At 70.3% G+C, this 111,808-nt stretch carries 105 protein-coding genes, 1 tRNA gene and 1 pseudogene; 52 read left to right on the top strand and 55 right to left on the bottom strand.

Going from position 1 to position 111,808, the window contains the following annotated elements; genetic code table 11:
* Positions 1 to 61: 61 nt before the first annotated feature.
* On the top strand, positions 62 to 658 hold the full coding sequence (locus ACZ6I3_RS32320) for a TetR/AcrR family transcriptional regulator (protein ID WP_469419485.1): 597 nt from the start codon (positions 62 to 64) through the stop codon (positions 656 to 658).
* A gap of 16 nt (positions 659 to 674) precedes the next feature.
* On the opposite strand, the gene ACZ6I3_RS32315 is transcribed toward ACZ6I3_RS32320, so the two are convergent.
* A complete protein-coding gene (locus ACZ6I3_RS32315) occupies positions 675 to 863 on the bottom strand; it encodes a hypothetical protein (protein WP_469419483.1) in 189 nt (62 codons plus the stop codon).
* 188 nt (positions 864 to 1,051) lie between these two features.
* Between ACZ6I3_RS32315 and ACZ6I3_RS32310 the strand changes: the two genes are divergently transcribed.
* Positions 1,052 to 1,486, top strand: coding sequence for a hypothetical protein (locus tag ACZ6I3_RS32310; protein ID WP_469419481.1), 435 nt, complete (start codon positions 1,052 to 1,054; stop codon positions 1,484 to 1,486).
* Here the strand turns inward: ACZ6I3_RS32310 and ACZ6I3_RS32305 are convergent.
* The gene (locus ACZ6I3_RS32305) at positions 1,483 to 1,638 is read right to left on the bottom strand and encodes a hypothetical protein (RefSeq protein WP_469419480.1); all 156 of its coding nucleotides are present in this window, start codon (positions 1,636 to 1,638) and stop codon (positions 1,483 to 1,485) included. The genes ACZ6I3_RS32310 and ACZ6I3_RS32305 overlap by 4 nt on opposite strands.
* A 71-nt stretch (positions 1,639 to 1,709) precedes the next feature.
* Between ACZ6I3_RS32305 and ACZ6I3_RS32300 the strand changes: the two genes are divergently transcribed.
* Positions 1,710 to 2,405 (top strand): type 1 glutamine amidotransferase domain-containing protein, encoded by a 696-nt coding sequence (locus ACZ6I3_RS32300; protein ID WP_469419478.1) that lies wholly within the window; start codon positions 1,710 to 1,712, stop codon positions 2,403 to 2,405.
* A gap of 284 nt (positions 2,406 to 2,689) precedes the next feature.
* The gene (locus ACZ6I3_RS32295; RefSeq protein WP_469419477.1) at positions 2,690 to 3,352 is read left to right on the top strand and encodes a hypothetical protein; all 663 of its coding nucleotides are present in this window, start codon (positions 2,690 to 2,692) and stop codon (positions 3,350 to 3,352) included.
* 15 nt (positions 3,353 to 3,367) lie between these two features.
* On the opposite strand, the gene ACZ6I3_RS32290 is transcribed toward ACZ6I3_RS32295, so the two are convergent.
* On the bottom strand, positions 3,368 to 5,335 hold the full coding sequence (locus ACZ6I3_RS32290; RefSeq protein ID WP_469419475.1) for a protein-arginine deiminase domain-containing protein: 1,968 nt from the start codon (positions 5,333 to 5,335) through the stop codon (positions 3,368 to 3,370).
* 248 nt (positions 5,336 to 5,583) lie between these two features.
* Between ACZ6I3_RS32290 and ACZ6I3_RS32285 the strand changes: the two genes are divergently transcribed.
* A complete protein-coding gene (locus ACZ6I3_RS32285) occupies positions 5,584 to 6,864 on the top strand; it encodes an MFS transporter (RefSeq protein WP_469419473.1) in 1,281 nt (426 codons plus the stop codon).
* Positions 6,865 to 6,871: 7 nt separating this feature from the next.
* Here ACZ6I3_RS32285 and ACZ6I3_RS32280 read toward each other — a convergent pair whose 3' ends face one another.
* Positions 6,872 to 7,537: an alpha/beta fold hydrolase gene (locus tag ACZ6I3_RS32280; protein ID WP_469419472.1), complete on the bottom strand. Its 666-nt coding sequence runs from the start codon at positions 7,535 to 7,537 to the stop codon at positions 6,872 to 6,874.
* A 230-nt stretch (positions 7,538 to 7,767) separates the two neighbouring features.
* On the opposite strand from ACZ6I3_RS32280, the gene ACZ6I3_RS32275 reads away from it, so the two are divergent.
* Positions 7,768 to 8,352 carry a sigma-70 family RNA polymerase sigma factor gene (locus tag ACZ6I3_RS32275; RefSeq protein WP_469419470.1) on the top strand — a complete coding sequence of 195 codons (585 nt, stop codon included), beginning with the start codon at positions 7,768 to 7,770 and terminating at the stop codon, positions 8,350 to 8,352.
* Entirely contained in the window at positions 8,349 to 9,101 is a 753-nt protein-coding gene (locus tag ACZ6I3_RS32270) for an anti-sigma factor (protein ID WP_469419468.1), read from the top strand. The genes ACZ6I3_RS32275 and ACZ6I3_RS32270 overlap by 4 nt, the downstream gene beginning before the upstream one ends.
* A gap of 30 nt (positions 9,102 to 9,131) precedes the next feature.
* On the opposite strand, the gene ACZ6I3_RS32265 is transcribed toward ACZ6I3_RS32270, so the two are convergent.
* The 5 genes from ACZ6I3_RS32265 to ACZ6I3_RS32245 all read right to left on the bottom strand — a co-directional run bounded on the left by ACZ6I3_RS32265 (position 9,132) and on the right by ACZ6I3_RS32245 (position 14,653).
* Positions 9,132 to 9,929 (bottom strand): DUF1295 domain-containing protein, encoded by a 798-nt coding sequence (locus ACZ6I3_RS32265; protein ID WP_469419467.1) that lies wholly within the window; start codon positions 9,927 to 9,929, stop codon positions 9,132 to 9,134.
* Positions 9,926 to 11,239, bottom strand: a complete 1,314-nt coding sequence (locus ACZ6I3_RS32260) for a class I SAM-dependent methyltransferase (RefSeq protein ID WP_469419466.1) — start codon at positions 11,237 to 11,239, stop codon at positions 9,926 to 9,928. Before ACZ6I3_RS32260 ends, ACZ6I3_RS32265 begins: the two co-directional genes overlap by 4 nt.
* A complete protein-coding gene (locus tag ACZ6I3_RS32255; RefSeq protein ID WP_469419464.1) occupies positions 11,236 to 12,525 on the bottom strand; it encodes a class I SAM-dependent methyltransferase in 1,290 nt (429 codons plus the stop codon). The genes ACZ6I3_RS32260 and ACZ6I3_RS32255 overlap by 4 nt, the downstream gene beginning before the upstream one ends.
* Entirely contained in the window at positions 12,522 to 13,211 is a 690-nt protein-coding gene (locus ACZ6I3_RS32250; RefSeq protein ID WP_469419463.1) for a DUF1365 domain-containing protein, read from the bottom strand. The genes ACZ6I3_RS32255 and ACZ6I3_RS32250 overlap by 4 nt, the downstream gene beginning before the upstream one ends.
* 149 nt (positions 13,212 to 13,360) lie before the next feature.
* A complete protein-coding gene (locus ACZ6I3_RS32245; protein WP_469419461.1) occupies positions 13,361 to 14,653 on the bottom strand; it encodes an NAD(P)/FAD-dependent oxidoreductase in 1,293 nt (430 codons plus the stop codon).
* Positions 14,654 to 14,932: 279 nt separating this feature from the next.
* On the opposite strand from ACZ6I3_RS32245, the gene ACZ6I3_RS32240 reads away from it, so the two are divergent.
* From ACZ6I3_RS32240 to ACZ6I3_RS32225, 4 genes are all read left to right on the top strand, one after another.
* Positions 14,933 to 16,927 (top strand): sulfite oxidase, encoded by a 1,995-nt coding sequence (locus tag ACZ6I3_RS32240; protein ID WP_469419459.1) that lies wholly within the window; start codon positions 14,933 to 14,935, stop codon positions 16,925 to 16,927.
* Between the two features lie 69 nt (positions 16,928 to 16,996).
* Positions 16,997 to 17,647 carry a fasciclin domain-containing protein gene (locus tag ACZ6I3_RS32235; RefSeq protein WP_469419458.1) on the top strand — a complete coding sequence of 217 codons (651 nt, stop codon included), beginning with the start codon at positions 16,997 to 16,999 and terminating at the stop codon, positions 17,645 to 17,647.
* Between the two features lie 155 nt (positions 17,648 to 17,802).
* Positions 17,803 to 18,717, top strand: coding sequence for a YihY/virulence factor BrkB family protein (locus tag ACZ6I3_RS32230; RefSeq protein WP_469419456.1), 915 nt, complete (start codon positions 17,803 to 17,805; stop codon positions 18,715 to 18,717).
* 145 nt (positions 18,718 to 18,862) lie between these two features.
* Positions 18,863 to 19,561, top strand: coding sequence for a DUF4232 domain-containing protein (locus tag ACZ6I3_RS32225; RefSeq protein ID WP_469419455.1), 699 nt, complete (start codon positions 18,863 to 18,865; stop codon positions 19,559 to 19,561).
* Between the two features lie 41 nt (positions 19,562 to 19,602).
* Here the strand turns inward: ACZ6I3_RS32225 and ACZ6I3_RS32220 are convergent, their stop codons facing one another.
* The 4 genes from ACZ6I3_RS32220 to ACZ6I3_RS32205 all read right to left on the bottom strand — a co-directional run bounded on the left by ACZ6I3_RS32220 (position 19,603) and on the right by ACZ6I3_RS32205 (position 22,797).
* Positions 19,603 to 20,739, bottom strand: a complete 1,137-nt coding sequence (locus ACZ6I3_RS32220) for a methyltransferase domain-containing protein (RefSeq protein ID WP_469419454.1) — start codon at positions 20,737 to 20,739, stop codon at positions 19,603 to 19,605.
* Positions 20,736 to 21,623 carry a radical SAM/SPASM domain-containing protein gene (locus ACZ6I3_RS32215; protein WP_469419452.1) on the bottom strand — a complete coding sequence of 296 codons (888 nt, stop codon included), beginning with the start codon at positions 21,621 to 21,623 and terminating at the stop codon, positions 20,736 to 20,738. Before ACZ6I3_RS32215 ends, ACZ6I3_RS32220 begins: the two co-directional genes overlap by 4 nt.
* Positions 21,624 to 21,763: 140 nt before the next feature.
* Complete coding sequence (locus ACZ6I3_RS32210) at positions 21,764 to 22,216, bottom strand: DUF6415 family natural product biosynthesis protein (RefSeq protein ID WP_469419451.1); 453 nt, start codon at positions 22,214 to 22,216, stop codon at positions 21,764 to 21,766.
* Positions 22,217 to 22,257: 41 nt separating this feature from the next.
* Positions 22,258 to 22,797, bottom strand: coding sequence for a hypothetical protein (locus tag ACZ6I3_RS32205; RefSeq protein ID WP_469419449.1), 540 nt, complete (start codon positions 22,795 to 22,797; stop codon positions 22,258 to 22,260).
* Between the two features lie 200 nt (positions 22,798 to 22,997).
* Between ACZ6I3_RS32205 and ACZ6I3_RS32200 the strand changes: the two genes are divergently transcribed.
* Together ACZ6I3_RS32200 and ACZ6I3_RS32195 are read left to right on the top strand one after the other, a co-directional pair.
* Positions 22,998 to 24,443 carry a helix-turn-helix domain-containing protein gene (locus ACZ6I3_RS32200; protein ID WP_469419447.1) on the top strand — a complete coding sequence of 482 codons (1,446 nt, stop codon included), beginning with the start codon at positions 22,998 to 23,000 and terminating at the stop codon, positions 24,441 to 24,443.
* Positions 24,444 to 24,452: 9 nt separating this feature from the next.
* Positions 24,453 to 24,935, top strand: coding sequence for a hypothetical protein (locus ACZ6I3_RS32195; protein WP_469419446.1), 483 nt, complete (start codon positions 24,453 to 24,455; stop codon positions 24,933 to 24,935).
* Between the two features lie 282 nt (positions 24,936 to 25,217).
* On the opposite strand, the gene ACZ6I3_RS32190 is transcribed toward ACZ6I3_RS32195, so the two are convergent.
* From ACZ6I3_RS32190 to ACZ6I3_RS32180, 3 genes are all read right to left on the bottom strand, one after another.
* Positions 25,218 to 25,421: a hypothetical protein gene (locus ACZ6I3_RS32190; protein ID WP_469419444.1), complete on the bottom strand. Its 204-nt coding sequence runs from the start codon at positions 25,419 to 25,421 to the stop codon at positions 25,218 to 25,220.
* 291 nt (positions 25,422 to 25,712) lie between these two features.
* The gene (locus ACZ6I3_RS32185) at positions 25,713 to 26,135 is read right to left on the bottom strand and encodes a PIN domain-containing protein (protein ID WP_469419443.1); all 423 of its coding nucleotides are present in this window, start codon (positions 26,133 to 26,135) and stop codon (positions 25,713 to 25,715) included.
* Positions 26,132 to 26,347 carry a type II toxin-antitoxin system VapB family antitoxin gene (locus ACZ6I3_RS32180; protein WP_469419441.1) on the bottom strand — a complete coding sequence of 72 codons (216 nt, stop codon included), beginning with the start codon at positions 26,345 to 26,347 and terminating at the stop codon, positions 26,132 to 26,134. The genes ACZ6I3_RS32185 and ACZ6I3_RS32180 overlap by 4 nt, the downstream gene beginning before the upstream one ends.
* A gap of 108 nt (positions 26,348 to 26,455) precedes the next feature.
* Between ACZ6I3_RS32180 and ACZ6I3_RS32175 the strand changes: the two genes are divergently transcribed.
* Positions 26,456 to 27,103, top strand: a complete 648-nt coding sequence (locus ACZ6I3_RS32175; protein WP_469419440.1) for a GntR family transcriptional regulator — start codon at positions 26,456 to 26,458, stop codon at positions 27,101 to 27,103.
* Here ACZ6I3_RS32175 and ACZ6I3_RS32170 read toward each other — a convergent pair.
* Genes ACZ6I3_RS32170 through ACZ6I3_RS32160 form a run of 3 tightly spaced genes read right to left on the bottom strand, consistent with a single transcriptional unit; the run spans position 27,100 to position 29,615 of the window.
* Positions 27,100 to 27,447: a cupin domain-containing protein gene (locus ACZ6I3_RS32170; protein ID WP_469419439.1), complete on the bottom strand. Its 348-nt coding sequence runs from the start codon at positions 27,445 to 27,447 to the stop codon at positions 27,100 to 27,102. The two genes, ACZ6I3_RS32175 and ACZ6I3_RS32170, sit on opposite strands and share 4 nt — an antisense overlap.
* Complete coding sequence (locus ACZ6I3_RS32165; protein ID WP_469419437.1) at positions 27,444 to 28,247, bottom strand: carbon-nitrogen hydrolase family protein; 804 nt, start codon at positions 28,245 to 28,247, stop codon at positions 27,444 to 27,446. The genes ACZ6I3_RS32170 and ACZ6I3_RS32165 overlap by 4 nt, the downstream gene beginning before the upstream one ends.
* Before the next feature lie 12 nt (positions 28,248 to 28,259).
* Entirely contained in the window at positions 28,260 to 29,615 is a 1,356-nt protein-coding gene (locus ACZ6I3_RS32160; RefSeq protein ID WP_469419435.1) for an MFS transporter, read from the bottom strand.
* A gap of 118 nt (positions 29,616 to 29,733) precedes the next feature.
* Here ACZ6I3_RS32160 and ACZ6I3_RS32155 point away from each other — a divergent pair, with 118 nt between their 5' ends.
* Positions 29,734 to 30,420, top strand: coding sequence for a DUF2848 domain-containing protein (locus tag ACZ6I3_RS32155; RefSeq protein ID WP_469419433.1), 687 nt, complete (start codon positions 29,734 to 29,736; stop codon positions 30,418 to 30,420).
* A gap of 11 nt (positions 30,421 to 30,431) precedes the next feature.
* Here the strand turns inward: ACZ6I3_RS32155 and ACZ6I3_RS32150 are convergent, their stop codons facing one another.
* The 3 genes from ACZ6I3_RS32150 to ACZ6I3_RS32140 form a co-directional block, all read right to left on the bottom strand.
* Positions 30,432 to 32,132, bottom strand: a complete 1,701-nt coding sequence (locus ACZ6I3_RS32150; protein ID WP_469419432.1) for a methyltransferase — start codon at positions 32,130 to 32,132, stop codon at positions 30,432 to 30,434.
* Between the two features lie 78 nt (positions 32,133 to 32,210).
* Positions 32,211 to 33,413: a 4-hydroxybenzoate 3-monooxygenase gene (locus ACZ6I3_RS32145; protein WP_469419430.1), complete on the bottom strand. Its 1,203-nt coding sequence runs from the start codon at positions 33,411 to 33,413 to the stop codon at positions 32,211 to 32,213.
* 84 nt (positions 33,414 to 33,497) lie between these two features.
* Positions 33,498 to 34,265, bottom strand: coding sequence for a polysaccharide deacetylase family protein (locus tag ACZ6I3_RS32140; protein WP_469419428.1), 768 nt, complete (start codon positions 34,263 to 34,265; stop codon positions 33,498 to 33,500).
* 194 nt (positions 34,266 to 34,459) lie between these two features.
* On the opposite strand from ACZ6I3_RS32140, the gene ACZ6I3_RS32135 reads away from it, so the two are divergent.
* A complete protein-coding gene (locus tag ACZ6I3_RS32135; protein ID WP_469419427.1) occupies positions 34,460 to 35,488 on the top strand; it encodes an AraC-like ligand-binding domain-containing protein in 1,029 nt (342 codons plus the stop codon).
* A gap of 230 nt (positions 35,489 to 35,718) precedes the next feature.
* Positions 35,719 to 36,411, top strand: a complete 693-nt coding sequence (locus ACZ6I3_RS32130) for a hypothetical protein (protein ID WP_469419425.1) — start codon at positions 35,719 to 35,721, stop codon at positions 36,409 to 36,411.
* Here ACZ6I3_RS32130 and ACZ6I3_RS32125 read toward each other — a convergent pair.
* On the bottom strand, positions 36,371 to 37,234 hold the full coding sequence (locus ACZ6I3_RS32125) for a helix-turn-helix domain-containing protein (protein ID WP_469419423.1): 864 nt from the start codon (positions 37,232 to 37,234) through the stop codon (positions 36,371 to 36,373). The genes ACZ6I3_RS32130 and ACZ6I3_RS32125 overlap by 41 nt on opposite strands.
* Positions 37,235 to 37,373: 139 nt before the next feature.
* Here ACZ6I3_RS32125 and ACZ6I3_RS32120 point away from each other — a divergent pair, with 139 nt between their 5' ends.
* The 7 genes from ACZ6I3_RS32120 (at position 37,374) to ACZ6I3_RS32090 (ending at position 46,003) form a co-directional block, all read left to right on the top strand.
* Positions 37,374 to 38,879 (top strand): alpha/beta hydrolase, encoded by a 1,506-nt coding sequence (locus ACZ6I3_RS32120; RefSeq protein WP_469419421.1) that lies wholly within the window; start codon positions 37,374 to 37,376, stop codon positions 38,877 to 38,879.
* 68 nt (positions 38,880 to 38,947) lie between these two features.
* On the top strand, positions 38,948 to 39,601 hold the full coding sequence (locus ACZ6I3_RS32115; protein ID WP_469419420.1) for a hypothetical protein: 654 nt from the start codon (positions 38,948 to 38,950) through the stop codon (positions 39,599 to 39,601).
* A gap of 240 nt (positions 39,602 to 39,841) precedes the next feature.
* On the top strand, positions 39,842 to 40,747 hold the full coding sequence (locus ACZ6I3_RS32110) for a cyclase family protein (RefSeq protein WP_469419419.1): 906 nt from the start codon (positions 39,842 to 39,844) through the stop codon (positions 40,745 to 40,747).
* 160 nt (positions 40,748 to 40,907) lie between these two features.
* The gene (locus ACZ6I3_RS32105) at positions 40,908 to 42,488 is read left to right on the top strand and encodes a GMC oxidoreductase (RefSeq protein WP_469419417.1); all 1,581 of its coding nucleotides are present in this window, start codon (positions 40,908 to 40,910) and stop codon (positions 42,486 to 42,488) included.
* Positions 42,489 to 42,653: 165 nt separating this feature from the next.
* Positions 42,654 to 43,493: an SDR family oxidoreductase gene (locus tag ACZ6I3_RS32100; protein ID WP_469419415.1), complete on the top strand. Its 840-nt coding sequence runs from the start codon at positions 42,654 to 42,656 to the stop codon at positions 43,491 to 43,493.
* A gap of 39 nt (positions 43,494 to 43,532) precedes the next feature.
* A complete protein-coding gene (locus ACZ6I3_RS32095) occupies positions 43,533 to 44,966 on the top strand; it encodes a cytochrome ubiquinol oxidase subunit I (RefSeq protein ID WP_469419414.1) in 1,434 nt (477 codons plus the stop codon).
* Positions 44,966 to 46,003 (top strand): cytochrome d ubiquinol oxidase subunit II, encoded by a 1,038-nt coding sequence (locus ACZ6I3_RS32090; RefSeq protein ID WP_469419412.1) that lies wholly within the window; start codon positions 44,966 to 44,968, stop codon positions 46,001 to 46,003. Before ACZ6I3_RS32095 ends, ACZ6I3_RS32090 begins: the two co-directional genes overlap by 1 nt.
* Positions 46,004 to 46,048: 45 nt before the next feature.
* On the opposite strand, the gene ACZ6I3_RS32085 is transcribed toward ACZ6I3_RS32090, so the two are convergent.
* The 4 genes from ACZ6I3_RS32085 to ACZ6I3_RS32070 form a co-directional block, all read right to left on the bottom strand.
* Entirely contained in the window at positions 46,049 to 47,878 is a 1,830-nt protein-coding gene (locus ACZ6I3_RS32085; RefSeq protein WP_469419411.1) for a glycoside hydrolase family 15 protein, read from the bottom strand.
* A gap of 123 nt (positions 47,879 to 48,001) precedes the next feature.
* Entirely contained in the window at positions 48,002 to 48,439 is a 438-nt protein-coding gene (locus ACZ6I3_RS32080; protein ID WP_469419409.1) for a DUF7144 family membrane protein, read from the bottom strand.
* A gap of 105 nt (positions 48,440 to 48,544) precedes the next feature.
* Positions 48,545 to 50,104, bottom strand: a complete 1,560-nt coding sequence (locus tag ACZ6I3_RS32075; protein ID WP_469419407.1) for an alkaline phosphatase family protein — start codon at positions 50,102 to 50,104, stop codon at positions 48,545 to 48,547.
* Between the two features lie 103 nt (positions 50,105 to 50,207).
* Positions 50,208 to 51,113 (bottom strand): helix-turn-helix transcriptional regulator, encoded by a 906-nt coding sequence (locus ACZ6I3_RS32070; protein ID WP_469419405.1) that lies wholly within the window; start codon positions 51,111 to 51,113, stop codon positions 50,208 to 50,210.
* Between the two features lie 135 nt (positions 51,114 to 51,248).
* Between ACZ6I3_RS32070 and ACZ6I3_RS32065 the strand changes: the two genes are divergently transcribed.
* The gene (locus ACZ6I3_RS32065) at positions 51,249 to 52,493 is read left to right on the top strand and encodes an MFS transporter (protein ID WP_469419404.1); all 1,245 of its coding nucleotides are present in this window, start codon (positions 51,249 to 51,251) and stop codon (positions 52,491 to 52,493) included.
* A gap of 78 nt (positions 52,494 to 52,571) precedes the next feature.
* Positions 52,572 to 53,615, top strand: a complete 1,044-nt coding sequence (locus ACZ6I3_RS32060) for a zinc-dependent alcohol dehydrogenase family protein (RefSeq protein WP_469419402.1) — start codon at positions 52,572 to 52,574, stop codon at positions 53,613 to 53,615.
* A 106-nt stretch (positions 53,616 to 53,721) separates the two neighbouring features.
* On the opposite strand, the gene ACZ6I3_RS32055 is transcribed toward ACZ6I3_RS32060, so the two are convergent.
* The 3 genes and pseudogenes from ACZ6I3_RS32055 to ACZ6I3_RS32045 form a co-directional block, all read right to left on the bottom strand.
* Positions 53,722 to 54,849, bottom strand: a complete 1,128-nt coding sequence (locus ACZ6I3_RS32055) for an alpha/beta hydrolase (RefSeq protein WP_469419400.1) — start codon at positions 54,847 to 54,849, stop codon at positions 53,722 to 53,724.
* A 542-nt stretch (positions 54,850 to 55,391) separates the two neighbouring features.
* Positions 55,392 to 55,961, bottom strand: coding sequence for a TetR/AcrR family transcriptional regulator (locus ACZ6I3_RS32050; protein ID WP_469419399.1), 570 nt, complete (start codon positions 55,959 to 55,961; stop codon positions 55,392 to 55,394).
* Positions 55,962 to 56,487: 526 nt separating this feature from the next.
* Positions 56,488 to 56,622: pseudogene (locus ACZ6I3_RS32045) on the bottom strand ((4Fe-4S)-binding protein); the annotation flags it as partial.
* 607 nt (positions 56,623 to 57,229) lie between these two features.
* On the opposite strand from ACZ6I3_RS32045, the gene ACZ6I3_RS32040 reads away from it, so the two are divergent.
* The 8 genes from ACZ6I3_RS32040 to ACZ6I3_RS32005 all read left to right on the top strand — a co-directional run bounded on the left by ACZ6I3_RS32040 (position 57,230) and on the right by ACZ6I3_RS32005 (position 64,856).
* The gene (locus tag ACZ6I3_RS32040) at positions 57,230 to 57,931 is read left to right on the top strand and encodes an SDR family oxidoreductase (RefSeq protein ID WP_469419397.1); all 702 of its coding nucleotides are present in this window, start codon (positions 57,230 to 57,232) and stop codon (positions 57,929 to 57,931) included.
* A 27-nt stretch (positions 57,932 to 57,958) separates the two neighbouring features.
* A complete protein-coding gene (locus ACZ6I3_RS32035; protein ID WP_469419395.1) occupies positions 57,959 to 58,837 on the top strand; it encodes an alpha/beta fold hydrolase in 879 nt (292 codons plus the stop codon).
* A 140-nt stretch (positions 58,838 to 58,977) separates the two neighbouring features.
* Positions 58,978 to 59,574 carry a TetR/AcrR family transcriptional regulator gene (locus ACZ6I3_RS32030; RefSeq protein ID WP_469419393.1) on the top strand — a complete coding sequence of 199 codons (597 nt, stop codon included), beginning with the start codon at positions 58,978 to 58,980 and terminating at the stop codon, positions 59,572 to 59,574.
* A 162-nt stretch (positions 59,575 to 59,736) separates the two neighbouring features.
* Entirely contained in the window at positions 59,737 to 60,471 is a 735-nt protein-coding gene (locus ACZ6I3_RS32025) for an NADPH-dependent F420 reductase (RefSeq protein ID WP_469419392.1), read from the top strand.
* A gap of 196 nt (positions 60,472 to 60,667) precedes the next feature.
* Positions 60,668 to 61,372, top strand: a complete 705-nt coding sequence (locus ACZ6I3_RS32020) for a nitroreductase (RefSeq protein ID WP_469419391.1) — start codon at positions 60,668 to 60,670, stop codon at positions 61,370 to 61,372.
* A 1,002-nt stretch (positions 61,373 to 62,374) separates the two neighbouring features.
* Positions 62,375 to 63,364, top strand: coding sequence for an HNH endonuclease signature motif containing protein (locus ACZ6I3_RS32015; protein WP_469419389.1), 990 nt, complete (start codon positions 62,375 to 62,377; stop codon positions 63,362 to 63,364).
* Positions 63,365 to 64,149: 785 nt separating this feature from the next.
* Complete coding sequence (locus ACZ6I3_RS32010) at positions 64,150 to 64,416, top strand: ribbon-helix-helix domain-containing protein (protein ID WP_356595550.1); 267 nt, start codon at positions 64,150 to 64,152, stop codon at positions 64,414 to 64,416.
* Positions 64,413 to 64,856 carry a PIN domain-containing protein gene (locus tag ACZ6I3_RS32005; protein ID WP_469419388.1) on the top strand — a complete coding sequence of 148 codons (444 nt, stop codon included), beginning with the start codon at positions 64,413 to 64,415 and terminating at the stop codon, positions 64,854 to 64,856. Before ACZ6I3_RS32010 ends, ACZ6I3_RS32005 begins: the two co-directional genes overlap by 4 nt.
* 434 nt (positions 64,857 to 65,290) lie before the next feature.
* Here the strand turns inward: ACZ6I3_RS32005 and ACZ6I3_RS32000 are convergent, their stop codons facing one another.
* Entirely contained in the window at positions 65,291 to 65,677 is a 387-nt protein-coding gene (locus ACZ6I3_RS32000) for a hypothetical protein (RefSeq protein ID WP_469419387.1), read from the bottom strand.
* Positions 65,678 to 66,474: 797 nt separating this feature from the next.
* Between ACZ6I3_RS32000 and ACZ6I3_RS31995 the strand changes: the two genes are divergently transcribed.
* The 4 genes from ACZ6I3_RS31995 (at position 66,475) to ACZ6I3_RS31980 (ending at position 69,352) form a co-directional block, all read left to right on the top strand.
* Entirely contained in the window at positions 66,475 to 66,687 is a 213-nt protein-coding gene (locus tag ACZ6I3_RS31995) for a hypothetical protein (protein ID WP_469419386.1), read from the top strand.
* 22 nt (positions 66,688 to 66,709) lie between these two features.
* Positions 66,710 to 67,471, top strand: coding sequence for a hypothetical protein (locus tag ACZ6I3_RS31990; protein WP_469419385.1), 762 nt, complete (start codon positions 66,710 to 66,712; stop codon positions 67,469 to 67,471).
* 547 nt (positions 67,472 to 68,018) lie between these two features.
* The gene (locus ACZ6I3_RS31985) at positions 68,019 to 68,792 is read left to right on the top strand and encodes a hypothetical protein (RefSeq protein WP_469419384.1); all 774 of its coding nucleotides are present in this window, start codon (positions 68,019 to 68,021) and stop codon (positions 68,790 to 68,792) included.
* Between the two features lie 113 nt (positions 68,793 to 68,905).
* Complete coding sequence (locus ACZ6I3_RS31980; protein ID WP_469419383.1) at positions 68,906 to 69,352, top strand: hypothetical protein; 447 nt, start codon at positions 68,906 to 68,908, stop codon at positions 69,350 to 69,352.
* Between the two features lie 373 nt (positions 69,353 to 69,725).
* Here the strand turns inward: ACZ6I3_RS31980 and ACZ6I3_RS31975 are convergent, their stop codons facing one another.
* Positions 69,726 to 70,823, bottom strand: a complete 1,098-nt coding sequence (locus tag ACZ6I3_RS31975) for a DUF1152 domain-containing protein (protein ID WP_469419382.1) — start codon at positions 70,821 to 70,823, stop codon at positions 69,726 to 69,728.
* Between the two features lie 143 nt (positions 70,824 to 70,966).
* Between ACZ6I3_RS31975 and ACZ6I3_RS31970 the strand changes: the two genes are divergently transcribed.
* On the top strand, positions 70,967 to 71,707 hold the full coding sequence (locus ACZ6I3_RS31970; protein WP_469419381.1) for a GntR family transcriptional regulator: 741 nt from the start codon (positions 70,967 to 70,969) through the stop codon (positions 71,705 to 71,707).
* Positions 71,708 to 71,995: 288 nt separating this feature from the next.
* Positions 71,996 to 72,460, top strand: coding sequence for an ATP-binding protein (locus tag ACZ6I3_RS31965; protein WP_469419379.1), 465 nt, complete (start codon positions 71,996 to 71,998; stop codon positions 72,458 to 72,460).
* A 63-nt stretch (positions 72,461 to 72,523) separates the two neighbouring features.
* Here ACZ6I3_RS31965 and ACZ6I3_RS31960 read toward each other — a convergent pair.
* Positions 72,524 to 72,597: transfer RNA gene (locus tag ACZ6I3_RS31960), tRNA-Gly, on the bottom strand.
* A gap of 560 nt (positions 72,598 to 73,157) precedes the next feature.
* Here ACZ6I3_RS31960 and dcd point away from each other — a divergent pair.
* Both dcd and ACZ6I3_RS31950 read left to right on the top strand, forming a co-directional pair.
* Positions 73,158 to 73,733 carry a dCTP deaminase gene (dcd, locus tag ACZ6I3_RS31955; RefSeq protein WP_469419377.1) on the top strand — a complete coding sequence of 192 codons (576 nt, stop codon included), beginning with the start codon at positions 73,158 to 73,160 and terminating at the stop codon, positions 73,731 to 73,733.
* 11 nt (positions 73,734 to 73,744) lie between these two features.
* Positions 73,745 to 74,233, top strand: coding sequence for a phosphoribosyltransferase (locus ACZ6I3_RS31950; RefSeq protein ID WP_469419375.1), 489 nt, complete (start codon positions 73,745 to 73,747; stop codon positions 74,231 to 74,233).
* 65 nt (positions 74,234 to 74,298) lie between these two features.
* On the opposite strand, the gene ACZ6I3_RS31945 is transcribed toward ACZ6I3_RS31950, so the two are convergent.
* From ACZ6I3_RS31945 to ACZ6I3_RS31905, 9 genes are all read right to left on the bottom strand, one after another.
* Positions 74,299 to 75,333 (bottom strand): Yip1 family protein, encoded by a 1,035-nt coding sequence (locus ACZ6I3_RS31945; protein WP_469419373.1) that lies wholly within the window; start codon positions 75,331 to 75,333, stop codon positions 74,299 to 74,301.
* Positions 75,334 to 75,417: 84 nt separating this feature from the next.
* Positions 75,418 to 76,848 carry an FG-GAP-like repeat-containing protein gene (locus tag ACZ6I3_RS31940; protein ID WP_469419371.1) on the bottom strand — a complete coding sequence of 477 codons (1,431 nt, stop codon included), beginning with the start codon at positions 76,846 to 76,848 and terminating at the stop codon, positions 75,418 to 75,420.
* Positions 76,849 to 76,886: 38 nt separating this feature from the next.
* Positions 76,887 to 78,320 carry an FG-GAP-like repeat-containing protein gene (locus tag ACZ6I3_RS31935; RefSeq protein WP_469419369.1) on the bottom strand — a complete coding sequence of 478 codons (1,434 nt, stop codon included), beginning with the start codon at positions 78,318 to 78,320 and terminating at the stop codon, positions 76,887 to 76,889.
* 29 nt (positions 78,321 to 78,349) lie between these two features.
* Positions 78,350 to 79,771, bottom strand: coding sequence for an FG-GAP-like repeat-containing protein (locus ACZ6I3_RS31930; RefSeq protein WP_469419368.1), 1,422 nt, complete (start codon positions 79,769 to 79,771; stop codon positions 78,350 to 78,352).
* Positions 79,772 to 79,806: 35 nt separating this feature from the next.
* Positions 79,807 to 81,213, bottom strand: a complete 1,407-nt coding sequence (locus ACZ6I3_RS31925; protein WP_469419367.1) for an FG-GAP-like repeat-containing protein — start codon at positions 81,211 to 81,213, stop codon at positions 79,807 to 79,809.
* A gap of 146 nt (positions 81,214 to 81,359) precedes the next feature.
* Positions 81,360 to 81,641, bottom strand: a complete 282-nt coding sequence (locus tag ACZ6I3_RS31920; protein ID WP_469419365.1) for a hypothetical protein — start codon at positions 81,639 to 81,641, stop codon at positions 81,360 to 81,362.
* An 814-nt stretch (positions 81,642 to 82,455) separates the two neighbouring features.
* The gene (locus tag ACZ6I3_RS31915) at positions 82,456 to 83,769 is read right to left on the bottom strand and encodes a glycosyltransferase family 2 protein (protein ID WP_469419363.1); all 1,314 of its coding nucleotides are present in this window, start codon (positions 83,767 to 83,769) and stop codon (positions 82,456 to 82,458) included.
* A complete protein-coding gene (locus ACZ6I3_RS31910) occupies positions 83,759 to 83,917 on the bottom strand; it encodes a hypothetical protein (protein ID WP_469419362.1) in 159 nt (52 codons plus the stop codon). The genes ACZ6I3_RS31915 and ACZ6I3_RS31910 overlap by 11 nt, the downstream gene beginning before the upstream one ends.
* Before the next feature lie 29 nt (positions 83,918 to 83,946).
* Positions 83,947 to 85,197, bottom strand: a complete 1,251-nt coding sequence (locus ACZ6I3_RS31905) for a nucleotide sugar dehydrogenase (protein ID WP_469419361.1) — start codon at positions 85,195 to 85,197, stop codon at positions 83,947 to 83,949.
* Between the two features lie 696 nt (positions 85,198 to 85,893).
* On the opposite strand from ACZ6I3_RS31905, the gene ACZ6I3_RS31900 reads away from it, so the two are divergent.
* Positions 85,894 to 86,982 (top strand): lysostaphin resistance A-like protein, encoded by a 1,089-nt coding sequence (locus ACZ6I3_RS31900; RefSeq protein WP_469419359.1) that lies wholly within the window; start codon positions 85,894 to 85,896, stop codon positions 86,980 to 86,982.
* Between the two features lie 61 nt (positions 86,983 to 87,043).
* On the opposite strand, the gene ACZ6I3_RS31895 is transcribed toward ACZ6I3_RS31900, so the two are convergent.
* The 10 genes from ACZ6I3_RS31895 to ACZ6I3_RS31850 all read right to left on the bottom strand — a co-directional run bounded on the left by ACZ6I3_RS31895 (position 87,044) and on the right by ACZ6I3_RS31850 (position 100,149).
* Positions 87,044 to 87,721 carry an HNH endonuclease family protein gene (locus tag ACZ6I3_RS31895; RefSeq protein ID WP_469419358.1) on the bottom strand — a complete coding sequence of 226 codons (678 nt, stop codon included), beginning with the start codon at positions 87,719 to 87,721 and terminating at the stop codon, positions 87,044 to 87,046.
* Positions 87,722 to 87,922: 201 nt separating this feature from the next.
* Positions 87,923 to 88,498 carry a hypothetical protein gene (locus ACZ6I3_RS31890; RefSeq protein WP_469419356.1) on the bottom strand — a complete coding sequence of 192 codons (576 nt, stop codon included), beginning with the start codon at positions 88,496 to 88,498 and terminating at the stop codon, positions 87,923 to 87,925.
* A 42-nt stretch (positions 88,499 to 88,540) separates the two neighbouring features.
* Positions 88,541 to 89,677: a patatin-like phospholipase family protein gene (locus ACZ6I3_RS31885; RefSeq protein ID WP_469419355.1), complete on the bottom strand. Its 1,137-nt coding sequence runs from the start codon at positions 89,675 to 89,677 to the stop codon at positions 88,541 to 88,543.
* Entirely contained in the window at positions 89,674 to 90,675 is a 1,002-nt protein-coding gene (locus tag ACZ6I3_RS31880) for a diguanylate cyclase regulator RdcB family protein (protein WP_469419354.1), read from the bottom strand. The genes ACZ6I3_RS31885 and ACZ6I3_RS31880 overlap by 4 nt, the downstream gene beginning before the upstream one ends.
* Complete coding sequence (locus ACZ6I3_RS31875; RefSeq protein WP_469419352.1) at positions 90,672 to 91,526, bottom strand: hypothetical protein; 855 nt, start codon at positions 91,524 to 91,526, stop codon at positions 90,672 to 90,674. The genes ACZ6I3_RS31880 and ACZ6I3_RS31875 overlap by 4 nt, the downstream gene beginning before the upstream one ends.
* A gap of 3 nt (positions 91,527 to 91,529) precedes the next feature.
* Complete coding sequence (locus tag ACZ6I3_RS31870; RefSeq protein ID WP_469419351.1) at positions 91,530 to 93,383, bottom strand: Hsp70 family protein; 1,854 nt, start codon at positions 93,381 to 93,383, stop codon at positions 91,530 to 91,532.
* Positions 93,384 to 93,773: 390 nt separating this feature from the next.
* Positions 93,774 to 94,091, bottom strand: a complete 318-nt coding sequence (locus ACZ6I3_RS31865) for a hypothetical protein (RefSeq protein ID WP_469419350.1) — start codon at positions 94,089 to 94,091, stop codon at positions 93,774 to 93,776.
* Positions 94,092 to 94,113: 22 nt separating this feature from the next.
* Positions 94,114 to 94,407, bottom strand: coding sequence for an AbrB/MazE/SpoVT family DNA-binding domain-containing protein (locus ACZ6I3_RS31860; protein ID WP_079130912.1), 294 nt, complete (start codon positions 94,405 to 94,407; stop codon positions 94,114 to 94,116).
* Between the two features lie 221 nt (positions 94,408 to 94,628).
* The gene (locus tag ACZ6I3_RS31855) at positions 94,629 to 96,962 is read right to left on the bottom strand and encodes a (Fe-S)-binding protein (RefSeq protein WP_469419347.1); all 2,334 of its coding nucleotides are present in this window, start codon (positions 96,960 to 96,962) and stop codon (positions 94,629 to 94,631) included.
* A 178-nt stretch (positions 96,963 to 97,140) separates the two neighbouring features.
* Positions 97,141 to 100,149, bottom strand: coding sequence for an NACHT domain-containing protein (locus tag ACZ6I3_RS31850; RefSeq protein ID WP_469419345.1), 3,009 nt, complete (start codon positions 100,147 to 100,149; stop codon positions 97,141 to 97,143).
* Positions 100,150 to 100,317: 168 nt separating this feature from the next.
* Between ACZ6I3_RS31850 and ACZ6I3_RS31845 the strand changes: the two genes are divergently transcribed.
* From ACZ6I3_RS31845 to ACZ6I3_RS31820, 6 genes are all read left to right on the top strand, one after another.
* Positions 100,318 to 101,355: an MraY family glycosyltransferase gene (locus tag ACZ6I3_RS31845; RefSeq protein WP_469419343.1), complete on the top strand. Its 1,038-nt coding sequence runs from the start codon at positions 100,318 to 100,320 to the stop codon at positions 101,353 to 101,355.
* A gap of 94 nt (positions 101,356 to 101,449) precedes the next feature.
* Positions 101,450 to 103,300, top strand: coding sequence for a molecular chaperone DnaK (dnaK, locus tag ACZ6I3_RS31840; protein WP_469419342.1), 1,851 nt, complete (start codon positions 101,450 to 101,452; stop codon positions 103,298 to 103,300).
* Positions 103,297 to 103,950, top strand: coding sequence for a nucleotide exchange factor GrpE (gene grpE, locus ACZ6I3_RS31835; RefSeq protein ID WP_469419340.1), 654 nt, complete (start codon positions 103,297 to 103,299; stop codon positions 103,948 to 103,950). The genes dnaK and grpE overlap by 4 nt, the downstream gene beginning before the upstream one ends.
* Positions 103,951 to 103,986: 36 nt before the next feature.
* Complete coding sequence (dnaJ, locus tag ACZ6I3_RS31830; RefSeq protein WP_469419339.1) at positions 103,987 to 105,174, top strand: molecular chaperone DnaJ; 1,188 nt, start codon at positions 103,987 to 103,989, stop codon at positions 105,172 to 105,174.
* A 5-nt stretch (positions 105,175 to 105,179) separates the two neighbouring features.
* Complete coding sequence (locus ACZ6I3_RS31825; RefSeq protein WP_391101948.1) at positions 105,180 to 105,632, top strand: heat shock protein transcriptional repressor HspR; 453 nt, start codon at positions 105,180 to 105,182, stop codon at positions 105,630 to 105,632.
* A 276-nt stretch (positions 105,633 to 105,908) separates the two neighbouring features.
* Positions 105,909 to 107,018, top strand: a complete 1,110-nt coding sequence (locus ACZ6I3_RS31820; protein WP_469419337.1) for a sugar ABC transporter substrate-binding protein — start codon at positions 105,909 to 105,911, stop codon at positions 107,016 to 107,018.
* Between the two features lie 5 nt (positions 107,019 to 107,023).
* Here the strand turns inward: ACZ6I3_RS31820 and ACZ6I3_RS31815 are convergent, their stop codons facing one another.
* Positions 107,024 to 108,238, bottom strand: coding sequence for a DUF418 domain-containing protein (locus tag ACZ6I3_RS31815; protein WP_469419336.1), 1,215 nt, complete (start codon positions 108,236 to 108,238; stop codon positions 107,024 to 107,026).
* Positions 108,239 to 108,471: 233 nt separating this feature from the next.
* On the opposite strand from ACZ6I3_RS31815, the gene ACZ6I3_RS31810 reads away from it, so the two are divergent.
* Complete coding sequence (locus tag ACZ6I3_RS31810) at positions 108,472 to 109,509, top strand: helix-turn-helix transcriptional regulator (RefSeq protein ID WP_469419334.1); 1,038 nt, start codon at positions 108,472 to 108,474, stop codon at positions 109,507 to 109,509.
* Here ACZ6I3_RS31810 and ACZ6I3_RS31805 read toward each other — a convergent pair.
* A complete protein-coding gene (locus ACZ6I3_RS31805; protein WP_469419332.1) occupies positions 109,485 to 109,703 on the bottom strand; it encodes a hypothetical protein in 219 nt (72 codons plus the stop codon). The two genes, ACZ6I3_RS31810 and ACZ6I3_RS31805, sit on opposite strands and share 25 nt — an antisense overlap.
* A gap of 317 nt (positions 109,704 to 110,020) precedes the next feature.
* Complete coding sequence (locus ACZ6I3_RS31800; protein WP_469419330.1) at positions 110,021 to 110,965, bottom strand: helix-turn-helix transcriptional regulator; 945 nt, start codon at positions 110,963 to 110,965, stop codon at positions 110,021 to 110,023.
* Between the two features lie 182 nt (positions 110,966 to 111,147).
* On the opposite strand from ACZ6I3_RS31800, the gene ACZ6I3_RS31795 reads away from it, so the two are divergent.
* A complete protein-coding gene (locus ACZ6I3_RS31795; RefSeq protein WP_469419551.1) occupies positions 111,148 to 111,330 on the top strand; it encodes a hypothetical protein in 183 nt (60 codons plus the stop codon).
* A 2-nt stretch (positions 111,331 to 111,332) separates the two neighbouring features.
* Complete coding sequence (locus ACZ6I3_RS31790; protein ID WP_469419328.1) at positions 111,333 to 111,668, top strand: hypothetical protein; 336 nt, start codon at positions 111,333 to 111,335, stop codon at positions 111,666 to 111,668.
* Positions 111,669 to 111,808 lie beyond the last annotated feature (140 nt).

The raw sequence follows: 111,808 nt of genomic DNA, 5'->3' as shown, positions 1-111,808 counted from the left end.
CCAGACGATACGGAACACTGTTCCGTTTCGGCAAGTGCTGAGCGGAGAAAGGGCGAGCGCGGTGAACGACATCGGCGACGGCGAGGACACGGGGCGTGCGACCCCGTCCCGGCGGAAGGACGCCCGGCGCAACAAGGCGACGCTGCTCGACGCGGCCGCCGCGGTCTTCGTCACCTCGGGCGTGGAGGCGCCGGTGCGTGACATCGCGGCCAGGGCCGGGGTCGGGGTGGGCACGATCTACCGCCACTTCCCCCACCGGGCGGACCTCGTCATCGCCGTCTACCGGCACCAGGTCGACGCCTGCGCCGAGGCCGGCCCGGCCCTGCTGGCGAGCGCCGCGACCCCGCACGCCGCACTGCGGCAGTGGATCGACCTCTTCGTCGACTTCCTGGTGACCAAGCACGGCCTCGCCGCCGCCCTGCACTCCGACGACGCCGGCTTCGACGCGCTGCACGCCTACTTCATCGACCGACTCGTGCCGGTCTGCGCCGAGTTGCTGTCCGCCGCGGCCGACGCGGGCGAGATCGACGCCGGCATCGAGGCGTACGAGCTCATGCGCGGCGTGGGAAACCTCTGCATCGGCGCGGACCACGACCCCCGCTACGACGCACGCCGCCTGGTCGGCCTCCTCATCACGGGACTGCGCCGTCCGCGCTGACCCTCAGGGCGAGCGCCTATCGCTTCTGTGCCCGGTAGCGCTTCAGCAGCGCGGTGATCCGGGCCTGGTCCGCCGGCCCGTTGAGCTCGGTCAGCAGATCGTCGGGGCACAGCTCGTAGAGGTCGCCCCACCAGCGCCGTCCCCGGTTGTCCCAGATGCGATAGCCCCCGGGCACACCCCTGGCGACGTAACGTCTCCTGGCCACGCTCCCCCCGTCCTCGCGATGTCCGCGACGAGACCGTACGCGCCTCGGGGGCCCCGGGCGAGGCAATATCGGGTGCCGCACCCTCGGCTCCCACGGGCCGGCTGTCCGGATTCGGTGTTTCTCCGGAGCGGCGTTGATGGCACCCTGACGAGCACTTCGGAACCGGCCGGCAGAGCGGAAGCGGCAGCATGATCAAGTGGATGCCCCTGGGCACCGGAGCCAGGCCCGTCCCTCAGCCGGTGGCGACCCCGCTGGTCTGGGCCGGGGCCTTCGCGGGGGCGCCGGCGCTGGTGGCGTGCCTCAACACCGTGGTGGGGCCGGACCGTCCGGAACTGGCCCTGCCCGCGCTGTCCGTGCTGGCCGCCGTGCTCGGCCTGTGCGCCCGCTTCACGGCCGCCCCCGGAACGGCCCTGCTCTGCTGGCTGTTCCTCAACGGCTTCGCCATCCCGCCCGCCGGCACCCTCACCTGGGCCGGACACCGCGACACCACATGGCTGGCCTGCCTGTTCGCCGCCACCCTCCTGGGCACGGCCCTGGCCCGCCTGACCCACGCCCGCGCCGCCTACCGCCGCCTCACCCCCAGGAACACCCGCAACGACGGCGGCCCCGGCGCCACGACCTAGCACGTCGGGGCCGGCCTCGGCGCCGGGCCGCTGGACGAGGAACCGCGCCCGGTCTGCCGCTCCAGGGCGCGGATCCGCGCGGTCGGGTTCAGGTCGGCGTGGGCGGGTAGCCGCCTGCCGGTACCGGCGGCCCCGGACGTCCGGTTCTCCATGACGTCAGCGTCGCCGCCGGCGCGGCCGGACCATGCGGACCCACCACCCCTGAGAACCGTAGGAGCACCCCATGGCGAAGATCCTTTTCCTGATGACCGGCGCCGACCACTGGACGCTGGCCGACGGCAGCAAGCACCCCACCGGCTTCTGGGCCGAAGAGGCGGTCGCCCCCTACGAGGCGTTCAAGGCCGCCGGTCACGAGATCACCGTGGCCACCCCGGGCGGCGTCGTCCCGCCGGTCGACCCGGGCAGCCTGGCCCCGGAGGCCGCCGGCGGCGCGGAGAACGCGGCGAAGATCAAGGCCGTGGTGGAGGGCGCCCCGGAGTTCCGCACCCCGCTGACCCTGACCGGCGTACGCCTCGACGACTTCGACGCGGTGTACGTCCCCGGCGGCCACGGCCCGATGGAGGACCTGGCCGTCGACACCGACTCCGGCGCTCTCCTCGCCCGGGCGGTGGAGTCCGGGCTGCCGGTCGGCGTGGTCTGCCACGGCCCGGCCGCGCTGCTGGCCGCGGTGAAGGAGGACGGCACGAACGCCTACGCCGGCTACCGGATCACCGCCTTCACCAACACCGAAGAGCAGCTCGCCGGCAGCGCCGACAAGGCGAAGTGGCTGCTGGAGGACCGGCTGACCGAGGCCGGACTGACGGTCGAGACCGGGGAGCCGTGGGCACCGCACGTCCGGGTCGACCGCAACGTCGTCACCGGCCAGAACCCGGCCTCCTCCGCCCCGCTCGCCGCCGAGCTGCTCAAGAAGCTCCCCTGACCACGCGCACCCCGGGAGCGGCTGGACGTGCCGCACGCCGGGCCGAGTGTCCCGACCCGATGCCCAACGGGCACCGGGCCTGGCCGGACGGCCTCGTCACCGCCGCCTCCGGGTAGCCGCACACCCCGGGGCCTCCCGGCCGCGGCCCCGGCGGACGGGTGCCCGGCCGGGAGTACCGTGGAGGTACCGAGAGCGCTTCGCGCACCGGCCCCGACACCGGTGCCGCCCTCGGCGACCGACGACCCCGGGTCGGGTCCTCCTGTGCCCGGAGCAGGGCTTGCCTCATGACGGTGCATGTTCGGGTCGCGCCGACGACCGCAGAGTTTCCCGGGCGGCGGGACGCCCCGGACCGGCGCGGCACGCGGAGGCAGCCCGGGCCGAGGCCGGAGCGTGGCTCCTCGCCCCGTGAGGGCGCCCGCGTCCGCGAGCTGACCCGGCGTCAGGTAGAGGACCGCCTGGGGGAGCTGGGCGATCTGTACGCGGACACCTCCGGCGGCGGCCCGTGGGCGTGGAACGAGGCCCGAGGCGCCTTCCTGCGACGGCTGGCGGCCGACGCGAGACGCCCGGGGTTCTCGCTGCTGATCGCCGAGACCACCGCCCTGACCGGCTGCGCCTACGGCTTTCCCGTACGCCGTGACGGGCCCTGGTGGGAGGGCTTCGACGGATACCTCCCGGGGAGCCTGCTCCGGCTCGCGGGCTCCGGGCGCCTCTTCATGGTCTCCGTGATCCTCGTCCAGCCCTGGGTGCGCCGGCAGAACCAGGACCGCGCCTGGAACCTCGCCCGGCGCCTCCAGCGACGGCTGCTCACCGACCACGGCGCCACCGTCGGCGTCACCCTGGTGAACCGCTCCGACGCCGGGACCGTCGAGGCCCTGCGGTCCTGGGGGTGGCGCTGCCTCGACGGCGACACCCCGGGCCCCTTCCGCGTCCTGGTCCTCGGGACCTGAGCGGCACGACAGGGCCTACCGCACCGGCATCCGCCACCACGCGGCCGACGCGTCGCGCAGGGTGTTGGTGCCGCAGTGCACCTCGCCCATGCCGAGGTGGTACGTGTACCAGTCGTCGATGTACGACACCTTCATGCCGACCCGCGTGTAGACGGCGTTGACGGCCTCCGTGAAGATGTCCTTGCCGGCGATGACGGGCCCCCACTGGCGCGGGGCGAGGTAGCGGTCGCGGCCCAGGAGCACGCCGTTGACGGCGCCGGGCACGTACGCGCTGGTCTGCACCGCCGGAGCCGCCGCACGCGGGGCCGCCGGGTTCTCGGCGAGCCACTTCTGCTGGCCGCGGTCCCGGAGGCTGTCCACCAGGTCGGACGCGGCGCCCATGCGCGTCAGCCGCGGCACGGGAACGTCCTGGCCGTCGGCGGAGAAGGCCTCCGACTCACGGGTGTACAGCGCGGGCACCCGCACGATCTCCGCGTCGGTGACGCCCGTCTCGCGCTTGAGGATCTCCAGGTTGGCGGCGATGCGCCGGGCCGCCATCTGGTTGTCGGACACCAGGTGCCGGGAGGCGAGCGCCTGGTCGATGGTCTCCTTGGGCGCGGGGCTGTCGCTGCGGCCCGGGACGGAGAACATCTTCTTCCCGCCGTGGCCGTCGCGCTTGGCGTCGCGCAGCAGCCGCAGCCCCGCCTCCGGGTCGGCGACGCCGACGCGCCAGCCGCGCGGGGTGTCGGCGGGCAGGAACTGCACGAACTCGTCGACGTGCCCGACACCCAGCCAGGAGGTGTCCAGCAGCAGCGGGTCCTGCATGCCCTGCGACTTCAGCATCGTCCGCATCACCTTCGACGGACGTGCCCCGCTGTCCTTGCGCTCGCCCATGATGATGCGCCCGGCCGGGAAGGACCGCCCGTTGTGCGCGTAGGGCGGGATGGTCTCCAGGTTCCCGAAGGAGTTGAGCGACCAGTCGTCGGGCTCCGCCGGGTCGGTCACCTGCACGACCCCCGTGTCCCGGCCGCGGATCTTCTCGAACAGCTCGCGGCCCGCGTCCCGGTCCGGCTGGGCGGAGCGCAGCATCACGCGCATCACCTGCGGCTGCCCGCCCGGCCCGGTCATGTTGACGTAGGCCGGTTCGACGAAGTCCTGCGCCCAGGGGTCGGCGTATTTCGTGAACTTGACCAGCGGCGTGGTGACCCCGGCCTTCTTGACCTCCTTGCCGAGTTCGGCGACGAACTTCTGCTGGAGGCGGCTGTACTCGCCCTGGCCCTGGACCTCGGTCACCATCACCTGCTGGGTGTTCTGCAGGTGATGCTGGGTCAGCAGCGGTGCGACGCGCAGGGTCACGGCGTCGGAGGTGGACTTCTGCCCGGACGTGACCGTCAGCCGGACCACCGCGCGGCCGTCCCACTTCGCCGTGTCCCGGACGATGTCGGTGGCCTCGACGCCGAACTCCACGCCGGAACGCAGCTCGGCGGCGGTCAGCCGGGTCGCGGACGTCACCAGGACCCACTTGCCGTCCCGCTTGAGGAAGAGGTGCGCGTGCTTGCCCCCAGTGGTGACCTTCAGGCTGCCCTTGGCGTTAGAGGCCAGGCCGGGCATGGGCACGGAACGGACCCGGGCGAGGTCGGCGGCGTCCGCGGTGCCGTTGACCTTCGTGTCGGTGCCGTCGTTGCACGCGGCCAGCTTGGCGTCGGACAGGGGTCTGCCGCCCGGCCCCGTGACGGGACACCGCTTGGTGTCGTCGTCGATGTTGGGCAGGTAGACGGCACCGCGCCCGACGGACCAGCCGTCCTCGCCGGTCTTGTCGCTGCCGCCGGTGACATCGACCCGCCCGTCGCGGTTCACATCGGCGCGCAGATCGGCCCGGCCGGCCGTCTCGGCGGCGAAGGCGGAGCCGGCCGGCCCGGCCAGCACGGACCCGGCCGCGGCGAGCGCCAGGACCAGCGACCCGGCCGGAATCAGACGTGGACGTATGTGAGCACGTGAACGCACAGCACGGTCCTCTCAGTTGGGGGGTGACGCTGTGCAAGAGGCGGAACAGGGCCTGTGCGTTGCTTGTGAAGGGGCGGTTACCGCTCGGGTGCCGCGTGCCGTGAGCGGAACGTCCGGCCGCAGCGGGCCCTGCGTCCGTCCGACGGTTATCCGCCCCGGTACCGGCGAGGTTCGGAGGGCGGGCGGAGACCCTCGACGAGAGTGGCCGGATGCGGTATATGCGGCGTATGGCCGGTGAAGGACCGTCCATGCTGACGCGCGTGGTGCTGGCGACGACCATCGGCACCGCGCTGGAGTGGTACGGCTTCATCCTGTTCAGCACCATGAGCGCGCTCGTCCTGAACCGGCTGTTCTTCCCGCCCGGCGACCCGGTCGCGGCGACCCTGGCGTCCTTCGCCACGTTCGCGGTCGGGTTCGCCGTACGGCCGCTCGGCGCTCTGGTCATCGGGCACTACGGGGACCGGCTGGGCCGCAGGCGGATGCTGGTGATCACGTTGGTCACGGTCGGCCTGGCCAGCGCCCTGATGGGCGCGCTGCCGACGTACGAGACCGCCGGGGCGTGGGCGCCCGCGCTGCTGGTCGTGCTGCGGATGATCCAGGGGTTCGGCGCGGGCGCCGAGTACGCGGGCGCCTCCCTCACCCTGGCCGAGTTCGCCACGCCGGAGCGTCGCGGACGGTACGCCGCCATCCCCCCGGCGGGTGCGGCGGTCGGCGCGCTGCTCTCGGCCGGGGCCGTCGCCGCCGTGGCGGCCCTGCCCCCGGACGACTTCCTCGACTGGGGATGGCGCATCCCCTTCCTGGTCACCCTCGTCGTCACGGCGACCGGCTTCTACATCCGGGTCAGCGTCGCCGAGAGCCCGATGTTCGAGCAGGTCAAGCGGGAGCGCGGAGTCGCACGGGCACCCGCCGTGGAACTGGCCCGCCGCGCTCCGCGGACCCTCTTCCTCGGGGTGATCAGCAGCATCGGGCCGAACGTCGCCGCCTACATCCCGGTGGTGTTCGCGCTCGCCTATCTCACCGAGCGGCTCGAGGTCTCCCGTACGGTCACCCTCGTCGGGGCGCTGATCTACTTCGCGTGCAGCGCGGCGGTGACACCGGTGGCCGGGGCGCTGGGCGACGCGGTCGGCCGCCGGACGGTGCTCGGCTGGGCCATGGTCGCCGCGGCGGCGTTCGCGTTCCCCTTCTTCTGGCTGCTGGACACCGAGCAGGCCGGATACGTGTGGTTCGCGTTTGGCCTCAGCGGGATGCTGCTGGGGGCCCAGCTCGGCGCCCAGGCGGGCTTCCTGGCGGACCTGTTCACCACCAGGACCCGGTTCAGCGGGGTCGCCCTCAGCCGGGAGGTCGCGGCGGCCCTGGCGGGCGGCACCGCACCCCTCGTCGCGGCCGCGCTGCTGGAGGCGGCCGGGGGAGAACCCTGGCCGGTGGTCCTGTACATGAGCGTGCTGCTGCTGATCAGCGCGCTGGCCGTGGCCCTGATCCACGGCTTCGGACGGCACGAGCAGCGGGGAGAGGCCGTGCGACGGCCCTGAGCGGGCGTCAGGGCGGGAGCAGGCCCACGGCGGTCGAGGCCGCGAGGCGGTGCCAGTTCGTGTCGCCCCGGAGCATCGCGTGGTCACCGCCCGGGACGAGGCGGACGTCCGCCCGGGCCCCGGCCGCGCGGGCCCGCCGCACGTACGACACCGACGCGCCCGGGTCGGTCACACGGTCCCGGTCCCCGTGGATCACGACGACGTCCTTGTCGCGCAACTGGCTCACCGGCTCGCCGTCCGGGCACCAGGGCGCCAGCGCCAGCACCGCCCGGACCTGCGGGGCGCCCGCGGCGCGCAGGGCCGCGCGACCCCCCATCGAGTGACCCACGAGAACCACCGGGACGTCACCGGCCCGGCGGGCGAGTTCGTCGAGCGCCCGCCGGACGTCCCGCAGGGCATCCGAGTCGTCGGCGTCGCCGTTCCAGCCGCGCACGCGGTAGCGCACCTCTCCCAGGAACACCCCGTCGTCCGGCAGCGCGGCGGCGACGGCCCGCACGAAGGGCCTCATCCGCAGGGCCGCCAGATGCCAGGGCCGCGACGGGGACCGGCCCTCGGACCTGCCACCGTGCAGGAACAGCACGGCGGCCCGCGGCGCGCCGGGGGCGCGGCGCGGCACCAGCGCGGCCGGCGTGCGAGCCGCCCCGGGGACGGTCTCCCGTTCGTGAACCGTCATCCGTGCTCCTCGCCCCTCGCGTGTCCCCCGCCGGGGAGATCCGTTCACTGGTCATCCGTAGCCGTCCGGCGAACGGATTGGCCGGCCGCCGGCACGCCATGGTCCCCGAAACCCGGGCCCCTGCCCAGGCCGTCCGGTCCCACCTGCGTTTTTTCCTGGGAGCGGGACCAATCCGTCGCCCTCCGGGGACCGGATTACCACCGGAGACGTCCCGACCACGGAGGACCCCCGTGAGAGAAGCCGTGCACATCGGCCGAAACCCGTCCGCCGAGCCGGACCTGCAAGAACTGGTGGGCCGCGTCGCGCTGGGCGAGGAGGACGCGTTCGCCTCGGTGTACGACCTCGTGGCGAGCCCGGTCCTCGGTGTCGTGCGCGCCGTCCTGCGCGACCAGGCGCAGTCGGAGGAGGTCGCCCAGGAGGTCCTGGTGGAGGTGTGGCGCACCGCCCCCCGCTACCGCTCCGACCGCGGTACGGCGATCAACTGGATCCTCACCCTGGCGCACCGCCGGGCGGTCGACCGGGTGCGCTCGGTGGAGGCCGCCGCGGCCCGGGACCACAAGGCCGCCCTGCTGGAGCGCACGCCCGAGTACGACGAGGTGACCGAGCAGGTCGAGGCACGGCTGGAGCGGGAGCAGGTGCGGCGCTGTCTGCGCACGCTGACCGAGATCCAGCGCCAGGCCGTCACCCTCGCGTACTACCGCGGGCTGACCTACCGGCAGGTGGCGGAAGCCCTGACGCTTCCCCTGGGCACGGTCAAGACCCGCCTGCGCGACGGGCTCATCCGGCTGCGCGACTGCCTGGGGGTGACCGCGTGACCACCGCCGACCTGCACACCCTGACCGGCGCCTACGCCCTGCACGCCCTGTCCGACGAGGAGCGGGAGGCCTTCGGGCGGCACCTCGCGGCCTGCGAGCCGTGCGCCGAGGAGACCGCCGAACTGACGGCCGTCGCCGCCCGCCTGGGGCTCGCCGTCGCGCTCACGCCCCGCCCGGTGCTGCGCGAGCAGGTGCTGCGCCGGATCACCACCGTCCGCCAGGACCCGCCCGGGGAGCCGGCCCGGCCCCGCGCGGGCCGTACGGCCTCCTGGGGGCGCCCGCTCTCGCGGTGGGCCCTGGCGGCGTGCCTCGCGGCGGCCACCGCGCTCGGCGGTACGGCGGTGTGGCAGTACCAGCGAGCCGAGGACGCCCTCGACCAGGCCCGGCAGGCCGAACAGGCCACGGACCGGATCGCCGGCGTGCTCGCGGCACCGGACGCCAGGACCCGCACCGCGGAACTGGCCGACGGGGCCACCGGCACCGTCGTCGTCTCCGCAGGCCAGGACCGGGCCGTGTTCATGGTCTCCGGGATGGCGGATCCGCCACGGGGCAAGGTCTACCAGCTGTGGTTCGACGACGACGGCACCATGCGGTCCGCCGGCCTCATGGACCCCGGCCGCACCGACCAGGCCGTCCTGATGCGGGGTGCCGTGGACGGGGCGTCGGGCATGGGCGTCACCGTCGAACCGGCCGGCGGATCCGAGCGGCCCACCTCGGCCCCGGTGGCCGCGATGGCCTTCCCCGCCTGACGCGCCCCGATGGCCTTCCCCGCCTGCCGCTCATCTGGGCGGCAGCGGGAAGAAGCCGCTGGTCCGGGCCGCGTAGGCGGCATACCCGGGTCGTTCGGCCATGTGCCGCTCCAGCAGCCGCTTCCCGCTGCCCTTGGTCAGTAGCAGGCTCATCACCACCGGCGACACCACCACGGCCGCCGCCGCGGCGGGCGCGTCGCAGGCGATGAGGAACAGGCCCCACCACACGCAGAAGTCCCCGAAGTAGTTGGGATGGCGGGTGTAGCGCCACAGCCCCCGGTCCATGATCCGGCCCTTTTGCTCCGGATCCGCCTTGAACCGGGCGAGCTGGGCGTCCCCGACCGCCTCGAAGAACATGCCGACCGCCCAGAGGCAGGCGCCCGCGGCGGCCCACGCGGTCATCGGCCCGGTGATGTACTGCGCGGCCTGCACCGGCAGCGACACCAGCCAGACCAGGGCGCCCTGGAGCAGGTACACGATCCGCAGCGCGTACAGGTTCCGGCTGCCGGGCGCCTTGGCCAGCATCTCCTCGTAGCGCGGGTCCTCGCCGTGTCCGCGCCCGCGCCGGGCGATGTGCAGGGCCAGGCGCAGCCCCCACACCGCCGTCAGCACGGTGACCAGGATCCGCCGACCCGGGTCGCCGGTGTCCGCCGACGCCGCGAAGGTCACGGCGGCGACGGCGGTGAAGCCGAGCCCCCAGGCCACGTCGACGATCCGGTGCAGGCCCTTGCGCACGGCGACGGCGAAGGTCACCAGCAGCACGGCGAGAGCGGCCCCCGCCGACCAGGCGAGGCCGACCGCGAAGGCGCCCCAGGCGAACCCGTTCACGGCCGGTCCAGCCCGGTGTACCAGTCCTCGGGCGTCGAGGGCATCCCGGCACACCCCTCGCCCGTCGGCCGCACCCCCAGAACCTGGTCCACACCCATACGCCGCTCCTCGAAGGCCAGTGCCCCGCCGACCAGGTACAGCCGCCACACCCGGGCGGTCTCCTCGCCGACGAGCCCTACGACATCGCCCCAGCGTTCCTCCAGCGTCCGGTGCCAGGCGCCGATCGTCCGCGCGTAGTGCTCGCGCAGCGACTCCACGGACCGCACCTCGAGACCGGCCTCCTCCAGCAGCCCGACCGTCTCGCCCACCGGCCGCATGTGCATGTCGGGCGCGATGTACGCCTCGATGAAGGCACCGCCCCCGGGCGCGTTCCGCCCGCGCGACATCTGCTGCACCAGCACCCGGCCCAGCGGCCGCACCAGCCGGTGCAGGGCGGCGGCGAAGGCCGGGTACTCGGCGTCCCCGACGTGCTCGCCCATCTCCACGGTGGCGACCGCGTCGTAGCCGCCGCCCGTGATGTCCCGGTAGTCCTGGCACACCACCTCCACCCGGTCCTGGAGACCCCGCTCGCACACCCGCGCACGGACGTACGCCGCCTGCTCCCGGGCCAGGGTCACCGCGGTGACGCGCGCGCCGTGCCGCTCGGCGGCGTACAGGGTGAGCGAGCCCCAGCCGCAGCCGACGTCGAGCAGCCGGGCGCCGGGCGCCAGGCCGAGCTTGCGGCAGATCAGCTCCAGCTTGGCGCGCTGGGCGTCGGCCGGGGTGAAGCCGGGGGCCTCGCTCGCCCAGTAGCCGCACGAGTAGGCCATCGTCTCGTCGAGGAGCAGCCGGTAGAAGGCGTTGGACAGGTCGTAGTGGTGGCTGATGGCGGCCCGGTCGCGGGCCCTGCTGTGCAGAGAGCCGCGCAGCCGGGCCTGGGAGGACGGCGGGGCGGGCGGCGGGCCGACGGCACCGAGGCTCAGCGCCGTGCCGACCGCCCGGGCGCGGTCGGCGGCGCGCAGCCGGGGCGTGTGCCGTCCGCGCTCCCGCGCGGCGGCCCACAGGCCGCGCAGTCCGTCGCCGAGGTCGCCCTCGATGTCGAGCTCTCCGGTGACGTACGCCTGGGCCAGGCCCAGTTCGCCGGGCTGCCAGAGCAGGCGGCGCAGGGCGTGCCGGGACCGTACGACGACCACCGGGCCGCCGTCCGGTCCTGCCTCGCTGCCGTCCCAGGCGCGGACCCGCACCGGCAGGGGACCGCCGAGCGCCGTCTCGACGGCGGAGACGAGCCGGTGCGCGGCGCCGGGCCGGGTGAGGGTGGAAGGGGGAGTCATCGGGCTGTGGCCTCCTTGGTGAGCAGGTACTGCTGCACGTCCAGGTAGCCGGAGCGGAATCCGGCCTCGGAGTAGGCGAGATAGAACGTCCACAGGCGCTGGAACGTCTCGTCGAAGCCGAGCGCGGCGACCTCGTCCGCGCGCCCGGCGAAGCGTTCGCGCCACAGCCGCAGGGTCTCGGCGTAGTGGGCGCCGTAGGCGTCCCGGCGGGTGACGCGCAGCCGGGTGTGGTCGCGCACGGTCTCGGCGACGGCCTCGACGGAGGGGATCACGCCGCCGGGGAAGACGTACTTGGCGATCCAGGTGAAGGTGTCCCGGCTGGCCAGCATCCGCTCGTGGGGCATGGTGATGGCCTGGAGGGCGGCGCGTCCGCCCGGGGCCAGCCGTTCGTCGAGGACGCGGAAGTAGAGGGGCCAGAACTCCGCGCCCACCGCCTCGACCATCTCCACGCTCAGGACGGCGTCATAAGTGCCGCGTGCCTCGCGGTAGTCGCACAGCTCCACCGAGACCCGCTCGGCGAGACCGGCCGCCGCGACCCGCTCGCGGGCCAGGGCGGCCTGTTCCCGGGAGAGGGTCAGCGAGGTGACGTGCGCGCCGCGCGCGGCGGCGCGGACGGCCAGCTCGCCCCACCCGGTGCCGATCTCCAGCACCCGGGTGCCCTCCCGCACGCCGGCGAGATCCAGCAGCCGGTCGATCTTGCGGTGCTGGGCGGCGGCGAGCAGGTCCCAGTCGGCGGGGAAGCCGCGGAAGAGGGCGGAGGAGTAGCTGAGGGTGTCGTCGAGGAACAGCGCGAACAGGTCGTTGGACAGGTCGTAGTGGCGGCTGATGTTGGTGCGCGAGCCGTCGGCGGTGTTGCGCTGGGCGTCCGGCCGGCGTGGCGCCCACAGGCCGCGCAGCCGTTGCAGCGGTGCGGGGACCAGCTCGCCCAGGTCCGCCGCGAGCACGGTGAGGGCGGCGACCAGGTCGGGCGCGTCCCACTCACCCGCCATGTACGACTCGCCGAAGCCGACCAGGCCGTGGCTGCCCACCCGGGCGTGGAAGGCCCGCGGGTCGTGGAGGTCCAGGGCGGGGCCGCCCTTGCCGAGCGAGGTGCCGTCGGGGAACCGGACGTGCAGCGGCAGGTCCCGCAGGGCATGGCGTACGACGGCTGCCGTGATCGCGGTCCGGGCCCGGGAGGCCTTCGGCGGCCGGGCCACGTCGGGCCAGCGGGCCGCGTCCACGGCCACCGCTGGCGCGGCGGTCGCGGTCCGCCCCGTGCGGCCGGGTCGGAGCTCGGCTGTCGTCATGCGGAGTTCTCCCTGTCGTGATGGTCGGGGCGGGGCCGGACGGGCAGCCCGCGCAGATACAGACGGATGCCGTGCAGACGGATGGCCGCGGACACGGCGAGCGTGGACCAGGGCCGGCGCAGGGCCAGCCGCAGCAGCGTTCCCGCACGGACGTCGTGACGCGTCCCGCGCACGGTCGCGGTGAACGGCCTGCCGCCCTCCCGCTCCAGGTGCACGGTGAGGTCGAGCCGCTCCCCGGGAGCGGGCAGGCGCATGCGGTAGCGGCCGTCGACGGGGAAGAACGGCGAGACGTAGAACTCCTTGCCCACCTCCGCCGTCCCCGAGGCGTCGGGGCGCAGCAGATAGCAGTGGCGTTCGCCGTAGGTGTTGTGGACCTCGGCGACCACACAGCGCACGGTGCCGTCGGGGCCGTGGCACCAGTAGACAGTGAGCGGGTTGAAGACATAGCCGAACACCCGCGCGTGCGTGAGCATCACGACCGCGCCGCCGTCCAGGTCCACCCCGTGGCCGGCCAGGAAGGCGTCCAGTCCCGCACGGATGGAGGGGTACGCGCCGGAGAAGTGGTCGCGCGGCTCGAAACGCGCCAACGGGCGCAGGGCGCGCGGGAGCCGGGGAGGCCGGTCGGGGTCGACGAGCCACATGTAGGTGCGGTGGCGCAGCGCGTACCGCAGCGGCGCGGTGCGCACGTGGGCGATCGCGCAGTGGTAGAGAGCGGGGGCGGGGGCGGGTGCGGGTGCGGGTGCGGGGGCAGAGGCGGGGGCCGGCGCCGGTACGGGTATGGGTGCGGGGGCAGAGGCGGGGGCCGGCGCCGGTACGGGTATGGGTGCGGGAGTCGTCACCAGCGCACCCCCAGTGCCGCGGCGGCCGCCACCCCGGAGCGGCAGCCGTCCTCGTGGAAACCCCAGCCGTGGTAGGCGCCCGCGAACGCCGTGACGGGGCCCGCCAGTTCGGGCAGCCGCTGCTGGGCGGCCACCGACTCCGGGGTGTAGACGGGGTGTTCGTAGACCATGCGGGCGCGCACCAGGTCTGGGTCGACACGGTCCTCGCCGCCGAGGGTGACGACGAACGTCTCGGGGGCGTCGAGCCGTTGCAGCCGGTTCATGTCGTAGCTGACCCGCACCCGGTCGGCGCCCGCCTCGCACGACGGCATCAGGTAGTTCCACGACGCCCGCGCCCCGCGCGCACGCGGCAGCAGCCGGGTGTCGGTGTGCAGGAGCGTGGTGTTGCGGGAGTACCGGAACGCCCCGAGCACCTCCTTCTCCTCCGGCGTGGCATCGGCCAGCAGCCGCAGGGCCTGGTCGGGGTGGGTCGCGAGGACCACCGAGTCGTACGACCGTGTGGTGCCGTCGGCCGTGGTGAGGCCGACGGAGTCGGGATGCCGCCGCAGGGCCCGGACCGGAGCGGCGAGGCACACCTCGTCCAGCCGGGCCGCCACTCGCTCGACGTACGCGCGGGAGCCGCCGGTGACGGTGCGCCACGTCGGAGATCCGCTCACCGAGAGCAGCCCGTGGTGCTCCAGGAAACGGAACAGATAGCCGGCCGGGTAGCGCTGGGCGACACCGGCGTCGCAGGACCACACCGCCGACACGAGCGGGGTCATGAAGTGGGTGCGGAAGTAGGGCGAGAAGCCCTCGCGGTCCAGGAACTCCCCGAGGGTGAGGGCCTGCTCCGCATCTCGCGCGAGGTGCCGCCGTGCGGCCCGGTGGAAGGCGGGCACCTCGGTGAGCATCCGCAGATAGGCCCCGCGCAGGGCGTTGCGGGGCCGGGCGAGCAGTCCGGCGGGGCCGCGGGCACCGGCGTACTCCAGGCCGCAGCCCTCGCACCGCACCGACATGCTCATCTCCGACTCCTGGGTGGCGACGCCGAGTTCGCCGAAGAGGCGCAGGAGGTTCGGGTAGGTGCGGCGGTTGTGCACGATGAAGCCGGAGTCGACGCGGTACGTCGTGCCGCCGGACGAGGCCAGTTCATGGGTGTGGGCGTGCCCGCCGAGCCGGTCGTCGGCCTCGAACAGCGTGACGTGATGCGCGCGGGCCAGTACGTACGCGGCGGTCAGGCCCGCCACCCCGCTGCCGATCACGGCCGTGCGCCGCCGCTCCCGCGCGGCGGCGTTTCCCGGCACTGCTGACATTGCCTCTCCTCCTGGTCGGACACGGACACGGACACGGACACGGACACGGACCCGGACCCGGACCCGGACCCGGACTCAAATCCCGCGCGTAATCCGGAGCCGCCGCGCGAGCGGATTGGACTGGGCCGCTACCCAGTACTTCCGGGCGCGGACGCCGTCCGGATGCCGGAGTGGCCGTGGAATCCGTAGCGGAACCGGCTGCGGATGGGCCGGAAGGACGACTTCATCCGAACGAGCGGACCGACCAATCCGCCCCGCTTCCAGGGCCGGATTCCCCACGTGACGCAGGACGAGAAGAAACCGCGCAACTCCCGCAGCCCGCTGCGGCCGGCGCTCGGCGCGCTCAGCGGCGCGCTGGCGGGAGGTGCCGCGCTCGCCGTCGCCGAACTCGTGTCGGTGGGTGTGCGTCCGCAGGCCGGCCCCGTCATCGCGGTCGGAGGCGCGGCGATCGATCGCACACCCGCCGGCGTCAAGGACTGGGCGATCCGCACCTTCGGCACCGACGACAAACTGGTACTGCGACTCGGAATCCTCGCCCTCCTGGCCCTCTTCGCCCTCGCCCTGGGCCTCCTCGCACTCCGCCACCGACGCACCGGCGCGGCCGGCGTCCTCCTCTTCGGACTCATCGGCGCCACAGCAGCCACCACCCGCCCGGACTCACCCGGCCCGTCCGACGCCCTGCCATCCCTCGTGGGAGCGGCGGCCGGAGCCGCGGTGCTCTTCTTCCTTGCCGGACACCTGATGCCTGGTGGCGCTGTGCCGGGCCCGCTGTCCGGCGCTGGCGTGCCGGGCCGGTCGCCGGGGGATGCGGTGTCGGGCTCGCCATCGGGTCGCGCTGTGCCGGGCCGGTCGTCGGGGGGTGCCGCGCCGGGCCCGTCGTCGGGTGCTGCTGCGTCGGGCCCGTCGGCCCGTGGTGCTGTGCCTGGGTCGTCGTCGGGTAGTGGCGCGGCGGGCCCGTCATCCGGGGATGGCGCGTCTGGCCGGTCGTCGAGCGGTGCCGCGTCGAGCCCGCCGGGCGGTGGTGTCGGGTCTGGCTCGTCGTCGGGTAGTGCCGCGTCTGGCCCGCCCTCCGTCGATGCCGCAGCGAACCCGTCGTCCGGCGAAGCCACCCCCGGCCCCTCCTCCGCCGAAGCCACCCCCGGCCCGCCGCCCGGCGAGGACCCCGGGGCGTCCTGGGGGCCGTCATGGGATCGGCGGGGGTTTGTGATCGCGGCGTCCGCTGTCGCTGTCGCGTCCGCAGGGGCCGGTGTGCTGGGCCGGGTTCTGGGGGGATCGCGTGGGCGGGACGCGGTTGCCTCCCGTGCGGCCGTCGTCCTGCCGGCGCCGGCGTCCGCCGCGCCCGCGGTCCCCCGCGGAGCCCGGCCCCATATCCCCGGGATCAGCGCCTTCACCACGCCGAACAGCGACTTCTACCGCGTGGACACCGCCCTCGTGGTGCCGAAGGTGGACGCGACGCGATGGCGGCTGCGCATCCACGGCCGGGGCGTCACCCGGCCGGTCACCCTCTCCTTCGACGACCTGCTACGACGGGAACTGGTCGAGCGCGACATCACCCTCACCTGCGTGTCGAACGAGGTCGGCGGCCCCTACGTGGGCAACGCCCGCTGGATCGGCGTACGACTGGACGGTCTCCTGGCCGAGTGCGGGGTACGGCCGCCGTCCCGGGGCGGACCCGCCGACCAGCTGGTGGCCCGCTCGGTGGACGGCATGACCATCGGCACCCCCGTCGAGGACGTCATGGACGGCCGGGACGCCCTGCTCGCCCTCGGCATGAACGGCGAGCCCCTGCCCTTCGCACACGGCTTCCCGGTCCGCATGGTGGTGCCCGGCCTCTACGGCTATGTCTCCGCCTGCAAATGGATCAGGGACATCGAGCTCACCACGTTCGCGGCCTACGACCCGTACTGGGTCAAGCGCGGCTGGGCCCGCAGGGCACCGGTCAAGACCCAGTCCCGTATCGACACCCCCAAGCCCTTCGCCCGCCCGAAGGCCGGCACGGTCATGGTCGGCGGAGTCGCCTGGGCCCAGCACCGCGGCATCGACAGGGTCGAGGTCCGCGTCGACGACGGCCCCTGGCAGGAGGCCCGGCTCGCGGCCGAGGACTCCCGGGACACCTGGCGCCAGTGGACCTTCCCCTGGCAGGCCACCAAGGGCGGTCACACCCTCACGGTGCGCGCCACCGACCGCACCGGCGCCGTCCAGACCGGGAAGCGCACCCGCACCATCCCCGACGGCGCGAGCGGCCGCCACTCCGTGGCCGTGACCGTCGACTGACCAGCCCCCCGACCCACCTCCATCCCCACCCAACTCATCCACTCCCACCCCACCACCAGGAGAAACACCATGAACACCCGATTCCGCCGCATCGCCGTGACCGTGGCAGCCGCAGCCGTGCTCCCCCTGGCCCTGAGCGCCTGCTCGAACGGCAGCGGTTCCTCCGCCGCATCGGACTCCGCGGGCAAGTCGTCCCCCTCGGCGTCCGCCGCCGGCATGGACGGCTCCGGCGGCGCCTCCTCCGACGAGCCCTTCGGCCCGGCCTGCTCGACGGTGCCCGAGGACGGCGCCGGCTCCTTCGACGGCATGGCCAAGGACCCGGTGGCCACCGCCGCGTCCAACAACCCGGCCCTGTCCACCCTCGTGACGGCCGTCAAGAAGGCCGGACTCGTCGACACCCTCAACAACGCCGAGAACATCACGGTGTTCGCGCCCACGAACGACGCCTTCGCGAAGATCCCCAAGGCGACCCTGGACGAGGTCCTCAACGACAAGGCCCAGCTGACGAAGATCCTCACCTACCACGTGGTCGGCCAGAAGCTGACCCCGAAGGACCTGGAGAACGGCTCCTTCGACACGCTGGAGAAGTCCAAGCTGACCACGTCCGGTTCGGGGGAGTCGTACACCGTGAACGACTCCGCGAAGGTGGTCTGCGGCAACGTGAAGACCGCCAACGCCAACGTCTACATCATCGACACCGTCCTGATGCCGGGCAGCTGACGGTTCCACGCGGACGGCAGGGCACCGCACCGGCGATGCCCTGCCGTCCGCGTAGGAGCAGCTCATTCCCGAGGCAGGACATCACCCCGTCGCCCCGGCCGCCTACAGTGGCCGTACCCACGTCCGCCTCAGCACGTCCGCACGTCAGGCCCCCCATGTCCGCTGAACCGCACTCCCCGGCCGTCCACCGCCCGGCCGCCGACGCCGCCCCGCGCCCGGGCGCCCGGCTCGCAAGGCCCTGGGCCGCCGCCCTGCGCCGCACCCCGGTGTCGATGTGGCGCGACGACGTGTCGGACTTCGCCGCCGCCCTCACCTACTACGCCATCCTGGCCGTGCTGCCCGCCCTGCTGGTCACGGCCATCGCGTTCGGCCTGATCAGCCCGGGCACCGCCGAGGCCTTCATCGCGCACGTCACCGCGTACGCGCCCGGCCAGTCGGGTGCCCCCCTGCACGACGTGCTGTCCCGGACGCTGCACGACGGTTCGGCCGTCTGGACCCTGCTGTGCGGCGGCATCGTGAGCGCGCTGTGGTCCGCCTCCAGCTACCTCGCCGTCTTCCGCAGGGCCCTGCACCGGATGCACCGGGAAGCCGACAGCCGCTCGCCCTGGCGCAAGGCGCACCGCATCCTGCTCACCGCGCTCGCCCTGCTCGGTCTCCTCGTCGTCGGCTCCCTCGTCCTGCTGCTGAGCGGCCCCGCCGCCGAGAGCGTCGGCCGCTACCTCGGCCTGGGCACGATGGCCGCGTGGACCTGGAGCCTGCTGCGCTGGCCCCTCCTGCTGTGCGTGGTGGCCCTGCTGGTCGTCATCGTCTTCCACACCGGCCCCAGGGCGGCCCGCACCCGCGGCCACAGCCTCCCCGGCGGAGCTCTCGCCGCCGCCCTGTGGCTCACCGTCTCCGCGGGCTTCGCCCTCTACGCCTCCGCGCTGAGCACCTACAGCAGGCTCTACGGCTCCCTCGCCGGCGTCGTGGTCTTCCTCGTCTGGCTCTGGCTGTCCAACCTGGCCCTGCTGGCGGGCGCCCAGTTCACCGCCGAGCTGAGCGAGCCGGAGTCCGCACGCCGCCGCAGCTGAGGCTGTGTCACAGGCACGTGACGGCGACGTCCGGGACGTGAGACGGCGTGAACCGGAACTCGGAAGCGCTCGTCTTGATGATCGTAAACGCGCGGTACCGATCACTTGGTGTCCCGCATGTGTCGTTCCTTGGAGGAATTCCGCGATGAACCGTCGTCTGCGTACCGCCCTCGCCGTCACCGCCGTGATCGGCTCGGGCCTGCTGATGACTGCGTGTGGGGGCGGTGACGAGTCGTCGGCGTCGGACTCCTCGGCGGCATCCTCCAGCCAGGCGAGCCCGACGGCGGCCGACGGCGGCGAGGGCGGCGGCGACAGCAGCGGTTCCGGCACCTCGAAGTCCTCCGGCGGCGGGGCCGCGGGCAGCGGCTCGTCGGACAAGTCCGGTACGGGCGGCGGCGACGGGTCCGGCGGCGACGCGTCCGGGGACAAGAAGGGCTACGGGCAGAGCTGCGGCACCAACGACATCTCCTGGAGCGTGAGCTCCGAGGACCAGGCCGGCGGCTACTTCCTGATCAAGGCCACGGCCAAGTCCGGCATCACCTGTGTCCTCCCCGCCGAACTGCCGGTCGTGGCCTTCGGCTCGGACGGTACGGAGGCGGCGCCTGCGGAGCAGTCGGCGGGTCAGCCGATCACGCTGCGCGCAGGCGTCACCGCCTACGCCGGCGTCAACCCCAAGACCACCAAGGAGGACGGCGGCAAGGAACTGGACAGCCTCATCGTCTCCGTCTCCAACGACGACCCGAACCCGGAGTCCCTGAAGGTCGGTTCGTACATCGTCGACAAGCCGATCGTCTCCAGCTGGCACACGTCCCCCGCCGACGCGGTCCCCTTCTCGGGCCAGTAGATTGTCGCGGCTGAGACAAGCCACAACCAAGCAGCGACGCGCTACCGGAGCACCGCTCGCCACTTGCCGCGGGCGAGGCGCGTCTGGCCGTCCGGCGTGATCAGTACCCGGGCGCCGCGCACCGGCAGTTCACCGTGCTGCAGCCAGTACGCGCGCAGCTCGTCGAGGATGTCCCAGAGGCGGCGCGGCCCGCCCTGGTGAACGGACGTGCGCCCGTCGCTGCTGGTGGCAGCGCGAGCCCATGAGCCGTCACCATGAGCCATGACCGCAATCCGCCGCTCGCCCAGGTCCCGGTAGTAGTGCTCGATGCCCGGAGCGGTGATGCCGAGCATGGAGTCGAGGTCCCAGGCGTTGGCGACGTCGACGACCGGGTACGGGCTGGTTGTCACGTCCTCGCCGTCCAGGTCGTGTGCGGCGGCGAGGAGGCCGGACATGCCGGGCGGGTAGTCGTCGCCCTGCCGGGCGTGCATGAAGCCGGCGCGGTCCCACTCCACCCTCCCGACGGCGCTGCCGTCGGGCCGTTTCTCGGCAGTCACCAGCAGCGACGTTCCGGCGATCGTGGTGACGAGCCGGCCGCCCACGCACAGGGCCGTCAGCCAGCTGTGCGGGACGGACCGTACGGCGACCGTGGCGACGATCCGATCGAACTTCCCCTCGCGAGCCGGGAGCGGTCCAGTGGCGTCGACCGCCTCGACGGTGGGTCGCAGACCGATCAGCTCGAGGCGGTCGCGCGCGGCCTCGACGAGGTAGTGGTCGACGTCCACGCTCGTCACTGCCTCGGCGCAGAGGCGGCGTGCGGCGAGTGCTGCTCCGTACCCGCTGCCGGTGCCCACGTCCAGGAGCTCGTCGCCATCGTCGATCCGGGCGTGCTGGAACATGCGCACGACGAGGCTGGGCAGGGTCGCCGACGAGGTCGGCCGCCCCACGGGGTGGTCCTCCGGCTTGGCCCGGTCCGCGTGCAGCGGACCGACGCGGGTGATCAGCGACCGGTCGCTGTAGGCGGCGGGGTACCAGGCCTCCTCGTTGACCGGGTCACGCAGCACCCAGCGGCCGTCGTCGACTTCCCACCACTGTGGGACGAAGAGGTGCCGTGGTGTCCGGGAGACGGCTGCCCGCCAGCGTGAGGTCCGATGGGTCACGCGGTCGGCGAGGTCGGCGGCGCAGGATTCCCAGATCACGCGGTCACTCCGAGGATGGGCGTCGTCGAGGTCAGGGAGCTGTACGCAGGATCGCACGCCTCGGTGTTCGCCGGGTCGCAGTCGCCGGAGTCGTCCGGCGGGCAGGCGGCGCGCGGCAGGGGGACCGCGTCGGTGAGCTGCTGCCACCGGTCGCTGTTCAGGATGTCGGCGAGGGGTTCCTCGCGGATGTTCCCGGCGACGAGGAACCGGGACAGGATGCAGCCCGACACGGCGCCGTCAGGGTCGACGGACACGCGGTAGCGGAAGCAGTTGCCGCACAACTCCGACGTGGTCGGGATCGCCGCGGCCTGGTCGGCGGCGCGGCCTACCTTGCGGACACGGTCGACCTTGATGCGGGTCACCCCCAGGTGCCGCAGTTCCTCCTGCGCCTGGGCGACCCTCTGCCCCTCGAGTACGTCGACGATTCCGACGCGCAGCGGGATGCCCAGGCGGACGGCTTCGGCGATGTTGGCCCGGGTGCGCCTGTAGCTGCCGGGCCCCTTGGTGATCTGCTCGTGCTGCTCGGCCTGGTCGCTGTAGTAGCTGGTGGCCAGGCATACGCCCGGCCTCTCGAACACGGACCACAGGCCGGGGCGGATGTGCGTGAGGTTGGAGTACACCTCGACCGTCAGGCCGGCGCCCAGGGCGTGGTCGACGTAGAGGGGCAGGTACGGAGTGAGCGTCGGCTCACCCCCGATGAACTGCACAGCGGGGATGCCGAGTTCGGCGATCTCCGCGATGACGCCCAGCCAGTCCTGCTTGGTCATGCTGCCGGCGGACGCCTTCGGGCCGGAGCTTGTGCAGCAGTGTGTGCACTGGAGCTGGCAGCGGCCGGTGATCTCCAGCTCGACGGAGCGGATGGCTGCCACGTTCGGAGTGGTCATGGTTCCCCTTCATGCTCATGTGGTCCGGGCCCGCCCCGGCGCTGGACCTGTCCAGGGTTCGCCGCCGGGGCGGACATCTGCGGTGCCGATCTGACCGTGCGGTCGGTACTGGCCCTCGCCTCTGGGCCAGGGCGAGTGGTTCAGCGCCGGGTGGGGCGCACCGTGTCGACGCAGAGGGCATGGAGGTATCCGGCCGACCCAGCACCGCCGGAGGGAACGATGTGGTCGTAGTCCATGGAATCCTCGCCGGGCTCGACCGGCTTCCGGCAGGACACGCACTTCTCCGAGCCGGTCAACAGGTCGTGGTAGGCACACAGGGCGCGCACCGTACGGGCCAGCCTCTGCACAACCGCGACGCGGACGAGGAGCGTGTTGCCCCGCCCGATCCGAATTTGCACTCGGCCCAGTCCGGCGCACGTGAGGGCGACCTCGCGCGTGTTGTACGTCGAGGGAAGAGGGGAGGCCAGCTCCTCTACGTGCGGGACAAGGAACTGGATCTGCTTGCGCAGTTGGCACCGCAGGGCCTCGAGCCCCACACCGTCCGCCGGCAGCGCGGCATCCGGCCGCAGCCACCCCTCCGCCGCTGCACGCATGGTCGCGATATCGAGCGTCCCTGTGCTCGTTGCGCGCTCCGTCATGAGTCGTCGTCTTCGTCGGCGGACAGCATGGCGCCAGCGAGAGCCAGTCCCGCCACGTCTGCCGCCGAGCACAGCCGACCGGGACGGGACATCGGGACTCTCCAGTACGACACGCGCGTTTCCGTGTTCAGCTCCGTGCAGTCGACGCGCGGTACACCCAGGTACGTGCCTTCACCCAGACACTCGGTGCCCGTCGGTAGCCGCTTCATCTCGAGGCCGGGCGGCACGAGCGCGTAGTAGCGGCGGAAGCCGGGGTCGTGAATCACCGGGCCGCCCCTGAGTAACTGGCCGAGCCGCTCGCCCACGATCTCCAGCTCGTCGCTCGCAACAGCGGCGTGCACGATCACCTCGGGGATACGGACCGCATCGAAGGTGTTGCCGAGCGGAAGGAGCGCGAGTTTTGCGGCACCGGTCCACTCGCTCAGCGCCGTGGTGGGTGACGGGGGGGCACGGGTCAGCCACCCCTCAACAGGACCGCTGGATGATGGACCAGCCGGCGAGTTACTACCTCTTTCGAGGGCTGTAGCGTTCGTCATGTCGACGCTCCTCCGGAAGCGTTGGCCACGCCCCGGGACCGGTCGCACGGTCGCCGGGGTCTGATCTGTCATGCCTCGAGGGTCGTGGCCAGCGGCTACTTGCGGGAATGACCGGCGGGTGTTACCGAGGCGGTAATACACTCGTTCCTGTTCCGTAAGGGCGCGATGAAGCGCATACCAACACTGCGGAAGTCGCCGCCATGGACGCCACCACCCCTGGCCCGCTCGCCCCCGACGTCCTCGAACGGGATGACGTGAAACGAGCCCTGGCAGAGCACGACTTCGCTGCGGCCTTCACCCTCATCAAGAAGTGGGGTGGCCTGTCGCAGAACCGCATCGCCGTGGCTTGCCAGCTCACGCCTGGCAAGGTCTCCACGATCATCAGCGGGCAGCAGCGGGTCACCAGCTTCGACGTGATCCGCCGGATCGCTGACGGGCTCCGCATCCCCGGGCGCCTGGTCGGTCTTGCCGACCGGCCGTGGGAGGGAACGCCCGACGCCCCAGACCCGCCGACGCCGCCAGCCGCACAGTTCTCCGATGACGCACCCTGGCCCCCCTCCGCGACTGTGCACCTGGCCGCAGATCTGACGAGGAGCGACCTCGTGATGGACCGCCGCGCCGCAACGCGCGCCTTGGCCGGCGTCGCGATATCAGGCGCCCCCTTGCTCGACTCCCTGGAAAGCTGGCTCCTGCCGTCCCCGCCATCTGACCGGGGCCGCAGACGGGGTCGCATCGGTGAGCGGGAAGTACATGAACTCGAGACGACGGCACGCGCCTTCCGCGCCTGGGACCACAAGTTCGGCGGCGGCCTCCGACGCAAGGCGGTCGTCGGGCAGCTCGACGAGGTGGCGCTCCACTTGGAGGAACACCAGGCGGCGCCCATCGAACAGGGCCTGTTCCGGGTGATGGCGTATCTCGGCGGCACTGCGGCAACGATGGCGTGGGATTCGGGACTTCAGAAGAAGGCGCAGGACTACTACCTGCTGGCGCTGCGCGCGGCGCACGCCGCCGGCGATGTCGCGTTCGGCGCCAACGTGCTGGCCGGCATGGCTCGGCAGATGCTGTACCGCGACCGCCCGCAGGATGCCCTCGAGCTCGTGCACCTTGCGCAGAAGGGAGCAAGGCGCGCGGCCAGTCCCCGTGTGTGCGCCCTGCTTCACACACGAGAGGCCTGGGCGTACGCGGCCATGGGGCGGACTGCGGCGTTCCGACGGGCCACCGGCGAAGCCACTGAGGCGCTTGCCGAAACGGCCGGAGACGAAGAGCCCTACTGGATCGCTTACTTCGACCAAGCCGAGCTGGCCGGAGTCACCGGCGGCCGCCTCCTGGACATGGCCCGTGAAGATCCGCAACAGCATGCGCAAGCGGCCGCCGAGAGCATCAGGCACGCCCTCTCCAGCCGCGGGTCCGAGGCGGGACGCAGTTACGCCCTGGACCTGATCGGGCTCGCAGAGTCCCACTTCCTGATCGGCGATGTCACCGGCGCAGTCGACCACACACACCGTGCCGTCGATGCCGCCTCCCGCACCCGGTCAGGTCGTGTCCGTGCCCAGCTCGGCCAGCTGTACCCGTACACCGTGGGCCGCTCGGCATCGCGTACGGTCGGCGAAGCGCGGGCGAGGATCCGCGAAGTGCTGTCCAGTTGAAGGAGCGAAGTGACCACCATCGCCGTGACCGGGCACATGGACCTGACCGACTCCAGCGTCTCCCTGGTACGCGACGCACTTCGGGAGACGCTCAGGCCGTACGCCGACGACCTGACCGGAGTCTCATGCATCGCCAAGGGCGCGGACTCGGTCTTCGCCGACGTGGTGCTGGAGCTCGGCGGGCGCCTGGTCGTCGTCGTCCCCTCGAAGGACTACCGGCAGACCAAGGTCAAGCCCAGCCATGCCGAGACGTTTGATCGACTCGCCGAGGCCGCCCACGAGTTGGTCGTGCTCGATAACGACACCGCGAACCGTACGGCGTACGAAGCCGCCAACCGCACGCTCCTGGGCCGCGCAGACCGTCTCGTCGCCGTCTGGAACGGCGAGCCTCCGACCGGCAAGGGCGGTGGCACAGCCGACACTGTGCTCGAGGCCCGGGACGCCGGGCTGCCGGTGGACATCGTGTGGCCGGACGGGGCCGCACGCGGCTGACCCTGCGTGCGCTCGCGCCGTGTGAGCAGAAACGGACGCGGTACCCAGACACAGAGATCCCCCTTGCACGACCCCGCACGGTCACCTCAGTCCTGCCGGTCAGGTTGTCCACCGCCACGGAGGAGTCAGGTGCGACGGGCGTCTGCCCCTCACTGCGCACCTGCGCCCGAAGCTGCCGTACATCACTGTGCCGGAGCCTCCCGCCGTTCGTCATGCGACGAGGGCCGGACCACTGTGCGGTCCGGCCCTCTGATCCGGCGGAGAATCGAGCCCGGCCCGTCCTCAGGCGGCCGGCTGCCGCTGGCGCTCTGCCATGGCCCGCACGGCCGAGCCGGAGACGAGTACTCCCGACAGAGCGATCAGGCTCGTCAGGATGTCCTGCATGTGCGCCGCCGGCGCATAGACGATCACGATGACGATGAGCAGGGCCGCCCAGTCCCTCGGGCGGGCGATGGACAGTACAGAGCGAGTTGGAGCCACAATCATTGCGGTACCTCCTGGTCCTCGTTGCTGCTTGCACTCATAGTGGCCCCTCCGCAGCCAGGACGTCCGTTGAGCACCCCGGTCAAGGTCAACGGTCCCTCGAACGGGTCATTGTGGACGTGAGTCGCCCGCAACTCGCCCACCGCCGACGCGATCAGCCGCTCCCGCTTCGTTGGAGCCGAGTGAAGCGGAGTTGCGCCAACCGCTTCATGCGGTACGTACACAGGGGACGCCAGTAGGCGACGACCTCACCGAACGACCCCGTGTCGTCAACGCCGTTGCGGGACGGAACGCTCACTTTCCGGCGTCGGGGCCGTACCACTGGAGCGCCTGGCCGGTGACGGCGGCGACGCACTCGAAGTCCCGGTCGCGGTGCAGGAGGGTCAGTCCCTGCAACTCGGCTGTCGCGGCCACGACGAGGTCGACAGCTCCCGCGCTGCGGTGCTGTCCGCGCCGGGTGAGGATCTCCTGGACCTGCCAGGCGCGGTCGTAGGCGCGATCGTCGACCGGTGCCCAGCCGAAGAGCAGGCGCATGTCCTCGATGCCTCGCATGCGGTCGGCGGCGGAGCGTGCGCTGTAGAAGAACTCCAGCTCGGTAATGGGGCAGGTGGCGATGAGCCCGGCCGCCGCCGCCTGGTCCCACCCGTACTGCTCGGCATCGCCGCGCAGCAGGCGGGCGAGCGCGCTGGTGTCGATGAGGAACTGTGCGGAGTTCACCGGCGGTAGTTCGCCTTGTCCTCGAAGAGGTCCAGATCGAAGGCGCCCTCCTCCGCTGCGGCGCGCAGACGGGTGAGAGCCAGAGCGCGCCGCCGGTTCTCGAGCACTTCGCGCAGGGCGGTGTTGACCGTCTCCTTCTTGGTGCTGGTCCCGAGGGCCTTGGCCACGTCCGCCACCAGTTGGTCATCGAGATCGATCACGGTCCGGCTCACCGAATGCACCTCCGAAGATATAAAGTACGCCATTGATTATATACGCATCGGTGTCAATCGTCCGAGGCCCCGGCGGAAGCCGCGTGGTAGCGTCCGTATACAAGGTGTATGCGAGAGCTGGGGGCTGCCGTGACGTCCGGTCGGGAGAAGGCGTACGCGTATCTCAAGGACACGGTGCTGACGGATCCCGGGATGCAGGGCGCCTTTCTGTCGGAGCAGGAGCTCGCGGACCGTATCGGCGTCTCCCGCACGCCCATCCGCGAAGCGCTGCTGCAGCTCGCGGCCGAGGACCTGGTCGAGCTGGTGCCCAAGCGGGGCGCCCGGGTGTCGCCCCTGACGGGACGGGAGATCCGCGAGCTCATGGAGCTGCGGGGCATCGTCGAGCGGTACGCCGCGCAGGAACTCGTCTCCGGTGGGGGCGCGCCGGTGGCGGAGCTGCGGTCCCTGCTGGAGCGGCAGCGCGAGCTCACCGGCGCCGACCAGGCCAAGGAGTTCATCGACGTGGACCACCGCTTCCACGCGGCCCTGGTCTCCGCCGTCGGCAACGCCCTCCTCGACCGGCACTACGAGGGCCTGCGCAGCCGCCAGGTCCGTACCGGAGTCGTCGCCCTCTTCAACCAGCAGGGACGCCAGGAAGCGGTGCTGGGGGAACACGAGGCGATCCTCGACGCCCTGGAGGCCGGCGACGCGCGGGCCGCCTGTGCCGCCATCGACCACCACCTGGAGTCGACGCTGAAGGTGCTGCTCGCGGGCTAGGCGGAGTCCGGGTAGGTGATCACCAGCATGGTGACCCCCTCCGGGGACGTCCACGGCCCGTGCGGCATGCCGGGCGGGCGGCAGGCGTACATGCCGGCGGTGAAGGTCCGGCCGAGCGTGAGGTCGTGCAGCGCTCCCTCGACGAGGTAGACCTCCTCCCAGAAGTCGTGGCGGGCCACGCCGTCCGCCGAGGTGTCCGTGCCCGGCGCCCAGCGGACGAGCGCCGTACGGGATCCGCGCACGGGGTCGTCGGCCAGCACGCGCTCCTCGACACCCGGGCCGGCGCCGGCCGGGGTCCGCCACGGGCCGTCGGGGAGATGGAACTCCAGCTCGGGCTTGCTCATCCCCACACCTCCGGGCGCCGGTTGGCCAGTACGGAGATCCGCTGCCGGACCGCGGTGACCTCGTCGACGTCCAGGTCCGCCACCAGCAGCTCGGGCTCGGCGCCCAGCGCGTGCCGTACGGTCCCGTCGGGTCCGACGACGAGGCTGTGCCCGATGCCCGTCGGGGCGGACCCCGGGCCGGTGCCCGCGCCGGGGTCGGGGTCCGCCTGGTCGACGGCGGCGAGCCACACCGTCGCGTCCAGCGCCCGGGCCCGCGCCAGCAGCTCCCACTGCGCCGCCTTGCCCGGCCCCGCGCCCCAGGAGGCGGCCAGCAGCGTGGCGACGGCTCCGGCGTCGGCGTGCGCCCGGAACAGCTCCGGGAACCGGACGTCGTAGCAGGTGGCCAGGCCCAGCCGTACGCCGTCCACGTCGATGACCGTCGGAGCCGAGCCCGCGGCGACGGCGTCGGACTCACGGAAGCCGAAGGCGTCGTAGAGATGGATCTTGTCGTACGACGCCTCGACCCCGGGCCCGGTGGCGAGCAGGGTGTTGGCCACCCGGCCCCCGGCCGCCGGGGTGAACATGCCGGCCACGACGACCGTGCCGGTGTCGCGGGCGATCCGCCGCACGCCGTCGGCCCACGGCCCGTCCAGGGGCTCGGCGAGAGGGGGCAGCGGGGTGCCGAAGCAGGCCATCGACGCCTCGGGGAAGACGACGACGCGGGCTCCGGCGTCCGCAGCGCGCCGGGTCCGTTCCTCGATGAGCAGGAGGTTCTTGCCGGGGTCGGGGCCGGTGGTGAGCTGGCTCAGGGCGATGCGCACGGTGCGTCCTCCTCAGAGGCGGGTAGGGACGGTGTCCGCCTTCGGCGCGGCGAGTGCGGCGTCCTCGTCGACGGCGGCCTCGGGGTCACGCCCCAGCCAGACGCCGACGAGGGAGATCGCCGAGGCGAGGGCGATGTACACGGCCAGCGGCGCCCAGCTGCCGTAGGCGCTCAGCAGGCTGGTGAACAGCAGCGGAGCGACGGCGCCGCCGATGATCCCGGCCAGGGTGTAGGCCAGGGACGAGCCGGTGGAGCGCAGCCGGGGCTCGAACTGCTCGGTGATGAAGGCGGCCTGCGGGCCGTACAGACAACAGTGGATCACCAGGCCCACGACGACCCCCGTGGCGAGCGGCAGCCAGGTGCCGCCGCCGATCATCGGGAAGAACACGAACGGCCACACCCCGGCGGCCACCGAGGCACCGCCGTACAGCAGACGCCGGTTGACCCGGTCGGACAGGGCACCGGCCAGCGGCATCAGGAAGACCTGGATCGAGGAGCCGATGAGCACGGCCGCGAGGGCGGAGCCGCGTGACATGCCGAGTTCCTGAGTGGCGTACGTCAGGACGAAGACGGTGAACATGGCGTACAGCACGTCGGGGCCGACGCGGCACAGGATCGCGGCCAGCAGCGCGCGGGGCTGGGTGGTGAACACCTCGCGGATCGGCGCCTCGGGCCGGGAGTGCTCGGCCTCCATCGCCTTGAACACCGGGGTCTCCTCCAGCTTCGCCCGGATCCACAGCCCGAACCCGACGAGGACGCCCGAGAACAGGAACGCCACACGCCAGCCCCACGACTCGAACTGCGCCTCGGTCAGCAGCGCGCCGAGGGCCGCCAGGACGCCGTTGGCCAGCAGGTTTCCGGCGGGCGGGCCGACCTGCGCGGCGGAGGCGTAGAAGCCGCGCCGGCGTGGGTCCCCGAACTCGCTGGACAGCAGTACGGCACCGCCCCACTCGCCGCCGACGCCGACGCCCTGCGCGAAGCGCAGCACGACCAGGGCGATCGGGGCGGCCACACCGGCCGTCGAGTACGCGGGCAGGACGCCGATCAGGAACGTCGCCGCGCCGATCAGCACCAGCGTGGCGATCAGCACCTTCTTGCGGCCGATCACATCACCGAGGCGGCCGAAGACGAACCCGCCCAGCGGGCGCGACACATAGCCGACCGCGTAGGTGGAGAACGCCAGGAGCGTGCCGGTGAGCGGGTCCTCCGAGGGGAAGAACAGGTCGCCGAAGACCAGCGCGGCCGCGGCGGAGTAGACGGCGAAGTCGTACCACTCCAGCGCCGTGCCGGTCAGGCTCGCGACGAAGGCCCGGCGGACGCCGGAGTGCTTCTCCGCGGCCCCGGCGTCGCTCTTCGGGGTGTCTTGCATGGTGCCCATCCTTGCTCGGGGACATCGACCTTCCGGCATACTTCTTGTATACAGGTCGTATGCGCAACCCCCGCGCGACGAGAACTTCACCTCGTACCCGATCTCTGGGAGTGCCCCCATGGCCGTGCTGACCTTCGAACTGCCCGACGGATCGACGCGCGAGGTCGACGTCGTCCAGGTCCTCAACGCCGGATACGCCGGACGCAGCCAGGAGGACGTCGCCGCCCACGTCGCGGAACTCGCCGAGCTGGGCGTGCCCGGCCCGTCCGTGACGCCCGCCCTCTACCCCGTCTCCCCCTACCTCGCCCAGCAGACCGACCGGGTCCACGCCCAGCACGGGCACACCTCGGGCGAGGCGGAGTGGGCGCTCGTCGTGGCGGACGGCGGGGAACTGCTGCTGACCGCCGCCTGCGACCACACCGACCGCGACCTGGAGGTGCACGGCGTGGCCTGGAGCAAGAACGCGGGCCCCGACGTCCTCGCCCGCCGCGCCTGGCGCCTGGCCGACGTGGAGTCCCGCCTCGACGACCTCACCCTGCGCGCCTGGGTCACCCACGGCGGCACCTCGACGCAGATCCAGCACGGCACCCTCGCCGAACTCCTCGCCCCCGCCTACTGGGTCGACGTCCTGCGCGCACGCGACGCCCTCACCCCCGGCACCGTCCTGATCTCCGGCACCATCCCCATGACCCCCGGCGTCGACCAGTTCGCCGACGGCTGGAGCGTGGAACTGTCCGACCCCGCCACCGGGGACACGATCCGGCTCGACTACGACGTCCAGCCCATGCCGGCCCCCGTCGGCTGAGGCTCCTCCCGTCACCCCGAGGCCGGCCGGGCCTTCCTGACGTGGAGCACGTTGCCGTCCAGCGGCAGCGGAGTCCGGTTCACCAGGGCCAGGCCGGCGTCGGCGAAGAGACGGCCGTAGTGACCGGCCCGCCGTTCCCGCCCGCCGACGTTGCACATCATGTGGAGATCCCAGGCGGTCGCCAGCGAGACCGAGCCGTCGGAGGGCAGGACGCGCTCGACGACGAGCAGATCGGCGTGCCCGGGCATCGCACGGGCGCAGTGGCGCAGGATCTCGCGGCAGCGCTCGTCGTCCCAGTCGTGCAGGACGCGGGACAGGACGTAGACGTCACCGCCCGCGGGTACGTCCGCGAAGTCGCCGGTCACAAAGGAGCACCGGGTACCGTGACCGGCCTCCGCCAGCCGCAGGCGAGCGGCTTCGACGGCGTGCGGACGCTCCAGCAGCACCCCGCGCAGACGCGGATGCGCGGCGAGGACCCGCCCGAGCAGCTCCCCGTTGCCACCCGCGACATCGACCACCGTGCCCCCGGCCGGAGCCCCGGCCGCGGCGGCGAGCGCCGGATGCGCGGGGACCGGATCGAACATGGCGGATCCGGCGGCCATGGACTGGTCGAAGAGTTCCGCGAGGCGGGGATCGCGGGCGAAATGGTCGAAGTGGTTCTCGCCGAAGACGTGCTCGAAGGCGACCTGTCCCGTGCGTACGGTGTGCTCCAGCCCGGCGAAGGACCGATAGAACGGCCCGCCGTACATCAGCGCCAGCGCCCGCATCGACCCCGGGGCGCCCGCCCGCAGCAGCGCGCCCGCCTCGGTGAGCCGGAAGCCCGCACGTCCTTCCTCCACCACGCCCAGCATCGCGAGATAGCGCAGCAGCGTCGCCAGATTCCCCGGCCGCGCGCCGACGGCCCGGGCCAGCTCCGCGACGCCGGTCCCTCGCTCGGCGTCCATGGCGTCGGGCACCCGGAGCTGGGCGAACGTGGCCAGCGCCTGGGTCGTCCACGCCCCGGTCAGCAGCCGCAGGAGCGTTTCGGCGGGCTGCCGGGCGCGATGCCGGTCCAGGTGGTCGGCGAGCACGTCGCGATGGTCGCCGGGGACGTACAGCTCCACCCGCCTGTACCCGGCGGCCTTGGACTCGGCGGCAGCGCCGAAGTAGAAGACCGTCCCGTCCTCGTGCGGGTTGTAGCCGCCGCCGTCCGGGACGGCCCCGTAGCGCGCGAAGGTCGCGACGAGGCCGCGCAGCACCAGCGGATCGGGCGCCACGACGTCGAAGGCGACATGTGCCTCGTGCTGCCGCTCCCGCTCGTGCGCGGCGAGCCCGTCCAGCCCCGACCCCGGCGGCACGGTCAGCGCGAACACCTCGACCGTACGGTCCTCCCCGTCCGCCCCGACCACCGCGGGGCGCAGGATCCCGACGTCCAGCCCGGCCGCCGGCCGCCGATGCCGTACGGCCAGTCGCTCGCGTACGACGACACTCGGCCGCGCCGGCAGGGCCGCGACGAGCCCGCAGCCGGCGAGCATGGCGCGCAACTCCGCCTCGTCCGACGGGAAGACGAGCAGCGCGGCATGGGAGAAGCGGCAGTGCTCCACGAGAGTCCGCAGCTCCGGACCGTCGAGCCCGGGGAACAGGAGCGGGAGCAGGCCGGCGGTGTCCTGCTCCTTGACGAAGTCGACCGTCGCGAGCAGGCGGGACGTGTCGCCCGACAACGTCGTGATCATTGCGGGGATCCTCATTCAGATCGTGGGGAGAAGGCGGGAACGGAAACGGTGGGGACGGAACGGTGGGGACGGTGGACCTCAGACGCCGACGTAGTGCTCGGCGAACCAGTCCTGGTGGCTGCGCGACGTACGCAGCGAAGCGATGCGGGAGCGCCGCAGGGCGTCGTGGAACGGTGCGGGGCCGTCCGGCGTGCCGTACGAGCCGTGCAGCAACCGGACCATCCAGTGCGAGAACTCCTGCGCACGCCAGAGGTACGCCAGACACCGCGCTGAATAGGCGTCGAGCCCCTCGGAGTCGCCGCGGACGAGGTCGTCGGCCAGGGCGCCGGCGAGGATCTCCGCTGCCAGGACCGCGAGATTGGCGCCCTTGGCCGCGCACGGGCTGACAAGGCCGGCGGCGTCGCCGGCCAGGAACAGCGAACCGTGCCGCAGTGGTTCGAGCACATCGGACTCCAGGTCGACGACGCCCCGCCCCACGACCCGGCCCCGCCGCAGCGGACCGTACTGTGCCGCCCGCATCCGCAGCTCCAGCTCGTCCCAGATCCGCTCCTCGGACCAGGCATCGGCCGCCGTACCGCGCTCGCACTGCAGGTAGTAACGGGTGATCTCACTGGTCCGCGCCATGTGCCCGGCGAACCCCCGCTCGTGCACGGCGTACCCGACGGCGTCGAGACTGGGCGGCGCCTCGGCGAGCACTCCGAGCCAGGTCACGCCGTGGTCGCAGTGGTACCGGCGCACCGAGCCGTCCGGCAGCGACCGCCGGGCCGCGCCGTACCGCCCGTCACACCCGGCCACGTACCGCGCCCGCCACCGGCCGGGCCGCCCGTCCGCCTCGCGCACGGTCACCGAGGGCCGATCGGTGTCGGCGTCGAGGACTGCGACGGCCTCGGTGCCGAACGCGACGCGTCCGCCGGAGGCGAGGAACCGCGTCAGCAGATCGGTGACGAGCTGCTGTTGGGGATAGACGGTATGCCGCTCCCCACGCCCGAGCTCCCCGTAGTCCAGCCGGAACCGGCCGTCCGCGCTGCGGAACTCACAGGTGCTGTGGACCCGCCCACCTCGCCGCAGCCCCTCGGCCAGCCCGTGCCGCTCCAGGATCCGCACGGTGTTGGCCGCCAGGAACCCGGCGCGCGCCCGCGTCTGGACGTACGCGCGTTCGGCACGCTCCAGGACGACGCAGTCGACCCCCCGCTGCTGAAGAAGATTCCCGAGCACGAGCCCGGCCGGTCCGGCCCCGAGGACGACCACGTCGGCCGTGCTCCGGGTCTGCCTGTCTGTCACGAGACGGGATAGTAGGTCCAGCGAAGTGGCTTACTTGACGAAAATCACCTGAACGAGGGTGGTCACGCTCATATTGGGTGTTCCTCAGCGGACCGGGAAGCCGCAGGTGTAGCCCTGCTCCTTGAGCCAGGGGAGGATCCGGCGCAGGGCCTCGACGGTCTGGGAGCGTTCGCCGCCCGCGTCGTGGAAGAGGATCGTCGGCCCGTTCGGCAGTTCCCGCTCGACGGTGGCGACCATGGCGTCCGTGCCCGGCCGCTCGAAGTCCTTGGAGTCGACGTTCCAGCCCAGCGGGCGCATGCCCCGGGAGGCGGCCAGCTTGCGGCTGTAGGGGGTGAAGGCCCCACCGGGCGCCCGGTAGTACATCGGCCGTACGCCCCCGGACGCCTTGGTGATCATGCGTTCGGCGTCGAGGATCTGCCGCGACTGGTAGGCCTCGGACTTCTTGTCCATGGTGGTGTCGTGCGACACCGAGTGGTCGCACAGCCGGTGCCCGGCCGCGACCACCTTCTTCACGAGGTCCGGGTGGGCCTGTGCCTGCGTCCCCACCATGCAGAACGTGGCCTTCACCCCGTACTCCCGCAGCACGTCGAGCACTTCAGGGGTCCACACGGGGTCGGGGCCGTCGTCGATGGTGATGTTGACGCCGCGCGCTCCCTTGTCCGAGGCGTGCGCGATGTCCACCGCGACCGGCTTGACGTCGGGCGTGGCCGACGCGCTCGCCTTCGGCGACGAGCCGCCCGTGGCACCGGCCTGCGCGGTCCACACCGACGCGCCGGTGGCGAGCAGCGTCACCCCGAGCGCCGCCCCGACCACCTTGCCGTACCAGCCCCGCCCGCCACCGTGCCGCGCCATGTCCGCCCCGCTCTCCCGCAGTTCCTCGCCGATGCCCGGTCACCGTGCGACCAACTGGCATGACGAGAAGCGGCGGCCGCAGGATCCCTCCGTTACCGAGCACGGACAATCTCGGGGGAGACCGGGGACAACTCGGCGGCTGCGGGGGGTAGGAGGCGAGCCATGCCAGGACTTGTGGGGCGGCGAGGAGGGACATGCTGAGCGAGACGGTGTTCCGGAGTGATGACGTGCCGGCGGCGGACCGGTTCGACTGCTGGCGCGAGCTGGTCAGCCGGACCCATGCTCCGCTGGAACTGCGCAGTGACCATCGGGCGGACTTCCGGGCTTCTCAACGTGTGCTGGACCTCGGTGCCGTATCGGTGTGGCCCACCACGTTCCAGCCGGTGTGCTTCCGACGGTCGCCGAAGCTGATCCGGCAGTCCGACCCCGAGGGGCTGCACGTGTCCCTGCCGTTGAGCGGGGCGCTGCGCACCGTGCGGGGTGAGGAGGTGGCCGAGTACGGTCCGGACAGCCTGTGCGTCGTCGACACGTCGCGCACCGTCGACGTCCACGGGGGCGATGGCTCCCTTCCGCATACGGGAGTCGGGCTGGAGGTACCGAAGGCGCTGTTGCCGGTGCCGCGGAACCGGCTGAACCACGTGACCGGTCTCCACTTGTCGGTCCGGGAAGGGTTCGGCGCCTTGCTGAGACAACTGCTCACTCAGCTGGCGCGAGGCACCGACGCGTACCAGCCCGCCGACGGGCCGCGGCTCGGATCCGTGGCGGTCGACCTGCTGTCAGCGCTGTTCGCCCAAGCCCTCGAAGCGGAGAACTCCCTCCCACCGGAGACTCGGCAGCAGACCCTCGTCCTGCGCATCCGGGCGTTCGTACGCGACCACCTTCACGACCCGAACCTGAATCCCGGCGCCATCGCCGCGGCGCACCACATATCCCGCAGCTACCTGTACCGACTCTTCGAGCACGAAGAGCGGTCGATCGCTGCCTGGATCCGGGAACAGCGCCTGGAACGCGCCCGCCGCGACCTCGCGGAGCCCGCCCTGGCGACCACCCCCATCCACGCCATCGCCGCCCGCTGGGGCTTCCCCCGCGCCGCCGACTTCACCCGTGCCTTCCGCTCCGCCTACGGCATCCCCCCGAGGGACTATCGCCACAGAGCCCAGCGCTTCCCCGAGGAGACGCATTACCAGCCAGGTGGGGACAGCCCGCTAACGAAACGCTGTTGATCACCCGGCAGTCTGATGGTGCCGGTCGATCAGACTGCGGAGTCCGTCAGTCCCACGGGGGTGGACTGAAGTCACGCAAGATCCGGCGGCGCGGTCGGAGCCTCCCCGCTGACAGGCGCGCTCCTGTCAGCGGGCCTCATCACCGCTCCGTCGGCGAGCGCCGCCGTGTACTGCCCCGGCGACCCGGCAACGGCAAGCCGCGCACGCTGGCGTCGGTGAGAATTCATGGCATGAACACCCCCACCCGGATCAGCACACTTGCTCTGCGGCATACGATTCCGCACCCTCTCGCGATCGACCAGTGGGCAGAGGTGCGCCCATGGATCGACGGCCGCGACGTGCTGGCGGAGATCCACCCCGGCGGGGTGTCGAGCTGCTCGCGCGGGGAGTGGTTCGGGCCTGCCGAGGAGTGGCCGCTGTCGGCGCTGGAGGAACCTCGCCGCGTCGAGCTGTCCAACAACGACTGCTACACGGGCTGCTGCGGAGGCATCTTCGTCACCATCCACCGCCGGGGCGACAGGGTGGTGTGGTCGTCGTGGCAGAACACGAACGACATCCGGCTACCCGTCCCCGCAGAGGTCCACTTCGATGCTGCTCAGTACGACGCGGAACTGACGCGTGCCGTCGCGGACAACGGATGGGAAGAGCCCGTGGACACTGTCGCCCGGTTCGTGACTCAGGAACTGGTGCGTAGCGGCTGGTTCGAGCGCTGGGACTGCGTGGTGGACCAGGTGGAGCCGAGGCGCGAGGAGCCCGAGGGAGTAGAGGTGTACTTCAGGCTTCGTCGGGACGCGTCGCCCCAGGGCCCCCGTTTCACCTTCGACCTCCCTGTCACCGGTGACGTTCCGGCCGAGGAACAGGCCCGGCGCTTCATAAACCGGATCACGGCCGACGACCCTCGGAAGACCGCCGAACCGCTGTAAGCCCCAGCGCCTCAGCGTCGTCCTCGGAGAGCAACGCGTGAACCCGTCGCAGGACGTCGAGCTGGGCCTCGTTGTAGAACTCGACCATGGCCTGCACGACCACCGACTGGGTGATCTCCCTTCCCCGGCGGGAGGAGGCCTCCAGGTCGCTCAGGAACGGGTGGTCCTTCTGCTGTCTGCGGGCCTCAGGCGCAAGGCGTTGCGCGAGCTGCCGGCGAACCTCCACGGGCGCGTTCTCGGGGAGGGCCTCGAACTCCGCGCCGACGTCACTACGAGGCGCTGAGAGCTGCTCCTCGAGAGCGGACATCGCCGAGGGGGTGAGAATGCTGGAGTACGCCACCAGGAGGGACCGCTGAGCCTCGGGCAGGTCGTCGGCGAACTCCTCGAAATCCGCCGGTACGTCGATCGAGGCCCTGTCGTCCAGGATCGCCGCCAGTTCCCGTCGCATCCGCTGCTGGCGTTCGATGCTCGCCGCGAGTTCCGCGTCCAGGGCACGCAGGATCTGCTTTCCCTTCTCGTCGGCGGTTTCGGCGGAGGGGATGTCCGACAGCGGCACGCCGAGGTCGACCAGCCTGCGGATGCGCAGCAGGCGGACCAGGTGCTGGATGCCGTACCGCTTGTAGCCGTTGGCCGCTCGTTCCGGCTCGTCCAGCAAACCGACCCGGTGATAGTGCCGGACGGCCTTCAGTGTCGTGCCGGCGAGTTCGGCCAGCTGACTTGTGCTCCACGCCACCGCGAGGCCCTTTCCTGGGGTGCTCCGTTCCCCGTCGCCGTCGGTGTCCTGCCGGTCGGCGAGACCGCAGGCGGGACGCGATCCATTCAAGACCGTGCCCCTGGGGCATGGTCAACCCTCGACCGCGCCCGTCCCTTCACGTCGGCGAGACGGTGTTGACCATGCCCCAGGGGCACGGAGTGCGATGGGTGGCGACCACAGCCGCTGGACGAGTAATCGGAGACTGGACATGAAACGACGCAGTATCGGCCGGAGTTCGGCTCTGGCGGTCGTCCTCGGCCTCAGCGGCACGCTGGTCGCCGTGCCCGCCGTCGCGGACGGGCCGCGGGCGTCGCAGGTGCGGTGGGGCAGCTGCCCCGAGGACGTCGTGGCCGAAGCGGCTCCGACCGCACTGCGGTGCGCGACCGTGCCCGTGCCGGTGGACTACGCCGATCCCGGTGGTGCTCGGATCGACCTCATGATCTCCCGGCTGGCCAGCACGAATCCCGACAAGCGGCGCGGCACGCTCATGCTCGATCCGGGCGGCCCAGGAGGGTCCGGCCTTGCGCTGCCCGCGCTGCTGGTGGCCCGGGGTCTTCCCGCCGGCGTCCTGGACAGCTACGACCTGATCGGCATGGACACCCGCGGCATCGGGCACTCGGCACCGGTTACATGCGGGTTCACGCTCGACGGCCCCTACACCTCCAACATTCCTCCCTACGCGGCCGACGACGCGGCGGTCACCGAACAGGCGAAGATCGCCGAGCGGGTGGCCGAGCAGTGCGCCCGCCAGGACCGCGACGGGCGGCTGCGCCACCTGACCACGGCGAACACCGCCCGCGACCTGGACCGCATCCGGGCCGCGCTCGGCGAGGAGAAGACCAGCTACCTGGGCTACTCCTACGGCACGGCACTGGGCGCCGCCTACGCGTCGATGTTCCCCGAGCGCTCCGACCGGATCGTGCTCGACAGCAACATCGGTGACACCCACCTCGACCGCGACGGCCTGCGCCGCTACGCCCTCGGCATGGAACAGACCTTTCCCGACTTCGCGAGGTGGGCGGCCGCACGGCACGACAGCTACGGACTGGGCCGCACTCCCGCGCAGGTCCGCGGGACCTACCTCGCCCTCGCCGAACGACTCGACAAGGCTCCGGTGGCAGGCTTCGACGGCAGCCTGCTGCGGCAGTACACCTTCGGTCTCCTGTTCAAGAAGCTGCAGTACCCCAAGCTGGCCCAGCAGTGGCAGGCGCTGGCGGACGGCGACGCCACGGCAGTCCGCCGCATGCCGTCGCCGAACGCCCCCGCGGGCGAGGCGTCGTCCCCGGTCGACAACCCCTTGGCGGTGTTCGCCGCCGTGACCTGCAACGACATCAAGTGGCCCGAGAACGTCGACACCTACCGGAAGGGCGTCGCCGAGGACCGCGCGCGTTTCCCGCTGTTCGGAGCCGCCACCGCCAACATCACACCCTGCGCCTTCTGGCCGCACACCCCGGCCGAGCCGCCGGTCGCCGTCAACGACGACGGACCCCGCAACGTGCTGCTCGTACAGAACCTGCGCGACCCGGCGACGCCCCACCTCGGCGGGAAGATGCTGCGCGAGAAGTTCGCCGACCGATCCCGGCTGCTCAGCGTCGACGACAGCGGGCACGGCGCCTACGTCCTCGGCGACAACCCCTGCGCGCTGAACACCACCACGCGCTACCTCGTCGAGGGCGAGCTGCCCGGAAAGGACATGCTCTGCCCCGCCGGCTGATCGCCGGAGCCGGCGGTGTGAAGCCCGGCGGGCGCTCGGCGAACCGATCAAGCAACGGGAGCGAACGTATGATCAAAGAGTGGCGGCGGCGTCGGGCCGTGCAGCGGGTCAAACCCGGAGACGGTCGAGCACTGCAGCGTTTCCGCTGGTGGCAGTTGCTGTTCCGCGCGCTGTTCCATCTTCGGTTGACGAGCGACGATGGCAGGCAGACGGACTACGCCGTCGACGTCCGGCACTGGCAGAACCACTCCTCCGACAGCCTCAAGGCCCACCTGTACCGCGACGGCAGGCAGCACGCCCTGTCCAAGCTCCCCGCCGCCTTCCCCGTCCCGGGCGGCACCGTCGAGGTGAGGATGAGCGCCTTCGGGATCAAGCGCTGCCACTACGTCACCGACCAAGGTCACGAGTACCGGCTCGTACCGGAGCCCCGATCCGCCGAGGGACGCCGCGCGCGCCTCGAACGCGAACACCCCGCGCTGAGCCGTGCGATCGGTCTCCTCTCGCTGTGCGTGCTCGTCGCCGCCCTGGCCGTTCTCCTTCCACAAGCCGCCGAACAGCTCACCCGGTCCGAGGGCATCGCCCAGCACACCGGAACCTTCACCTCGCCCGTCGATCTGCCGAAGTGGGGCAACCTCGCACTCGGCTTCGCCACGGCGGCGGCCAGCACCGAGCGGGCGCTACGGCTGCGCTACAGCCGACTGCTCGACGGCGGAGCGGGGTGACCCCTTCGCCCGGGATGCGTGGGGACCGGCGGCGCCGGAGATTGGAGGTAGTGACCTCGACCGGCGGCCTCGACCGCCCTCGACCGACCAGGAGGAGACCGGCGTGACGGATCGTACGCGCGGCACCGGACGGCCTCCCGTGTCGCAGCCCGGTGACGCTGGCGCCTCCCGCACGGGCGGCCGGATCCCATGACGCCGGACCCGCGCCCGTCGGCATCCGGTCGAGCGGCGTCGCGACCGATGTCCGAGGAGGCCTTCCGCTCCCTGTACCGGCGGCTGCGTGATCAGGCCCCGGGCGGCAGGACCGGCGCCCTGGCGCGGCTGACGCCCGAGTGTGTGCGGGCGGCCGCCGCCGAGGTGAGGTCGGGGCGGACGGTGTCCCTCGCCGCCCCCATCGAGACGCGGCCAGGACCGGACAACCCCCGGCCCGCCGAGCACCGGATGACGGGACCCACCGAGCCGGGCGACTTGTCCACCGGGCTGCACTTCGCCCTCGACCGCTTCGCCATGAACGTGCACGGCGACGCCGACAGCCACCTCGACGCGCTCTGCCATGTGATGTTCGACGGCGAGCTGTACGGAGGCGTTCCGGCCGGCACCGTGACGCCGGACGGCGCCGGTGCGCTCACGGTCGACCTGGTCCATGACGGGATCGTCGGCCGTGGAGTGCTCCTGGACATCCCGCGGCTGCGTGGCGTGCCCTGGCTGGAGCCCGGCGACCAGGTGACGGCCGCCGACCTCACGGCTGCCGAGGCCGCCCAGGGGGCCCGGATCGAGCCGGGAGACCTGCTGTTCGTGCGGGTCGGACACCGGCGCCGGCGCCGGGAGACCGGTGCGTGGGACGCGGCGCACGCGCGGGCCGGGCTGCATCCGGCGGCGATGGAGTTCCTGGCCGGGCGGCGCGTCTCCGTCCTGGGCTCGGATGGTAACAACGACACGGCGCCGAGCCCGGTGGCGGGGATCGCGTTCCCGGTGCATGTGCTGGCGATGCGGGCCATGGGGGTGCATCTGCTGGACTACCTGGACTTCGAGGAACTGGCACCGTTGTGCGCGGAGCTGGGCCGCTGGCGGTTCCTGTGCGTGGTCGCGCCGCTGCGGCTGCCCGCGGCCACCGGCTCCCCGGTGAATCCGATCGCCGTGCTCTGAGAGTGACGCCGGGGCCGCAGCGTGGCCGTACGGACACGCACGGCGCTTGCGGGTGCCGGGCCCGGGGAGGGCGGTTACGTTCGAAGAGGGGCCGCAGCCGTGACAGGTCCCGGCGGGACGCGGGGGACGCGGGGCCGTGAACGCGAGGACGGTGGTCGCCGTGGGTGACACCCCCCACTACGACGTCATCATCATCGGCACCGGCGCCGGCGGCGGCACACTCGCCCACCGGCTGGCCCCCTCCGGAAAACGCGTGCTCCTCCTCGAACGCGGTGACTACCTCCCCCGGGAGCGGGACAACTGGGAATCGACGGCCGTGTTCGTCAGGGGCAAGTACCGGGCCCCGGAGTTCTGGTTCGACCAGCACGGCAGGGAGTTCCCGCCCGAGGTCAACTACTACGTCGGCGGCAACACCAAGTTCTACGGGGCCGCCCTGTTCCGGCTGCGGCCCGAGGACTTCGGCGAACTGCGCCATCACGACGGCATCTCCCCCGCCTGGCCGATCCGCTACGACGACCTGGAGCCGTACTACACCCAGGCGGAACACCTCTACCTGGTCCACGGACGGCACGGCGAGGACCCCTGGGAGGGCCCGGCCAGTGAGCAGTACGCGTATCCGCCGGTGGAACACGAGCCCCGTATCCAGCGGCTCAGCGACGACCTGGAGAAGCAGGGCCTGCACCCCTTCCACCTGCCCATCGGCGTCAACCTGACCCAGGACGGCGACGGCAAGGCGAGCCACACCAGCGTGTGCATCCGCTGCGACCGGGTCGACGGGTTCCCGTGCCTCGTGCGCGCCAAGTCCGACGCCCAGGTGATCTGCGTCGAACCCGCCCTGCGGCACCCGGGCGTCGAGATGCTCACCAACGCCCACGTGGTGCGGCTGGAGACCGACCCGGCCGGACGCAGTGTCGACACGGTCGTCACCCGGCTCGCGAACGGTGAGGAGGTCCGCTACCAGGCGGACATCGTGGTCGTCGCCTGCGGAGCCGTCAACTCGGCCGCCCTGCTGCTCGCTTCGGCGAACGACCACCACCCCCGGGGCCTGGCCAACGGCTCCGACGTGGTCGGCCGGCACTACATGCGGCACAACAACCTCGCGCTGATGGCCGTGTCGGAGGAGCCCAACGACACCAAGTTCCAGAAGACCCTCGCCCTGCACGACTGGTACCTCGGCGCGGACGACTGGGACTATCCGCTCGGCGGGATCCAGATGCTCGGCAAGTCGGACGCCGACCAGATCCACGGCGAGGCCCCGCGCTGGGCCGGGACGGTGGCCCCGGACATGCCCTTCGAGGTCCTGGCCCATCACGCCGTCGACTTCTGGCTGTGCGGAGAGGACCTCCCGCTGCCCGCCAACCGCGTCACCCTGGACGGCGACGGCCGCATCCACCTCGCGCTGGACGAGTCCAACAACATCGCCGGCCTCAAGCGGCTGCGGCACAAACTCCAGCACCTGCTCGGCCATCTCGGCATGCACGAGCACCATCTGCTGGACCACAGCATCTATCTGCACAAGGGCATGCCGATCGGCGCCACCGCCCACCAGGCCGGCACCGTCCGGTTCGGCACCGACCCGGCCTCCTCGGCCCTGGACGTCAACTGCAAGGCCCACGAGGTGGACAACCTCTACGTCGTCGACACGAGCTTCTTCCCGAGCATCGGCGCGGTCAACCCGTCCCTCACCGCCATCGCGAACGCCCTGCGGGTGGGCGACCATCTGCTGGACCGGCTGGGCTGAACACCGGACCTCGCCGCCGACCGGGCGAACCTCGTCGGCCAGGCAGCGCAACACTGGCCCGCCGTCAGCGACCCCTCCCGCCCAGGGTGATTGTGTGACGCGCGAGCGCGCCGGGCCACGGCCCGGCGGCCGTACGGGGCTACGCAGCGCAGGAGGCAGTCGATCGTGAGTTCCACCGCAGGCGCACCCCAGGGTGTGATCCCCACTCACCTGCTCCGGGGCCAGAAGGCCCTGGTGACCGGGGCCAACTCCGGAATCGGCAAGGCCACGGCCATCGGCCTGGGCAGGGCCGGAGCGGACGTCGTCGTCAACTACGTGGCCGGCCGGGACGAAGCCGAGAAGGTCGTCGAGGAGATCACCTCATTCGGGGTGCGGGCGGCGGCTTACGAGGCGGACGTGTCCGACGAGGACCAGGTCGTCGCCATGACGAAGCGGATGGTCGACGAGTTCGGCACGATCGACATCCTCGTCGCCAACGCCGGACTGCAACGCGACGCCCCCTTCACCGAGATGACCCGCGCCCAGTGGCAGAAGGTCCTGGACGTCAACCTCACCGGACAGTTCCTCTGCGCCCGGGAGGCCACCAAGGAGTTCGTGCGCCGGGGCGTCGTCCCCGAGGTGTCACGGGCCGCGGGAAAGATCATCTGCATGAGCTCGGTGCACCAGGTCATCCCGTGGGCGGGGCACGTCAACTACGCCTCGTCCAAGGGCGGTGTGCAGATGATGATGGAGACCCTGGCCCAGGAACTCGCCCCGAAGAAGATCCGCGTGAACGCGATCGCCCCCGGGGCCATCAGGACCCCCATCAACCGCGACGCCTGGGAGACGCCGGACGCCGAGCGGGATCTCCTGCGGCTGATCCCCTACGACCGTGTCGGCGACCCCCAGGACATCGCCCACGCGGCCGTCGGCCTCGCCTCCGACCTCATGGACTACGTCGTGGGAACCACCCTCTACGTCGACGGGGGCATGACCCTCTTCCCTGGATTCGCCACCGGCGGCTGACCTCGCCCGCCCGCGTCGCCGGCCTCCGGGGAGACACGTATGCACACCACGCTTCACCTGCTGGCGGACGCACCGCCCCAGCTGCTGCCGGCCAGATCGCTGATGGCCTTCACCCTCGCCTCGCACATCATCCTGGTGCCGCTGGGCGTGGCCCTGCCGCTGATCACGCTCATCATGCACGGCTACGGGATGCGCAAGGGCGACCCCACCGCCCTGCTGCTGGCCCGGCGCTGGTCGGCCGTGATGGCGGTGCAGTTCGCGATCGGCGTGGTCACCGGCACGGTCCTGTCCTTCGAGTTCGGGCTGCTGTGGCCGGGCCTGATGGGCCGGTGGGGAGACGTCTTCGGGATCGGGTTCGGAGTGGAGGCCTGGGCCTTCTTCCTGGAGGCCGTGCTCATCGCGATCTACTTGTACGGCTGGCGACGCCTCAAGCCTCGCACCCACTTCCTGCTCGCGCTTCCCCTGCCCGCCGCCGCGCTGCTCGGGGCCTTCGGCATCCTGGCCGCCAACTCCTGGATGAACACCCCGCGTGGCTTCACCCTCGACGCCGGGGGCAACCCCACCGACGTGAACATCTGGAAGGCGATCTTCACGCCGATGTTCGGGCCGCAGTACTGGCACTTCGTGGTGGCCATGCTGGTGACCGCCGGCTATGTCGTGGCCGGTGTCTACGCCACCGGATGGCTGCGCGGACGCCGGGACCGCTACCACCGCCTCGGCTTCACCGTCCCGTTCACCGTCGCCGCGGTCTGCACGCCCGTCCAGTTCATGCTGGGCGACTCCATCGCCCGGCAGGTCTTCCACAAGCAGCCGGTCAAGTTCGCCGCGATGGAGATCGTCTGGAAGACCGACACCCATGTGCCGGAGTACCTCTACGGCCGTCTCCATCCGGACGGCAGCATCTCCGGCGGCATCAGGATCCCGCAGCTCGACTCCATCCTGGCCGGGTTCAGGCCCGACACCAAGGTGACCGGACTGACCTCCGTACCGGCCGACCAGCGCCCCAACGCCACCCAGGCCACCATCGCCCACTGGGCGTTCGACACCATGGTCGGCATCGGCTGCCTGCTGGTGCTGCTCGCCCTGTGGTACGCCCTGGCCTGGTGGCGCCGCCGCCGGCTGCCCGAGTCGACGTGGTTCTACCGCGGCGCCGCGGTCGCGGGCGTCGCCTCCGTCGTCGCCGTCGAATGCGGCTGGATCACCACCGAGGTGGGGCGCCAGCCATGGATCGTCTACGAGAACATGCGGGTCTCCGAGGCGGTGACCACCACCCACGCCGGCGGGCTGTGGACCATGTTCGGACTGGTGGTCCTCGTGTACGTGTTCGTCTTCGGCTCGTTTCTCCTCGTGCTGCTGAAGATGCGCACCCGCTGGCGTCTCGCCGACGAGCGGCAGGCGGCCGAAGGCCCCGAGGCGGACACCCCCTACGGACCGCGCCCGGCCGTTCCGGCCTCCGACAGCGGCAGGCCGTGATGGCCGACGTCATCGCCGTCGTCCTGCTGCTCGCGGTCGCCGCCTACAGCTGTGGCGGCGGTAGCGACTACGGGGCCGGGTTCTGGGACCTGACGGCAGGCGGAGCCGGGCGCGGCAAGCGGCCGAGATGGCTCATCGACCACGCGATGGCCCCCGTCTGGGAGGTCAACAACGTCTGGCTGGTCTTCGTCCTGGTCACCATGTGGACCGGCTTCCCGGTGATGTTCCAGACGGTGTTCTCCGCGATGTGGCTGCCCCTGGCGCTGGCCGCCGTCGGCATGGTCCTGCGGGGCGCAGGCTTCGCCCTGCGCAAGCCCAGCCGGCGGCTCGCCGGGCGACGGCTGTACGGGGCCGTGTTCGCCGTCTCCTCGCTGCTGACGCCGTTCTTCCTCGGCGCGGCGGCCGGCGGCATCGCCTCCGGCCGGGTGGCCCCCGGCACGCCCGCGGCGGACGACGCCTGGTCCAACCCCACCTCCCTCCTCTTCGGCCTGCTCGCCATCGCGACATCGGCCCTGCTGGGGGCGGTGTTCCTGGCCGCGGACGCCCGGCGCTTCGACGCCCCCGACCTGGACGGCTACTTCCGCAGACGGGCACTGGGCGCCCTCGCCGCCGTCGCCGTACTCGCCGTGATCACCCTGTTCGTCACCCACGACGACGCCCCGCACGTCTGGCACGGCCTCACCCACGGGGCGGGCCTGGCCTGCGTCATCGCGGCCGCCGTGGCCACGCTGGCCACCGTCGCCCTGCTGCTGCGTCCCTCCGGCGCCTGGTCGCGGGTCACGGCCGTCGCGGTCGTCGCCTCCGCCGTGATCGCCTGGGGCCTGGCCCAGCGGCCCTACCTCATCCCCACCTCCCTGACCGTCGCCGAGGGAGCGGGCGCGTCCGGCACGCTGCGCTGGCTCGGCATCGTCACGCTGGTGGCCCTGCTGCTGGTCTTCCCGGCGGTCGCCCTCCTGTACTGGCTGGACACCCACGGCGAGCTGGAATCCCTCACCGACGCCGATCTGCGGGGGCGTGGTGCCGGGGACCAGGGGTGAGTGAAGAGGACATCCTGCTGGCGGTCGGCGAGGCCGGCGGCGTCGTCACCGGTTCAGCGACGCGTCCAGGGTGATGGCCGCGTCGATGAGCGCCAGGTGCGTGAACGCCTGCGGGAAGTTGCCGAGCTGGCGGCCCGTCAGGGCGATCTCCTCGGAGTACAGGCCGAGATGGTTGGTGTACCCGAGCATCTTCTCCAGGACGAGCCTGGCCTGGTCCGCCCGCCCCGCCCGGGCGAGTGCGTCGACGTACATGAAGGTGCACAGCGAGAAGGTGCCCTCGGAGCCGCGCAGCCCGTCGGGTGAGGCGTCGGGGTTGTACCGGTACACCAGGCTGTCGGTGACCAGTTCCTCCTCCATCGCGTCCAGCGTGGAGGACCACAGCGGGTCGTCCGGGGTGATGAAGCCGACCGTCGGCATGCGCAGCAGCGAGGAGTCGAGCACCTCGCTGCCGTAGTGCTGGACGAAGGCCGCGCGCGCATCGTTCCAGCCCTCGGCCATGACCTGCTGGTAGAGGGCGTCCCGCGCCTCGCTCCAGCGTCGGGCCGCGGCCGGACGGCCGGTGGCCTCCCCGAGCCGCAGTGCGCGGTCGAAGGCGACCCATGACATCACGCGGCCGTAGGTGAAGTGCTGACGGCCGCCGCGGGTCTCCCACAGGCCTTCCTCGGCCTGGTCCCAGTGGTCCGCCAGCCAGTCGAGTACGGCGAGCAGCTCGGTCCACTCCCGGTGCCCCGGGTGGATCCCGTGCCGGTGGGCGAAGTAGATGCTGTCCAGCGCCTCGCCGTAGATGTCCAGCTGGAGCTGGGTGGCGGCGCCGTTTCCGATGCGTACGGGGGACGAACCCTCGTAGCCCTCCCAGTGTTCCAGGGTCTCCTCCTTCAGATCGGAGGAGCCGTCGACCGCGTACATGATGTTCAGTGGCCCGGAGCTGCCGTCGCCTCCGGCCCGTTCCTTGATCCGCTTGCCGAGCCACGCGATGAACGCCTGCGCCTCCTCCGTGAAACCCATGCCCAGCAGGGCGTACACGGAGAAGGAGGCGTCCCGGATCCAGGTGAACCGGTAGTCCCAGTTGCGCTCGCCGCCCAGTTGCTCGGGCAGCCCCGTGGTGGGTGCGGCCACCACGGCGCCGGTGGGGGCGTAGGTCATGAGCTTCAGCGTGATGGCGGAGCGTTCCACCGCCTCGCGCCAGCGGCCCGAGTAGCGCGACTTGCTCAGCCAGGACCGCCAGTACCGGATGGCGTCTTCGAAGATCTGCTGGAACTCGGGGAGCCGGAACTCCCTGGGCGGCCCGTCGGCGGCGGACTCCAGGACCAGTCCGCGCTGCTGCCCCGCTTGCAGGCTGAGCGTGAGGCGCAGGTCGTTGTCCACGGTGAGGGAGTTCAGCAGACGCTCGTCGTCCGGTTCCCGGACCGCGTGCACCGTCAGGTTCGTCCCGTCCGAGACGAACACCGCCCCGTGTTGGGTGACGTGCAGCTCGTGCGGCTTGCGTCCGTAGTCGAAGCGGGGCGCGATGTCGATCTCGAAGGTCATGCTGCCGCGCACACAGCGGATCATGCGGACCAGCCGGTGGCGCGGGGTGGCCGTCGTGCCGGTCACCGGCATGAAGTCGACCACCTCACCCGCGCCCGCCTCGGTCATGAAGCGGGTCACCAGGATCGCCGTGTCGGGCAGGTACAGCTGCTTGGTCGCGTACGCCGCCTGAGCCGGCCTGACCGTGCAGTGCCCGCCGTCGTCCTTGTCGAGCAGGGCGCCGAAGACGCTCGGCGAGTCGAAGCGCGGACAGCAGAACCAGTCGACCGTCCCGTCGGTGGTCACCAGCGCCGCGGTCTGCAGATCACCGATCAGACCGTGGTTCTCGATCAGCGGGTACTCATCCATCGCGGAGCCCCTTCCGACACGCACCGTCACCCGGTCAGCGGCCCCCCGACCAGCGTAAGCCGGGGACGCGCAACCGACCTCCCGGCACTCCCCGGCCACCATCCCGGGATCCGGTCCTCGCTGTCAGACCCGCATACCCGGGACGTGCCGGGGTTCGGCGACCAGCCCGAAGATGACGAGCACGGACAGGGCCATGGTGACGACCGACCACCACGGGAACGCGGACAGGAACATCAACTGGCCCACCAGGCAGGCCGAGGCCAGCACGATCCCGGTGAGCCGTGCCGCCCGCGACCCCACGAGCACGCCCACGCCGGCCAGGAGCTGGGCCATGCCGATGACGATCCAGATCCAGCCCCAGGCGTCGTAGTTGAAGATGAGGAGGCGTTGGCCGTGGTCGTAGGCCGTTTCGTAGTAGCCGTGGTCCAGCAGGGCGACGAAGCCGTTGGTGATGTCGAACAGGCCGCTCAGAAACAGCAGGATCCCCGCGAAGGCCACCCAGTGCGATTGCTCCAGCGGCGGCTCGGGGCGGTCTTCCGGGGCAGAGGGGGCTGGCTGCATGCCTCCACCCCACGGGTCGGCCCGGGGCGCCGCAACCGATGATGCGCCGCTGAGGTGAGGTTCGCAGGGCAGGGGACCGACCGCGCCCGACGTACGGCCGGCGAGTCAGACGGACGCGGTACGTAGGCCCGGGAAGAGGGTGTGTGCGCTCTCGTGGACGATCGCCATGGCTTCCTGGCCGTTCGGCCGGGCCTTCTCGTCGAGCGCGGGCACGGTGGCGCCCAGCTGCTCGGCGAGTCCGAGGTAGCCGTGGAACAAGGCCGTGGCCAGCGGGCTGAGCGGCGCGTCCGGCGGGACCAGGGCCTGGTCGAACCCGGGAACCGGCCGTGCGGCGACATCGGGCCAGTCCTGCGGGTCGCGCGGCCGGTCGAGGCTCAGGACGGGGGCGAGGTCGGGGGCGTCGGCGTCCCGGGCCGTGAGGGGGCGGCCGAGGTTCCAGCGTTCGCGGAGTGTGCGGATGACCGACGTGTGGTGATGGACACCGTTGACGACGGTCCGGGCGGGCACCCAGGCGGAGATCGCGATCGCGGGCAGGCGGACGCCGAGCCGGTCGAAGGTGAAGCCCAGCTGCCCGGGCGGCGCGCCGGGGTCCGGGGCGGTGGCGGCGGGCGGGGGTACGTGGTCGTAGGTGCCGCCGTGCTCGTCGAAGACGATCATGAGCAGCGTGTTGTACGCGTTGGACCCGTCGGGCGAGGCCGACGAACGGACGGCGTCGTACACCTTGGCCAGCAGTGCCTCGCCGCCCAGCAGGGACGAGGGGGCGTCGAAGGGAATCCCCTGCAGCAGCGCGGCTTCCGGAGGGTGCATGTCGTTGTGGCCGTGCCACAGGTTGGGCTCGATGAACGAGTAGGCCGGCAGCGTGCCGGCGGCGGCGTCCTCCAGGAAGCGGTCCGTGGTGACGAAGTGTGTGGCGAACCGCTCGCGCAGCCGCGGTCCGTGGATCAGCCCGGTGAAGGGGAGCGGGCTCGGCGCGTCCACGTACACCCGCCAGGTCAGCCCACTGGCCTCCAGCCGTTCGAACACGGTCTCGGCGGTGTTCCGCAGCGGGAACGTGCGGTACGGCGCGTTGACGACGAAGCCCGACGAACTCGCGGCGTGGAAGAACGAGCGGTTGGTGAACGTCTGCGAGGGCACCTCGGCGAACCAGTGGTCGAAGGTGGCGAAACCGCGTGCCAGCGAGGACAGCACAGGCAGCTGCTCGGGGGTGTACCCGGCCATGATCTGCGCGTACTCGTGGTACTTCGGCGGGCGGCCCAGCTCCGCCCGGAACGCGCTGATGTAGTCGGCGACGAACCCGTCCATCGTCGGCGCCCGCCCCGGTGGTGGCGCGTTGAACGGGGCGGCCATCTTCTCGGCCAGGACCCCTCGGTTGCCCTCGGGGTCGATCACACCGAAGAGCTGGGTGTTGATGTGCTGGTACTCCTCGCCCGGATCCGGGTTCGGAATGTCCATCGTCTCGGCGCTCCCGAAAGGCACCGACCGCCGGCCCGAGTGGTCCTCGGCCCAGTCGGGGACGGGGTTCGACAGGTCCCTGCCGAGGACACCTTCGAAGGAGGCGACCTCGCCCGGCTGGTACAGCTGCCCGAGCAGGGTGTCGAACGACCGGTTCTCGAACATGAGTACGACCGTATGGTCCAACGCGTTGCTACGTCCGGTGGTGGACACGCCGGCCTCCGATCCGGGCGTCTGTCACTCGCCCTGAGGAGTCCATTCCACTCTTGGACAGCCCGGCAAAGGTGTCAAAGCGAGGCCGGCCGGCCCAGGCCGGTCAGTGCAGCCGGTCGGTGGGTTCCGTCGCCTGGACCGGAGTGGCCGCCAGGCTGGCGAGGAGCTTGAGGCGCTCTTCGGAGGTGCTGTCCGGTTCGGCGGTGTAGAGGCTCAGGTCGTGCGTGGCCCGCTGCGAGACGGGCAGGTCCAGAGACTGGTAGGTCAGCTCCAGACGGCCGACCTCGGGGTGTTCCAGCCGCTTGACGCCCTCGTGGCGGATACGGACGTCGTGCGCGGCCCACAGGGTGCGGAAGTCGGCGCTGAGCGTGGACAGTTCACCGACCAGCTCGCGCAGGGCCCGGTCATGCGGTTCGCGGCCGGCCTCGGCACGCAGCAGCGCGACGGTGGCGGCGGCGCCGGAGTCCCAGTCGACGAAGAATTTTTGTGAGCCCGGGTCGAGGAAGTGGTAGCGGGCGAAGTTCGGACGGCCGCGTTTGTCGGTGGTGCGGCTGTCGAACATCGGCGCGTGCAGGGCCCTGCCGAGCGCGTTGTGGGCGATGACGTCCAGGCGGCCGTTGCGTACGAAGGCGGCGGACATCGTGATGGAGCCGAGCATCCATTGAATGCGGGGCGGGACTTCGACGTCCTTGCGGCGGGACGGCGTACGGCGGGCGGGCCGGGCCGCGCGGGCCAGGTCGAACAGGTAGGTGCGTTCGTCCTCGTCCAGTTGCAGGGCCTGGGCGACCGCGGCCAGCACCTCTTCGGAGACGCCGCTGATGTGGCCCTTCTCCAGGCGGGTGTACCACTCGGTACTGACGCCCGCGAGGACGGCGACCTCCTCACGCCGCAGGCCCGGCACCCGGCGGCGGGCGCTGGTGGGCAGCCCGGCCTGCCCCGGGGTGATCTTGGCGCGTCGGCTGGCGAGAAAGTCCCGGATCTCCGTGCGGTGGTCGCTTCTGTCCTGCATGCGATCCACGGTAGCCACCCGTTGCCGTGGAGGGAGGTTGAGCTTGTACCCCCTATAAACGCGACCTTCCTCAAGCACGGGGCGACGGGTTCTCTGGGAGACGTACCTCGATCACGACCCACACGGAGATGAACCTTGAGTACGCGAGGAGCGACCCTCCACGCCCCCGCCGAAGCACGGACCGAGCAGCCTCACCAGGCACCGCGTGCCAGGCTCCCCCTCGTCGTCCACGTGCTCGCGCTGGGCACGTTCCTGATGGGCACCACCGAGTTCATCGTGGCCGGCCTGCTGCCCGAGATCGCCGGCGACCTCCAGGTCAGCGTCGCCCGGACCGGCCTGATGATCACCGTCTTCGCGGTCGGGATGATCGTCGGCGCCCCGCTGATGGCCATGCTGACGCTGCGGTTGCCCAAGCGGCTGACGCTGATGCTCGCCCTGGGCGTCTTCGCCGCCGGGCACGTCATCGTCGCCCTCAGCTCGAACTTCACCCTGGTCCTGGCGGCACGGTTCCTGACCGCGATCGCCACCGGCGCGTTCTGGGCCGTGGCCAATGTGGCCGCCGCACGCGCCGCGGGCCCCGCGGCGAGCTCCCGCGCCCTGGGCCTGGTCGGCGCCGGCGCCATGCTCGCCAACGTCGTCGGCGTGCCGGTGGGCGCGTTCGCCGGACAGCTCATGGGCTGGCGCGGCCCCTTCTGGGCACTCGCGGCCCTCTCCGCCGCGTCCATCGCGCTCATCGCCCGTACCGTCCCCCACGACGGCGGCGACCAGCAGGCGGTGTCGATCCGCTCCGAGCTGACCGCTCTGCGCTCCGGCCGCCTGTGGCTGGTCCTGGCGGCCTGCGCCACCACGACCGGCGGTGTCCTGGCGGCGTACTCCTACATCTCGCCGCTGCTGACCGGCCGGTCGGGCATCGCGTCCGGGATCGTGCCGCTGGTCCTGGTCGGCTTCGGCCTCGGCGCCCTGGCCGGCTCCCTCGTCGGAGGCCGTCTGGGAGACCGCCGCCCGCATATGGTGACCCTTGTGGCCGCCGCAGGGGCGACCCTCCTGCTCCTGGCGATCTCCCTGCTGGCCGGCTACGCCGTGCCCACCGTCATCCTGGTCGCCCTGCTGGGCTTCTTCGGCCTCGGCGCCAACCCGGTGCTGATGTCCCTGGCCGTCCGCTTCGCACGCCAGGCCCCCGTCCTGGCCTCCGCCCTGACCGTCTCGGCGTTCAACCTGGGCACCGCCGTCGGCTCCTGGATCGCCGGCCTCACCCTCGACTCACCGCTCGGGACGACCGGCCCCGCCGTGGTCGGCACCGCCATCGCCGCCCTCACCCTGATCCCCACCATCGCCATCGCGCTCCTCCAGCGCCGCCGCCGCTCGGCGGCAGCGGCATAGGCCACCACGGACGCCAGGCACTCCTGACCCCACACCACCCCCCTCCATCACGCACTACCCGGAAACGGAGCACCACTGATGCGCGCAACACTCCTGTACGGCGCCGGCGACGTCCGCGTCGAGAACGTCTCCGACCCCGTCATCAAGCACCCCACCGACGCGCTGGTCCGGATCACCGCCTCCTGCGTCTGCGGCAGCGACCTGTGGCCCTACGCCTCCCACAAGCCGGAGGACGGTCCCGCCCGGATGGGCCACGAGTTCATCGGCGTCGTCGAGGACACCGGCCCGGAGGTGACCACCGTCAAGCCCGGCGACCTGGTCGTCGCACCCTTCGCCATCTCCGACAACACCTGCGAGTTCTGCCGCGAGGGACTGCACACCTCCTGCGCCCACGCCCACGCCAACTTCTGGGACGGCGAAGCCGAGGAGGGCGGCCAGGCCGAAGCGGTCCGCGTCCCCCTCGCCGACGGCACCCTCGTCAAGCTCCCCGTCGCCCCGGACTCCGCCCTCGTCCCGTCCCTGCTGACCCTCTCGGACGTCCTCGGCACCGGCCACCACGCCGCCGTCGCGGGCGGTGTCAACGAACGCACCCGCGTGACCGTGATCGGCGACGGCGCGGTCGGCCTGCTCGCCGTCCTCTCGGCCAAGCGCCTGGGCGCCGAACAGATCATCCTGATGGGCCGCCACCAGGCGCGCACCGACCTCGGCCGCGAATTCGGCGCCACCGACGTCGTTGCCGCCCGCGGCGACGAGGGCATCGAAGCGGTCCGCGACCTGACCGGCGGGCACGGCACGCACGTCGTCCTCGAGTGCGTCGGCAACATGCCCGCCTACGAGCAGTCCACCGGCATCGTCCGCCCGGGCGGCGTCATCAGCCGCGTCGGCGTGCCCCAGTACGAGGAGGCACCCATCGGCTTCGGCAGCCTCTTCCGTCACAACATCCGCCTCGCCGGCGGCCCCGCACCGGTGCGCGCCTACATCGAGGAGCTGATGCCCGACATCCTCGACGGCACCATTGAGCCCGGCAAGGTCTTCGACGCCACCACCAGCCTCGACGGAGCCCCGGCCGGCTACCGGGACATGGCCGACCGCAAGACCCTCAAGGTCCTCGTCAAGCCCTGACGAGCCCTGACGAGCGGTGAGGTGTACTGGCCTGATCACGGCGAAGACCTCCGTGCGGTGCAGCCGTCAAGGACTGCACCGCACGGAGGTCTTCGGGCACTTCCGGTCAGGCGAGGTTCTTGGTGAAGAACTCGTCGAGCCTGTCGAAGGGGATCAGGTCCTTGCGGTCGTACAGGTCGACGTGGTCAGCGCCCGGGACGATCACGAGGTCGACGGTGTCGGGGGCCATCGCCCGGACGTCCTCGGAGTAGTAGCGGGAGTGCGCGTCGGCACCGGCCACCAGGAGCGCCTTGCGGGGCGCCAGCATGTCGATGTTCGTCATCTGCCGGAAGGCGAAGAACGACATCGGCGTGGTCCCGGTCCACGCGGTGGTGGAGTTGATCGAGCGCGGGTGGTAGCCGCGCTCGGTGCGGTAGTAGTCGAAGAAGATCCTCGTGATCGGATCGGCGTCCGCCGGGAGGGTCTTGGGCAGGACGCGGTTCGAGGGGGCGACGTCGCCGTCCTCGTCGAAGGGGACCTCGTGGGAGAGCCGCGCGTAGGTGCGGTTCTCGGCGTCGGTCCAGCGCTGCCGGCTGAGGTGGTCCACGACCTTCTGGCGCTGCTCACGCGTGTAGTAGTCCTCGTGGCCGCGGGACATGCTGCGCGACATGTCGTACATCGAGGCCGCGGCGACCGCCTTGATACGGCTGTCCGCGGCCGCCGCGGTGAGCGCCATCCCGCTCAGTCCGCACACGGCCTGCGCGCCGATCCGCTCGCGGTCGACGATCTTCCGCAGGCCGAGGAAGTCGACGGCGGCGCTGTAGTCCTCGGTGTAGATGTCGGGCGAGGCCACGTCGCGCACCGTGCCGCCGCTCTCCCCGGTGAAGGAGGGGTCGAAGGCGAGGGCGACGTAGCCGCGGCGGGCGAACTCGTTGGCGTAGAGCCCCGAGGACTGCTCCTTCACCGCGCCGAACGGACCGCTGACCACCAGGGCCGGCAGCTTGCCCCGGGCGTTCTTCGGCACGTACAGGTCCGCGGCGACCTCGATGCCGTAGCGGTTCTTGAACCGCACCGAGGTCCGCTCGACGTTCTTGTCCAGCGCGAAGGTATAGCCGCCCTTGGCCGCGGCCTTGCCCTGTCCCGCGGCGCCCGCGGCGCGGCCGCTCTCCGCACCGAAGGAGGGCAGAGCCGTGAAGGAGGCGGCGGTGGCGGCACCGCCGCCGGCGATCAGTCCGAGTGCTTTGCGACGTTCCATGGAGGGGACCTCATATCCGATCGGTGGAGGAAGGCGCGACGGTCAGTGGTGTCGTGACCCGGGCGCGATCCCAGAGAACCGCTTCCGCTCCAGGTGTGGCAGGTCGGGTTTATGGGGGGTACAAGCTCGACCCCCCACCCCGAGGGGCGGGCGTCGTAGCGTGGAAGGCATGTCCCCGTCCGGCGGGGTGCCGCGCGACGACCGCATGAGCAGCGGCACCGGCGCACTCGAAGCCCTTCGGGGGGTCGTCGACCCGGGGCCTGTAGCGCCCCCATGGGCGGCTGGCGGCCCGGCAAGGCGGTACAGCGGGCCGACTTCGGGCAGAAGGGCCGCGAGGAGATGCCGGTCATCAGGGTGCGCGAAGGCCATCGGGTACGCCTGGGCCGGCATGACCTCCCTCGCTGCCGCGTGGATCTCTTCCGGAGTTGTTCCAAGGCGGGAGGGCCTGGCAGCGGCAGGGCGGCATCGCTCCCAACGGCTCCGGGGGCTCGGTGAGTCGGGGAGAGCGCACCGGTGCCCAGCCCGCTCCGGATCGCCTTGCGTCAGCGCATGGCTGCCGCGTCGAGCAGGGTGGTCACCGTGGGTGCGATGAGCCCGGCCAGTCGGTCCGCTCCGATCCCGGCTCGGGCGCTGGCGCCGTCGAAGACAAGGCTGAGCTGCCGGGCCAGCAGATCAGGGTCGCTCGCGCCGCCTTCTTCGGCTTCGGTGCGGAAGAAGGCCGTCAAGTCGGCCTTGATCCGGCGGGCGACCCGGCTCGCGGGGTGATTCTGATCCTTGAGCTCGATCTGCGCGGCCAGGTACCGGCAGCCCCGGAACTCGGGTGCCCGCGACTGTGACTCCACCTGCTCGAAGATGTGCAGAATCCGCTCGCGGGGCGAACCGCCGTCGTCGGCCGCGGGCAGGAGCGTCGCCACGTAGGCGGAGGCGTGTTGCTCCAGGCTTGCCGCCAGCAGTTCGTCCTTGCTCTCGAACAGCTGGTACATGGAGCGCTTCGACACTCCCGCAGCCTTGCACAGCGCTTCGACGCCGATGTTGACACCGTCCCGGTAGGTAAGCGTGGCCGCTGCCTCCAGCAGTCGCTCCCTGGAACTTGGCTTCGCCGCGGTGGTCATGCTGTGAGGGTAGCTCGAATCGGACAAAATGAAAACCGATCGGTTTCCGGGATGGCGTCGGGGGCGAGTGCGCCCGGTCAGGAGGAGGCCGGGCGTGGTGCCGGGGGCTGCCGGCCGCCGGTGACTTCCTTGACCGGCTCGTGGGGGAAGCGGCGCCGGGCGTACTCCTGCGCGGGGGAGCCGGGCGGGACGTAGGGGTTTCCGTCTTGTCCTGGAGCGGGCGCAGCACGGTGTCCATGAAGGTCTTGCGGTCGTCCAGGTAGGGGCCCAGGACGTCCTCGCCGCCGGGGCGGACGGCAAGGCAGTAGCCGGACTTGTAGCCGGGGGGTGAGCTCAGGCTCTGCCACAGGGAGGCGTTCTCGGAATCGGAGACCCGGGAGCGGTAGTCGGCGGCGTCCTGGCTGTCGGCCACGGTCTGCGCCCAGTCGGTGAACCCGCTCATGAACTCACGGTAATTGTGGGTCGTGCAGGCCAGCGCGTCGAATGCGCCGTCCTTGTGAATGGCGCCGACCGGGCAGGCGGCGACGCACAGCTTGCAGTCGATGCAGGGGTTGTAGTCGAGCGCCTGCCCGTACTCGCTCACCTCGGCGTCCACCAGGACGGTGGCCAGCAGTACGAAGTTGCCGAACTTGGGGTGGATGACGTTGCGGTGCAGGCCCATCACGCCGAGTCCGGCCGCCACCGCGACCGTCTTGTGTGCCACCACCCAGATCCGTTCGCTGGGGAAGTGGTCCATCTCCTGGGGGAAGCCGACCGAAGGGTTGAGCGCGCGGTAGCCGGCGTCCTGAAGAGCCTGGGTGCCGCTGCGGGCGGCGTGGTTGGCCTGTTCGTCGGTCTGGTGGAACTCCTGGTTGGCCACACTGCGGGCTGGGGAACGGCAGTTGTCGCGGTTCATCCGGACCGCCATCGCGATCAGGGTGCGGGTGCCCGGCAGTGCGGACCGTGCCTGCTCGCGCTCACCGGCCAGGTCGGGGTGGTCCAGGCTGACCGCCGCCGCGTCGTCCGCACCGGCCGCCAGGCACAGCTCGCGCAGCCAGGCCGCGTCGATCACCGGCGCCGGGCTCGCGGCGTCACCGGCCCGGCGCCGGGCGAGTACGGCCCGCACCGACGGGTGGGCGGCCAGCTTCGCCGGAAGCCTGGGTTCTGCCAGCGGTCGAGTCCGGCGGCCGGCCCCAAGCCCGGACGGCTCACCTCCAGGGCTTGCGCACGGAAACCGATCGGTTTACGGTCTAGGGAAACCGACCGGTTTTCTCGTAGTGGAGGCAGGTATGACCGCACTGAAAGGCGCCCACGTCTTCGTCACCGGTGGCAGTCGCGGCATCGGCAAGGCCCTGGTGGAAGAGCTCTACGCACGCGGCGCCGGCAAGGTCTATGCCACCGCCCGCGACCCGCGCGGCGTGACGCACCCCGACGCCGTCCCGGTGGCTCTGGAGGTCACCGATCCGGCCTCCGTGGCCGCGGCCGCCGCGCAGGCCCAGGACGTCACCGTGCTGATCAACAACGCGGGCGCCTCGGTCGGCGCGTCCTTCCTCGAGTCCCCGGTCGACGACGTACGCCGGGAGTTCGAGACCAACTTCTACGGCCCGCTCCTTCTCACCCGGGCTCTCGTACCGGTCATCGAGCGCAACGGCGGCGGCCACCTCCTCAACGTGCACTCCGTGCTCTCCTGGATCGCGCTCGGCGGCTCCTACAGCGCCTCCAAGGCCGCCCTGTGGTCGCAGACCAACTCCTTGCGCCTGGAGCTGCGGCCGCGCGGCATCGCCGTCACCGGACTGCACGTCGGCTACGTCGACACGGACCTGGCGGCGAACGTCGTCGCACCCAAGTCCGACCCGCGTGACGTCGCCGCACTCGCCCTCGACGGGGTCGAGACGGGCGCGTACGAGGTGCTCGCCGACGACATCTCGCGGCAGGTCAAGGCGGGCCTGGCCGGCGATCTGGCCGACTTGTACGCCCAGTTGGCGACGTAACCCCTTCACGTACAAGGAGCCGGCGAGATGCCCAGCCACGAGCCACGTCCCACGATCCACATTCCGGGGACCACCAGCCACACCCTCGCCCAGCGAGCGGGACCTGACGGCCGCGAGGGAACCCTGCGCTACCTCAGGGCGGGCACCGGCGCGCCTCTGGTCCTGCTGCACACCGTGCGCACCCAGGCCGAGCACTTCCGCCACCTCATCCCGCTGATCGCGGACCGCTACACCGTCTACGCCCTCGACCTGCCGGGGATGGGCTACTCCGAGATCGTGCCCGGCGCCTCGTACGGCGAGCCGGCGATGCGCGCGGGCGTCGAGCGGCTCCTGACCGAACTCGACCTGCACGACGTGACGTTGGTGGGGGAGTCCATGGGGGCGGTGCTCGCCCTGACCGCCGCCGCCGATCTCCCGGAGCGGGTGCGGCGCGTCGTCGCGGTCAACACCTACGACTTCCGCGGCGGAATCGCCCGGTCCAGCCTCCTCGCCCGCGTCGTGGTCAGCGGCGTTCTCATGCCGGGAGTGGGCCCGGTGATCGCCGGGGTGGAGCCCAAGCCCGCCCTCCGCAAGATTTTGCGGGGCGGCCTCGGCGACAGGAGCGCGCTGCGGGAGGACTACGTGGACGAACTCCTCCAGGTGGGCGGCCGTCCCGGCTACCCGACCGTGGCGCGGGGCGTGTACCAGGCCCTGCCCGGCCTCATCGCGGCCCGCTCGCGCTACCCCGAGGTCAAGGCCCCCGTCCATTTCGTCTACGGCGAGAAGGACTGGTCGCGGCCCTCGGACCGGCAGGCGAACAAGAGCCTGCTTCCGGCCGCCGAGTTCACTCAGGTCCCCAAGGCAGGCCACTTCATAGCTCTGGAACGGCCCGACGTGCCGGCCGACCTGCTGAACGCGGTGGCCTGACACTCCGCCGGTCGTCCTGGACCGTCCTGCCCGTGGCCCCTCCGGCTTGACCGGATGCTGCCTCCGTTTTACTGTGGAGCGAGTGCGGAGATAGCCTCCGTTTTATGGGAGCCGCAGGATCGCGTGAGTCGGGAGAACGCATGGATGCCAGTGGACAGCAGCGGCGCAGACCCCGTGCGGATGTCCAGCGCAACCGTGCCGCCCTCCTGGAAGCGGCACAGCGGCACTTCCTGAAGTACGGGGTCGGTACGTCCCTGGAGGCGGTGGCCAAGGAGGCGGGCGTCGGGCCCGGCACCTTGTACCGGCACTTCCCCACCCGGGAAGCGCTGCTGGCGGCCGTGCTGCAGACACGCTCCGAAGAACTGGTGACGCGCCAGGAGGAGATCGCGCGGCTCGGCGACGCCGACGAGGCGCTGGAGCAGTGGCTGCGCGCGCTGGAGGAGTACTTCAGCGCGTTCAGCGGACTGCCGGAACCGCTCATGGCCGCGGCCAGGGCCCATGATCCTGACAACCCGCTCACGCTCCCCTGTGACACCGTCATCACCGCCACCGAGGAGTACGTGCGGGCCGCTCAGCGCACGGGATACGTGCGCGAGTCGGTGAAGGGCCACGACCTGTTCCTCGCGGCCATCTCCGTCGCCTGGCTCAAGGGTGCCGGTGCCGCGGAAGAGGAGTCGCTGGACCGCGTTCGCGCGCTCATCGTCGCCGGTTACCGCGCACGGAACACCGAGGCGTAAGCCCCTGCCGATCGATCACCGGAGCATCCAGGCCTCTCTGGACTTCGGGCGATCTCCCGCGCCTTCATCTCACAGCTTCCACAGCTTCCACAGCTTCCACAGCTTCCACAGTGATCACATCGCGCCGCCCTGGGAGCGGTGCGTCTCCCGAAAGGACAAATCATGAAAATCTCTGTTATCGGCGCCGGAGCGATCGGCGGCAACCTCGCGCGCAAGCTCGGCACAGCCGGTCACGACGTCCAGGTGGCCGACGCCCGCGGGCCCGAGGCCGTCGCGCCCGGCGTGCTGGAGACCGGCGCCCGCGCCGTGGCTCTTGACGACGCCGTCAAGGACAGGGACGCCGTCATCCTGGCCATCCCCTTCGGGGCGGCGGAACAGCTGGCCGATCTGTTCGCCTCCGTCCCCGCCGGGACGGTGGTCATCGACACCTCCAACTACTACCCGCACCTCAGCGGACGGATCGAGGCGGTGGAGGCCGGCGCCATAGAGAGCGTGTACACCTCCGAGCTCCTCGGACGCCCCGTGATCAAGGCATGGAACGCGGCCCTGGCCGAAACCCAGCGAACGAAGGGTGTCCCGACGGGCACTCAGGGCCGGATCGCCATCCCGATCGCCGGCGATTCCGAGGAAGCGAAGCGGGTGGCCATGCGCCTGGTGGACGACACCGGATTCGACCCCTACGACGCGGGAGCGCTGGCCGACTCCTGGCGCCAGCAGCCGATGGGCCCCGCCTACTGCACCGAGCTGACCCTGAACGAGCTGCCGGCAGCCCTGGCCGCGGCCGATCGCGTCAAGGACGCAGCCGTCCGCGACAGCATGGCGGAGCGCTTCGCCGCCCTCGGTGCCGATCCCACCCTGGAGGACGTCGTCGAGATGAACCGCGCCGCCCACAGGTGACCACGCGCCCGCAAGGCCACCGGCGTTGAGGAAGTGATGGTCCAGGACATCACCCCGGACCTCGAAGCCCGGACGCACTCGCGCGCCCCGTCGGCCCAACCACTCGATGTCCGCCCCGTCTCACCGGCCAGGTCATCCATCTGATCCGGCTGCTGCCCGCTCACCGTCGGACCGACCACCCTCGAAGGGACCCGCTTTGCCCTCCACCACGTCGTTCTTCACCGATCTCGCGCGGACCCGGCACTCCCCCCGGCAGTTCCTGTCCACTCCACTGCCCGCTACGGACATCCGCGGCGTTCTGGAAGACGCGCAGACAGCGCCCTCGAACAGCAACACCCAGCCGTGGCACGTCCATATCGTCACCGGCGCGGCACGGGACGCCCTGAGCGACGAACTCCTCAAGGCGTACGAGGAAGACCGGACTTCCCCCGACTTCACCTCCGGCTACGGAGAAGGCATCTACCGGGAGCGTTCGCACCAGCACGCTGCCATCGTCTACGGGGCCCGTGGCGTAGAGCGCTCGGACCGGGAGGGCAGGAAGGAGGTCATCCGCGAGAACCTGCGCTTCTACGGAGCGCCGCACGTCGCCCTCCTCTTCATGCCGGTACTTGGCGACGGGGTGCGAACCGCCGGCGACATCGGCATGTACGCCCAGAACTTCCTGCTCTCGCTGACCGCACGCGGCTACCACGGCATCCCGCAGACCATCCTCGGCCTCTACGCCGAAACGGTGCGCAGGTCCCTCGGCGTAGGCGAGGAGCTCAAGCTGCTGTTCGGTATCGCCTTCGGCATCGGCGATCAGACATCACCCATGCACGACATCAGCATGGGCCGCATCCCGCTGAACCAGAGCGTGATCCTGCACGACACCCCCGGCGTGCTCGACACGCCTCGGCCTTAGGGCACGCGAAGGGCACGCCGCCCTCAAATCGGCCTGGACAACAAACAAACCCCAGGCCGCTGACCTGGGGTTTCTCTCTGCAGCGGGTGACGAGAATCGAACTCGCGCTCTCAGCTTGGGAAGCAACATGGGTGCGCCCTAGACCTCGGGGCCGTGCGGCTCTCACCTGCTGCGATGGTCCGCAGGTGTCGCGGTTGTCCGCCGCTGTCCGTCGGCGTTGTCACGCAGTTAGACACTCACACGGCAGGCTGAAGGGAGCTTCAGTCGCCTGCGAACCACAAGTAGCTGCCTGGGGTAGCCGCGCACTGCTCCAGCATCACTGCGAGATCGTCCAGCGCAGCGAGCTGACGCTCATCAGCGCATCTCCCCCTCAAGCCGCGGATCTCCTGGAGGGCGGTCGCGGCACCTTGCTCGTTCATCAACGTGTCCCCGTACGGATCGACGGCGGTGAGCCTTCCGGGCACTCCAAGGAGTTGGAGCGAGTCGAGTGCAGCGGCCAGTGCGTCGCCATGTCCGTGGGAGCTCCGCAGGAGCGGTGCGCGGGACTTGCGCCAGCTGTTGCGTGCCGGCCGTGCCGAGTGCAGCTCCAGATCAATCCCCATGCTTCATGATGACGGGCTGCTGCACAGCCACAACTGATCATTGGCGGGCCGTGACCTGCGGTCGCCCTATCGATCAACGCCCTGACCTGCTGTTGAGCTGTTTTGAGTGCCCTTCCACGGCCCGAGGACGGCCCGGGAGGGCGCTCGCGCGTTGGGGAGACAGCCGCCTTGTAAGTTCGCTGTCGTCCCGGTGCCGTCTCCGTCCACCACGACCACGGGGGGCGTACATGGCTGTCGGTTGGTGCTGCTATTCGGGGTCATTGACGTCAGCGTTGGATGCCAGCGGGGACCGTGGCGCCGTAGCACATCGGGGCCAGGTTCGGCTACATCGCCTGCTCGATGTCAGCGCCTTCTGCCATGCTCGGCATTGTCATATCAAGACGTAACCCAGGGGGGGGCTGTGGCGAAGAAGACGCGACAGCAAACACGGAAAAAGAAGCAGCGAAAAGGCGTAGCGATCTATCATGACATGAAGGTGTACGAAAACTTCGAACGCTGCGCCATTCGAATTTTCGAGTGCATTAGGCAAGCAGAAAAGAGTTCACCCGGCGCCCCGCGTTCCCTCTGCATCGACATCCAGGGGCACAGAAATGAGGCTGGCGGGTTTGATCATGACGCGTTTGAACTGATCAAGGACTTTGCGCTCGGATTCCTCGGGGATTATCTAACCGAGATTCACACTCCGCTCTACCATGTCCGGAATCCGGGTAAGCAACGCAATGACATCCCGGAGGTCTTGCAGATCAACCATCCGGATGATGGCAGCAAGTACGGGTACGACGCTGGATCCTTAGGCATCCAGCCTCGCGAGAAGAAGCCAGTCACCCGCAAGACGGCGCCAACGGTTCGGGCGATTGCCGACTACCTAGGCCTCGAGGAAGCCGCCTGCTTGGTGTGCTGGCGCAAGCCTGTGGAGCGGGCGCACGTAGTACCCAGCGCATTGGGAGGCTCCATGGATGTCAGGAACTTCGCACTACTATGCCCCGAGCATCACGCCGAGGCCCCAGATGTGGCAGATGCAGAGAGCTTCTGGGCCTGGGTTGACTACGCCGAACTCAGAGACAGTCCAGACAAGTGGGTAAACGCCTCCGACGAAGTGAAAGACTTCCTCCGAAAGCATAATGTCCAGATAGGGAAGGAGCCTCGCGAGTCTCTACCCTTTTTCTCCGCTGTGAAGGGCGAACTGAAGTCACTCTACGGCTGGACGGATAACGATCTAAAGAAGGCTGATTGGCTGGAGCTTATGGATGAGTTCCACCGTGTCTTGGACACTGCGACGGGACGACACTTCTCTATCGATAAAAAGGCCTCGACGTACGCCTGGGCCTACGACATCGCTCTGCGGAGGGTTAGGGGAAACAGCAGCTCTGTCATACGTGACAGCCCATGACGGAGGTCGGCGGAGCGGCTTTGGGGCGAGTGATCATGGCCCCGTAAGCTTCCGGCGAGTCGGGCAGTCTGTGGACCTGCCCGGTAAAGCACGACGTTGGGGCCATGATCTTAGAGGCTCGCCCCAAAGTGGCTGCCTAAAGCCGTGGAGCCGGCCGCCCCAGCCACAGAGGTTTTCCCCCAGGTCTCTGACCTGGGGGTTTCGCATGGAGCGGGTGACGAGAATCGAACTCGCGCTCTCAGCTTGGGAAGCGACGGCGTTCGGGTTGCCGGGTAGCCTTCTGACCTGGGCATACGTGCTCTGGTGTGGCGCCCTGGAGCGCAGGATCGCGCCCTTGTTGACCGTGGCCCACCGGTCTTATGGGCACGCCGTCGGTTCGGGGCCAAGGGGGAGTTCCTCTCAGAGGTCGAAGCGCCGCCGGGCCCTGAAGGGTGATCGCTGCCCCAGAGAGCGCCGTTGCTGAAGCACATGCAGGGTCGTCCCTCGGGGGGGGGGGGGTGACCGTACGAGATCGTGTCGTACGCCGCGTACTGGTGCGCCGTCGATTGCCGCCGAGAGAACTCGACGCGTAGAAGGGGCCGAGCCCGGTCGACATCCTGGCGCCGCCGCTGCCCACACGCTGAGCCTGCCCGCACATGGTGCGATCGAGGCGCGTACTCCACGCGTGGAAACCCGCACACGCATCCCAGGCACACCGACACCGAAGCCGAACCCATCACGTTCGGTCGGCTCTCGGCAACGGGACAGCGGATACATCAGTCCGGTACATGGACTACGCTTGGTACATGTCCATGAAGCGCACCAACGTCTACGCCGACCCCGAGGACCTGGCCATCATCAAGGAGGCCGCCAAGCGCCGAGGTATAAGCGAGGCCGAGATCATCCGCCAGGGCATCCACCTTGCAGCCATGGCGAACCGGGTCTGGGACGAGCCGCTGTTCTCACGCACCTTCGAGGGGCCGGGGCATACGCTGTCCAAGTCGGAGGTCCGTGACACGGTCGCCGAGGCCGTCCGGCGTGAGACCGGCTCGGGTTCCGGATCCGCCGCGTGATCATTGTCATCGCCGATACGTCCGGCCTTCTGGCAGCCCTGGACTCGGCTCATCCGGAACACCGGGCGGCGAACGAGGCGATCATGGCGGCCGGCCTGCTGGTCATGTCCCCGCTCCTGCTGGCCGAACTGGATCACGTGGCGACGCGTGAGCTCGGCAGGGAGGCCGCCCTCAGCGCGGTCGACGACCTGCGGCGCTGGATGAGCCGGGGTCGTGTCGTCATGCCGGAGATCACGGAGGGCCACCTGGGCGCCGCCCAGTCCGTCCGTGTCCGCTACCGTGCGCTGGACCTCGACCTCGCCGACGCGGTGAACGTGGCGCTTGCCGCCGACTACGACACGGACGCGATCCTGACTCTCGACCGACGAGACTTCCGGGCCGTGCGCCCGTTGGGCCGCTATAAGGCGTTCCGGGTGCTCCCTGACGACCTTCCCCTCTGACGCAGGCTCCTGGGCGGTCAAGTGCCCGTTCCCGCAAGGGGCTTGTGTGCCGCCCACGACGAAGCAGGTGCAGGGCGGGCGTCCGCCATCGCCCGGGAACAGCGGGCTGAGAGCTCGCCTCCGGCTCATCTGTGTGAAATCTCGGAGCGCGGGAGCGCTCGCAAACCACGGCAACGACACCCCTATGAAACAAGCCCCAGGTCGCTGACCTGGGGCTTGAAGAAGAGCGGGTGACGAGAATCGAACTCGCGCTCTCAGCTTGGGAAGCTTGTGTTTTTACGGTCGACCGTTGGGCTGACCTGCGGTGGAGCGGTGCCGGTACCTGGCGGGCGGCCGACTCGTTCCCCGGTATTCCCCGTGGTTCCCCGTAGGACCTGGCACGCGTATGGCACGCCGCAGCTCAGCCAAAGACCGAGCTGCGGCGTGCACCGTCCTCAGGCGTTGACGATCTTCTGGACCTCGCGCAGCTTTTCATCTGCCGTCAGCGACGAGTAGTCGCCGCTCACCAACCCGTCCAAGGCGCTTCGAACGTTGTATGACTGAGGGCGCAGAATGGCATCCAGGACGCGGGCACGCTCGCCCCCATCCCGCATGTACACCCACAATTGCTGGTCCTTACGCGGTTCTGTGTTACACCGAGGATCCAGGACGGCGAGCGGGAAGTATCCGAGGCCAACAGCTTCGAGCTCACGAGCGATGGAGCTGAGAACATGCTTGCCGAGTCTGTCGAAGCCCAATGCGGTCCGCAGACGCCCCAAGTTGTCTTGCATCAGCCCGCCCTCGTCCTCGCACGCCTCAGCCGTGTCCCTAAGATCAGCCACTTCGCCCTCCCCATGTGCGGCACTGAGCTGAAGAGCTTATAGGGATCAAGGAAATAAAAAACCCATGATCCCTCAAAAAGGACTGGCTGCCGGCCTGGTCGTAGCGGTGGACGCACACCGCTGGCGCGGAGCGGGCGACGTGCACACGGCTCCGGAGGCCGCTGGGGACCTGGGCAACGCAGCAGGTCACGCCCCTGCGCATGGCACATCAGGCGGGACAAGTCCACGGATAGTCCGCGGCTGCCGGAACACCACTTTCGAAGAGAAGCTGGGGCGCTCGGTGCTGCTGATCTGCGGTTGCACCGGACGAGCTAGCAATGGCAGGCGGACATGGGCGGCTTTGGTGGCCGGCTAGGGGCGCCGGTGGCGGTGCTCCACTGCTGCACAGCACGGCTCAGAGGGGCTTGCGCACCAGGCGGAGCTAATAGGGCGGATCAAAGCTTGACGAGCTCCGGCTTTGGCAGAAGAATCGAGCCGACTGCGGCGGAGCTGGATCGAAGGTCCACACCTCTCCTATCCGCCTGATCGCTACAGTCAGTCACCAATTCATGCGATAGGCCTACGCCGATGGGGTCGCACGGGTTACGCTCCGTCGCTACGCTGATCTTCGATCACGGAGCGTAACCCGTGCGACCCCATCGGCGCCGTAAACTGATGGATCCTTGGCGAAGTCTTTACCTTCAGGTTAGGACTGAGCGCCCCGTATGTCCAGATTTGAAGCTGTTAGTCATCTCGTTTCGAGAGCGGTGTCCTGAACAGGTAGTGCACTCACTGGGCGGATCGCCTATCTTGGACGCATGACGACGTTGATGGACCCGAAGGTGCGCGAGCAGGTGCGCTCCCGTCGTGTCGAGCGCTCCAAGGGGATTGGGGATCCGACCGACGCGGAGCGTAGTACGCGTGCCCGCATCAAGGAGTCCTTTGAGCGTCTAGATGGAAGCGACGCGGCTTGCCTTGCGCTGCTCACGGGGGCCTCGGTCGAGGATCTCCGCCGCGTAGGTGCTGCCTGAGCCACCATCGCCGCTACGAACTATGCCGAACCCCATCCGGCCCACTCTTCGCTGTCTGCAAGATGATCTCGGGATCGCAGTGCCTCCGCCTGGCACACCGCTGGATGAGCTGAGTCATCCACTGATTGAGCGGATACAGCGACAGGCCGATGATGCGCCGACCGAGAAGATCGCTAGCATCGACGACACAGTTCTCTTGAAGTGCAAACCGGGTGGCTCCCGCTGGCGGGGTGCCGTCTGGCAAGATCAAAGCCAGGAGCTGGGCTGGCTTGTTGCTGCTGGAATGCGTACGCAGGGCGACCGATCCGACTTCTACCAGAAGCTTTGTGACGATTGCCAACGCAAGCGCACGGTCCTCAACCAGGCCGGTAGAGAACTGGCGCCCGGTAAGCGGACCTACAGCAAGCATCTGCTGCCTGACGCTGATGATCGGCTTCGTCTAGATGTCGAGCAGAAGTACAGGCTGCTGCAAGAGGCGCGTGAGCTCGTTCCCAACTTGGTTAAGGAAGCGCGAGACGACGCCGGCACCCCCGTGCGCGGTCAGGTTTTCGGCACTCAGGTAGAAGCGTTCGTGTACCGGGCCGTTGGTAGCTACGACGAGCTGTATTTGGGCCTTCGAGTTGTCGGTTCCGCTCCGGAAGGGGTGCACGACATCGTCTTGCAGCTTGCGGTGCCAGAAGCGCTGGCGGAGGACTGGGAGCCTATCGAGGCTCCGCACCGTGACGGTGAGCCTGGCGAGATCTTCTACTTCACCCTGCTTGAGGTTCCACAGCTGCGAACCTAGCACCACAGCTCAAGCCGTTGACGCAACCACCTGATCGAGATGCTTAGTGGCGGTGTGCAGCAGCTGTCGGGCTGATCTGGCCTCGCAGATTTCCTGCTGGCGGACCTGGGCAAGTGACCCAGTGGGCGCCGCGGTCCCTGTGCTTCCTTCGCTGGAGCAACCGCAGCCCCTGCCATTGGTCGGTGAACCGATGCCTCAGCACAAGAACTAAGCGAAATCGATGCCGCGCTCGCTGGCAGCACGTGTACCCGGCGCACTGGGGAGTCGCCCCCAGGAGGAATGATTTCCCCTTTTGCTGGCAGCGGACCGTTCGAGGAGTCATAATGTCCCACCAGGATGTCAATTCTCTCGGGGGTGGCTTCAGTTGGGGAACACAGGCCGCAAAAAGACCGTAGCCTTCTATGAGATTGTCAGGCCTAAAGAAGCGGGAGACCCCAGGTTTGAGCACCTCGATTGGCCAAGAGTTCTAAGCAACCTTGGACGCATCGAAATGCGTCAGCGGCGGTACACGCATGGCGCGGATGTTTACGTAGGTGACCCAATATCAGTGCAGGGCCGTCAGCACCTGGTACTGGCCAGGCTGCGGGATGGGGACATCCAACAGATCGATTGGGAACACAATCACATCTCCGACTTGCGGCTTGACGGAAATCGGAGTGTGGTCGATACTACGATCATTTGTTTCCTCCCCTTCGGTAACGTGATCGGCGTTATTCAGGGAAGCGCTTCCGCACCTCGGCCAACAGCCTTGCAGCGTTGGCTGAATGCCATGAACGTTGTTAATGAAGACTTAGCCGTGATGCCTTTGGTAGGAAAAAAGGCGTGGGATAAGTTGAGTAACGCCGAAGCGGTGAATCTCTTCGAGATGAGGCTCCGCCCGGGTCAAATGATGTTCCCTTCAGACGCCGAGGGGCTAGGGGATTTTTCTCGCCAAGCGCACAAACGGAACCCGGATGCGTTGATCACGCTCACCATGAAGATCCCTAAAAGGCGTGGTTTCGGGCGGGACACTTCGCGCTCGCGTGGGGAACGGCGATTGCGTGAGGACGTTCAGCACTTTATCTCAGACTTTGGCAGTCTTGTCGGGCCTGACGGGGCGGTGGATAGGGCGATCGCACATGTGACGCTGTCGGCTTCAGACGGGTCACTCATAGAGGATCAAATCAACTTCGTGTCCGACCACATCACGGCACAGAAGCCAGTATTCCTGCGTCGGAGCGAAGGGCAGGCTCCCTGGTACGAGGCCGCTGTGCATGCGGTCCTCGACGTGGCGTCGGCCCACGAGGTCGAACTCCGCGACGCTGTCAGACCCGTGCCCTAGGCTCTCACTAGCCGAAGGGGGCAGTGATGGTCAGCGGGGTTCGATTTACTCGGAAAGCTCACAATCTGTGGAGTGAACACCCCTCCGTTGATTGGCTGGGGGCAGTAGTTTGCGTGTCAGTACTGGGTTTATGGCAGCATGGCCACATTCTTCGTGATCACTCTGCGGATCAACGCATGAATGTCTATGCGACAGTCGCTTCAGTTGCGGCAATTATCGGCGGGTTTGGGACTGCTGCCATTAGCCAGTATGCGACTAGCTCCGGTAGGCGGATGACCTTCCTGCGGGAGCGTTTTGGTGAAAGCCTTCGCCGGAACTGGGTGAGCATTCTAACCTCGATGACCACGGTATCTGCTGGCTGTTTAGCCACGATGCTGGGCGATACGGGGAAGGTAATCGGATGGCAGGGGTGGTTCGTTGAATCCCTGCTCTTTCTAGGGCTTCTGCGAGCGGTGCGATTGATCTGGCTTTTCCGCCTCCTTATCGACGTATCTGATCATGACGGTACTAACGCAACAAGAAGCGAGCCAGTGAGAATTATCGATCCGGAAGAAGGTTAATTTGCGTTCAGCTCCGAGGGCTCACGGATATAGTGCGGTCGGCGGAGCGGCTTTGGGCTGGAGCTGCTTTGGCGCGAGTGATCATGGCCCGTAAGCTTTCGGCGCGTCGGGCAGTCTGTGGACCTGCCCGGTAAAGCACGACGTTGGGGCCATGATCTTCGAGGCTCGCGCCAAAGTGGCTGCCTAAAGCCGTGGAGCCGACCGCCCCAGCCACGACGTGCCCCTTCTCTGACGCCAGGTGGCTGATTGCTGTGCGCGCGGCACGGGCGCCGGCCGGGCTGGAGCGGGGCGGAGACAGGAGCGCAGGCCCGGCCGGGGGCCGGGCCGCGCGCGGTGAGCGGAGCGAGCCGCCTTGAACCCGTGAAGAAGGTTGTTACTCAGTAGTGGATGTGATGCGCCACAGGGGTGCGTCGTACTGCTCCGGACGGCTGTTGATGAGCAGTTGGCGCAGGTCCTCGCGCAGGGAGCCGTTGAGGTTCAAGGCCTCGGTGATGCGGCGGAACGTCGTGTGGGTGACTCCGCGGTTCCGGGCCTCGGCTTCGAACTGATCGAGCTGGGACAGTACGGCTTCGGGGGTGAGCCGCAATGGTGGCTGGTCCTTGAGCCATGCGGCCTTGTTGCGCTCGTAGTCGATTTCCGAGTAGCCGCAGATCTCGCGGCTGTGCGCCTCTGCCTCGTCCAGGGTGGCGGTCGTCAGGATGGCGCGGGCCAGCTGGTTGCGGTTCAGTGCCTCGTCCAGGTCGACCTCGTGGACGGTCGGGCCTTCATCGGTGAGGGGAACGGGGAGCCCGGCATCCCGCATCTCGCATGTGCCGCGTACGCCCCGGGCTGTCGCTGCCAGCATTCCGGTTGCCTCGGACGGGTGCCACTGAAGGACCGAGCTGATCGGCTCAACGTCCTTCGCGGCGAAGGCGTGGACAAGTGGGCCCAGCATGCTGCGCAGTTCGTCGAGGGGCAGTTCGCCGTCCAGGCCTGGGCCGGCCACCAGGAGGCGGATCGGCGCGTTCACTTGGCAGCACGCGGCGAGCGTCACCGCGTCGGCAAGCGGGCTCTTCAGTGTCGGCTCATCGCCGCGGGCGAGGATGTCTCCGCCTACGTCCAGGAGGTCGATTGACTCGGGCGACAAGTGGTCGACGAGGTTTTCGAGTTGGTGCGTGATGCCCTCGACTCCGTGGCGGGGGTCGATCAGCGCGATGGTGTGCGGGAGCTCTGCCGCGAGTCGAGGGAGGGTGGAGCCTGCCGGAGCGATCGGGCGGGCCTCGGCCGGCACTGCCCGAACTGCTGGGGTGAGTGGCTTGAGGCCAAGGAAGTTGTCCGGTCCTCGGGGGCCCGGTACTGGGTCGATCAGGAGGCGGTCCCACGCGTACGTGAGGATCACCGCCTGGTCCTCGTCGCCGTAGAGGGCGGCGTGAAGCATTGCGGCGGCGACTGCGTCGCCCCCTCCTCCTGCTGCGACGATCAACCGCATCATGCGGTTCAGCCTACGGGGTACGGGGTTGACCACTCACCCTATAGTGGCTGGAGGCCATAGCCACTTGTGTCGAGAATCGGCCTCAGGCCGGTAGCGGGGTTCCCGACTACTCACCTGGAGCCCACGTTGGGTGAGGAGGACTGATGCCACAGATCGAGGAGGCTCAGCCGAAGTATCTCCAGATCGCGCACTACATCCGTGATCAGATTCTTCGGGGTGACCTGCGGCCGGGGGACGAGGTCCCGTCCGAGCGGCAGTTGGCAGCGGACTGGAAGGTGTCCCGGCCCACGGCTGCACGATCGCTGGAGGCGCTGAGCCATCAAGGGCTCGTCGAGAAGCGTCAAGGTTCGGGCACCTACGTGCGGAGTCTGGAGGTCAACCGACGGGCTCGTGAGCTGTACGGGCGGGCTCGGCAGACCGGCAAGATCTACACGCCCGGTGAGTACGCGGTGATCACCTCGACCGGTTGGATGGAGGCGCCGGCTCACGTCGCTGAAGGGCTGGGCCTGGTCAAGGACCGTCGGGCAGTGCACCGGCGGCGCGTGACCAACAACCAGGACGGGCCGATCACACTGTCCACCTCGTGGTTCGCTCCGGATGTCGGCCACCGTGCGCCGAAGCTGCTTGAGCCGGAGCGCATCGAAGAGGGAACGCTCATGTACGTCGAGAACATGACGGGGCGGCAGGGCAGTTACGCGGAAGATCGGATGTGCGCGCGGGATGCCACGGAGGAGGAAGCCGTGGACCTCCAGCTGGAACCCGGCTCGGCCGTACTGATCGTCCACCATGTCGTCTTCGACCTCCAGGACCGGCCGTTGGAGTTCGCCGAAGCCACCTACCCGCCGCATCGCTGGGCGTTCGAGCAGGGCTACCCGCTCACCTGATGGTTCGGTGAGGTCCCGCCAGTTACGGCGAACGGGTTGCGGATCCAAAGTGGCTAATGCCACTATCCAGAAAGTGGCTAAGGTCACTTGGATCGGAAGGGGGCACGGGTGACGAGTCAGTGGCCGGACGAGGGTGCGCGGTTAAGCTCCCGGGGTTGTCGTGGGCGCGGTTGGAAGCGCGTCGGCTCCCGTGCGGCGCTGGCGCTCTCCACGGCCAACGACCGCCACCGTGTCACATCGAAACGGCGCTGCCTCGACTGTGACGGCAGCGGCAAGGAGTGAGTGCGGATGGCCTACACGATCGACCGCTTTCCTTCCGAGGACTCACCGCGACTCGGTGCCATGACCTTGCACCCCGTCGCGGAGTCCGTGCCTCGGGCTCGGCACTGGTTCCGGAAGTTCCTCGCCCCGTACAACCCGGCCTGCTCGATCGACGACTGCGTGTTGATGATTTCGGAGCTGGTGACCAACGCCGTCCTCTACGGACGGGCGGAGGAGACCTGGGTGGTGCGCGTCGAGTGGTACCGCGTGGGGGCGTCCCTCCGGATCGAGGTGCACAACCCGGGCTTCCCCGCGAACGTCCAGATGCGGCAGCCGGAGGCCAACGACGCCCATGGTCGCGGCCTGCTGCTCGTCGACTCCATCGCCGAGTCGTGGCACTCCGGGCCCAGCCGCTTCGGAGGGACGATGGTCTCCTGTGACGTGGCCGACGCGTGGCCGCCCAGCGCGGGCTTCAGACCCATTCTGTTCTGACGCGACCCGAGCCCGCGGTCCGAGAAACGAACAACCCCCCAGGTCGCTGACCTGGAGGGTTCATGGAGCGGGTGACGAGAATCGAACTCGCGCTCTCAGCTTGGGAAGCTGATGTTCTACCATTAAACTACACCCGCGTAAGACGCCGACGGAGTCGGTGTGCGAACGTTCGCCACTTTACCCCATGTCAGGCCCCGGGTGTTGATGCCGTGGGGCCTGAGGGCGTTTCAGGGGCGGGATGCGGCTGCGGGTCACCGGAGTTGGGGCGTACGGTGGGGGCGTCGGCGAGGGGTCGGGCGGGACCGGAGCGCCGCCTCGAAGGCTGTTCCTTTCATCCCGTACTGTGGCTTTTGTCGTCAGGCAAGCACCAGCCAGACGCGGCTCTTGGGGAAGGGACTCTTGGACTTGATGGAGCGCACCGTCGTCCGTTGTGCCGATGGGCACGTGTTCACCACCGCTTCGTTCCCGATGCAGCAGGCCGAGCGACTCGGCCCGGGTCGGCTGCTCCGGTGCCCGCGGTGTACGCGGCTCCGGAGCGTCGTGCCCGTCAGCTACCAGAAGCGGTAGCGAGCGGAGCGATCGGCGGCGATCGGTGACGATCGGTGGCGAGCAGCGGACAAAGACATAGCCAAAGGGCATAAGGCGCGCGGAGTCGTCCGGTTGTGGTCGCTCCGCGCGCCTTGCGTATCCTCGGGGCGTGCTTCTCTCAGACAAGGACATCCGGGCCGAGATCGACGCCGGACGAGTGCGTATCGATCCGTTTGACGACGTGATGGTGCAGCCCTCGAGCATCGATGTGCGGCTGGACCGCTACTTCCGGGTGTTCGAGAACCACCGGTACCCCCACATCGACCCCTCCGTCGAGCAGAGTGATCTGACCCGGCTCGTGGAGCCGGAGGGGGACGAGCCGTTCATCCTGCACCCGGGGGAGTTCGTCCTCGCCAGTACGTACGAGGTCATCACGCTGCCCGACGATCTCGCCTCCCGGCTGGAGGGCAAGAGCTCGCTGGGGCGGCTGGGGCTCGTCACGCATTCCACGGCTGGATTCATCGACCCGGGGTTCAGCGGGCATGTGACCCTTGAGCTCTCCAACCTCGCCACCCTGCCGATCAAGCTCTGGCCGGGGATGAAGATCGGGCAGCTGTGCATGTTCAAGCTCAGCTCGCCCGCCGAATTCCCCTACGGGAGCGAGCGGTACGGGTCGCGGTACCAGGGACAGCGGGGGCCGACCGCCTCCCGGTCCTTCCTCAATTTCCATCGGACCCAGGTGTGAGCGGCCCCAAGATGAGGGAGAACCTCTCCTACGAGCAGTTCGGCGTCGCCGTGCGCGAGCTCGCGCAGACCATCGCCGACGACGGGTACGAGCCCGACGTGGTGCTGAGCATCGCCCGTGGTGGCGTATTCGTGGCCGGCGGGCTCGCCTACGCCCTGGACTGCAAGAACATCCACCTGGTGAACGTCGAGTTCTACACCGGTGTGGGGACGACCCTCGAGATGCCCGTCATGCTCGCCCCCGTCCCCAACGTGATCGACTTCTCCGAGAAGAAGGTGCTGATCACCGACGACGTCGCCGACACCGGCAAGACGCTCAAGCTGGTCCGCGACTTCTGCCTCGACACCGTCGCCGAGGTGCGCAGCGCCGTGGTCTACGAGAAGTCCCAGTCGCTGGTGAAGTGCGAGTACGTGTGGAAGCGGACCGATGAGTGGATCAACTTCCCGTGGTCCGTGGAACCGCCGGTCGTGCGGCGGGACGGGCAGGTCCTCGACGCCTGACCGTCGGCGGTAGAAGGGCAGAGGAAAAGGGGGCTCCCTGGGAGCCCCCTTACTCATGCGGAACCTCAGACCGTGCCCAGCTTCACGATCGACAGCAGTGCGATCAGCTGGATCGCCGACGCGCCCAGCGCCTTCGGCCAGGGGAGGTCGTGGGAGCGGCTGACCATGAGGGTCAGGAGGGCGCCGCCCGCGATCCAGGTGGCCCAGCCCACGAGCTGTACGAACGTCGCGTCGCCGCCGGCGAACATCGCGAAGACCAGGCGGGGCGCGTCCGTGAGGGACATGATCAGCATGGACAGGCCGACCGTGGGCTGCCAGGCGCCGTCGCCGCCGAGCTGGCGGGCCAGGGTGTGGGTGACCACGCCCAGGATGAACGCGCTGATCGCCATCGCGACGGCCGTCGTCAGGACGATCGGGATCGCGTTCGACAGTGTGGCGTTTATCGCATCGTTGCGGGCGCCGTCGAAGCCGAAGACGGCGAGCAGGCCGTAGAGGAGCGTGACGATGAGGGCCGGGCCCCACATCGAGTAGTCGCGCATCTGGAGGAACGTCTGGTTGGGGGAGAGGACGATCCCCCGGAGCAGGGCCTTCCAGTGCAGACGCGGGCCGACCGGGCCGGGCGGCGGGCCCGCAGCGCCGGCGCGGTAGGTGTCGCCCTGGTTGTAGGGGTCCTCGCCGACCGAGAAGGCCTGGGTGTGGCCCGGGTTGTTCGCCGCGTACGGGTCGGGCGGGCCCTGCGGGCCGGGCGGGTACGCGCCGTCGCCGAAGTACTCCGGCTCGCCCTGACCGCCGTAGCCGCCGCCGGGGCCGCCACGGGGGCCGCCGCCGGGCCCGGCGTTCGCCTGCGGCCAGGTGGGGCCGCCGCCGTTGCCGTACGGCTGCTGCTGCGGGTACGGCTGCGGCGCCGGCGGGTAACCGTACGACGGTCCCTGCGGCGTCTGCTGCCCGTGCGGGGGGTTTTGCGGTCGCGTCTGAGGAGCGCCGTTGTTCCGGCCGCGTCCGATCCTGAATCCAGCCACGTCTTCGAACGTACCTGGTCCCGGGCGGTGGCGTGCCGGGCCCGGGCTTCCGGGCCCGGCTTTGCGGCCGAGCTGTGACATCCCTTAGGGGGTAAGCCCCTTCAGGAACTCATGGGTTGTCAGGGTTCGGACGTAGGGTCCCCGCCCCGGGCCCGAACGGTGGCGTCAGCCCAGCATGTCCTGGCCCAGTCTCAGGTAGTCCGTCGTCGACATGCCCAGGGAGCCGGGGCCGAAGCTGATCGCGTTCTTCGTGATCACGCCCGAGGCCGAGCCGCGCAGGCTGTAGAGGGAGCCGGAGGGGTGGTTCTCGCCGTCGGAGCCCACGGACAGGTCCGCCTTGCCGTCGCCGGTGAGGTCGGACAGGCGTACGGACGCGCCGAAGCGGTCGGCGGACTCGGCGGTGCCGGGGACGCCCTCCGTGTTCTGGGTGAACGACTGGGCGCCGGTGGTGGTCAGGCCGGTGGCCGAGCCGCGCAGGACGGTGACGCCGCCGGCGATCTCCGCGGTACCGACGTCCTCGTGGATCGTGCCGATGGCCAGGTCGCCGTAGCCGTCGCCGTTGATGTCCCCGATGGAGAGGTCGTTGCCGAACCAGTCGCCCTCCTCGTCCGCGCCGGGGACGCCGGGGGTGTCCTGGTCGATCGTCGTCCGGGGGCTGGTGCGGGCGCCGTCGGCGCTGCCGGGGTAGACGCTGACCGAGCCGCCGAGGCTCTTGCTGTCGCCGCCGTAGTCCGCCGTGACGACGTCGTCGTAGCCGTCGCCGTCGAGGTCGCCGACGGTGGCCAGCTCCCAGCCGCCGCTCTTGAGGAACGTCTGGTGGGTGAGGCCCGAGGCGGAGCCGAGGAAGACCATCGCGCCGTCCTCGTACGTCGATGCCTCGCTGCCGGTGGCCACCAGGTCGTCGGTGCCGTCGCCGTTGATGTCGCCGGCCGCGAGGCTCTGGGCACCGGCGAGGCCCGCGCCGCCGCGGAGGCCGGTGGCGAGTTCGTCGCGGGCGGTCGAGCCCGAGGCCTTGGTGAAGTTCCGGTGGACCCAGACGTCGCTGCCGGTGCTGCCGACGGCCAGGTCCGGGCGGCCGTCGCCGGAGAAGTCGCCGACCGCGAGGGACATGCCGTACTCGTTGTGGGCCGAAGCCGCCGGGTCGGAGACGCCCTTGCCGCCCGACAGGCCGCTCTTGCCGCCCCAGACGACGGTGACGGAGCCGCCGTCGACGTCGGAGTCGACGTCCTCGCCGGTGCTGCCGATCACCAGGTCGGCGTACCCGTCGGCGTTCAGGTCGCCGGAGGTGAGGGTCTTGCCGAACCGGTCGCCCTGCTCGGCGGTGCCGGGGATGCCGGCCGTGTCCTGGGTGAGGACGGTGCGGCGGGCGGCGCTGATGCCGTTCGCGGAGCCGTAGGTGATGACGACGGCGCCCGCGTCCCTCTTGCCGCCGACCGGGGTGTAGGGCGCGGCGGCGGCGAGGTCGCGGTAGCCGTCGCCGTTGAAGTCGTCGGCGTGCTCGGCCGGTGCCGCGGAGGCCGGGGCCGCAAGGGTGAGCGGCGTGAGTCCGGCGGTCAGCAGGGCGGCGGCGATGACGGCCGCTGTCTGCCTGCGCATGGGTGTTCCTCCTGGTAGGGGGTGGTGGGCAGGGGCGGTCAGCCCGCGAGGACGTCGCCGAAGTAGGCGTCGCCCGCCGGGCCGCCCACCGTCGCGGCGCCGAAGGACGTGGAGCCGGTGGCCGTGACGCCGGACGCGGTGGACTTCAGCAGCCAGACGGCGCCGTCGGCGGTGTTCTCGGCGGAGGCGCTCGCCACCAGCTCCGCGCGGCCGTCGCCGCTCGCGTCGGTGAGCCGCACGGCGTAGCCGAAGGAGTCGTACGCCTCGGCGGCGCCGGGGACGCCGGCGGTGTCCTGGGAGAAGGACTTGGCGCCGCTGCCGGTCAGGCCGGAGGCGGAGCCGCGCAGGACGGTGACGGTGCCCGCCTGCTTCTTCGAGCCGATGGCCTCGTACGGCGCGCCGACCGCGATGTCGGCGTAGCCGTCGCCGTTCGTGTCGCCGGCCGACAGGCTCCAGCCGAAGCGGTCGTTCTTCTCGGCGGAGCCGGGTACGCCCGTGGTGTCCTGGGTGATGCGGACGGGGGTGCGGGTGCTCAGGCCGCCGGAGGCGCCGTAGGTCACCGTGATCGCGCCGCCGGGGCCGCCGTTCGGCTCGTCCGCCGACTTCTCCATGAAGTTGCCGGTGACGATGTCGCCGAAGCCGTCCTTGTTCACGTCCGCGATGACGGCCGTGTAGCCGCCCGCGACCTTGGCGCCCGGGGTCGGGCCGGTGGCGGAGCCCTTGTACAGCACGCTGCGGGTGCGGTAGCCGTCGCCGACCGTCTCCTGGCCCATGACCAGCAGGTCCGTCCTGCCGTCGCCGGTGACGTCACCTGCGATGAGGTTGTCGGTGTTGATGCCGGTCTGGGCCGAGGTGTCGACGCTGGTGAGCTCGGTGGCCTTGCCGGTGCGGGAGACCGGGCCCTCGAAGACGTTCAGCTCGGGGTAGGCGAGGTTCGCGGCGGCCAGGTCGGTGTCGCCGTCGCCGTCGAAGTCGCCGGTGGCGACGGACCAGCCCAGCTCGTTGCGGTTCTCGGGGAGCGGGGCGGACACGTCGGTGGCGGTCTTCAGGCCGCTCGCGCCGCCCCAGACGACGGTGAGCACGCCCGAGTCGCCGGTGGAGCCGATCTGCTCGGCGTGCACACCCACGATCAGGTCCGTGTAGCCGTCGTCGTCCAGGTCGCCGGTGGTCATACGGTCGCCGAAGTAGTCCTGCGACTCCGGGACGCCCGGGATGCCGCTGGTGGCCTGGCTGATGATCTGGCGCTTGGAGCTGTCCAGGCCGTTCGCCGTGCCGTAGACGACGGCGACGTAACCGGCCGCGGCCTTGCCGTCGATCTTGCCGAGCGGGGCGGCGATCGCGAGGTCGCGGTGGCCGTCGCCGTTGAAGTCGCCGGACAGGCCGGAGGGCGCGGCGGTGGCCGTCGTGGCGGGCAGGGCGGTGAGCAGGCCGGTGGTCAGGGCCGTGGCCAGGAGGAGGGTGCGCTTACGCATCGAGTCCCCGTTTCGCTGTGGAGTGGTGGTCAGGAGTTGAGCGCGGTGCCGTAGCCCGGCGCCCCGGCCGTCGAGACGCCCGTCGTGCCCGGGCCGAAGCTCGTCGAGCCGGTGCCCGTGAGGCCGGTGGCCGTGCCGCGCAGGGACCAGACCGCGCCGTCGCCGTTCTCGCCCGGCGCGGAGACGGACAGGTCGGCGCGGCGGTCGCCGGTGTGGTCGGTGAGCGTGACGCGCTCGCCGAAGCGGTCGCCCTTCTCGGAACCGCCGGGCACGCCCGCGGTGTTCTGGGTGTACGACGTCGCGCCCTTGGTGGTCAGGCCGGACGCCGAGCCGTACAGCACGGTGACGGCACCGGCGGCGGAGTTCTCGCCCGCGGTGCCCACGGCCAGGTCGGCGTACCCGTCGCCGTTGACGTCGCCGAGCGAGACGCCGCTGCCGAAGCGGTCGCCCTTCTCGGCGGCGCCGGGCACACCGGCGGTGTCCTGGGTGAGGACGAGCGGGGCGCGGTTCGTGTCCCGGCCCTCGGGTCCGCCGTAGACGACGGTGACCTTGCCGCCGAGGGCGCCCGCCGGGTCGGCGGAGGTCTCGCGTTCGTTGCCGACGGCGATGTCGGCGTAGCCATCCTTGTCGATGTCCGCCACGGCGGAGACGTAGCCGGCGGGCAGGTTCTGCAGCCAGTCGGTGTAGTTGCCGATCTCCATGTCGGCCAGGGCGGTGGTGGCGTCGTCGGTGCCCTTCGCGCGGCCGTGCAGGATCACCCGGGGGTGGCCGTCGCCGGTGACGGCGCCGGCGGACAGCTGGGTGACGCCGTACGACGTGGACCACACGTCGTTGCGCGAGCCCGAACCGCCGCTGTGCGCGCCGGACCTGGCGATCGGTCCGGCGACGAGGGAGAGGGTGATCGGGCCCGTGGAGCCGACCGCCACGTCGGGGTCGCCGTCGTTGTCGAAGTCGCCCGCGGCGAGGGTCTGGCCGTAGCGGTCGTAGTCGGAGCTGAAGAAGCTGAACAGCGAACGGGCGCCGGACAGGCCGGACTTCGAGCCCCAGACGATGGTGACGGTGCCGTCGTTGGTGTCGCTGCCGTCCTCGCCGGGCGTGCCGACCAGCAGGTCGGCGTAGCCGTCGGTGTCGAGGTCCACGGAGGCGAGGGCCGAGCCGAAGGCGTCGTCGGCCTCGGCGGCGCCCGGCATCCCGGCGGTGTCCTGGGTGAGGAGCGTGCGCGTCGAGGTCTTCGGCCCGCTCGCGCTGCCGTAGACCACGGACACGGCGCCCGCCTTCGCCTTCCCGGCGACCGTGGCGCCCGGGGCGCCGATCGCCAGGTCCTTGCGGCCGTCGCCGTTGAAGTCGTAAGGGGCGGCGGCGGGCGCGGCGTGCGCGGCGGGGGCGGAGAGGGTGAGGGCGAGCGGGGTGAGGGCCGCCGCGAGTACGGCGGCGGAGAGACGGGTCCGCATGGGGGTGGCTGCCTCGCTGTGAAGTCGTCGGTACGTCACTGGGCGATGGCCCAGGCGAAGTTGGCGCCGCCCTTGAGGGAGACGTCGCGGGCCGAGAGGAACTTCGCCCCGGAGGTGGTCAGGCCGGAGGCGGCGCCGCGCAGGACGGTGGCCGCGCCGTAGCCGTTCTCGTAGCCGGCGCCGCTGACCAGGTCGGCCTTGCCGTTCTTGTCGAGGTCGACGAGGCGCACCGACATGCCGAAGCCGTCCATGGTCTCGCTGCTGCCGGGCACGCCGGCGGTGTCCTGCGTGTAGGACTTGGAGCCCTTGCCGGTCAGCCCGGAGGCCGAGCCGAACAGGATGGTCACCGAGCCGCCGTCCTCGACCGAGCCGAGGTCCTCGCCCCAGGCGCCGACCGCGATGTCGGCGTAGCCGTCGCCGTTGACGTCCCCGGCGCTGATCGCCGAGCCGAACAGGTCGCCGTTCTCGCCGGCGCCGGGCACGCCCGTGCTGTCCTGGTGGATCACGGTCGGCGTCTGCGCCGGGTCGGGTCCTGTGGGGCCGCCGTACCAGACGGTGATCTGGCCGCCCTTGTGGCCGCCGGGCCTGTCGGCACGCGGTTCCTGGTAGTCGCCGAGGACCATGTCGCCGTAGCCGTCGCCGTTGACGTCGGCGACCGTGCCCTTCTCGCCGTCCGCCGTGGGCAGGTAGGTGCGGGCGTACTTGGTGCCGGTCCAGCGGTGGTAGCTGATCTCGCCGCCCGCGTCGCCGTCGACGAGGAAGGGGTACACGCGCTCGGCGGCGCCGTCCCCGCTCATGTCGCCCGCGAACACCTCGTACGTCGATCCGAACTCGCCGATGCTGGAGTGGCTCCTGGGGCCGGTCGTACGGCTGAAGGGGCCCATGTAGAGACGCGTGCGGCTCTGGCCGGTGATCGTCACGTCCGTCGCGCCGTCCCCGTTGAAGTCGCCGGTCTCGACGCCGGAGGAGAAGCCGCCCCACTCGGACAGGTCGGACGGCTGGGGGAGGCCCTTGCCGCCGGACAGGCCGTTCTTGCCGCCCCAGATGACGGTGGCCGAGCCGACCCCGTCCCGGTCGCCGATGGCCTCGTACTGGGCGCCGACGACCAGGTCGGAGTAGCCGTCCTTGTCCAGGTCACCGGCGGCGAGGCTGGTGCCGAAGCGGTCGTCGGACTCGGCGGTGCCGGGGACGCCCGCGGAGTTCTGCGTGATCACGGTCTTCTTCGCCGCCGAGACGCCGGACGCCGAGCCGTACAGCACGACGACCGCCCCGGCGCTCTGCACCGAGCCGACGTCGGCACTCATCGCGCCGATGGCGACGTCCCGGTATCCGTCGCCGTTGAAGTCACCGGCGAGCCCGGAGGGAGCGGCGGTCGCGGGGGTGGTGACGGTGAGGAGGCCGGTGGTGAGGGTGGCGGCGAGGAGGAAGGTGCGGGTGCGCAAGGCGGGGCTCCGGGTGGGGAGTGGTGGAGTGGCGTGGAGTGGAGCGGTGTGGGGTGGGTGGGGCGACCGGGTGTGGGGGCGGGGTCGGTCGTTCCCGGTGTGGAGAGGTGGAGAGGGGAGGGCGGGGGTGCGGGGCGTGCGGCAGGTCAGGCGGTGGGGGCGGAACGCGGGGGCGTCGGGGGCGTCCGGGGAGGGGGCGTGGCCCTGCCGGTCGTAGCCGTGGCGATGCCGGTCGTGGCCGTAGTGATGCCTGTCGTCGCCGTTGTGATGCCCGTCGTACCCGTAGCGGTGCCGGTCGTGGCCGTGCCGGCGGTCGCGGGCATGAGCAACCCGCCCGTCGGCGCGGCCGGGGCGGTGGCCGTCGCGAGGGCGGGGCGCGGGTGCGGACGCCTCTGCGGGCGTCGTCGCCGGTGCTGGTCCTGGTCCATGCGGGAGTCTCCTGCGGCACGCGGGATGCCTGGCGGGCATCCACCGTCGATGAAGTGCCGGGACCGTCCGTGTTCGGCGGTGGTTGACCGGGCGTTCACGGGTGGTCGGCGATCAGGAGACCTGTGTGGGGACGTAAGGGTTGTACGTGAGTTCGGTTAATTCGTTTACTTCTTGAGGCGACCCGGCCCGCACCGGCCGGTACCGCATGTCCACCGCGGCCTGTGGTCGTCCCCGACGCCAGGCGGGCACGAGAACGGGGCCCCGCCAGGCGCCGCCGTAGATCCTGCTGGGATCGAGGAGGCGTCTCAGCCGGGCCGGCCGCCCAGCACCGCGCCGGTCTTCTCGAAGTACTCCCGGACGAGGCCGGGGCAGGAGGTCGCCCCGTCATCGGGATTCCTCCGTGGATACGCCCGCCTTCAGGCCGGAGAGGAAACGGACTGCTGCGGAGCAGGGGAGGGAAAGCCGATGCGCCCTTCCCCGAACCGCTTGACATCGCCAACGAGCCCTTGACTTCGTGGCATCGGTCGATCATCTGCCGGTGGCAGTAACCCTTCGGCCTGGCGCTCCGGCCCTCCAGCCATCCCGGGACCGGCAGCAGATCCCGCACCAGCGCCCACTCCCCATCACTCACAGGACCTTGTCGGTGATGGTTGAGATCGTCTGGTGGGAGACGTCGGTGCCGTAGGCCTCGGCCAGGTGAGCCTTCTTACAGTCCCCCTAGCCGCGATGTTTGGAACGCTGGCGGCGGTTCGAGCGTGCCTCGAAGGGCCCGGGCCGCCGCTCCGAGGCGAGTGATGCGGTGCCGGGGGTTCTCTAAATTCGGACGGGGCGCTCTGGGGGGACGTTGATGGGCTGAGGGGCCGTGGGTGTTGGGCTTGATGCTTCGCGGGTGTGCCAGCTGTCCGATTTGATCTTGGTGATGGACCAGTACTTGGCGGGGTAGACCACGCAGAACATCATCAGTGTGTACAGCGGCACCAACAGCGGCGCGGTCAGCCGTTCAGTAGGGCTGAGACCGGGGCGGAGGATGGCGTAGAAGAGCGCTTCAGCCAGAAGGAATACGCCGGCGGTGGCGAACGCGTGGGGGAGGAAGCTGGGAGTTCCGCTGCGCCAGACGTTTACGGCCAGGCCGATGTAGAGGATGGGCAGCAGGGCTTCCGTGCACACTTCGATGAGCCGGGTGGTCAGGGGAGCAGTGGGCAGATTGGTGAGTTCCCAGGGGATGAATCGCCATCCTGACTTGCCCCAGCGCAGGCGCTGTCGGTAGGTGCCCTTGATGGTGACGGGCATGTCGGTCGTGACGTAGGCGCGGGGAACGGAGACGACGCGGCCGCGCAGGAGGGCGTAGTCGCACAGTTGCCGGTCGTCGCCGTCTTTACCGGAGGCCAGGTAGTGCTTGAGGTTGTCGAAGAGGATGGCTGCCCGGTACAGGGACAGGGCGCCGGACGTGGGGTTGACGACGCCGAGTGTGGAGCGCAGGCCGCGGCTGAGGACGCAGAAGATGAACAGGTTGAGGTCCGACAGCCGGGCCAGCAGGCTGGCATGCCGGTTGCGCACCAGGACGGTGCCGGTGCAGGCCTGGATGCGCGGGTCGTTCATGACGCGCATCATCTGCCAGACGGCGTCCTCGTGGACTTCGGAGTCGGAGTCAACGGTCAGGACGTAGTCGAAGCTCTGGCCGTGTTGGCGCATGTAACGGATTGCTGCGGCTTGTGCAGCGCGTTTTCCACCGTTGGGCTGGCGGTGCCAGGTGACGAGTGGGTGTTCGAAGGGGACGACCGGTGTGGTGGACCCGTCGTCGACGACGTGGATGGCGTCCACCGGGCGGGATTGGTTGATCAGCGACCACACCGTCGCGTAAAGCCCTTGGAGGTTCTCCTCGTTGTAGGACGGAATGATCGCGACGACAGTCCCGGGCGCGGACCGCTTGTAGCTGCTGCGGCCGGGGAAGGCGGCCAGCACCATGTACAGCAGCACCGACGCGGTGAGCAGAAGGTAGTAGATCCCCAGGAACAGCCCGGAGACGTGGTTGATGGAATGGTTGGCGGTGGCCCAGATGGCCACCGCCCCCATCACCATCACGGTGGCCGCTGTCTGCAGCCACTTGCGTGAGGTCTTAGCCGGCATACCGATTCTTTCGGGTGGCGACGCGGTAGGTGAGGCTGCCCGCGACGATCAGTGCGACGACGAGCGCCGCGACGAGGCTGAGGGATGCGGAGAACCCGAGGATGGTGAAGCCGACGCCGGTCTGAGCCAGCGTTCCCTTGCCGTACATGAGCAGGGGTGTCCTTTCGGTGCGGTGAGCTACAGATGCTCGATGTGGTCGCCGGGCGGGATCGCTCGGCGGGTGTCCAGCACGTACGAGGCGTGTGCATGGACAAGCTGCGGGTCGAATTCGGGGTGATCGGTCAGCACCACGACGGCGTCGGCGGCGGCGAGCTGCGCGGCTTCGAGCCGGGTGCTCACGGGCAGTCCGGTGTCGTCGCCGACGTGCGGGTCGACGACGGTGCAGTAGGCGCCGCGTGCGGCGAGCGCGTCGATCACGTGGCGGGCCGGCGATTCGCGTTGGTCGCTGGTGCCGGGTTTGTAGGACAGGCCCAGGGCCAGGATGCGTGCGCCTGTGAGGCACTTGGAGCGCTTGTTCAGAGCGGCTTGCAGGCGATCGACGACGTAGAGGGGCTGGCGTTCGTTGACTTCCTGAGCGAGTTCGACGAAGCGGAACGTTTCTCCAAGGCGTTGGCGCACATGATGGGAGAGGTAGACCGGGTCGATGGGAAGGCAGTGCCCACCCACTCCGGGGCCCGGAGTGAAGCGCATGAACCCGAACGGTTTGGTCGCTGCGCAGTCCAGCGCGTTGCCGACGTCGATGTTGAGCAGGTGCCCCAGCTTGGCGAGTTCGTTGACCAGGGCGATGTTGACGTGGCGGAAGGTGTTCTCGAATACCTTGGCCAGTTCGGCCTCTTCCAGTCCGGACGCCGGCACGGTGACCTCGACGACGGAGTCGTAGAAGGCCTTGACGCGGGTCAGGCAGCCCTCGGTGAGGCCGGCGACGACCTTCGGGGTGTTCTCCAGCTTCCAGGTGGTGTTGCCCGGGTCAATGCGCTCGGGGCTGAATCCGACATGGAAGTCGCGGCCGGCTATGAGGCCCGAACCTTCCTCCAGCAGGGGGATCAGCACATCCCGCGTGGTGCCGGGGTACGTGGTCGATTCCAGCACCACGGTGGCCCCTGGCTCCAGCCGTTCGGCCAGGACCCGCCCGGCGTCCCGGACACAGCTCAGGTCCGGGGCCCGGTCGGTCAGCGGCGTCGGCACGGTGATGACCGCGACGTCGAAGCCCTTGAGGTCCTGCGGGTCCGAGGTGGCGGTGTAATTGCCCGAACCGAGCACCGCCTGAAGGCGGCTGGACTCGATGTCCTCGACGTACGACGATCCGGCGGCCAGCCTCTCGCAACGCGGCCGGTCGGGTTCGTAGCCGGTCACACTGTGACCGGCCTCGGCGGCCCTCACGGCCAGGGGCAGGCCGACATAGCCCTGCCCCAGCACACATATGTGCATGGTGGATTCCTCACCCCTGAAGTACGGCCGCCTGTTCCTGAAGCAGGCGGCCGTGGCGTGGTACTGCGTGAGAAGCGGTGTGGGAACGGCACCATCACCGCGTCACCGGTCTGCCGGGCCCCCTTGCCCGAACATGCGCGAAGCGCAACCGATGATCTTCACAAACCCCCCTCATTTGTGGACCTTCATAGTTCAACAAAGATTCGCTAGGCGGAACCCTCTTTACTGTTTTGATACCTGTGAAGTGTGGCGAGGGTGCTGGCTGTTGAGGTGTGACGTCCGGTCAAGTGCCTCTTGATGAGGTCTGTTGTTGCTGGCGCAAGGGGGTCTGGGGGCTGTGCCCGCCGCTGGAGGTGGCGAAGGGATCTTCACATTTCCAGGGTGCCGAGTTTGCTGGGAGCGGCGGCGGCGTGAATGCACTCGCGAATCCCGCGCGCCCCCTCGTGCGCCCCCGTGAACACAACTCCGGACCATCGCCGGTTACCCAGGGTTCGCCCAGGCAGAGGCGATGGGGGCGCGGCCGGCGCCGGCATGTCTCACTCTTGGCGCGGACAAGGCTGGTTCAGCGGCCCTCGCGCCTGCCGGGAACGGCGGAAGATCTCCTCGTGGCGGCCGGAGCATCCCCCCTGAGGCCGAGCGGCCGCTCCTGCTGCGGGCGGACGCCCCAGGCGGTGCGTCCTTGGGAAGCTGTCGATCATGACGACCCCCTTGCCGCCGCCCGGCCCGGACGGCCTCCCCTACCACCGCATGGGCCACCTCACGGGCCGTCACCGCTGGTGGCGGCCCGTGGTCGGCACTCTGCTCTTCATGGGTGCCTATCTCATCCTCAGCCTCCTGCTGCTCGCCCTCGCCTACGCCTTCGGGGAACTGGCCGGAAGCCCCGAACTGCCTGACGGCGGACCCGACTTCGGGCTGCTGAGCAATACGGCACTGAACCTGACGTACATCGCGATCGCCCTGCCGCTGGTCCTGCTGGCCGCGTTGTGGCCGGGGCGGCGACCGGCCGGGACGCTGTCGTCGGTGGCCGGACGGCTGCGGTGGCGCTGGCTGGGGTGGTGTCTGCTGGCCAGCGTGCTCCCAGCGGCCGTGCTGACGGGGACCGCGTTTCTCCTCTCCTACGGTGAGGCCGGCGCGGGGGAGTCCGAGGTGTGGGTGGGCTGGGGGTCGTTCCTCACGTCCATGGGCGTGCTGGCCGTCTTCGTCCCCGCGCAGGCCGCGGCCGAGGAGTACGTCTTCCGGGGCTGGCTGACGCAGTCGGTCGGTGCGTTCGCCCGTTCTCCCTGGTTCGCGGTGCTCCCGCAGGCCGTGCTGTTCGCCGCCGCCCACGGCTGGGGCACCACGTGGGGCTTCGTCGGCCTGGTGGTCTTCGGTGTGGTGGCGGGCTGGCTGACCATCCGTACCGGTGGCCTGGAGGCCGCCGTCGCGCTGCACGTCCTGAACAACCTGGTGGCCTTCGGCACCCTCGCGGCGGTCGTCGACGGGCTGACATCGGAGGACACCGCGGCCGACTCGCCCTGGCCACTCGCCCTCGCGGACGTGGCGACGACCCTGATGTACGCGGCACTCGTCCTGTGGCTGGCCCGACGCCACCGGCCGCAGCGCCACGCCCAGCCGATACCCACCCCGCCGCCCGCCCCGTACCCGCCGTACGCCTCGTACCCGCCGTACGGCATGCCGTACGGGGCCGTGCCCGGCCGCCCCTACGGGGTCCCGGGCGGAGTCACGCCGCCGCCGGGAACCGGTACCGCACCTCATGGAGACATACCGCCCGCTCCGGGGCCGTAGCCCCGGGGCAAGCCGTGGGCGCTGGTGGCCCCGCCCCGTCGCCGAGGCGGGACAACCGGTCCTACGGCGCGGGATCGAACGTCACGGTGGTGTCGGGACAGTCCTGCGCGAGCCGGGTGAGTGCCTCGAACTCGACGGTGTCGACGGTGAGGCCCCAGCGGAGCTTGGTCCCGACCCACTCCGAGATGTACCGGCACGTGACGCCGGCGGCCGGCGGCAGCCACTCGGCCGGGTCCTTGTCGGCCTTGCTGCGGTTCGAGGCCGCGGTGACCGCGATGAGGGAGGTCAGGGCGTCGAGGTCGTTGGCGTACGCCTCACGCCGCTGGGCGGTCCATTGCGAGGCCCCGGAATCCCAGGCCTCGGCGAGCGGCACCATGTGGTCCACGTCCAGACCGCTGGCCTCGGTCACCCACCTCGCGTCGTAGTACGACCACCACCGCCCTCCGGAGAGCCTGCACCCCGCGAGGACCTCGGGCGGGTCGACCGCCTCGGAGATGAGCACCTCCGCGCGCGTGTTGCAGCCGTCGGTGGGGTTCTGGCCCGCGTTCCAGTGCCGGAAGCTCGTGCGCTGGTAGCCCTCCCGCACCTCCTCCGCCAGGGGCAGGACGCCGACCGCGGTCGCCATCGGGAGACTGCGAGGCTCGGCGGCCCGGCCGTGCGCCTGGGCCGGGGTGGATACCAGCAGGGGAAGGACTACGAGTGCGACCGCGAGCGCGGCACGCCTGAGGTTTCTGATCACGCATCGCAGAATCGATGGCGTGTACCTCGTTCGAGGGGTGCGACTCGAACGGATGCGCCATATGGATGCGCGGGTTCACCGGGCAGGTGTTCTACGAGACACCCTTACGAGGGGCTTGAGGGCCCCTGCCCTGTGCCGGCAGCCCGAGGGCGCCGTCGATGCCTGCGTCTGTGCCGTGCTCGGCCGGGCGCCGGTTGTGGGTCAGGGGCCGCCGACCGCGTGGAAGTCGAGGTTGGTGACGCTGTGGTGCCAGGCCAGGGCCACGAGTATGAGGAGCGCGCCGTACATGGTGGCGGGGACGGTGATCCAGGCTGAGAGGTGCGGGGCGGCCTTGACCAGCATCAGAACGATGTAGAGCACGTCGATGAGACCGACGCCCAGGTAGGCGACGAGGGTCGCGGCGCGCTGCCGACGGGCGGCCGTGTGCAGGTTGGAGGCCCGTTCGCTGGCGGTCACGCCGAGGACGGCCCGGTCCAAGTGGGGGCCGCTCGGAGGTTCCACCGCGTCCAGGAGCGCCTTCTCGAGGGTGAGGATGGAGCGGGCCCGGACGGCGGCCAGGTTGACCAACTGGGCCTGGAAGGCCAGGACGCAGATCAGGGGGAACGGCAACAGGCTGATGGCCCAGCCCAGCAGATCGAGCTTGTCGTAGAAGGCGATCGTGCCCACGAGATAGGTGACGGCGGCACCCATGGTGGCGAGGCTGACGGTGAGAGTGCTGGAGCGGTCGGCACGGTCGGACTGGTAGATGGCGGTGAGCACGTGCAGGTGGTCGGACAACGAGGCTCCTTCGGAGATCGGCGGCTCCTCAGCACGCGCGGTTCACGGCGTCGGTGATGCGCCCCTCAGCCGCTGCAGGGCGGACAGCAACGCGGACTCGGCTTGATCGAGGGCGCCTCGGCGTCCCAGTAGCCGCTCCGTCTCGCCGAAGCGGTCGGCCGCGTCGCGATAGCCGAGGGCGCGCAGGGCGGCTACGCGATCGGGCGAGAAGTTCAGCAGACCGGTCAGCGGACCGAGCGGGCCCGGCGGGACGACCGGGAGGCTCGGCCGGATGTCGACGCGGACGAGGCCGGTCGCGGCGCCCGGCGCCACCCGGGCATCGGGATGCAGATGCAGGACGACGAGGATGTCGCAGTGTTCCTCCGAGGCGAACGCGCGTACGGGGGTGCGGTCACCGCGGCCCAGGCCGCCGTCGAGGTAGGCGCATCCTTCGATCACTCGGGTCGGGAAGACGAACGGGAGCGCGGCGCTGGCCAGGACCGCCTCGCGGACCTGCGGTGCGGCCAGGTCGTTGAGCCGGATGATGGTGGCCCGGGCACCGCCCATCCACCGGCCGATCTCCCTGAGGTGCCGCAGCCGCTGGGGCACGGCATGGTGGCCCGCCAGGGGATAGGCGGTGACCCACAGGGGCAGCCCGGCACGGATGCGTTCGGCGTCCACGGCCTCGTCGATCAGTTCTTCGAGCAGGGCGGTCCGCTGCTTGAGAGCCCGCAGGCGCGGGCCCAGACGCCGTAGCTGGCGTGCCGTGCTCTCCATGGCGACTCCGGCCTCGTCCAGCGGCAGCCCCCGGGCCTCGGACGGCGCGACTCCCATGCGGACGGAGAAGCGTTCCCAGAAAGCGGCCAGCCGTTCGACGCCGTGGAAGAAGGACTCCTCGCTGGCCAGCACGGCGCCGTTGAGGGCGCCGATGCTGGTGCCGGCGATCGCGGACACACGGGCGCCTCGCTCCGCCATGTAGTCCAGAACTCCGAGTTCGTAGGCGCCCTTGGCCCCACCGCCGGCCAGCACCAGCCCGATGCGCACGGAGGTGTGCGGGGTGTCTGGCGCCCGGGACCGGCCGACCGGACCGGGGGACGGGTCCTGGTGCGGGGTCCCCGGGCCCTGGTGCCCGGGCCCCGGGCGCCGGGCCACCTCCAGGGCCCTCCGTCCGAGGTCGGTGAAGTCCGCCGGGCCGGTCATGAGGCGCTCCTCGCCTTCTGGAGCCGGGAGCGGCGCGCGGCCGCCTCCGCGAACTGCTCTCCGACCAGTTGCCGCAGCAGTTCCTCCGCGCTCAGGCTGGCGGCGACGTAGCGGGTGCCGTTGCGGACCGCGCCGCGCAGCGCCGTTCTCGCCACGGCGTCGGGGTCCGCGCCCCGCACCGTGGTCGCCGCCGCTGTGCTGAGTGCGGTGCTCAGCGGCCCGCGCGCCCCGGTCAGCTCCTCCCGCAGCCCCTCCCCCAGCAGTTCGGCCAGCATGGCCCGGTGGTCGTCGCCGGGTAACCGGCGGGTGGCCTCGGCCAGCAGGCCGGTCACGGACCTGACGCCGTCGAACCACGGTGTCGGCGGGTCCTGAAGCATGCGGTCGACCAGCTCTTGCTCGACCTGGGCGCCGCGTTCGGTGTCGGAGAACTCTCCGGCGGGGCCGGCTGCGACCTCCCGGGCCAGGAGTACGGCCCCGAAGAGGCGGCCCAGTCCCGGATCGGGGCGGGGGTGGCGCCAGCGTCGAACCGCGTCGTCGATGGCGAGCCTGCTCTCGACCTTGCGCAGCCGCTCGTCGTGCTCGGCCAGCCCGCGCCCGGTCTGTTCGGCGAGTTCCGCCAGCACGAGGGCGAGTTCGCGGATATCGCCCTCGGCCCATTCCAGGCGGCTGTCGAGTTTCTTCACGTCCTCGCGGACCCGGGCCACCTCGTCGGTGACCTCGGCGACGACCAGGTCGGTGACCGCGAGCCGTGCGGTGAGGCTGGACAGCCAGGCCAGGGTGTCGCGTTGAGCGCCGACCAGCGCGCCGGTGACGGCGAGGTCCTGTCTGCGCCTGCGCCCGGTGACCTGGCCCAGCAGTCTGGCGAAGAACCCCTGGCGTACCGTGGCCCGCACGAGGTCGTCCGCGGTGTGCAGATCGTTGAGCAGTTCGAGCAGCAGTCGGTCGTCCACCAGCGGGACGCCTCGGGCGACTTCGCGCGGGTTCAACGGCTGCTTCACGGGCGGCCCTTCGGTGTCACGAACACGATCGGCCGGCTGAGGCTCTGGGGCCGGTCGCCGCCCACGACGTACGCGGGAGCGATCAGGAACTCCGGTTGGGCGTCGTCGGCCTGCCGCTCTTCCCAGGGCTGGTAGTGGTCCGCCGACAGGTCCGTCAGGTCGACGCCGAAGTCCAGTTCGGCGGTGAGCGCAAGGCCCGCCACGCCCTCGCGCAGTTCCGCCGCCCTCCGGAACACGGCGGCGAACTGGCCCCGGAACTGCGTTCCCTCGGTGGCCAGGCCGAGCGCGCGCAGCCGGTCGACGATCTCTTCCTGAGTGCTGGGCATCGGCTGGTCGAGCGGCTGGAACAGGAGCACGACGAGGTGCGCGACGGCCTGGGCGCGACGCCGCGCCAGCTCCGTGCGTCCTTCGTCCCCGTCCTTGGGGCACAGCAGGCGCCCCAGGTCGCGCAGCGCCTGCGTCACCAGCGTCCGGTACGTCTGGGCGAGTTCGAGGTGACGGCGATGGACGTCGGAGGTGGCGCGACCCGCGTCGATCGCGTCGCGCACTCCCTGGTCGCGCAGGGCGTCCAGAAGCAACTCGACGTTGCGTGCCACCGCGTCGAGCCGCTTGCCGAGGCTGTCCACGCTGCGTTGCAGGGCTTCCGTCGTTGCTTCCGTCCGCGTGGTGAGGGCCGCGGTCTGCCGCGCGATGTCCTCGGCGACCTGCTCGCGCAGCCACAGGCACCAGGCAGCGGTGTCGCGCTTGTTCTTTTCCTTCCTGCCCGCTCCCCACCCCCGCGCGGAGCCCTGTTCCACGAACTCGTCGTGCTCCTGGTCCTCGGAGTCGAAGCCGTATGTGCTCCGGTCCATGAATCACCCACCTGCCTTGCCGTGCCGTCCGTACAGTTCCGTGAACGTGATCGTGGCCTTGCGGCGCGCGCCACTGACCCGGTCGCACGTCTCGACCGCGATCTCCGAGCCGCCGAACGCGTAGAAGATGTCGAGCCTGCGTTTGGTGGACGGCAGGTTCACGGACCCGGACACATCCGCGGTGACCGTCCCCACGAGTTCACAGCCCTCCTCGTCGGTGTACTGCGGATCGTCGCTGAAGGTCGCGAGCAAAGGGATGTCGAAGGTGCGGACGCTGCGTTCCGTCACCCTGAGGTTGTCCTCGACGACCCGGTCGACGGGGACCAGGTCGCCGCGCCACACCATGACGCGGAATCGCCGGTTGCACCTCACCTCCCCTTCGTCGTTGGTGTAGCGCTTGTCCACCGGGTCCACCCCGTCGCGGAAGGGCATGGAGCACCCGAAGCCGTAGGTGTACTTCGAGCGGCGTCCCCAGATGACGGACGGGTCGTAGGCGAAGTGCACGGCCCCGCCGAGGACGGCGACCGCGGGATCCTGCGGGATCACGACCTTGATCTCGCCGCCGAACCGGTGGGCGATCCGGTCCCGCAGATAGGTGGAGCGGGCGAATCCGCCGACGATGAGGATCTGGTCCACGCCCTTGACGGGGCCGCCGTCGAGGACGGTCCGACACTGCCGTTCGATCGTGTCCAGAACCGGCTCGACCACCGAGTCGTGGAGTGCGGTGACCTCCTGCGGGGTCAGGACGAGGTGATAGGGGTCGTCGAAGGCCAGCTCCGTCAGCCGCTCCCTGGTGGACTCCGTGAGTGCCTCCCAGAGTCGGCCGGGTACTTCGATGTCGCAGGAGCTGGTGAGGGTCGGTGTGCCGTCGGGCTCCGTCTCGGAGTGCAGGCCGAGCTTCTGCTCCTCCCAGCGGTCCTCCAGCATGGCTATCTCCCGCGGGTGGGAGACCGTCAGCGCCTTCAACTGCTCGACGCCGAAGCGGTCGGCGAGCACCTGCTCGACGAAGTGCTGGTTGATGTAGGCCGATCCCAGCGGGCCGCCGTCGGCGATGCCGATCTCGGCCAGCCGGTTGGAACCGACGCCTTCCGGGCGGATCTGGTAACTCGTGATGTCGACGGTGCCGCCGCCGCAGTCGACCACCATGAAGCGGCTGCCGGCCGTCGCGACGTCGAGACGGCCTTCGGGCCGCGTCGGTCCGAGCAGGGTGCCGGGGGTGAGGGCGCAGTAGACGGCCGCCGCCTCCGGCTCGCTGACGAGCAGCAGCCGTTCCGCGTCGGCGGGCATGCCGGCCTGTGCCGCGGCGTCACGCATCGCTCGTTTCTCGGAGTCCGTCCAGATCGCGGGTACCGTGATGCACCAGCGGATGTCGTCCTCCGTGAATCCGATGCCGCGGTAGCTGGTCGCCTCGATCTCCTGGAGGGCTGTCCGGTACAGCTTGCCGAGACAGGCCGCGATCAACCTCCGCACCGTCTGGCGGTCGGCCCCGGCAAGGCTGCCGAGGAAGCGTGGTACGTCGACCCGCGGGGCGTCGGACCGCAGCGCCATCTTGAACCTGGTGGCGTATCCGAGACGGTTCGGATTTCCCCGGCTGAGTTCGGTCTGCCAGCGTTTGCGGGCCTCGAATCCGAACTCCACGGCCGTTCCGGACTGATCCACCAGGACGGCCGTCAGATCCTTCGGATAGGAACTGCTGCCGCCATGGGGTACGAAGTCCTGGTAGACGATGTAGCGGTTGTTGACCATGTTCTGCAGATTCGAAACAGTCGCCCAGGCGAATCCGGAGCCATGTGTTCCGAAATCGATGGCCGCGACGACCTTGGGCACGAACGCGCTGACGGACGGTGAATGGCTCAACCCAGCCCTCCCCCTCAGACCGGATGCGGGCAGGGGACAGGAAGAATCGCGCTCGCCGGTCCCCACCCTCGTACGCGCGAACCGGCCTGCAGAGTGGCCGATTCAACGCGTTCTTCATTCCCACGGGGCCGCTGTGAAAACACATAACAATGTTGTCGGTCAGGGGATCGTGCGGCGTTGTCCCGGCAGGAATTCCCGAGTGTGACGCACCTCGTAGGCCACACATCTCGCATCGGCTACCGCCCGCCGATGACGCGCGGCCCGAACGATTCTGTTCGAGAGGATCAAATTTCTGATCGATGTCTTTCGCCGGTGTCTATGTGGACACGAACCCAGCGGAACGACACGAGAGCGGCCCAGCACGTGTTCATGTGGGCCGCTCTCGGCTTCTCAGGCGGGACCCGGATCGAAGATCTCGTGTCCACCGACCCGGCGCCAGATGACGTGCGGCTCGCCTGCGCGGAGTTCATCTCCGTACTGCCAGGTGGCGCGCCCGTCAGGCGCCCAGGTCATTTCCATGACGGGGCGCTCGCCGTCAGGGAGTCTGACTCCCTGGACCGGCTTGATTCGGAGGCCGGGCCGAAACTGCCCAGTCGCGACGTCCGGTACGAATTTGTTCCGGACGGTGTCCTCGAACCGCTCTCGCTCCTTCGGGAGGAGCTTCTTGAAGTCGCGGTCGAAGCGGGCAGTCGTCGCGAAGGTCGGCAATAGGGCCTCCAGGGGGTCGGGGTCAGCTCTCCTTGTCGAGGTGCGCGAACATGCCGTCCACGTCCTCGTGGCGGGTCGTGCGCCCAGCCGCGATGTCCTCACTGGCCTCGCGCTCACCGGCCTGCCACCGCTCCGTCCAGAACCAGGCCTGATCGGTGCGGATCTTCCTCAGTCCGTGAACCTCGACGACGCCGGCGTCATTGATCTCGAACTCAAGCTCGTCACCTGGGGAGACCCCCAGCGCCTCGCGTACGCCTGCGGGCAGCGTCAGCTGCCCCTTGTCGCGCACGCTGGCCTGGAACGTAGCCGCAGCCATGGATGACCTCCCACTCTCACCTTCCATGTCTCCTTCGCTACTCAGGCTACCCAGTGATACGTCAAATTGCGACTCTCCAACTTTCCGACTTTCTCACAATCTACCATCCGGCGGCTTCGGTCCATCAGCGGTGGAACATCGCGACGGGCCTGTGAACGACGACGTCCCCTGCTGTTCCTTCACAGCAGGGGACGTCGGAAACAACCGCGACAGGGGAAGAGCTACTTCACCGGCTCCGGCTCCGGCGCGTTCTCCGAGTCTGCCGTGCCCGCCGGCGGCTCGCCGCCGCCGTTGTCGTCATCGTCGTCGCCGTCGGAGCCCTCCGCGGGGGCCGGTGTCTTGACGGAGTCCAGCAGGAGCTGGGCCACGTCCACGACGGTGATCGACTCCTTGGCCTTGCCGTCGTTCTTCTTGCCGTTCACGGAGTCCGTGAGCATGACGAGGCAGAACGGGCAGGCCGTGGAGACGATGTCGGGGTTGACCGACAGGGCCTCGTCGACGCGCTCGTTGTTGATGCGCTTGCCGATGCGCTCTTCCATCCACATCCGGGCGCCACCGGCGCCGCAGCAGAAGCCCCGCTCCTTGTGGCGGTGCATCTCCTCGTTGCGGATGCCCGGGACGCTGGCGATGATCTCGCGCGGGGGCGTGTAGATCTTGTTGTGGCGGCCCAGGTAGCACGGGTCGTGGTAGGTGATGATGCCCTCGACCGGCGTGACCGGGACCAGCTTGCCCTCGTCGACGAGGTGCTGGAGCAGCTGGGTGTGGTGGATGACCTCGTAGTCGCCGCCGAGCTGCGGGTACTCGTTGCCGATCGTGTTGAGGCAGTGCGGGCAGGTCGCGACGATCTTCTTCGCGGACTTGGGCTTGCGGGACTCGTCGGTGACCTTGCCCTCGTCGTCCATCTCCTCGCCGAAGGCGGCGTTGAGGGACATGACGTTCTCCATGCCGAGTTCCTGGAACAGCGGCTCGTTGCCCAGGCGGCGGGCGGAGTCACCCGTGCACTTCTCGTCGCCGCCCATGATGGCGAACTTGACGCCGGCGATGTTCAGCAGCTCGGCGAAGGCCTTGGTGGTCTTCTTCGCGCGGTCTTCCAACGCGCCCGCGCAGCCGACCCAGTACAGGTACTCGACCTCGGACAGGTCCTCGATGTCCTTGCCGACGACCGGGACCTCGAAGTCGAGCTCCTTCAGCCACTCCAGGCGCTGCTTCTTCGCCAGGCCCCAGGGGTTGCCCTTCTTCTCCAGGTTCTTGAGCATCGTGCCCGCCTCGGACGGGAACGAGCTCTCGATCATCACCTGGTAGCGGCGCATGTCGACGATGTGGTCGACGTGCTCGATGTCCACCGGGCACTGCTCGACACAGGCACCGCAGGTGGTGCAGGACCACAGGACGTCCGGGTCGATGACGCCGTTCTCCTCGGCGGTGCCGATCAGCGGGCGCTCGGCCTCCGCGAGGGCGGCCGCGGGGACGTCCTTGAGCTGCTCCTCGGAGGCCTTCTCCTCGCCCTCCATCGTCTTGCCGCCGCCGGCCAGCAGGTACGGCGCCTTGGCGTGCGCGTGGTCCCGCAGGGACATGATCAGCAGCTTGGGGGAGAGGGGCTTGCCCGTGTTCCACGCCGGGCACTGCGACTGGCAGCGGCCGCACTCGGTGCAGGTGGAGAAGTCCAGCAGGCCCTTCCACGAGTACTGCTCGACCTGGGAGACGCCGAAGACGTCGTCGTCGCCGGGGTCGGTGAAGTCGATCGGCTTGCCGCCGGACGTCATCGGCTGCAGGGCACCGAGGGCCGTGCCGCCGCTCGCCTCGCGCTTGAACCAGATGTTCGGGAACGCCAGGAAGCGGTGCCAGGCCACACCCATGTTGGTGTTGAGCGAGACCACGATCATCCAGACGAACGAGGTGCCGATCTTGATCGTCGCGACCAGGTAGACCAGGTTCTGCAGCGCCGCGACGCTCAGTCCCTTGAAGGCCAGGACCAGCGGGTACGAGGCGAAGTACGCCGCCTCGTAGTGCTCCACGTGGTGCAGCGCGCCCTCCAGGCCCCGCAGCACGTAGATCGCCAGGCCGATGGTGAGGATGACGTACTCGACGAAGTAGGCCTGACCGGCCTTGGAGCCCGCGAAGCGGGACTTGCGGCCCGGGCGCGACGGCAGGTTCAGCAGGCGGATCGCGATGAGCACCGCGATGCCCAGCACCGTCATCACACCGATGAATTCGATGTACAGCTCGAACGGCAGGAAGCCGCCGATGACGGGCAGCACCCAGTCGGCCTTGAACAGCTGCCCGAAGGCCTGCGCCAGGGTCGGCGGCAGCGTCAGGAACCCGACGGCGACGAACCAGTGGGCGACACCGACGATGCCCCACCGGTTCATGCGCGTGTGCCCGAGGAACTCCTTCACCAGGGTCACGCTGCGCTGGTAGGGATTGTCGGTCCGGGCACCCGCCGGGACCGGCTGGCCCAGCTTGAAGTACCGGACGAACTGGCCGATCGCGCGTGCGAGCAGCGCGACGCCGACCACGGTCAGAACCAGCGACACGATGATCGCGGCGAGTTGCATGGGGGCTCCTCGGGCCTGCGAGGGGTTTCGTCGGGAAAACCTGTCGTCAACGAAGGTTCCCGAAATTACTAAGCGGTAACTTATGCAGTCCGTTTGAGACTACCCCTATCCTCTGTCGCACTGTAGCCAGCCCTGCGGTGATCTGCGTCGCTGAGGGTTACCTGAGTGGGACGGCGCCTCAGAGCAGCGGGTCGAGGAGGAGGCGGCGGACCGGGTGGTTGCGGGTGCGGTGGCGCCAGCGCAACTCGGAGGACCGGTTGATTCCCATGATCCACACCCCGGTGACGACGAGCACGCCGATCACGGCGGCAGGAGTGTTCCAGATCTCCTTCATCGCGACATAGCTCAAGGCCTTCGCGGCGACCAGCCCCACGAGCAGCGTGATGGCCGCCGGGACGTGCAGCGGGCGCGGCCCGCGCTTGATGACCACCGGGGCCAGCCAGCCGACACCGATCACCACGAGCCCCGCCCAGACCGGCCAGACCGGTTCCAGGGGCCGTGCGCCGGTGGTCGCCATCAGCGCACGCCACAGGCCGAGAGCCGACAGCGCGCCCCAGATCACGAAGACGGAGCGGGTGTAGCGGTTGCGGGTCAGGAAGACGTACTCGTGCGAGCGGAGCTCGTCCGGCTTCGCGTCCCAGACCCGGATGTCCACGGGTTCCTGGGATTGGAGCAGAGCCACGAGCACTCGGAGCCGCCAGCGGGGCGGGAGGAGCCGGGCGAGCCCTGTGCGGAGGTCGGAGAGACTGTTGCGTTCGAGGATTTCCAGTGCCGTGTCGAGCACCTGGGTCAGTCCGGGGGGTTCCTCCTGCGGTCGCTCTCGTCCGCTGAGGTACTCCGACTCCAGGAGCCTGGCCAACTCGTTCGGGTGGATGACGGGGGCCTCGGGATCGGTACGGTCGACGCGCAACTCCGGAAGGACGGATTGCAGCGCGGTCACCTGCGCGGCGGCGATCCGCAGCGGTGCACCGTGCTCGAAGAAATCCCATGGCCTGTTGTCATGGATGATGAACAGCGGGGCGATGAGCCTCGGATCCGGGGCGGGGACGTCGGTGGGCGCATTCCACACCATGGCGTAGGAGCTGTAGAAGATCTCCGCGATCCGTCCCGCGATCCTGACCAGGGCGTCGTCGGGCCCCTGTGCGAAGGGCCGCCAGACCCACTCCCAGCCCCAGGTCCGCTCGGCCGGCGGCACCGGTGCGGTGCGCAGCGCGGCGGCGATCTCGGGGACCGTGAGCAGTTCCCCGAGGCAGAAGGCGATGAGTTCCAGGTGCTGCGGCTCCTGGGTCTTCCACAACCGCTCGTTCAAAGCCAGCGCAGCCTTCGGCGTACGGATCGACCACAGCGTCCGATACGCCTCCGGCTGCCACCGCGACCAGTGGCTGAACGCCGGCACCGCCAGATCCCCCATCGACGCGAGCGCCAGCCAGGCGGGGTCGGTTGGCTCCGACAGCTGGCGGCTGAGCACCTCGGCCACCTGCGGCAGGTTCGTCGCCGCGAGCGCGCGTGCCGCAGCCAGGGCACGGGCGGGGTCGCCGGTCTCCGTCGCCGTCCGGCGCAGGAACTCGAAGACCTCCGTGCCGTGTCGCCGCCGGTCGGCCGCCACCAGTCCGAAGGCGGCGATCTCCGCCTCTTCGCCGTGACCGTCAGGCCCGTCGGCCGTCCCCAGCCGGGCGCGGAAGTGGCCGAGGATCTCCTCCGCCAGGGCGTCGTCCACGGTGTGCGCGTCGGCCAGGCACTGGAAGGCGAGGACCGGGTCGCCGGAGAAGACCTGGCGGATGACCTCCGAGGAGTCGTGCGGCTCCACTCCGCACCACAGCCTGACGGTCTCGCGCCACGCCTGCGGATCCGCGGTGTAGCGCCGGAGCAGGGCCCGCGGGTCGGCCGCGAGTTCGATGGCGGCCAGGCACTCCTGGAGGGTCAGGTGGGCGAACTGGTAGCGCTCGCCGTTGTCGACGACGAGCAGCAGCCCGCTGCGGTGCGCGATCTCCCGGATCACCTCCTCGGCCTGGAGCGGATCCCGGCCCTGTCGTTCCAGGACGGTCCGGGTGGTCGACAGCACGACGGCCTCGGGCAGTGCGAGCCGGTCGTGTGTGTCCGAGGGGACGTCCTGGGCGACTAGGGCGAGGCGGCGCAGCACCGCCTTCTTCAGCGGGTGCGGGAAGACGGACTGCCGGCGGCGGTCGATCAGGAGGTTGTCGATCACCTGCTTGTAGAACTCGGACCGGGTGTGCGGCAGGACCTGGTCCGTTCCCGCGTACACGAAGTCGTAGAGGTACGCGATCATCGTCAGGAGCAGGGGGTTGCGGGCCAGGGACATGATCTGCGGGGTGTCCCGCAGGGCGCCGAGCAGTTGCTCCACGCTGTCCGATGCCGTCCCGGCCTGCCAGGGCCAGCCGCCGAGGAAGCGGCGGATCAGGTGCTCGTCGAAGTCCTGCACGCGCAACGTCTGGTGGAACTCGGTGAACTGGCCCTCGTACACGGCGACACGGCAGGTGACCACGAGCCGGCACTCGGGGTGGGTCTCGGCGAAGTCCTTGATCATGTCGACGATCCGGTCGCGGATGTCGCTGTTCACCTCGTCGAGCCCGTCCAGGTAGAGGGCCAGGTCGCCGCGGTCGAGCGCGCCCGCCACCCAGGTGCCGGCCCGGGGGAAGCCGTGCCGCTCGAAGTGCCGGACGATGTGCTGCTCCAGACCGGCCGTGGCGTCCTTGTTCAGGCGGTGGAGTTCCAGCAGGACCGGGATGTCCCTGAGGTCGCCCAGGTCGACCCGGCGGCGGCCCTCGCGGATCCTGGGCCGTGCCCACATCAGTGCCTCGTGGCGCAGCAGCATCGTCTTGCCGGCACCCGGGACGCCCAGGACCACACTGTGGCGGGCTTCGCGCAGGGAGGCCGCGAGTTGGTCGCCCGACCCGCCGCGCAGGGGTACGTAGACCGAAGCCATGGGCAGTTTGAGCGCCTCGTCGACCTGGAAGGAGACCGGGAACTCCTTGTGCCGGCGGTAGACCTCGCGGGTGTACTTGGCGAGGGCGGCCCGGCGCAGCAGGCGGCTGCCGGCGAATCGGCCGTACAGGAAGTCGAGGAGCACCTTCGCCTTGGTGCCGAGCCAGTCCTTGAGCGCGAGAACGGCGATGCCGAGCAGAAAGCCCCCGAGCCCCACCGACCAGGTCCCCAGCACGTCCCCCATCGCGGCCTCCCCCTGAGCCCTGCCACGGTTCGAGGCGTCTCAGGCTCCCACAAGGCGCCGGAGAGAAGGGCTGGTTCGACCTGTTGTTTCCCCGCCGCAGCCGTCACGACGCCCGGGATGATCGTGTTATTCCGGTCTAATCACCCCAATAACCCCTATTTTGGTTCCGTGCTCTATGGGATCAGTGCCGCCGCCATCGCCCTGCTGCTCACCGCCCTGCTCGCCGCTCTCCTCCGGGCGCCCGCCCGGTGGGTGCGGCTGGTCGATCGGCGGCGGCAGCGGGAGGTGCCGCTGTCCGGTGGTGTGGCCGTCGTGGTGGTCACCGGGGTGGTGGTGTGCGGCTACGGGTGGGTGGAGGGTGTGCCGACCGGGGGCGAGGTGCGGGAACTGCTCGTCGCCGGGGGTGTGGTGGCCCTGCTCGGGCTGGTCGACGACGTGTGGCGGCTGCGGCGGAGGGTGCTGTTCGCCGGTACGGCCGCGGCGGCCGCGTGCGTCGTGCCGTACGGGGAGACGGGGGTGGGGACCGGGCTGCTGGCCGTCGTGTGGGTCGCGGGGCTGACCCTCGGGTTCCGGGGGGTCGATCACGCCGACGGGCTCGCCGGGACCGTGGGGGTCGTGACCGCCTTCGGGGTGGGGGTCTGTGCCGCGGTCGAGGTGATGGACGGGATCGCCGTACTGATGAGCGTGCTGGCCGCCGCGCTGACCGGGTTCCTGATGCACAACTGGCATCCGGCCCGGGTCGGGCTCGGGGCGTGCGGGTCCATGCCTGCGGGGTTCGTGATCGCCCTGGGGGCCGTGTACGCGCGGGCCGGGTCCGGGATCGGGGAGAGCGCGGGGGTGCTGTTCGCCCTGACCGCCCTGGTGTGCGCGGATGCCGGGCTGGTGCTGCTGTCGCGGCGGCTGGCCGGGCGGGCCGTGCTGCGCGGCGGGCCGGACCATCTCGCGCACCGGCTGCGGCGGCTCGGGCTGACCGCGCCGGGGGCGAGCCTGCTGCTGGGGACCGGGGCGTTGTCCGGGGTGGCCGTCGGGGTACTCGCGCACGCCGGCTGGGTCGGCAACGACGTGCTGTGGTGGGTGGCGGGGTCGGCGCTCGTCGTCGTCCTCGCTGTGTCACGCGTCTCGGTGTCCCCCTCCCGAGGCCCCAAGGCTCCTCGACGTGAGATGTCGCCGCAGGTCAGAGCCCCGTTGCGTGTAAGGAACGGATAAGAGTTGAGTCCGGTCGACTCACCTCTGTTGACCGGTCGGGGGGTCTCGTGCACACTTGAGTCCGTTCCACTCAAGTCAGCTGGAGGAATCAACCATGGCACGTGCGGTCGGCATCGACCTGGGCACGACTAACTCCGTCGTCAGCGTTCTGGAGGGCGGCGAGCCCACCGTCATCACCAACGCCGAGGGCGCCAGGACCACGCCGTCCGTCGTCGCCTTCGCCAAGAACGGTGAAGTGCTCGTCGGAGAGGTGGCCAAGCGCCAGGCGGTCACGAACGTGGACCGGACCATCCGCTCCGTCAAGCGGCACATGGGCACGGACTGGAAGATCGAGCTCGACGGGAAGCCCTTCAACCCGCAGCAGATCAGCGCCTTCGTGCTCCAGAAGCTGAAGCGGGACGCCGAGTCCTACCTGGGCGAGAAGGTGACCGACGCGGTCATCACCGTCCCGGCGTACTTCAACGACTCCGAGCGTCAGGCCACGAAGGAGGCCGGCGAGATCGCCGGTCTGAACGTGCTGCGCATCGTCAACGAGCCGACCGCCGCCGCCCTGGCATACGGCCTCGACAAGGACGACCAGACCATCCTGGTCTTCGACCTCGGTGGCGGTACGTTCGACGTCTCGCTGCTGGAGATCGGCGACGGCGTCGTCGAGGTGAAGGCCACCAACGGTGACAACCACCTCGGTGGTGACGACTGGGACCAGCGCGTCGTCGACTACCTGGTCCAGCAGTTCCAGTCCGGCCACGGCGTGGACCTGGGCAAGGACAAGATGGCCCTGCAGCGTCTGCGCGAGGCCGCCGAGAAGGCCAAGATCGAGCTGTCCTCGTCCAGCGAGACCTCGATCAACCTGCCCTACATCACCGCCTCCGCCGAGGGCCCCCTGCACCTCGACGAGAAGCTCACCCGCGCCCAGTTCCAGCAGCTGACCGCGGACCTGCTGGAGCGCTGCAAGACGCCGTTCCACAACGTCATCAAGGACGCCGGGATCAACCTCTCCGAGATCGACCACGTCGTTCTCGTCGGTGGCTCCACGCGTATGCCCGCCGTCGCCGAGCTGGTCAAGGACCTGACCGGCGGCAAGGACGCCAACAAGGGCGTCAACCCGGACGAGGTCGTCGCCATCGGCGCCGCCCTGCAGGCCGGTGTCCTCAAGGGCGAGGTCAAGGACGTCCTGCTCCTCGACGTCACCCCGCTGTCCCTCGGTATCGAGACCAAGGGCGGCATCATGACCAAGCTCATCGAGCGGAACACGACGATCCCGACCAAGCGGTCCGAGATCTTCACCACCGCCGAGGACAACCAGCCCTCCGTGCAGATCCAGGTCTACCAGGGCGAGCGCGAGATCGCGGCGTACAACAAGAAGCTCGGGATGTTCGAGCTGACCGGTCTGCCCCCGGCGCCCCGCGGCGTCCCGCAGATCGAGGTGTCCTTCGACATCGACGCCAACGGCATCATGCACGTCACGGCGAAGGACCTCGGCACCGGCAAGGAGCAGAAGATGACCGTCACCGGCGGCTCCTCGCTGCCGAAGGACGAGGTCGACCGCATGCGCCAGGAGGCCGAGCAGTACGCGGAGGAGGACCACAAGCGCCGCGAGGCCGCCGAGTCCCGCAACCAGGGCGAGCAGCTCGTCTACCAGACCGAGAAGTTCCTCAAGGACAACGAGGACAAGGTCCCGGGCGAGATCAAGACCGAGGTCGAGGAAGCCGTCACCGAGCTGAAGGAAAAGCTCAAGGGCGAGGACTCGGCCGAGATCCGCACCGCCACCGAGAAGGTCGCGGCCGTCTCGCAGAAGCTCGGCCAGGCCATGTACGCGGACGCCAACGCCGCGCAGGCCGCCGGCGGGCCCGAGGGTGCCGCCGAGGGTGGCGCCAAGGCCGCTGACGACGACGTCGTCGACGCCGAGATCGTCGACGAGGACCGGAAGGACGGTGCCGCGTGACGGAGGAGACCCCGGGCTTCGACGAGCAGCAGCCCGACGTCCCTTCCGGCGCCACCTCCGATGACGCCGAGCCGAAGGCCGCCTCCCCCTCCGAGGAAGGGGCGGCCCCGGCCGGGGACACGGGACAGGACGTGGCCCTGGTGGCCCAGCTGGACCAGGCCCGCACCGCGCTCAGCGAGCGCACGGGCGACCTCCAGCGCCTCCAGGCCGAGTTCCAGAACTACCGCCGCCGGGTCGAGCGCGACCGGATCTCGGTCAAGGAGATCGCCATCGCGAACCTCCTGACCGAGCTCCTGCCCGTGCTCGACGACATCGGCCGCGCACGCGAACACGGCGAACTGGTCGGCGGCTTCAAGTCCGTCGCCGAGTCGCTGGAGAGCACCGCGGCGAAGATGGGCCTGCAGCAGTTCGGCAAGGAGGGCGAGCCCTTCGACCCGACGATCCACGAAGCCCTGATGCACAGCTACGCGCCGGACGTCACCGAGACGACGTGCGTGGCGATTCTGCAGCCCGGGTACCGGATCGGCGAGCGCACCATCCGCCCCGCGCGGGTGGCGGTGGCCGAACCCCAGCCGGGGGCACAGACGGTCAAGGCGGACGAGTCCGCCGACGCCGACGACAAGGAGAGCGGTGGCCCGGACGAGGGCTGACGTCATAACGGACGACAGGAAGGAGGGGCGTCGAGGATGAGCACCAAGGACTTCATCGAGAAGGACTACTACAAGGTCCTCGGCGTCCCCAAGGACGCCACCGAGGCCGAGATCAAGAAGGCGTACCGGAAGCTCGCCCGCGAGAACCACCCGGACGCCAACAAGGGAAACGTCAAGGCGGAGGAGCGCTTCAAGGAGATCTCCGAGGCCAACGACATTCTCGGCGACCCCAAGAAGCGCAAGGAGTACGACGAGGCACGCGCCCTCTTCGGCAACGGCGGCTTCCGGCCGGGGCCCGGCGGGAGCGGCGGTTCCTTCAACTTCGACCTGGGCGACCTCTTCGGAGGCGGCGCCCAGGGCCAAGGGCAGGGAGCCGGCGGCTTCGGCGGCGGGATCGGTGACGTCTTCGGGGGCCTGTTCAACCGCGGTGGCGCGGGCGGTCCGGGGACGCGTACGCACCCCCGGCGCGGCCAGGACATCGAGTCCGAGGTCACGCTCAGCTTCACCGAGGCGATCGAGGGCGCGACGGTCCCGTTGCGCATGTCCTCGCAGTCACCCTGCAAGGCCTGCTCGGGCACCGGCGACAAGAACGGCACGCCGCGCGTGTGCCCGACCTGCGTCGGCACCGGGCAGGTCGCCCGGGGCAGCGGCGGCGGTTTCTCCCTGACCGACCCCTGCCCCGACTGCAAGGGCCGCGGCCTGATCGCGGAGCACGCCTGCGAGGTCTGCAAGGGCAGCGGCCGGGCCAAGTCCTCGCGGACCATGCAGGTGCGCATCCCCGCGGGCGTCAGCGACGGCCAGCGGATCCGGCTGCGCGGCAAGGGCGCGCCCGGTGAGCGGGGCGGCCCGGCGGGCGACCTGTACGTGGTCGTGCACGTCGACTCCCACCCGGTGTTCGGCCGCAGGGACGACAACCTCACCGTCACCGTCCCGGTGACCTTCGCCGAGGCCGCCCTCGGCGGCGAGGTCCGGGTGCCGACGCTGGGCGGCCCGCCCGTCACGCTGAAGCTCCCGCCGGGCACTCCCAACGGCCGCACCATGCGCGCCCGGGGCAAGGGCGCGGTCCGCAAGGACGGCACCCGCGGGGACCTTCTGGTCACCGTCGAGGTGAGTGTTCCGACGGACCTGACGGGGAAGGCTCGTGACGCACTCGAGGCGTATCGCGAGGCGACTTCGGGTGAGGATCCGCGGGCGGATCTGTTCCAGGCCGCGAAGGGAGCATGAGTCAGATGGACGGTCGTCGGCGCAATCCGTATGAACTGACCGAGGAAACCCCGGTCTACGTCATCTCGGTGGCGGCCCAGCTGTCCGGCCTGCACCCCCAGACCCTGCGCCAGTACGACCGCCTGGGCCTGGTGTCCCCCGACCGCACCGCCGGCCGGGGCCGGCGCTACTCGGCCCGCGACATCCAGCTGCTGCGCACCGTCCAGCAGTTGTCGCAGGACGAGGGCATCAACCTGGCCGGCATCAAGCGCATCATCGAACTGGAGAACCAGGTCGCCGCCCTCCAGGCCCGTGCGGCCGAACTGGAGAACGCCCTTGAGGGCGCGGCGGCGGCGATGCGCCAGCGCGAGGCGGCGGTGCACGCGTCGTACCGCCGCGACCTCGTGCCGTACCAGGAGGTCCAGCAGAGCAGCGCGCTGGTGGTGTGGCGGCCGAAGCGGCAGCAGCAGTCGGACTGACTGGCTGTCCAGAGTCTGTGAAGGGGCCGGGAGGCAACTCCCGGCCCCTTTCGCATGTCTTGGCCCGGTTTCGCTGGGTCTCCCGTCGATGGGTAGCCCGTGCAGGGAACTTGGAGATGATTCCGCAGAGTCTTCACAACGCTTGCGGAGCGTGGTGTTGTCATCTCGTTAAGTGCTTCCGCTTGACGCTGAGGGCCGCGTCCGCGTTGGCTTTTCAGTCACATGGGCCACAAAGCTGTGCCCACGTCCGAATCACACGTGAAGTGAGCTCCCGACATGCGTCGTCGTATCTCCATATCCGTGGCCGCGGCCGCGATGTCCGTCACTCTCGCCGGGTGCGGCGCGCTCAACGCGACGGGGAGCAGTGACGACGCGAGCCCGGCCAAGGGCAACGACATCACGGTGGGCCTGTTGCTCCCGGAGAAGGCGAACACCCGGTACGAGAACTTCGACTACCCGATCATCAAGACGAAGGTCGAGTCCCTCACCAACAACAAGGGCCGCGTCGAGTACGCCAACGCCGAGGCGGACGCCGACACGCAGGCGAGCCAGATGCAGAAGATGATCGACGACCGGGTCGACGTGATCCTGCTGGACGCGGTCGACTCGCAGGCCATCGCGAGCGGCGTCAAGAAGGCCAAGGAGGCGGGCATCCCGGTGATCGCCTACGACCGGCTGGCCGAGGGACCGATCGAGGCCTACATCTCCTTCGACAACGAACTGGTCGGCGAGGTCCAGGGGCGCACCCTGCTGGAGGCCATCGGCGAGGACGCGAGCCCCTCCGACAAGATCGTCATGATGAACGGCTCGTCGACGGACCCGAACGCCAAGCAGTTCAAGGCGGGTGCGATGTCCGCGCTGAACGGCAAGGTGACGATCGCGCAGTCCTTCGACACCAAGGACTGGAAGCCGGAGAACGCGCAGGCCAACATGGCCGACGCGATCCAGGCGATCGGCAAGGACGACATCGCCGCGGTCTACTCCGCCAACGACGGCATGGCCGGCGGCATCGTCCAGGCGCTGGAGGCCGCGGGCGTGAGTGACCTGCCGCCGATCACCGGGCAGGACGCGGAGCTCCCGGCGGTGCAGCGGATCATCGCGGGCGAGCAGTACATGAGCGTGTACAAGTCGTACCCGCAGGAGGCCGAGAACGCCGCGGAGATGGCCGTGGCCAAGGTCCAGGGCCGGGACATCCAGTTCGCCTCCCTCACCCGCGACAAGGTCGACAGCCCCACCCACAAGGCCATCCCGGCCCAGCTGGTGCCCGTCGTCGCGCTGACGAAGGGGAACATCAAGGACACGGTGGTCGCGGACGACATCTACAAGCTGTCGGACATCTGCACGGCCAAGTACCGCGCCGCGTGCGAGGCGATCGGCCTGAAGTGAGCCGCTCAGCCCCGGTGGGCCGCCTCGCGCTCCGGCACTCCCGGCGCACCGGCCCTCCCGGGCCGTCCGGCCAGGGTGACCGCCCGGAGCAGCCACTCGGCGGGCCCGTGCCGGTGGCGCCGTGTCCACGCCGTGCTGAGGGCGAGCTGCAGCGCGTACACGGCGCCCGCGAGCAGCAGCACGGCCGCCGGCCCCACCTGCCCGTAGAGGGACAGCCCGTACGCCGTGGCCACGAACATCATGATCAGGGACTGCCCGAGGTAGTTCGTGAGCGCCAGGCGCCCCGCCGGGACGAACAGCCGCCGCACCCGGTCTCCCCACGACGAGCGCAGCAGGAGCAGCAGGAGGCAGGCGTACGCGGCCGACAGGGCGGGTGCCGTCAGCATGCCGACGCCGATGCCCAGGAGTTGCCACCGGGCGTCCAGCGGACCGTCCGCCGCGGAGGCGAAGAAGACGGCGCCCGGGACTCCGGCGGTCAGTCCGACGGCCGTGATCCGCAGCAGTCGACGGCGGTCCGCTCCGCCGGCTGCGAGCAGGCGCCGCTTCCCCGCGGCCAGGCCGAGGAGAAACGCGCCGAGCACGCCCGGAGCCATGAGGAGGGCACCGAGGAGCGCCTCGGGCAGCCGGTCCAGGTTCTCCTGGACGACGGTGCCGGGACTGCCTCGGTAGGCCGCCAGGGGCCGCGCGATCGGCTGGTGTGACGCGGGCTCCTCGTCGTCCACCCGCGTGGCCAGCGCCCCCAGCGCGGTGAGGACGACGACGTAGACCCCGTAGATCCAGGCGGCGGCCTTCACCGCGGTGGCCGGCCTGATGCTGCGAGCGCACAGCAGGACCAGGCCCAGGAGGCCGTAGGTCAGCAGGATGTCGCCGCTGTACAGCACGACCGCGTGCGCCAGTCCGAGCAGTACCAGGCCGAGGGACCGGCGCAGAAAGCGCGCGGTGGCGTTTGCTCCGTCCCGCTCGGCGGAGGCCTGTTGCAGGGTGAAGCTGTAGCCGAACAGGAACGAGAACAGCAGGTAGAACTTGAACGCCGCCAGCGCCGTCACCAGCCAGACGGCGGCCTGGTCCCACGGGAGCGCGTCCGGCCGGCGGATCCCCTCGGCGACGTAAGGGTCCATCATCTGGGCGCTGTTGACCACCAGGATGCCCAGCAGGGCGAAACCCCGCAGCGCGTCGACAGCGGGCAGACGCCGGGGGTCCACCCCGGTGTTGACGGTCACGGGGCCTCCGAGGTGTCCGTGGACGGGCCTGGCCGGGACCGTCCTCACAGAGGGTCACACGCCGGCTGCGCCCGCACCACCCCCCTCATGCTTCAGCGGCTCCGTGAGGGGGCGTATTCGGCGGCAAAACGGCTGGAAAAGGGCCGTGACTGCGGGGGAGCCGTGTTGCGGAGCAGGGCCGGTCCGCGCATAGTTGCGCTGCGGAAAGACGGCGACCGGGGGTGAGACGGGCGATGGCCGGGCACGGGGCGGAGGAGCATCCACACGGTGCTGACCGACTGTGCGAGGCCGGGGATCGCGTGTATTCCCGGGCCGTACGGCGGGGCCGCGTGCCGCGCGGGGATGCCGAACCGGTGCCCTGTCTGCTGGAACTCGCCCTGCTGCACCCGGACCCCGACGACATGGACTGGCTGGTGCCGACCTCCCCGCAGGAGGTCATGACCCGGCTGCTGCGCGGGATGTACGACGAGGTCAGCGCCAGTCAGCGGCGGGTGGGTTCGGCGGTGGAGGCCGTCGAGTGGTACGCCGGTCTCGGCCGCCAGGTGCGGCCGGCCCCGCCGTCGGGGGAGGGCTCGGCGATCCGGGTGCTGGACGGACTGGCCCGGATCCAGGCGGCGGTGGACGAGGCGACCCAGGCGTGCACGACCGAGGTGCTCACGGTCCAGCCCGGCGGCATCCGGCGCGAGGCGGAACTCTCCGAGGGCCTGCACCGGGCGCTGGCGCTGCGCGGCCGGGGCGTGCGGATGCGGGACCTGTACACGCATGTCGCCCGGCACGGGCAGGGGCTGCTGACGTATCTGGAGCTGATGGGCGACGCCGTGGAGGCACGCACGCTGGACGAGGTGATCGACCGGCTGATCCTCTTCGACCGGACGGTTGCCTTCATCCCCGCCAACACCGACCGCACGATGGCCCTGGAGCTGCGGCACCCCGCGATCGTCGAGTACCTGGTGACCATGTTCGAGCGCCTGTGGCGCCTCGCCATCCCGCTGACCGCGGCGCTCCCCGAGACCGGCATCGAGGGCATCTCCCACCGGGAGCAGTCCATCGCGGCCCTGCTGGCGGAGGGCCACCAGGACGCGGTGATCGCGGAACGGCTGGGGATAAGCGTCCGGACGTGCCGGGCGCACATCGCCCGCCTCTCGGAGACGCTGGGAGCGGCCAGTCGTACGCAGCTCGGGGTGCGCATCGCCCAGGCAGGTCTGGACGGCCCCCCGCGTTCCGCCGCGTCCCTCAGGGTTCCGGGTCAAGAATCCCCGACCGTCCGATGAGGAACCCCAGCTGCGCGGATCTCCAGGGCGAGGGCCCCCTCGATGTCGGCGGGGACGAAGGCGACCGCCCGGTCGACGACGATGAGCCGGTCGGTGACCTCGTCCAGCGCACGCGCCTCGATGTCGCCCGTCAGCCGTTCCTGGTGCGCGACGGTCAGGGGGGAGTGCCTGGTCGCGGCTCGTGGCGACGGCATAGGCCGCCTCGCCCCGGTCCCTGGTGATTCTGGTGCGGGGCTGGACGGTGAGCAGTTCCCGGGACGCGTCCGCCATGGCCTCCGTGATGGCCTGGTTGATCCGCTCCTTCCGCTCAGGAGTGTCAGCGTCGGGGGCCGGCCGCGGCCGGGTCGTGCCCGTCGGTGGCCAGGAGCGGCCCGAACGTCTCGGCCAGCCGCTCCTCGCGTCGCCGCTCGCTCGCGATGCGTTCCCCGGAGATCCGCAGCGGGCTCCAGCCGGTGGAGGTCGTCGACCGCGGGGTGCAGCAGGCCGAAGGTCACTCGGGGATTCCTCCTTCTCAGTGATCCTGCTGCAGGATCCCCGACTGCGCTATGAGATAGCCGAGTTGGGCACGGCTGCCGCTGCCCAGGGCCGAGGCCAGCTTGGCTATGTGGGCGCGGCAGGTGCGGACGTTCATGCCCAGACGGCGTGCGATGGCCTCGTCGACATGGCCCTCGATCAGGAGCTTGGCTATGGAGTACTGGATGTCCGTGATGCCGCCGCGGGCCGTCTCGTACGGCGTGCCCGTGCTCAGCGGCACCGAGCGGTCCCACAGGTACTCGAAAAGCTTGATGAGGTAGCGGACCAGGCCGGGATGGCGCAGCTCCAGGGCGACCTGCTGGTCGTCGCGCGCGGGGATGAAGGCGACCGACTCGTCGCAGATGATCAGGCGCTCGACGACTTCGTCGATGGTGCGGTACTCCGCCTTGCCGTTGGAGAGCTGGGCGGCGTAGGCCAGCTGCTCGGGGTTGTAGTGGGCGGTGTGCTGATACAGGGTGCGGATGCGCACACCGCGTTCGATCAGCGGCCTGTCCCGCTCCAGCCCGCGCAGCAGGCTGCGCTCGGACATCCGGTCGCTCGGCTGGACGGTGAGCATCTCCGCCTGGCACTGGACGGTGGCCATGTTGAGCGCGGCATTGATACGTTCGCCGCCTTCGAGCACAGTGATGGCGTCACTGGTGGCGGCCAGCTGGGTACCCAGGGCCATGAACGGCTGAAAGGTCTCCGCGAGGCCGGTTGCCAGACGCCGGCGGTCGGCTATCTCCTGCTCCAGCGGGTTGAGCTGCCGGGACAGGGCGACCGCCGGGGGCACCGGACGCAGCCAGTTCGGGTCGTCCGGATCGGGATGAAGCAGGGCGAACTCCACCAGGCAGGGGGCGGGCTCCGCATCCGTACGAGCGATGCGCCCGGCGCGCAGTGCGGCGGCATACAGACGGCCGCCCTCCTCGCACCACTCGGTCATCGCATGGGGATGTGTCGCCTTAGTCCGATTCGCTGCCAAATCTCCACCCCCCAGGGTCCTGAACATGCAGGAACATGATGCATCGATTGTGTGGCCATGACGTGCCCGAATGAGCCATCGTCGTACCTGACGGGGGAAAAGGGGACCTTCAAGTGAGGACGAAGCCGACTATGCGTAACAGAATGCTTCGCTCGGTGCTTGTCGCCGCCTTCTCCGCCGTTGTGGCCCTCGGCACCCTGAGTGGCTTCTCCGATGCGAAGGACGATGTTCGGGCGAACAGCAGCTGGCCGTCTGTTGCCGTGAACACCAACGGCGCGAGCAACAGCAGTTGGCCGAGTTCCGGGGCAGCGGAAACCGGGAGCTGACCGTGACCACTCCACCCGACGACCGCTCCTTCCGCAGAGAGATGGCCACCGCCTACCGCTCCGGCTGGCACTTCATCGACCTGGTCACCGCCATCCCCCACAGTGGTGACTCGTTGATGGTGACCGTCTTCGGCGAGCCGGTGGTCGTCACGCGGGACGAGGACGAGGACGTACGGGCTTACCGGTGCCTGCGGCGGCCTCGGGGGGCGCCGCAGCCTGTGCGGTGCGCCGTACGGTACGGAATGATCTTTGTGAACCTGGACCAAAGGGACCACGAGCAGGTGAACGCCGAATCCCCTGCCCCGCGGACCATCTCTGCCACCCCCCGCAGTGCCTGACGCGATTCCCCCGTCGTAACAGATCGCTCAGGTGCTTCCCCCCGCAGCGGGGGGGGGGGGGGGGGGGGGGGGGGGGGGGGGGGGGGGGGGGGGGGGGGGGGGGGGGGGGGGGGGGGGGGGGGGGGGGGGGGGGGGGGGGG

The sequence above is a fragment of the Streptomyces sp. NPDC041940 genome, from assembly GCF_055589465.1.
Note: the sequence above shows the minus strand (reverse complement) of the source record. Positions and strands in the feature narration are given on the sequence as shown.

What these genes read in the sequence shown, in the direction of transcription:
- ACZ6I3_RS31920 (WP_469419365.1), bottom strand. Translation starts at nt 81,641, where the DNA reads ATGGACCAGGACCAGCACCGGCGACGACGCCCGCAGAGGCGTCCGCAC.
- ACZ6I3_RS32140 (WP_469419428.1), bottom strand. Translation starts at nt 34,265, where the DNA reads ATGGCGCGGCACGGTGGCGGGCGGGGCTGGTACGGCAAGGTGGTCGGG.
- ACZ6I3_RS32215 (WP_469419452.1), bottom strand. Translation starts at nt 21,623, where the DNA reads ATGACCACTCCGAACGTGGCAGCCATCCGCTCCGTCGAGCTGGAGATC.
- ACZ6I3_RS32130 (WP_469419425.1), top strand. Translation starts at nt 35,719, where the DNA reads ATGAACACCCCCACCCGGATCAGCACACTTGCTCTGCGGCATACGATT.
- ACZ6I3_RS32190 (WP_469419444.1), bottom strand. Translation starts at nt 25,421, where the DNA reads ATGATTGTGGCTCCAACTCGCTCTGTACTGTCCATCGCCCGCCCGAGG.
- ACZ6I3_RS32300 (WP_469419478.1), top strand. Translation starts at nt 1,710, where the DNA reads ATGGCGAAGATCCTTTTCCTGATGACCGGCGCCGACCACTGGACGCTG.
- ACZ6I3_RS32095 (WP_469419414.1), top strand. Translation starts at nt 43,533, where the DNA reads ATGCACACCACGCTTCACCTGCTGGCGGACGCACCGCCCCAGCTGCTG.
- ACZ6I3_RS31945 (WP_469419373.1), bottom strand. Translation starts at nt 75,333, where the DNA reads ATGTCACAGCTCGGCCGCAAAGCCGGGCCCGGAAGCCCGGGCCCGGCA.
- ACZ6I3_RS31850 (WP_469419345.1), bottom strand. Translation starts at nt 100,149, where the DNA reads ATGGGGGACGTGCTGGGGACCTGGTCGGTGGGGCTCGGGGGCTTTCTG.
- ACZ6I3_RS32120 (WP_469419421.1), top strand. Translation starts at nt 37,374, where the DNA reads ATGAAACGACGCAGTATCGGCCGGAGTTCGGCTCTGGCGGTCGTCCTC.
- ACZ6I3_RS32085 (WP_469419411.1), bottom strand. Translation starts at nt 47,878, where the DNA reads ATGGATGAGTACCCGCTGATCGAGAACCACGGTCTGATCGGTGATCTG.
- ACZ6I3_RS32050 (WP_469419399.1), bottom strand. Translation starts at nt 55,961, where the DNA reads ATGACCACCGCGGCGAAGCCAAGTTCCAGGGAGCGACTGCTGGAGGCA.
- ACZ6I3_RS31930 (WP_469419368.1), bottom strand. Translation starts at nt 79,771, where the DNA reads ATGCGGACCCGTCTCTCCGCCGCCGTACTCGCGGCGGCCCTCACCCCG.
- ACZ6I3_RS32160 (WP_469419435.1), bottom strand. Translation starts at nt 29,615, where the DNA reads ATGCAAGACACCCCGAAGAGCGACGCCGGGGCCGCGGAGAAGCACTCC.
- ACZ6I3_RS31820 (WP_469419337.1), top strand. Translation starts at nt 105,909, where the DNA reads ATGCGTCGTCGTATCTCCATATCCGTGGCCGCGGCCGCGATGTCCGTC.
- ACZ6I3_RS32260 (WP_469419466.1), bottom strand. Translation starts at nt 11,239, where the DNA reads ATGACTCCCCCTTCCACCCTCACCCGGCCCGGCGCCGCGCACCGGCTC.
- ACZ6I3_RS31800 (WP_469419330.1), bottom strand. Translation starts at nt 110,965, where the DNA reads ATGACCGAGTGGTGCGAGGAGGGCGGCCGTCTGTATGCCGCCGCACTG.
- ACZ6I3_RS31875 (WP_469419352.1), bottom strand. Translation starts at nt 91,526, where the DNA reads ATGGACCGGAGCACATACGGCTTCGACTCCGAGGACCAGGAGCACGAC.
- ACZ6I3_RS32025 (WP_469419392.1), top strand. Translation starts at nt 59,737, where the DNA reads ATGAAAATCTCTGTTATCGGCGCCGGAGCGATCGGCGGCAACCTCGCG.
- ACZ6I3_RS31900 (WP_469419359.1), top strand. Translation starts at nt 85,894, where the DNA reads ATGACGACCCCCTTGCCGCCGCCCGGCCCGGACGGCCTCCCCTACCAC.
- ACZ6I3_RS32280 (WP_469419472.1), bottom strand. Translation starts at nt 7,537, where the DNA reads ATGACGGTTCACGAACGGGAGACCGTCCCCGGGGCGGCTCGCACGCCG.
- ACZ6I3_RS32170 (WP_469419439.1), bottom strand. Translation starts at nt 27,447, where the DNA reads ATGAGCAAGCCCGAGCTGGAGTTCCATCTCCCCGACGGCCCGTGGCGG.
- ACZ6I3_RS31860 (WP_079130912.1), bottom strand. Translation starts at nt 94,407, where the DNA reads ATGGCTGCGGCTACGTTCCAGGCCAGCGTGCGCGACAAGGGGCAGCTG.
- ACZ6I3_RS32110 (WP_469419419.1), top strand. Translation starts at nt 39,842, where the DNA reads ATGTCCGAGGAGGCCTTCCGCTCCCTGTACCGGCGGCTGCGTGATCAG.
- ACZ6I3_RS31950 (WP_469419375.1), top strand. Translation starts at nt 73,745, where the DNA reads ATGAGGGAGAACCTCTCCTACGAGCAGTTCGGCGTCGCCGTGCGCGAG.
- ACZ6I3_RS32245 (WP_469419461.1), bottom strand. Translation starts at nt 14,653, where the DNA reads ATGTCAGCAGTGCCGGGAAACGCCGCCGCGCGGGAGCGGCGGCGCACG.
- ACZ6I3_RS32210 (WP_469419451.1), bottom strand. Translation starts at nt 22,216, where the DNA reads ATGCGTGCAGCGGCGGAGGGGTGGCTGCGGCCGGATGCCGCGCTGCCG.
- dnaK (WP_469419342.1), top strand. Translation starts at nt 101,450, where the DNA reads ATGGCACGTGCGGTCGGCATCGACCTGGGCACGACTAACTCCGTCGTC.
- ACZ6I3_RS32310 (WP_469419481.1), top strand. Translation starts at nt 1,052, where the DNA reads ATGATCAAGTGGATGCCCCTGGGCACCGGAGCCAGGCCCGTCCCTCAG.
- ACZ6I3_RS32285 (WP_469419473.1), top strand. Translation starts at nt 5,584, where the DNA reads ATGCTGACGCGCGTGGTGCTGGCGACGACCATCGGCACCGCGCTGGAG.
- ACZ6I3_RS32205 (WP_469419449.1), bottom strand. Translation starts at nt 22,797, where the DNA reads ATGACGAACGCTACAGCCCTCGAAAGAGGTAGTAACTCGCCGGCTGGT.
- ACZ6I3_RS32115 (WP_469419420.1), top strand. Translation starts at nt 38,948, where the DNA reads ATGATCAAAGAGTGGCGGCGGCGTCGGGCCGTGCAGCGGGTCAAACCC.
- ACZ6I3_RS31885 (WP_469419355.1), bottom strand. Translation starts at nt 89,677, where the DNA reads ATGACCGGCCCGGCGGACTTCACCGACCTCGGACGGAGGGCCCTGGAG.
- ACZ6I3_RS32035 (WP_469419395.1), top strand. Translation starts at nt 57,959, where the DNA reads ATGCCCAGCCACGAGCCACGTCCCACGATCCACATTCCGGGGACCACC.
- ACZ6I3_RS32255 (WP_469419464.1), bottom strand. Translation starts at nt 12,525, where the DNA reads ATGACGACAGCCGAGCTCCGACCCGGCCGCACGGGGCGGACCGCGACC.
- ACZ6I3_RS32010 (WP_356595550.1), top strand. Translation starts at nt 64,150, where the DNA reads ATGTCCATGAAGCGCACCAACGTCTACGCCGACCCCGAGGACCTGGCC.
- ACZ6I3_RS31970 (WP_469419381.1), top strand. Translation starts at nt 70,967, where the DNA reads ATGCCACAGATCGAGGAGGCTCAGCCGAAGTATCTCCAGATCGCGCAC.
- ACZ6I3_RS31805 (WP_469419332.1), bottom strand. Translation starts at nt 109,703, where the DNA reads ATGCCGTCGCCACGAGCCGCGACCAGGCACTCCCCCCTGACCGTCGCG.
- ACZ6I3_RS32150 (WP_469419432.1), bottom strand. Translation starts at nt 32,132, where the DNA reads ATGATCACGACGTTGTCGGGCGACACGTCCCGCCTGCTCGCGACGGTC.
- ACZ6I3_RS31905 (WP_469419361.1), bottom strand. Translation starts at nt 85,197, where the DNA reads ATGCACATATGTGTGCTGGGGCAGGGCTATGTCGGCCTGCCCCTGGCC.
- ACZ6I3_RS31940 (WP_469419371.1), bottom strand. Translation starts at nt 76,848, where the DNA reads ATGCGCAGGCAGACAGCGGCCGTCATCGCCGCCGCCCTGCTGACCGCC.
- ACZ6I3_RS31990 (WP_469419385.1), top strand. Translation starts at nt 66,710, where the DNA reads ATGCCGAACCCCATCCGGCCCACTCTTCGCTGTCTGCAAGATGATCTC.
- ACZ6I3_RS32200 (WP_469419447.1), top strand. Translation starts at nt 22,998, where the DNA reads ATGGACGCCACCACCCCTGGCCCGCTCGCCCCCGACGTCCTCGAACGG.
- ACZ6I3_RS31825 (WP_391101948.1), top strand. Translation starts at nt 105,180, where the DNA reads ATGGACGGTCGTCGGCGCAATCCGTATGAACTGACCGAGGAAACCCCG.
- ACZ6I3_RS31995 (WP_469419386.1), top strand. Translation starts at nt 66,475, where the DNA reads ATGACGACGTTGATGGACCCGAAGGTGCGCGAGCAGGTGCGCTCCCGT.
- ACZ6I3_RS31975 (WP_469419382.1), bottom strand. Translation starts at nt 70,823, where the DNA reads ATGATGCGGTTGATCGTCGCAGCAGGAGGAGGGGGCGACGCAGTCGCC.
- ACZ6I3_RS31935 (WP_469419369.1), bottom strand. Translation starts at nt 78,320, where the DNA reads ATGCGTAAGCGCACCCTCCTCCTGGCCACGGCCCTGACCACCGGCCTG.
- ACZ6I3_RS32135 (WP_469419427.1), top strand. Translation starts at nt 34,460, where the DNA reads ATGCTGAGCGAGACGGTGTTCCGGAGTGATGACGTGCCGGCGGCGGAC.
- ACZ6I3_RS32090 (WP_469419412.1), top strand. Translation starts at nt 44,966, where the DNA reads ATGGCCGACGTCATCGCCGTCGTCCTGCTGCTCGCGGTCGCCGCCTAC.
- ACZ6I3_RS31855 (WP_469419347.1), bottom strand. Translation starts at nt 96,962, where the DNA reads ATGCAACTCGCCGCGATCATCGTGTCGCTGGTTCTGACCGTGGTCGGC.
- ACZ6I3_RS31910 (WP_469419362.1), bottom strand. Translation starts at nt 83,917, where the DNA reads ATGTACGGCAAGGGAACGCTGGCTCAGACCGGCGTCGGCTTCACCATC.
- ACZ6I3_RS32175 (WP_469419440.1), top strand. Translation starts at nt 26,456, where the DNA reads ATGCGAGAGCTGGGGGCTGCCGTGACGTCCGGTCGGGAGAAGGCGTAC.
- ACZ6I3_RS32155 (WP_469419433.1), top strand. Translation starts at nt 29,734, where the DNA reads ATGGCCGTGCTGACCTTCGAACTGCCCGACGGATCGACGCGCGAGGTC.
- ACZ6I3_RS32305 (WP_469419480.1), bottom strand. Translation starts at nt 1,638, where the DNA reads ATGGAGAACCGGACGTCCGGGGCCGCCGGTACCGGCAGGCGGCTACCC.
- ACZ6I3_RS32060 (WP_469419402.1), top strand. Translation starts at nt 52,572, where the DNA reads ATGCGCGCAACACTCCTGTACGGCGCCGGCGACGTCCGCGTCGAGAAC.
- ACZ6I3_RS32230 (WP_469419456.1), top strand. Translation starts at nt 17,803, where the DNA reads ATGTCCGCTGAACCGCACTCCCCGGCCGTCCACCGCCCGGCCGCCGAC.
- ACZ6I3_RS32295 (WP_469419477.1), top strand. Translation starts at nt 2,690, where the DNA reads ATGACGGTGCATGTTCGGGTCGCGCCGACGACCGCAGAGTTTCCCGGG.
- ACZ6I3_RS31810 (WP_469419334.1), top strand. Translation starts at nt 108,472, where the DNA reads ATGGCCGGGCACGGGGCGGAGGAGCATCCACACGGTGCTGACCGACTG.
- ACZ6I3_RS32040 (WP_469419397.1), top strand. Translation starts at nt 57,230, where the DNA reads ATGACCGCACTGAAAGGCGCCCACGTCTTCGTCACCGGTGGCAGTCGC.
- ACZ6I3_RS32080 (WP_469419409.1), bottom strand. Translation starts at nt 48,439, where the DNA reads ATGCAGCCAGCCCCCTCTGCCCCGGAAGACCGCCCCGAGCCGCCGCTG.
- ACZ6I3_RS32225 (WP_469419455.1), top strand. Translation starts at nt 18,863, where the DNA reads ATGAACCGTCGTCTGCGTACCGCCCTCGCCGTCACCGCCGTGATCGGC.
- dnaJ (WP_469419339.1), top strand. Translation starts at nt 103,987, where the DNA reads ATGAGCACCAAGGACTTCATCGAGAAGGACTACTACAAGGTCCTCGGC.
- ACZ6I3_RS32055 (WP_469419400.1), bottom strand. Translation starts at nt 54,849, where the DNA reads ATGGAACGTCGCAAAGCACTCGGACTGATCGCCGGCGGCGGTGCCGCC.
- ACZ6I3_RS32030 (WP_469419393.1), top strand. Translation starts at nt 58,978, where the DNA reads ATGGATGCCAGTGGACAGCAGCGGCGCAGACCCCGTGCGGATGTCCAG.
- ACZ6I3_RS31915 (WP_469419363.1), bottom strand. Translation starts at nt 83,769, where the DNA reads ATGCCGGCTAAGACCTCACGCAAGTGGCTGCAGACAGCGGCCACCGTG.
- ACZ6I3_RS32235 (WP_469419458.1), top strand. Translation starts at nt 16,997, where the DNA reads ATGAACACCCGATTCCGCCGCATCGCCGTGACCGTGGCAGCCGCAGCC.
- ACZ6I3_RS32070 (WP_469419405.1), bottom strand. Translation starts at nt 51,113, where the DNA reads ATGCAGGACAGAAGCGACCACCGCACGGAGATCCGGGACTTTCTCGCC.
- ACZ6I3_RS31965 (WP_469419379.1), top strand. Translation starts at nt 71,996, where the DNA reads ATGGCCTACACGATCGACCGCTTTCCTTCCGAGGACTCACCGCGACTC.
- ACZ6I3_RS31795 (WP_469419551.1), top strand. Translation starts at nt 111,148, where the DNA reads ATGCTTCGCTCGGTGCTTGTCGCCGCCTTCTCCGCCGTTGTGGCCCTC.